We start from the raw sequence: 113,024 nt of genomic DNA on the forward strand, positions 1-113,024 counted from the left end.
GACCGGGCCCGCGGCGAGGCCGTCGTCGAGGAGATCGCCGGGGCGGGTGGCACCGCGACGTTCGTGCCGTCCGACCTCGCCGGGTCCCCCGACGACGTCCGCGCGTTCGCCGCGGCCGCCACCGCCGCCCTCGACGGGCGCGTGGACGTCCTCGTCAACAACGCCGCCGTCTGCCCCGCCGTCACCACGACCGACCTGACCGACACCCAGCTCGACGAGGCCCTCGCCGTCAACGTCCGCGCGCCGCACGTCCTCGTCGCCGCGCTCGTCCCGGCGATGGCCGGGCGCGGGGACGGCGCCGTCGTCACGATCGGGTCGTGGATGGCGTCGGTGGGCAGCCCGATCGTCGGCCTCTACGCCGCGACCAAGGCCGCCGAGCAGCAGCTCACCCGCAGCTGGGCGGCGGAGTTCGGGCCGTCGGGGGTGCGGGTGAACACCGTGTCCCCCGGCGTCACGCGCACCCCGATCAACGACGGCGACGGGGACCTCCTCGACCGGATCGCCGCCGGCACCCCGGCCGGGCGGACCGTCGCCCCGGAGGACGTCGCCCGCGCCGTGGCCTGGCTCGCCTCGTCCGACGCCGCGCTCGTGCACGGCGTCACGCTCCCCGTCGACGGCGGGATCAGCAGCACCCGCCCGTTCTGACGCCCGCCGGGGCTACTGCAGCGCGAGCGTGCGCACGGCCTGGCGCGCGGCCGCCCCTCCGGCGTCCAGCGCGATCCCCATCGCGGTGGGGACGTCGAGGTCGTCGAGCAGGGCCGTGCGCACGGCCGCGACGTCGGCGTCCGAGCCGCCGCCGGTGGCCGCGGCTCGGTAGAGGCGGTCCAGCCGCTCGGCGGCGACGTCGAGGTCCTCCGGCCGGTACTCCCAGTCGGCCGTCCACTCGCGCTCCAGGAGCAGCAGCCGCAGCGCGGCGCCGGGGTGGCGGGCGAGCAGGTCGCCGACCAGCACGAGGTTGCCGGTCGACTTCGCCATCTTCGCGCCCTCGACGTGCACGGTGCCGACGGGCATCCGCCGCCGCGCGTACGGGACCGCACCGGTGGCCGCGGTGGCCAGCGCGACCTGGTAGGCGTGGTGCGGGAAGGCCAGGTCGGCGCCGCCGATCAGCACGTCGACGGTGCCGCCGAGGGTGGCCAGGGCCATCGCCGCGCACTCCGCGTGCCAGCCCGGCCGCCCCGGCCCCCACGGGCTCGGCCACGACGGGCCGGCGTCGTCGGCGGGCCACCAGACCGGCACGTCGAACGGGTCGTCGCGGCGGGGGTCGTCGGGGTCGTCGCCGTTGGCGCGGGCCAGGGCGAGCGCGGTGTCGACGTCCAGGCCGGCCGCCGCGGGCACCCCGGCGCCGCGGAACCAGACCCCGCCCCCGCGCTCGTAGGCCGCACCCGCCCCGAGCAGGGCCGCCGCCAGCGCGACGACGTGCCGGACGTGGTGGCGCGCGTGCGGCTCGTGGTCGGGGCGCCGGACGTGCAGGGCGGCGAGGTCCTGCTCGACGGTGAACTCCTGCGAGAGCCCGAACTCGTCGTAGGGCTTCCCGCGTTCCGCCGCGGCCCGGGTGAGCTCGTCGTCGATGTCGGTGACGTTGCGCGCGACGACCGTGTCGGTCCCCGTCATCCGCATCACGCGGGCGACCGTGTCGGCCCACACGAACGTCGAGGCGTGGCCGAGGTGGGTGACGTCGTACGGGGTGATGCCGCAGACGTAGAGGCGGGCGGGGACGGTGAGCGGCACGGGGGCACCGCACAGCGTCAGGGTCGGGTCGGATGCGGTCACCTCCCCATCCTGGCAGTGCCCGCCCCCCGACCGTTCGGCGACGGATGCCGTCACCACGACGCACTGTCCGTAGTGGAGTCGTCACCTGATCGGTACCGTCCCCGGAATGCTCATCTGGGTGACGCTGACCGTCGGTATCGCCGTCATCGTGCTCGGGTCGCTGGCGATGACGCGGGTGGACGAGCGCTGGCGCGCCGCGCACCTGCAGTGCTGCCGCTGCCTGCGCACCTGGTACGGCCGGGAGAAGATGTGCGAGCGCTGCGGCGCGCGCGGCAACGAGTACGACTGGCTCGCCGTGAAGTACGCCGGGTTCCCCACCCACGACTGGCAGGGCTACCTCGACACCGGCCCCATCCCGGTCGTGCGCATCCCCGGCCAGCGCGCGGAGGAGGCGTTCGGCGCCCCCGCGAAGGAGCTCTCCGCGTAGGTCACGCGGCGAAGCCCGGCACCTGCTCCTCGACGATCCCGCGGGCGGCCACCGTGCAGTCGAGCTGCGCGAGGATCGCCATCCAGCCCGAGAGCACCCGCAGCACCAGCACGTGCTCCGGCGGCAGGTTCAGCGCGCGGCCGGTGCCCTGGAACGCCCGGTTGTTCGGGTTCGCGACCCGCGCGCCCTGCCGCGCCATCCACGCGCGCGTGAAGTGGAACTCCTCGTCCCGCAACGGGTCGGCGAGGGCACCGACCCAGCGCAGGACGTCGGCGTCGGGGGCGTCCGGGGCGAGGAAGCCCTCGGCCACGAGCAGGTCGGTGAGCGGGCCCTGCTCGCCGTCGGCGGTGAGCCGCAGCATGCGGACGAGCACGGGCGGGATGCCGTCGGGCAGCCGCGCCACCGCCCCGAAGTCGATCATCCCGAGCCGTCCGTCGTCGAGGACGAGGAAGTTGCCGGGGTGCGGGTCGGCGTGCAGCAGGCCGACCGTCGACGGCGAGGCGAACATCGTCTCGACGATCGTGTGCGCGTGACCGTCCCGTACGGCCTGCTCGGCGTCGTCGGCGGCGGGGACGCCGATCAGGCGGCCCAGCGGCACGCCGTCGAGCCACTCCGAGACGAGGACCTTCGGGGCGGAGGCGACGACCGCGGGGACGTGCAGACCCGCCGTCCCGGCGAAGGCGGCGGCGAACGCCCGCTGGTGGTCGGCCTCGGTGCGGTAGTCGACCTCCTCGAGCATGCGGTCCCGCAGCTCCCGGATGAGGGCGCGGGCGTCGAGCCCGGGCAGGAGGGAGCCGAACAGGCCGGCGAAGCGCTGGAGCTGGCGCAGGTCGGCGTCGAGGGCGACGTCGGCTCCGGGGTACTGCACCTTCACCGCGACCGGGCGCCCGTCGTGCCAGACCGCGCGGTGGACCTGTCCGAGGCTGGCCGAGGCGACCGGCTCGTCGTCGAAGTCGCCGAAGCGCTCCCGCCACGACGACCCCAGCTGCTCGGCGAGCATCCGGTGCGCCTCGCGGGCGGGCATCGGCGGGCCCGCGGTCTGCAGCTTCGCGAGCGCGTCGTGGTAGCCGTCGGCGAACTCGGGCGGCACCATCGCGTCGTAGACGCTCAGGGCCTGGCCCAGCTTCATCGCGCCGCCCTTGAGCCGGCCGAGCACGGCGAAGAGCTGCTCGGCGTTGCGGGCGGCGGTGGTGGAGGCGACCTCGTCGGCGTCGGCGCCGGTCAACGACCGGCCCCAGCCGGCGACGGCGCGCCCGGCGAACCCGAGCGGCAGCATCGCCAGGCGGGCCGAGCGGGCGACTCCGCTGCGGGGGATCCCGTCGGACATCGGATCAACCTACTCGTGCGCGGAAAAGGTGGCTGAAGCCACCTTTTCCGCGCACGAGCGTCTCAGCGCAGGCCGAGCTCGCGCGAGCAGGCGGGCCAGGCGCCCCAGCCCTGCCCGTCGAGCACGCGCTCGGCGACGGCGATCTGCTCGGCGCGGCTGGCGTCGTGCGCGTTGCCCTCACCGCCGTAGGCGCGCCAGGTGGACGGGGAGAACTGCAGGCCGCCGGAGTAGCCGTTCCCGGTGTTGATGTTCCAGTTCCCGCTGCTCTCGCACTCGGCGAGGGCGTCCCAGGTGGAGGCCGGTGCGGCGTTCGCGGTGCCGGCCATCAGCAGCGGGGCGGCCACGGCGGCGGTGCCGACGAGGGCCAGGCTGGCGGAGAAGGACAGGGAGGTGCGCGACATGCGTGTGGATCCAGGTTCCGAATCCCGCGTCACCCGGTGGTTCCGGCCCCCGTCCCGCCTCGTGTGATCGAGGGACCGACGACCGCGGGACGGGGTGCGTGGTGACGCGGCGGTGTCGGCTCGTCCGTGCAACGCCCGGCCACCATCGTGGGCCGGACGGTCGCCGACGGTAGGCGCCGCTCCCCCGCGCCGGTCAAGTTCGGACACCGGTGACGAATCACACCGCCGCCCCCACCTGCCGATCCGCGGCCCGTCACCCGGCCCCGCGTGATGGGGGCCACCGCTCAGCCCAGGCCCAGCATCCGCACCGCGTTGTCCTTCATGATCAGCGGGCGGACCTCGTCCTTGATCTCCAGCGTCGCGAAGTCGGCGATCCAGCGGTCCGGGGTGAGGACGGGGAAGTCGGAGCCGAACAGCACCTTGCGCCGCAGCATCGAGTTGGCCGCGCGCACGAGCTGGGGCGGGAAGTACTTCGGGGACCAGCCGGACAGGTCGATGTAGACGTTCGCCTTGTGCGTCGCCATCGAGATCGCGGCGTCCTGCCACGGCACGGACGGGTGCGCGAGCACGACCGTCAGCTCCGGGAAGTCGGCGGCGACGTCGTCGAGCAGCATCGGGTCCGAGAGCCGCAGCTTGATCCCGCGCCCGCCCGGCAGCCCGGCCCCGATCCCGGTCTGGCCGGTGTGGAACAGCGCGGGCACGCCGGCCTCGGTGATCGCCTCGTAGAGCGGGTAGAACGCCGGGTCGTTGGGCGTGAAGCCCTGCAGGCTCGGGTGGAACTTGAACCCGCGGACGCCGTGCGCGTCGACGAGCGACCGGATCCGGCGCACCGACGCCGCCCCGCCGTGCGGGTCGACCGAGCCGAACGGGATGAGCACGTCCGGGTGCGCGGCCGCGGCGTCGGCGATCTCCTCGCTGGACAGGGCCGGGTGACCGGTCGCCGTCGTCGCGTCGACGGTGAACACGACCGCGGCCATCCGCCGCTCGCGGTAGTGCGCGGCGATGGTCTCGACGGTCGGCGTGCGGTCCTGGTCGGCGCGGAAGTAGGCCGCCGAGGCGTCGAGCAGCTCCTGGTCCAGTGACAGGCAGCCGTGGCCGTCCTGCTCGACGTGGACGTGGACGTCGATGGCGTCGATGGCCGACAGGTCGATCACGGGGACTCCTCCTTCGCGGCGAGCACCGCGCGGACCACGGTGTCGCGGTAGCGCGCGAGGGCGGCCGGGTCGACGCCGGCCAGCTCCTCGTCGACGCCGTCGACGATCTTCTTCTCGAGCTCGGGGGTCATCACGGGGTGGCCCAGGTCGCGCCACCAGGCCTCGGTGGGCGGGCCGAGGTGCTCCAGGACGTGCGCGATCCCGCCCGGACCGCCGGAGAGGTGCTGGTTGGCGAACGGGCCGAGGACCGCCCAGCGCAGGCCGGGGCCCTGCGAGATCGCGGTGTCGATGTCGGCGACCGAGGCCACCCCGCGGTCGACGAGCGAGTACGCCTCGCGCCACAGCGCGGCCTGCAGCCGGTTGGCGATGTGCCCGGGCAGCTCCTGGCGCAGCCGGATCGGCTTCTTGCCGACGGAGGCGTAGAACGCCATCGCCGCGTCCATCGCCGCCTCCGACGTGCGCTCCCCCGGCACGACCTCCACGAGCGGCACGAGGTGCGGCGGGTGGAACGGGTGGCCGACGACGACGCGCTCCGGGTGCCGGGCCGCCGCGCGGGCGATCGCGGTCGGCAGCATCCCCGACGAGCTGCTGGCCAGCACGACGTCGGAGCGCGCGGCCCCGTCGAGGACGGCGAACAGCGCGTGCTTCACGTCCTCGCGCTCCGGGGCGTTCTCCTGGACGAAGTCGGCGGCCGCGGCGGCCCGTCCGGCGTCGGCGGTGAAGGTGAGCCGGGCGGGATCGGCGCCGATCTCCGCGACGCCCTCGCGCAGCCGCCGCTCCGCGCCGGGCGCGGGGTCGCTCGCCACCACGTCGAGGCCGTGCAGCAGGAAGTGCGCCGCCCAGCTGACGCCGATCGCGCCCGTCCCGATCACGGCGACAGTGCTCACGACGCGCCTCCGGAGCCCGTGCGCGGAAACGGCTGCTCCGGCGCGCTCTTCCGCGCACGGGCGGCGAAGCCGCCGAAGACGTCGAGCGCGGTGGGGTCGGCCAGCACGCCGCGCGCGGTGTCGTCGATGTCGGCGCCGAGCAGGATCCGCTTCACCGGCAGCTCCAGCTTCTTGCCGGTGCGGTTGCGGGGCACGACCGGCACGGCGGTGATGCGGTCCGGCACGTGCCGCGGGCTCAGCGCGGTGCGCAGCTCGCGGGCGATCCGGGCCTCGTCGAGCTCCGCGCCCTCGGCGAGCCGGACGAACAGCAGCAGCTCCCCGTTGCCGCCCGCCGGGTCCTCCAGGTGCACGACCAGGCTGTCGTCGATCCCGGGCAGCTCCTCGACCACCGCGTAGAACTCCGCGGTGCCCAGCCGGACGCCGCCGCGGTTGAGCGTGGCGTCCGAGCGGCCGGCGATCACGCAGCTGCCGGTCGCGGAGAACCGCACCCAGTCGCCGTGGCGCCACACGCCGGGGTAGACGTCGAAGTAGGCCTCGCGGTAGCGGGAGCCCGGCTGCGTCGGAGGACGGTCCCCCCAGAACCCGACCGGCATCGACGGCATCGGCTCGGTGATCACCAGCTCCCCCAGCTCCCCGACGACCGGCTTCCCGTCCTCGTCGAACGCGGCCGCGGCGACGCCGAGCGCTGGCCCGGCGATCTCCCCGGTCACGCACGCCTGCCAGGGGCTGCCCTGGACGATCCCGGTGCAGACGTCGGTGCCGCCGCTGCCCACGTTGAGCAGCACGCCGTCGAGGTGTTCGGCGACCCAGTGGTACCCCTCCGGCGGCAGCGGGCTGCCGGCCGCGCCGAGCTGGCGCAGCCGCGGCAGCGGGGGCGGCACGTACCCCTCGGCGCGGCAGGCCATGAGGAAGCCGGGCGAGGCGCCCATCAGCGTCGCGCCGGTCTCCTGCGCGATCCGCCACTGCCAGCCGACGTCGGGGTGGACCGGGTTGCCGTCGACCAGCACCACCGACGCCCCGCACAGCAGCCCGGAGACCAGTGCGTTCCACATCATCCAGGCGGTGGTGGAGAACCAGAGGATCCGGTCGCCGGGGCCGAGGTCCCAGCTGAGGGCGTGGTTCTTCAGGTGCTCGACGGTGATCCCGCCGTGCCCGTGCACGATCGCCTTCGGCCTGCCCGTGGTGCCGGAGGAGAACAGGACGTAGAGCGGGTGGTCGAACGGGACGGGGTCGTACGCGGGCTCGGCCGGCTCGGCCAGCAGTTCGTCCCACGTCGTGGCGTCCGGGAGGTCGCCCGCGCCGTAGGGCACCGCGACGACGTGCCTCACCGTCGGCAGGCCCGCGCGCAGGGCCGCGACCTCGGCGCGGCGGTCGACCGGCTTCGCGCCGTAGGTGTAGCCGGGCGCGGCGAGCAGGACGGTGGGCTCGATCTGGGCGAAGCGGTCGATCACGCTGCGCGCCCCGAACTCCGGCGCGCAGCTCGCCCACACCGCCCCGAGGCTCGCCGCGGCCAGGAACGCGACGAGCGTCTCGGGGATGTTGGGCAGGTAGGCGACGACCCGGTCGCCGCGGCCGACGCCGAGCCGCGCCAGCCCGGCGCGGGCCCTGGCGACCTGGTCGCGCAGCTCGTCCCAGGTCAGCTCGACGACGTCGCGGGTCTGCGAGTACGCGACCACGGCGACGCCGCCGGCCCCGCGCAGCGCATGGGCGGCGTAGTTCAGCTCGGCGCCCGGGAACCACTGCGCGCCCGGCATCTCCCGGCGCCCCAGCACGGCGGTCGGCGGGGTCGTGAAGTCCACGTCGAGGTGGTCGACGACCGCCGCCCAGAACCCGTCGAGGTCGGTGACCGACCAGCGGTGCAGGGCGGCGTAGTCGGTGATCCCCACCGACGCGGCGAAGGTCCCGATACGGCTCGTGCGCGGAAACGGCGGCTGGGGCGCGCCTTTCCGCTCACGGGTCACTTCGCCACCTTCGGTCCGCGCCCGGCCAGGAACTCCCGCATCCGGGTCTGCGCCTCGTCGCTGCTCGACGCCACCGCCGCCATCAGCGCCTCCATCAGGTAGCCCTGCTCCGGGTCGGCCTCGGCGATGCGGGGCAGGGCCTGCAGCACCGCGAAGTTCGTGACGGGCGAGTTGCCGGCGATCTTCTTCGCGAGCCCGAGCGCGTGGTCGAGCCCGTGTCCGTCGTCGACGCGGTACTGAGACAGCCCGAGCGCGTGGCCCTCGTCGGCGTCGAGGACGCGGCCCGTCAGCATCATGTCGGCCATCCGGGGCACCCCGATCAGCTTCGGCACCCGGACCGACGCGCCGCCGCCGACGAACAGCCCGCGGCTGCCCTCCGGCAGGGCGTAGAACGTGCTCGACTCGGCCACCCGGATGTGCGCGGCGCAGGCCAGCTCCAGCCCGCCGCCGACGACCGCGCCCTTCAGGACGGCGACGACCGGCACGCTGCCGTGCTCGATGCGGGCGAAGGCGCGGTGCCACATCCGGGAGTGCAGCAGTCCCTCGTAGGCGTCGCGCTCGGCGAGCTCGCCGAGGTCGAGGCCGGCGGAGAAGTGGTCACCGTCGGCGTCGAGGACGACCGCGCGGACCGCATCGGGCACCGCGGAGAAGTAGGCCTCCAGGCCCAGCACGGTGGCGTCGTCGAGGGCGTTGCGCTTGGCCGCGCGGTGCAGCCGGACGACGGCGACGGCGCCGTGGTCCTCGACCTGCACGGAGTCGGGGAGGTTCACGTGAGTCCTTCCGCGGTCGCCCGCAGCTCGGTGCGGCGGAGCTTGCCCGTCGCGTTGCGGGGCAGTTCCCCGGTGATCACGATGCGGCGCGGCACCTTGTACCGGGCCAGGTGCGCGGTGAGGTGCTCGCGCAGCGCGTCGGGGTCGAGGTCGACGCCCTCGGCCGGCTGCACGAACCCGACGCCGGTCTCGCCCCACCGCTCGTCCGGCACCCCGACGACGGCCGCGCCGACCACCCCGTCGACGGCGAGCAGCACCGCCTCGACCTCCGCCGGGTACACGTTCTCGCCGCCGGAGATGAACATGTCCTTGACGCGGTCGACGACGGTGGCCCAGCCGTCCGGCGCCACGGTCAGCACGTCGCCGGTGCGGAACCAGCCGTCGAGCGTGTCGTCCGGCTGCCCCCAGTACCCGGCGAACACGTTCGGCCCGCGGACGAGCAGCTCGGCGGGCCCGGCGTCGACGGGCCCGACCTCGCCGTCGCGGACCATCGCCACGTCGGTGAAGAAGTGCGGGACGCCCACGGACACCGGGTGCGCCGTGGACCCCTCGCGGGTGGCCATGAGCACGCCGGGGCTCGCCTCGGTCATGCCGTAGCCCTGCTGCAGCGTGACGCCGCGGCTCTGCCAGGCCGCCGCGACGCGGGCGGGCACCGGCGACCCGCCGTACTGGACGACGCGCAGCGACGTCAGGTCGGCCGCGCCGAACCCGGGGTGGTCGCAGAGCATCTGCAGCATCGTCGGCACCGCGGAGAAGCCGGTGATCCCGGCCTCGCCGATCCGCGCGAGGATCGCGGCGGGATCGACCTTCGCGACCGGTTCCACCGACCCGCCCTTGAACAGCGTCGGAAGCGTGATCTGCCCGATCCCGACGCAGTGGAACAGCGGCGCGATGCACAGCGCGCGGTCGGTGCTCGCGACGTCGACGTGGGCGAGCTGGTTGACCGTGTTCCAGGTCAGGTTGCCGTGGGTGAGCACCGCGCCCTTCGGGCGTCCGGTGGTGCCGGAGGTGTAGAGGACGAGCGCGGGGTCGTCGAGGCCGACGGGGTGCCGCGCGCCGTCCGCCCCCGCCAGCGCCTCCTCGTACGCCGGCCCGACCTCCAGCCGCGGCCCGGTGAACTCGGCGGCGAGCGCGGCGGCGTCCGGGCTGGACACCAGGAACGTCGCGCCGACGTCGCCGAGCATGTAGCGGATCTCGGGCCCGGCCAGGCGGTGGTTGAGCGGCACCGCGATCGCGCCGAGGCGCCAGACCGCGAAGAACGTCTCCAGCACCTCGACGGCGTTGACGCCGAGCTGCGCGACGCGGTCGCCCTTCCCGACCCCGGCGGCGGCCAGGACACCGGCGAGGCGCTCGACGCGGTCGGCCAGCTCGCCGTAGCTCCGCGCGCCGCCCGGGCCGATCAGCGCGGGCCGGGCGGCGTCGATCCGGGCGCGGCGCGCGGGCCAGCTGCCGAGTCCGTCGGGTGGGTGCACGGCTCCGAGATTAACAGGAAACCTGTTATTGTCGAGGGGTGCCGCCGTCCCTGCTGTACGTCGTGAAGCAGGTCGAGCTGGCCGTGCGGTCGCACCTCGACGAGCTGCTGCGCCCGCACGGCCTCACGACCTCGACCTACACCGCGCTCACCGTCCTGGAGCGCCGCGACGGCCTGACCACCGCCGACCTCGCCCGCACCTCGTTCGTCACGCCGCAGGCCATGGCCGACATCGTCGCGGCGCTGGAGGCGCGCGGGCACATCGTCCGCACGCCGGACCCGACCCACGGGCGGCGGCTGCGTACCAGCCTCACCGCCGAGGGCCGGGCCCTGCTCGCCGCCCTCGCCGAGGAGGTGGGGGCACTCGAGGAGCGAATGCTGGCCGGCCTCGACCCGGCCCAGCGCGCCGCGCTGCGCACCCAGCTCAACGCGTGCCGGGAGGCGCTGACCTAACGGGCGTCGCGCACCCTCAGGATCTCCGCCGCCACCTCCGCGGCCCGCGGGGCGAGCTCGCGGTGGCGGCGCAGGAACAGGTCGTGGGCGCCGACCGCGGGCCAGGACGCCGGGAGATGCCGGACGGGCAGGCGGGGGTCGTTGCGGATCGTGCGCAGCCAGTCGGCCTCCAGCGCGACCTGGGCGGCCAGCGGGTCGGCCGGGCCCCGCCCGGGCTCCGACCAGCGCCGCACGAACCGGGCGTAGTCGCCGGCGAGGGCGTCGAGGTCCCAGGCGTCGCGGACCAGCGCGTCGACGTCGGTGGGGGGCAGCGCGGTCGCCGTGAACGCCGAGAGGTGCGCGGCCGCCTCCAGCCCGTCGACCAGCGCGGTGACGTCCACCGGCCCCGCCGCCAGCCACAGCCCGCCGCGCAGCGACCCGAACCCGGCCCAGACCAGCCGGGCCCGCAGCGCGTGCCGCTGCTTCGCCCACGAGTCGGGCAGCGAGTACGACAGCAGCGTCCAGCTGCCGTCCCAGTCGTCGTTGACGGGGCCGGTGCGCCACATCCGGTCGCCGCCGTCGTCGAGCACGCGGCGGGCCAGCGGGGTGAGGCCGAGGTAGACCTCCCGGCCGCGCCGGGTGCGGTCGAGCAGGCCGCGGCGGGCCGCGCGGCTCAGCGTCGAGCGCGCGGCCTGCTCGGAGACCTCCGCGCGGCGCAGCAGCTCGAGCACCCCCGCCGTCGCGACCTCCACGTCCCGACCCAGGACGTACGCGCCGAGGAACGCCAGCAGCACGGTCTGCGGACGGGTGCCGTCGCGTTCCTCGTCCACGGGGGGAGCCTAGCCACGATCAACACTGGGCAGAACGTTGACGGTCGTCGACCAAGATGCCTACTCTCCTGCGTGACGCGGACCACCCGACGAGAGCAGTTCCCTGGAGGCAGTGCGATGACCGCACCCGGCCCGACCACCCCCCAGCTCCGGCGCGCCGCGCTGTCGAGCTACCTCGGCAGCGTGATCGAGTACTACGACTTCCTGCTCTACGCCACGGCCGCGGCCCTCGTGTTCGGGCCGGTGTTCTTCTCCGGGCTCGACCCGGTCGTCGGCACGATCGCGAGCCTCGGCACGCTCGCCACGGGCTACCTCGCCCGCCCCCTCGGCGGGATCCTGTTCGGCCACTTCGGCGACCGGCTCGGCCGCAAGAAGATGCTGATCACCACCATGACCCTGATGGGCATCGCGAGCGTGCTCATCGGCCTGCTGCCCACCCCGGCGCAGATCGGCGCGCTCGCCCCGGTGCTGCTGGTGGTGCTGCGCGTCGCGCAGGGGATCGCGGTCGGCGGCGAGTGGGGCGGGGCCGTGCTGCTCTCCGCCGAGCACGCCACCTCCCGGCGCGGACTGTGGGCCAGCTTCACCAACGCGGGCGCCCCGAGCGGCGGCGTCCTGTCGACGGTCGTCCTGGCGATCACCGCGGCGACGATGACCGAGGAGCAGTTCCTGTCCTGGGGCTGGCGCATCCCGTTCCTGCTCAGCGCCGTGCTGCTGGCGCTCGGGCTGTTCGTCCGCTCGCGCGTCGAGGAGACGCCGGTGTTCCGGGCCGAGATCGCGGAGACCCCGCCCGCGTTCCCGCTGGTCGACGTCCTGCGCAACCACCCCCGCGTCCTCGCCCTGTCGGTCGGGATCGGCTTCGCCGCGTTCGTCGTGCAGGCCACGATCACGACGTTCTCCCTGTCGTACGCGGTCGAGGCCGGCATCCCGCGCTCGACCGTGCTCAACGCGCTGACCGCGTCGTCGGTGGCCGCCGTGGTCGGGATCATCGGGTGGTCGGCGCTGTCGGACCGGCTCGGGCGGCGGCCGGTGATGATCGCCGGGGCCGTGGCCTGCGGAGCGTGGGCGTTCGCGCTGTTCCCGCTGATCAGCAGCGGGTCGACGGCGCTGCTCGTGGTGGCCGTCGTCGTCGGGCAGGGACTGCTGCACCCGGCCCTCTACGGGCCGCTGGCCGCGCTCTACACCGAGCTGTTCGCGACGCGGTCGCGGTACACGGGCGCGTCGCTGGGCTACCAGCTCGCCGGGACCGGGGCCGGGTTCGCGCCGCTGGCGTTCGCGGCGATCTACGGGGCGACGGGGAGTGCGCTCGTGATCTCGGTGATCATCGCGGTGCTGTGCCTCGTCACCGTGGCCTGTCTGGCGCTGGCCCCGGAGACGCACCGGCGGAGTCTGAGCGAGGCGGGGGCCCGGGTTCCTGCGGCGTGATCATCCGGTCAGCGTGTGCTACTGCACCTTTGTTGGGTCGATTCGTAGGTCTGCCCACGTCAGGGCGGTAGAATCGAACACATGTTCCCCTCCGTGCTCGATCCCGATCCTCCACAGGGAGTCGTGCCCGATCCAGTTCCCTCCGGGACGTTCGGGCTCGAACTCGATCTCACCACCACCGATGTTTCCCTGCTCTCCGACGCCGATCTGGTGGATGCCGTGGTCGGGTTCGAGGCGATGGCGTCCTGGGCTGCGGCCCGCCAGTTCGCCGTTCTGGCCGAGTTCTCCCGGCGGGGCGGGGACGGATCCATCCGGCCGGTGACCGCTGCAGTTCCGGCGCGGGAGTGGGCCGGGCCCGAGGTGGCCACGGCGCTCACGCTGTCGCCGGGGGCAGGGGAGGTGCGACTCGCCCAGGCGATCCGGCTCGACGGGGTGCTCCGGCCGACCCGCGACCTGCTGGAAGCCGGCCGGCTCGATGTGCCGAGGGTGCGGTTGATCCTGGACCGGCTCGCCGTGGTCTCCGACCATCACGCTGCCGTGGTGCAGGAGCGGGTGCTGCCTGCGGCGCCCGGCCAGACCTGGGCGCAGCTGTCCGCGGCGCTGCGCCGGGCGATCCTCGCCGTCGACCCGGACGGGGCCGCGGAACGTCATCAGGCGGCGCGGAAGGAACGCCGGGTGGATGTGTTCCCGGGTGAGGACGGGATGGCGACGGTGTGGGCGCGGATGTCTGCGCCGGACGCCGCGTCCTCTCTCGAGTGGCTGACCCGTCTGGCCCGCGGCATGGGCGCCGACGACCCGCGGACCCTGGATCAGTGCCGCGCCGACCTCGCCGCCGCCGCACTCACCGGGAGGCTGGTCATCCGCGACCCCTCGGCGGACCCGACGGTCGTGGCTCCGGTGACGCCGGGGAAGCCGTTGATCACCGTCGTGGTCCCGTACTCGACGTTGATCGGGGTGGATGAGGAGCCGTGTGAGATCGCCGGGTACGGCCCGATCCCCGCCCATCTGGCCCGCGACATCGCCGCCGACGCGGTGTGGCGGCGCCTGGTCACCGACCCGCTGACCGGGGCGGTCCTCGATCACGGCCGCACCACCTACCGCCCACCCGCCGCGTTGGCCGACCACGTCCGGGCCCGGGACGTGACCTGCCGGGCCCCGGGCTGCCGCCGGGCCGCGACCACCTGCGAACTCGACCACGTCATCGCCTGGGCGGACGGCGGGACCACGTCGGAGGACAACCTGGCCTGCCTGTGCACCGCGCACCACGACCTGAAGGAGCAGCCGGGCTGGCGGGTCACGCTGCACCCGGACCGGTCACTGGAGTGGACCACCCCGACCGGACACCGCTACCGGACCCGGCCCCACGACCACCGCTGATCACCCGAGCCCGTTCCCCGTCGGACGACCACCGGCCCTCCACCGTTCGCCCGACGTCCTGATGCCGCGAGGGCCCGCACCAGCGCGCCCCACGGCAGCCCTCCACGGCGCCACGGCCGGCGGAGCGGAGGGTGCAGCCCTGCCGTGCAACCGGATGGGCGTCCGTTCCGTCCTGGGGACATGAAGCGCGCACTGCTCCCCGCCGTCGGTCTCGTCCTCGCTCTCGCCGGCTGCGCCGCGCCCGGCCAGCTGGGGTCGGCGGCCCCGGCACCGACGCCCGGCATCTCGGCCCGGGGCGTCGGCACCGTCAGCGGCACCCCGGACACGCTCACCGTCGTGCTCGGCGTCGCCACCACCGCCCCGGCGGCGGCGGGGGCACTGGCCGACAACACCGCCCGCTCGACCGCCCTGATCGAGGTGCTGCGCGGCAGCGGGGTGGCGGAGGAGGACCTGCGCACGAGCGGGCTGTCGATCTTCCCGAGCTACTCCTCCGACGGCGGCACCGTCACCGGGTACGAGGTGAGCAACCAGGTCACGGCGACGCTGCGCGACCTCGACGGGGCAGGGGCCCTCATCGACGCGGCGGCGCAGGCGGCGGGTGACGCGGTGCGCGTGCAGCAGATCTCCTTCTCGATCGACGACGACTCGGAGCAGCGCGCGGCCGCCCGCGCGGACGCCGTGCGGCGGGCCGAGGCGCAGATCGAGCAGATGGCCGAGGCGGCGGGGGTGTCGCCGGGCGCGCTGCTGTCGATCACCGAGATCCCGGGCGAGACCGGCCCGCAGCCCTACGCCGCCGACGCGTTCGCGGCGCAGGAGTCCGCGGCGGTGCCGCTGCTGCCGGGGAGCCAGGACGTCAGCGTGGTCGTGGAGGTCGTGCGCGCGGTCGGCTGAGCGGCGGCCGGACGGACCGGACATCGGGCGCACGCGGGGGCACGGGAGAATCCGGCGGATGAGCTCCCCCCGGCACGGGCCCCGCCACCGCGGCAGCGGCACCACCCGCACCGGCCCGCACCCCGCGACCGGGCCCACGACGGGCGACCCCGACGCCGACACGGGCCCGATCGGGATCGACCCCCGCCCCACCGGGCGCCACCGCGATCCCGGGCCCGATCCCACCGACGTCCGGCAGCGGCCGGGGCGCGACGCACCGGCGACCGCACCCGACCCCACCGCCCGCGAGGGCGCCCGGCACGCCGACACCGGCACCGGACCGACCGGCGCCCCGCCCGACCACCCCGCCGACACCCCGGCCCTCACCGGCCACGGGCACGGCCACGGTCCGGCTCCGCACGCCGACCGGCGGGTGCGGATCGCGATCGCGGCCCTGCTGGTGCCCGCGGCCGTCGCGACGCTGGTCGGGCTGGTGCTGCTGTTCCCCTACGAGCGCGCCCGACCGCTCGACGGGGCCGCGGCGCTGCCGCGGGTGCCGGGCACCGTGTCGGCCACGGCGGAGAGCGACTGCTCCCCCGGCGAGGGCGACCGCGGCTGCGCGGCCCTGACCGTGCGGCTGACCGGCGGGGACGCGGCCGGCACCAGCATCGTGACGCTCGTGTCGGTGGTCCGCGGGGTCTCCCCGTTCACCACCGGCGACGACGTGCAGCTCTCCGTCGACGGCGACCCGGCCGATCCGGAGTCCTACCAGATCGTCGACTTCCAGCGGGAGGTCCCGCTGCTCGTGCTGGCGCTGCTGTTCGCGGCGGCGGTGGTGGCGCTGGGCCGCTTCCGGGGGCTCGCCGCCCTCGGGTCGCTGGTGCTGACGGGCGTGGTGCTGATCGGGTTCGTGCTGCCGGCGATCCTGGCCGGGCGCGACCCGCTGCTGGTCGCCGTCGTCGGGTGCACCGCGATCATGTTCTGCGCGCTGTACCTCACGCACGGGTTCACCTCCCGCACCTCGACGGCCGTGCTCGGCACGTTCGGCAGCCTCGTCCTGATCGGGGTGCTCGGCGTCGCCTTCGCGGCCGCGGCCCGGCTGACCGGCGCCGACGAGGACACCGCGAGCCTGGCCAACACCCTCGGCACCGCGGTCGACGGGCGGGGGCTGGTGCTGGCCGGGCTGATGATCGGCGCCCTCGGCGCCCTCGACGACGTCACGGTCACCCAGACCAGCGCGGTGTGGGAACTGCGCGCCGCCGACCCGCAGCTGCGCCCGGCCGCCCTGTTCTCCGCGGCGATGCGGATCGGGCGCGACCACGTGGCCTCGGCCGTCAACACGCTCGTCCTGGCCTACGCGGGCGCGGCGCTGCCGCTGCTGCTGCTGTTCAGCGTCGCCGAGCGCGGCCTGGCCGACACCCTGACCAGCCAGGTCATCGCCACCGAGGTGGTCAGGACGCTGGTGGGCAGCATCGGGCTGGTGGCGTCGGTGCCGCTGACGACCGCGCTCGCCGTGGCCGTCGTGACCCGCGGGCGGCTGGTGCGGACCGGGGACTGACCCCGGTGCGCCGGGCCGTCGATCCCGTGCACCGGTGGGCGAGAATCGGGTCGTGACCACCGCCGCCCGGACCGCCGTCGTCGACCTGTGCCGCGGGCTCGTCGCGCGCAGCCTGGTGGTCGGGACGGCCGGCAACGTGTCGGTGCGCGACGGCGACCGGATCGCGGTGTCCCCGTCGGCCGTCGACTACGCGGAGCTGACGCCGGACGCGGTCGGCGTGCACGCGCTCGACGGCACCCCGCTCGACGCGCCGCTGCGCCCCACCTCCGAGCTCGCCCTGCACGTCCTGCTGCACGCCCGCGACGGGGCGCGCGACGGCGAGGTCGTGCTGCACACCCACGCGCCCGCGTCGACGGCGCTCTCGACCGTCGTCGACGAGGTGCCGCCGACGCACTACTACGCCGCGTTCTTCGGCGGCGCGGTCCGCGTCGCCCCCTACGCGACGTTCGGGACCCCGGAGCTGGCCTCGCACGTCCTCGCCGCGATGCGCGACCGCAGCGCCGCGCTCATGGCCAACCACGGGGCGGTGCTCGTGGCGCCCGCGGTGGCCGGTGCGCTGGACCGGGCCGCGTACCTGGAGTACGTCTGCGACGTCGCGCTGCGCGCACTCGGCACCGGGCTGCCCCTGCGCGTCCTCGACGCCGCCGAGATCGACCGCGTCCGCTCCGCCCTCGACGGCCACGGGCAGGTACCGCCCCGGACGTGACGGCTATGCTGGACGCGATGGGGGTACAACCGTGAGCACACCGTCACCACCGCCCGATCAGGGTGGCCCCACCGTCCTGCGCATCCTGCTGGGCACCCAGTTGCGCCGGCTGCGCGAGGCCAACGGCATCACCCGCGAGCGGGCCGGCGACGCGATCCGCGCGTCCAGCGCGAAGATCAGCCGCCTGGAGCTGGGCCGCGTCGGCTGCAAGGAACGCGATGTGCTCGACCTGCTGACCCTCTACGGCGTCACCGACGAGGCCGAGCGCGCGGGCTACCGCGACCTCGCGACCCGCGCCAACGCCCGCGGCTGGTGGCAGCAGCACAACGACGTCCTGCCCAGCTGGTTCGAGATGTACCTGCGGCTGGAACAGGCCGCGCAGGTCATCCGCAGCTTCGAGCTGCAGTTCGTGCCGGGCCTGCTGCAGACCGAGGAGTACGCGCGCAGCGTCGTGCTGCTCGGGCACCGCGGCTCCCCGCCCGACGACGTCGACCAGCGCGTCCAGCTGCGGATGTCGCGGCAGAAGATGCTGCGCGAGCCGGGCGCGCCGCAGCTGTGGGTCGTCATCGACGAGGCCGCGGTGAGCCGCCCGTACGGCACGCCCGCGGTGATGCGCGGGCAGCTGGAGCACCTGCTCGAGGCCAGCCGGTGGCCGAACGTCACCGTGCAGCTGCTGCCGTTCCGCGCGGGCAGCCACGCCGCGGCCGGCGGCCCCTTCTCGATCCTGCGCTTCGCCGAGTCCGACCTGCCCGACATCGTCTACCTCGAGCAGCTCAACAGCGCGGTCTACCTCGACAAGCGCGCCGACGTCGAGGACTACTCGGGGGTCTGGGAGCGGCTGGTCGTGCAGGCGCTCACGCCGCGCGACACCCGCACGGCCCTGGCCGGGCTGATCGAGAAGTTCTAGGCCTTGCGGCCGATGCCCGCCGCGTAGAGCGTGTGGGTGGGGCTCTCGGTCGGCGTCTGGTCGTCGGGACGCCAGTCGTTGGCGTAGGTCAGGCCCGGCTCCACCAGCTCCAGGCCGTCGAAGAACCGTCGCTGCTCGGCCCAGGTGCGGAACCGGCCGGTGCCCAGGCCGCCCTCCAGGAACGCCTTCTCCAGTGCCTTCGCGCGCGGCTCGTCGTCGTCGAGGAAGTTGCTCGCCAGCAGGTAGCTGCCGGGGCTGAGCCGCGCGGTGATCGCCGCGGCCACCGCGTACGGGTCCTCGTCGTCGGAGAGGTGGTGGAAGATGCTGGCCGCGAGCACCGCGAACGGCGCCGAGGTGTCGATCAGCTCGGTGACGGCCGGGTCGGCGAAGATCGCGTCGATGTCGCGGATGTCGCCGGTGATCACCGTGGTGGTGTCGTCGTCGTCGAGCAGGGCGCGGCCGTGGGCCAGCACGATCGGGTCGATGTCGACGTAGACGACGTGCACCGACGGGTCGACCGCGTGCGCGATCTCGTGCACGTTGCCCGCCGTCGGCAGGCCCGAGCCGAGGTCGAGGATCTGCCGGATGCCGGCCTCGCGCACCAGCCAGGTGACGGCGCGGCGCAGGTGGTTGCGGTTGTCGAGGGCGAGCTGGCTGGTCTCGGGCACGGCCGCGAACAGCGCGCCGGACACCTGCCGGTCGATCTCGTAGTGGTCCTTGCCGCCGAGGACGTAGTCGTAGACGCGGGCGATCGACGGCCGGGTCAGGTCGACGTCCGGGATCCCCGGTGCGTCGTCGAGACCTCTGTTGTCGCTCATCCGGTCGTCCCCCAGTCCGTTCACCGATGTGGCGCGCACAGCCTATCGTCACCGCTTCGTCAGACACGGCGGGCCGGTGGCGCGCCGCGGCGGAGGAGGATGAGGGCGTGAGCACGACGACCGTCCACCCGACGCCCCTCGTCCCCCGCCGCACGGCTGCGTCGATCGGGGTGCTGGCCGTCGCCGCCGCACTGGCCGCCGGGCACCTCGTCGCCGGGCTCGTGTCGCCCGCGTCGTCGCCGTTCCTGGCCGTCGGGAACGGGGCGATCGCGCTGGCGCCGCAGTGGCTCGTCGAGTTCGCGAAGTCGACGTTCGGCGTCGCCGACAAGCCCGTGCTGCTCGGCGGGATGGCGCTCGTGCTCCTCGCCGCCGCGGTCGGCGTCGGCCTCGCATCCCGCGAGCGGCCGCAGCCCGGCACCCGCGCGCTGACCGGGCTCGGCCTGCTGGGGTTCGCCGCGGTCGCCCTGTCCCCCGCGTTCACCCCCGTCGACCTGCTCGCCCCCGCCGCGGCCGCGGGCGTCGGGATCGTCGTGCTGCGCCGCCTGCACGCCCTCGCCCTCCCCGGCGCCCCCCGGACCGGATCGGGGATGGACCGCCGCACGATGCTCACGGGCACCTCGGCGCTCGTCGGGTTCGGTGCGCTCGCCGCGGGCGGGCTGGGCCAGCTGCTCGGCGGCCGCCTCACCGGCTCCCGCGAGGAGGTCACGGCGCGGCTGCGCGGGCTGGCGCTCGCGGAGCGGGCCCCCGCCGTACCCGCGGGCGCGGCGTTCCCAGAGCTGGGCACGCCGACGTTCCTCACCGCCAACGCCGACTTCTACCGCATCGACACCGCGCTGCGGATCCCCACGCAGACCGCCGCCGACTGGTCGCTGCGCATCCACGGCATGGTCGACCGCGAGCTCGTCCTGACCTTCGACGACCTGCTCGCCCGCCCGCTGCTCGAGCGCACGGTCACGATGATCTGCGTGTCGAACGAGGTCGGTGACGACTACATCTCCACCACGAACTTCATCGGCGTCGACCTGCGGGAGATCCTGCTGGAGGCCGGCATCGCCCCCGGCGCCGACCAGGTGCTCTCCACCAGCAGCGACGGCCTGTGGACCGCCGGCACCCCCGTCGACGTGCTGCTGGAGCCCGACCGCGGCGCGCTGCTCGCCGTCGGGATGAACGGCGAGGCGCTGCCCCCCGAGCACGGGTTCCCGGTGCGGATGGTCGTGCCCGGCCTCTACGGGTACGTGTCGGCGACGAAGTGGGTCACCGACCTGGAGGTCACCACGTTCGACCGCGAGCAGGCGTACTGGCTGCAGCGCGGGTGGGGGCGGTTCGGCCCGGTGAAGACGCAGTCGCGCATCGACGTGCCGCGGGCCGCGGGCAGCACGCCGGCCGGGCGCGTCACCGTCGCCGGGATCGCGTGGTCGCAGCCGATCGGGATCAGCCGCGTCGAGGTGCGCCTCGACGACGGCCCGTGGACGACCGCCGAGCTGGCCACCGAGGTCGGCGGCGACACCTGGCGGATGTGGCGGGCCGAGGTCGACGCCGCCGCGGGGTCGCACGTCGTGACCGTCCGGGCCACCGACGCGAACGGGGTGACCCAGACCGAGGAGCGCGCCCCGGTGATCCCCGACGGCGCCACCGGCTACCACTCGGTGGTCTTCAGCGCGGTCTGACCGCCGGCTCCGCCCGCGGGCGGAAGACCAGCTGCACGCAGTCGTCCTCGTCGAACCGGCGGACCGACACCCGGTAGACGGGCTCGAGCACCTCGGGCCGCAGCACCTCGGCCGTCGGGCCGGTGGCCGCAACCGTGCCGCCGTCGAGCAGCACGAGCCGGTCGCAGTAGCGGGCCGCGAGGTTGAGGTCGTGCAGCACCACGACCGTGGTGATGCCGAGCGCGCGGACGAGGCCCAGCACCTCGTGCTGGTAGCGGATGTCGAGGTGGTTGGTCGGCTCGTCGAGCAGCAGGTGGCCGGCCTCCTGCGCCAGCGCCCTGGCGATCAGCACGCGCTGCTTCTCCCCGCCGGACAGCAGCGAGAACGACCGCTCCGCGTGCTCGCGCATCCCGACGCGGCGCAGCGCGGTGGCCGCGACCGCGTGGTCGTCGCCGGTGAACGACCGGAGCGACGAGCGGTGCGGGGACCGCCCGAGCAGCACCATCTCCGCGACCGAGATCGGCAGCTCCGGCGGGCTCTCCTGCGCGACGACCGCGATCCGGCGCGCCAGCTCCCGGCCCGGCAGGTCCACCACCGGCTCGCCGTCGAGCAGCACGGCCCCGGACCGCGGCCGCAGCGCGGTGTAGAGGATCCGCAGCAGCGTCGTCTTGCCGCTGCCGTTGGGTCCGATCAGCCCGAGCACCCCGCCCGCCGGCGCGGCGAGCCCCACGCCGTCGAGGACGGGGGTGCCGTCGTAGGCGAACGTCACGCCGGACGCGGTGATCATCGGGCCGGCACCCCCCTCGGATCGACGAACCGCCGCGCGCCCGGTACGAGCAGCGCGAGCGCTCCCGCGGCGAGCGTCAGCACCCCGCAGGCGACCAGCACCGGGGTCGTGCCCAGCCCCGTCAGCAGGACCGGCAGGACGACGAGCCCGAGCGGCGCGACGCCGTAGGACACCATGAAGTCGAACGCGAACACCCGGCCCAGCCGCTCCGGCGCGACCTCCCGCTGGATCGCGGAGAACCACAGGATGTTGAACGTCTCGATGCCCGCGCCGCCCAGCACGTACGCGGCGACGATCAGCACCGGCGCGTCCGGCACGGCCAGCGCCAGCGGCACCAGCCCGAAGGCCCCCAGCCCGGCGAACGCCACCACCCCGGCCGGCCGCGGGGTGCACCGGCCCAGCACCAGAGCGGCGAGCACCGCGCCCGCCGAGTAGCCGCCCAGGGCGACCGCCAGGAAGGCGTCCGTACCGAACAGGTCACGGCTGACCAGCGGCAGCGTGAGCTGCTGCACCGCGAACCCGAGCGACAGCCAGACCGACAGGGCGCCGAGCCCGGCCAGGAACCAGCGGTGCCGGCGCACCTCGCGCAGGACCTCGCCGTAGTCGGCGAACGGGCGTCGCCGGGCCGCGTCCGACGGGCGGGGCGCGCCGCGGGGCAGGGCGTGCGCGACCGCGGCCGACGCCAGCCACAGCACGCCGGTCGCCGCGAGGGTCGCCGCCCCGCCCACGACGGCGTAGAGCAGCGCCGCGAGCGCCGGGCCGCCGACGAGCAGCAGGCGGCTGCTCAGCGTCGACAGGGCGTTGGCGCGCTGGAGCTCGACGTCCGGGACGACCTCGCCGATCAGCGCCTGGTAGGCGCCGCGGAAGATCCCCTCCCCCACCCCGGCCAGCAGGACGCACGCGCACAGCAGGGGCACCGACACGGCGAACGCCCCGACCGACGCGACGATCGCGGTGCCGCGCACGGCGCTCGCGATCGTCAGCACGGTGCGGCGCGGGTAGCCGTCGGTGACGATCCCACCGAGCACCGCGCCCAGGACGAACCCGAGCGTGCGGGCCCCGAGCACCAGCCCGAGCACCGCGATCCCGCCCTGCGTGTCGAGCACGTAGAGCGTCAGCGCCACCGGCATCACGGCCGTGGCCGCCCCGGTCAGGGTGTAGCTGATCCAGGCGAGCCGGAAATCGCCGTGCCGCAGGACGCTCAGCACGCGGCGGCGCCCGTGCTCGGCCGGCGGCGGATCGCGGCGCGGGGCGGGACGGTCGGTGGGGAGGGCATGGACGGGTCCTCTCAGGCCGCGCGCAGGCGGCGGACGAGCACGAGCAGGAAGGGGGCGCCGACGACCGCGGTGACGATCCCCAGCGGCAGCTCGCGCGGGGCGAACGCCAGCCGGGCGACGACGTCGGCCCAGATCAGGAACGCCGCACCGATGAGCGCGGCGACGGGCAGGACGCGGCGGTGCGCGCCGCCGACGCAGAGCCGGGCGACGTGCGGCACGACGAGGCCGACGAAGCCGATCCCGCCGGACACCGCGACCGCCGCCCCCGTGCACAGCGCGACGGCGAGCAGCGCACCGAGCCGCAGACGGGCCGGGTCGGTGCCGAGCGCGCGGGCGGTGTCGTCGCCGACGGCGAGCGCGTCGAACCGGCGCGACCAGGCGAGCAGGAGCGCGAGCGTGACCGCGGTGGTCGGCGCGACGACCGCCACCGCCGCCCAGTCGGCCCGGGCGAGCGACCCGAGCAGCCAGAACAGCACCGCGCGGGCGCCCTCCGGGCTGTCCGAGGCGAAGATCATGAAGCTGGTGACGGCCTGCAGGACGTAGCCCACCGCGACCCCGGCGAGCAGCAGGCGCACCGAGGTGACCGCCCCGCCGAGGCCCGCGACGGCGAAGACCAGCCCGATCGCCCCGAGCGCGCCGAGGAAGGCGCTGCCGGTGAGCGCACCGCCGCCCAGGGCCGACCCGACGCCGAACAGGATCGTCGCCGCGGCCCCGGTGGACGCCCCGGCCGACACCCCGAGCAGGTACGGCTCGGCCAGCACGTTGCGGACCAGGGTCTGCAGCGCGACCCCGGCCATCGCCAGCGCCGCCCCGACCACCGCCCCGAGCAGCACCCGCGGGGCCCGGACCAGCCAGACGATGCTGTCCTGCGCGGGCCCCCACGCGGCGTCGCCGGGGAACCCGACCAGGTGGTGGCCGAGGACGGCGGCGACGGTGCCCGGCGGGATCGCCACCGGGCCGAGCCCGACGGCGAGCGGGACCGACAGCACCAGCAGGGTCCCGAGCCCTCCGGTCCACGCCGCGGTGCGCCGGCGCCGGGTGGCGCGGCCGAGGTCGTCGGCGGCGGGGAGGACGGCCGGGCTCACGGGAGCGCGGCCAGCTGAGCGGTGAGCCGTTCGAGCCCGTCGACGGCGAGGGTGCCGTGCCCGGAGTGGAAGAAGTCGAGCACCACGACGTCCCGGTTCGCGACCGCGGGGAGCCCGGCCAGCTCCGGGCGCGCGAGCACAGAGTCGCGCACCTCCTGCTCGGTGGTGTCGCCGGGCTCGAAGAGGGCCAGCACGACGTCGGGGGCCGTACCGATCAGGGCCTCGACGCTCGGCTCGAAGTAGCGTTCCGCCTCCGCCCCGAACACGTTGCCCAGCCCGACGATGTCGAGCTGCTCGTGGACCATCCCCAGGTTCCCGTAGGCCCCGAGCGGGCTGTCGGGACCGGAGACGAACAGCGCCGCCGCGGTGCGGCCGTCGGAGGTGCTGCGCGCCCGCACCGCCTCGACCCGCGCGCGCAGGTCGTCGGCCGCGGCGTCGGCGACGTCGGAGGTGCCCAGCGCCGCGCCGATCATCTCGACGTCGGTCGCGACGTCCTCCAGCGCGGACCCGGACCGCTGCGACTGCCCCGCGCCGAACCCGCCGCAGTACCCGGCGACGATCAGCGTCGGGATGCCGAGCTCCGCCAGCTCCTCCGGCGAGGTCCCCTCCAGCCCGAACGTCACGACGAGGTCGGGCGTCCGGCCCAGGACGAACTCGCGGGAGATGTCGGTGGCGGTGCCGATCGGCGCCAGGGGCCGGGCGGTCAGCTCGGCCTCCGCGGCACCGAGCGGCTCGCCGCGCAGCGGCGCGAAGGTGCTGATCCGGTCGGTGCCCCCGGCGGCCGCGACGAGCGTGCCCGCCTCCCCGCCGATGACCATGACCCGCTCGGGGGGAGCGTCGAGCACGACCTGCCGGCCGCAGTTCTCGACGGTGACCGCCGCGGCGGCCGGTCCGGACGCCGCGGGGGCGCCACAGGCGGAGAGCGCGAGGACGGCCAGGACGGCCGGTCCGAGTCGACGGGGCATCAGTGGTCCTTGTCGGTGTAGAGGTGCAGGGCCGTCGGGTCGGCGCTGAACTGGGAGAACGGGAACGGCTCGGCCGACACGGCGGTGACGCCGGTGCCGAGGAAGGCGCGCGCGACGGCGCTGCCGGTCTGGGCGTAGACGATCAGCGGGATCCCGCGGTCGCGGCAGCGCGCGAGGATCACGTCGAACGTGCCGTTGCCGAGCGTCATGCCGGTCGCGACGACGGCGTCGGCGACGTCGAGGACGTCGGCCATGTCCCTGGTGACCGGGTCGCCCCACTGGGTCGCGGCCAGGTTGAGGTCGCACGGCAGCGGTTCCGCCCCCCGCTCGCGGATGGCGGCCACGAGCGGGTTGACGACCCCGATCAGGGCGACGCGGGCGCCGGGTGCCACGTCGAGCAGGCTCGCCACGGCCGCGTCCCTGGCCCGCGCGCGGACCTCCGGCGGCCCGGCCGGGAGCGTCACGACGGCGGCGCCGGAGTCGCGGTGCGGCGCGACCGAGGCGAGGTAGGCGTCCAGCGCGGCGATCCGCAGCGCGGGCGGGCCGGTGCGCAGCAGGTCGGCGACCGGCGCCCCCGACGCGTCGGCGCAGATGCCGGGGTCCACCTCCCCGGCCTCGAACCCGCACGCCCCGAACGCCGTGCCGACCCGGACCAGCAGGTACTGGTTGCGGTAGGTCGTCGTGCCCCCGGCGAGGCGGGTGCCGTGGTGCACCCAGAAGACGCTGGTGGCGGTCACCTCCGCGGGCGGCGGCCCGTGCCCTCCGTCGAGGACCCGGTCGACGAGCCCCTGCACGCCCGTCACGAGGCGGCCCGGGCGAGCTGCTCCAGCGGCAGGGTCGACCACGGCAGCTCCAGCTCGTCGACGCCGCCGACGACGCGCGGCGCGAGGCCGTCGACCGCGGGGACGTCCTCGTGCCCGACGTACGCCGCGTCGACGTAGCGGTGCCCGGTGTCGGGGGCGAGGAACACGACCGTGCGCCCGGGGTGCAGCGCCCGCTCGTGGCGGGCCACCAGGTAGGCCGCGCCCGAGGACAGCCCGGCGAACACGCCGCTGCGGCGCAGCAGCCCGATCGCCCCCGCCCGCGCGTACGGGAACGCCATCCAGTGCATGCGGTCGTAGAGGTCGTGGCGGACGTTGCGGAACTCGATGGAGCTCCCGATCCCCGCGATGATCATGTCGGGATCGGCGGTGTGCTCCGCCCCGAACGTGACGCTGCCGAACGGCTGCAGCCCGACCAGCTCGACGTCGCGCCCGGCCCGGCGCAGGTAGGTGGCCAGCGCGCCGGTCGACGCCCCGGTCCCCACCCCGCCGACGATCGTCAGCGGGCCCGACGGCAGGTCGGCGTCGACCGTCTCGGCGACCCCGCGGTAGCCGAGGTAGTGCACGCCGTCGTGGTACTGGCGCATCCAGTGGTAGCGCGGGTTGCGCAGCAGCAGCTCCCCGACGCGGTGGACGCGCAGGTTCTGGTCGAGCTTGAGGTCGGCCGAGGGCCGGACCTGCTCCAGCGTGGCGCCGAGGATCTCCAGCTGCAGGCGCAGCGTCCGGTCGACGGTGGTGGAGCCGACGATGTGGCAGCGCATCCCGTAGCGGTGGCACGCCAGCGCGAGCGCGTGGGCGTAGAGCCCGCTGGAGCTGTCGACGAGCGTGTCGCCGCGGCGCACGAGCCCGGACTCGACGAGGTGGCGCACCGCGCCCAGCGCCGAGCGGACCTTCATGACCTCGAAGCGCAGGCACACGACGCCGGGCTCGACCTGGATCGGGTCCGGGTCGGCGATCGCGTCCGCGCAGTGGGGGTGGATCACGATCGGCGCAGGGCGAGCAGGAACGTCTGCACGTCGTCGCCCTCCCAGTCCTCGACGTGCACGACCTCGGCGTCGAACCCCGCGTCCAGGGCGATCGCGACGATGTCGCGCAGCGGCGCGGTGTTGGAGACGATCAGGTACACGACCCCGCCGGGGGCGAGCAGGTCGCGCTCGACGAGCTGGCCGAAGAAGCGCGCGGCGATGTCGCGACCCACGCACAGGTTGCGGACGATGTCGGGGTCGTCGGACAGGGGCAGCTCGATCGCGGGCGGGTTGAACGTCACGACGTCGACCTGCCGCCCGTCGGGGAAGCCCTCCCAGACGTCGGCGACGACGGGGAACAGCGGCGGACCGTCCGGCCCGACGATCCGCGCGTAGTGCCGGGCCGCGGTGCGGACGCTCTCCGGGTGGACGTCGAGGGCGTGCACGGCAGCCGCCCCGCGCACCCCGGCGACGACCGCCTCGACGCCGAGCCCGGCGCCCATCGCGGCGTACCGCAGGCCCGCGACGGGCAGCGTGCCGTCGAGCAGCCGGGCGTGCACCAGCCGGCTGGTCTCCCCGGGGTGGAACACCCCGGGCGGCAGGTCGAACTCCCAGCCGTTCCAGGTGTACGTGCGGTGCTCGTGGATCGCCCGGCTCGGGGGGTTGATCGCGCGGATCTCCTCGGGCGGGAGCGTCTGCGGGAGCCGGTCGTGCAGGGCCCAGCCGGTGGCGCGGGTCGAGGTCATGCACCCATCGTTAATGACAACGATTATCAGAACAAGCCTTTACGTGCGCATGGGTTCGTCGTCAGGTCCGGGCCACCCCGACGAGCACCCGCGCCGGCGCCGCCACGACGGGCCCCGGCCGGGCCGACGACCTGCGCCGACGCAGCCGGCGCACCCCCTCCACGACGAACCCGACGGCGCTGGCGAAGCAGAAGCCGACGACGAGCGCGGTCACGGTGTCGTGCGCGAACGCCGCCCCGCCGACGAACCCGAGCACCGCCGACCACGACGCCGAGAGCAGCGTCCCGGGCACGGTGTAGCCGACGAACCGCGCCGCCGGGTAGCCGGTGGCGCCCGCCGCGAGCGTCGCCACGGTCCGCCCGCCCGGCAGGAACCGGGCCGTGAGCAGCACCGTGCCGCCGCGGCGGTGCAGCAGCCGCGCGACCCGGTCGTAGTTCTCGGCGCGCCGCCCGTCGGTGGCGTAGCGCGACCGGACCGCGGGCCCGACCCCGCGCCCGATCAGGTACCCCAGCCCCTCCCCGAGGAACGAGCCGAGCGCGGCCGCCGCGATCACGGCGACCAGGCTCTGCTCCCCCGTCACCGCCGACACCCCGGCCGCGATGATCAGCGCCTCGCTCGGCACCACCGGCAGCAGCGCGTCGACCAGCGCCATCCCGACGATCACCGCGAGCAGCCACGGCGACGCGAGCGCGGCCTCGGTGACGGACCGGAGGATGTCGACCATGCGCCTCAGAATGCCGAGGTCGGCACCCTGATACATCGGTAGGAAGTCTGAGGTTCCTCGGGGATGACCCCGACTTCCGGCCGTCCGCTGAACCGTTCGCGACCGGGTGCCGTGTGGGAGGTGGACACACCGCTCCCCCACGGAGGTTCACCCCATGTTCCGCACGTCCGCCCTCGCCGCCGTCGCGGCCCTCGCCGCCGTCGCGCTGACGGCCTGCTCCACCGGGAGCGACGACGGGTACGGCAACGCGCCCGCGGCCGCACCCGAGACCCTGGCCGCCCCGGCGGGCACCGTCCTCGCCGCCAACAGCACCGCCCAGCTGGGCGCGGTCGTCGTCGACGGGCTGGGGTGGACGCTGTACCGCTTCGACGACGACACCGCCGACCCCCCGGCGTCGAACTGCGCGGGCGACTGCGCGACGACCTGGCCGCCCGTGCTCGCCGAGCCCGGCACGCCCCTGACGGTCGACGGCGTCGACCAGGCCGCGGTCGGCACGATCACCCGCGAGGACGGCGGCGTGCAGCTCACCATCGGCGGCTGGCCGGTCTACCGCTACGCCGCCGACTCCGCTCCCGGCGCCACTGACGGGAACGGGGTCGGGGAGAAGTGGTTCGCCGTGACCCCCGACGGCGGTCGCGCCGAGGCTCCCTAGCCGCCGACGAGCACCTCGTCGAGGACGCCCTCGCGGATGTCGTCGACGAGGTCGGAGAGCTGGCCGACGCTCATCTGGATGCGCTGGCCGAAGTCGTCGGTGATGACGATGCGCTTCTCCGGCGCGGCGGCGTCGTCGACGAACAGCTCCGGGCAGCCGCAGTTGCACTGTCCGCAGAAGGTGGCGATGTGGCGCACGGCGAAGTCACTCCCGGTGGTCGGACGGACACGGACCTCCGAGACTAGGCGGACGACCGACCGGACGGAACCGGCGCGCGACGCCGACCACCGCGCAGCGCGGCCACCAGCGGGCCCACCGGCGCCGGCCGGTCGGGGTCGCGCCGCGCCGCCGCGAGGGCGCGCAGCGTCGCGAGGTGGATCCCGACGGAGGCGTCCGCGGGCTGGGTCTGCACCACCAGCTCGGTGCTCCACTCCCGGGCCGGGTCGGTGCGCCACCGCCCCAGCAGCGCCTCCGGCCGCTCGCCGGGCCCCACGATCCGGACGGCCGCGACGCGCGGCTCCCCCGCGGCCCGCGCCCAGTAGCGGGCGAGGTGCGGGGCGGTGTCGGCCCGTCCGGTCAGGATCCCCATGCCCCGCGACCCGGCCGCGGCGACGCCGTCGGCGGTGCCGGTGGCCTGCCACAGCCGCGCGTCGAGGCCGGGGGCGGCGGGCACGATCTCCGCGAGGTGCGCGCGCAGGGCGTCGACGGCGGCGGTGCAGTCGGCGTGGCGCCGCGCGTGGTCGCGGCCGAACGCCTCCGACGCCGCCGCGTCCGCCCCGGCCCCGACGCCGAGCTCCAGCCGGCCGCCGCTGAGCACGTCGAGCACGGCGGCGTCCTCGGCCAGGCGCCGCGGGTCCTCCAGGGCGGCGGCGACCACGGCGGTGCCGAGCCGGATCGTCGAGGTCGCCTGGGCCACCGCGGCGAGCAGCACCAGCGGCGAGGGCAGCAGGCCGTCGAGGTGGCCGTCGTGGTGCTGGGCGACCCAGAAGGAGGAGAAGCCGAGCTCCTCGGCCGCGACGGCCAGCGTCACCGTGTCGCGGTACGCCTGCGCGGGCGCCGGACCGGCCACGTGCGTGAGGTACCCGAGCCGCATGACGGAACGCTACCGGCGACCACGCACAGCGAGCACACCGGCCGTGTGAACGCCGCGTGACGGTCCGGCCCACGATCTTGTCCGGCCCCCCGCCGGGGCGCGAGAGTGACGATCCCCTTGCGCGGACCGGGCTCCCGGTCCGACAGTGGGCCGCTGTCGAGAACGAGGGACGTGAGGCGCATGACCGACGGGATCGTCCGGGCCGCCATCCTGCAGGCCAAGTGGACCGGGGACACCGCGTCCATGATCGAGGTGCACGAGTCCTACGCGCGGGCCGCCGCCGAGCAGGGGGCGCAGGTGATGGGCTTCCAGGAGGTCTTCAACGCCCCCTACTTCTGCCAGGTGCAGGAGTCCGAGCACTACCGCTGGGCCGAGCGGGTGCCCGACGGGCCCACCGTCGTGCGGATGCAGGCGCTCGCGCGGGAGACCGGGATGGTGCTGGTCGTGCCGGTCTTCGAGGTCGAGGACTCCGGGCACTACTACAACACCGCCGCCGTGATCGACGCCGACGGCACCGTGCTCGGCAAGTACCGCAAGCACCACATCCCGCAGGTCAAGGGCTTCTGGGAGAAGTTCTACTTCCGTCCGGGCAACCTCGGCTGGCCGGTCTTTGAGACCGCCGTCGGGAGGATCGGCGTCTACATCTGCTACGACCGGCACTTCCCCGAGGGGTGGCGCGCGCTGGGCCTGGCCGGGGCGCAGATCGTGTTCAACCCCTCGGCCACGAGCCGCGGCCTCAGCTCGTACCTGTGGAAGCTGGAGCAGCCGGCCGCGGCCGTCGCCAACGAGTACTTCGTCGCCGCGATCAACCGCGTGGGCGTGGAGGAGTACGGCGACAACGACTTCTACGGCACGAGCTACTTCGTCGACCCCCGCGGCCAGTTCGTCGGGGACGTGGCGTCGGGGAACGACGAGGAGCTCGTCGTCCGCGACCTCGACCTCGGCCTGATCGACGAGGTGCGCCAGCAGTGGGCGTTCTACCGCGACCGCCGGCCCGACGCCTACGGCCCGCTGGTGCAGTCGTGAGCCTCTACGAGCGCACGCGCGCGGTCCTGCCCTCCTGGCTGGCGATCTACTACGAGGAGCCGATCGAGCTCGACCGCGGCGACGGCCGCCACGTCTGGGACGCCGACGGCAACCGCTACCTCGACTTCTTCGGCGGCATCCTCACCACGATGACGGCGCACGCCCTGCCCGAGGTGACCAAGGCCGTCGCCGACCAGGCCGGGAAGATCATCCACAGCTCCACGCTGTACCTGAACCGGCCGATGGTGGAGCTGGCCGAGCAGATCGCGACGGTCTCGGGGATTCCGGACGCCAAGGTGTTCCTGACCCCGAGCGGCACCGAGGCCAACGACGCCGCGCTGCTGCTGGCGTCGTCGCTGCGGCGCAGCAACCAGATCCTCGCGCTGCGCAACAGCTACCACGGCCGCTCGTTCTCGACGATCGCGATCACCGGCAACCGGTCGTGGAGCCCGACCTCGCTCTCGCCGTTCCAGACCTACTACGTGCACGGCGGCCAGCAGTACCGCTCCCCGTTCGCGGGCCTGTCCGACGGCGAGTACATCGCGGCGTGCGTCGCCGACCTGCGCGAGGTGCTCGACCAGTCCGGCGGTGACGTCGCGGCGTTCATCGCCGAGCCGATCCAGGGCGTCGGCGGGTTCACCTCGGGCCCCGACGGGCTGCTGGGCGCGTTCGCCTCCGTCCTGCGGGAAAAGGGGATCCTGTGGATCTCCGACGAGGTGCAGACCGGCTGGGGCCGCACCGGCGAGCACTTCTGGGGCTGGCAGGCCAGCGGCGCCGTCCCGGACCTGGTGACGTTCGCGAAGGGCATCGGCAACGGGCTGTCGATGGGCGGCGTGATCGCCCCGGCGTCGATCATGGACTCGTTGGGCGCCAACCACATCTCGACGTTCGGCGGCTCGCCGCTGACGTCAGCGGGCGCGCTCGCGAACCTGCGCTACCTGCTCGACAACGATCTGCAGGCCAACGCCGCCGCCCGCGGCCCGGCCCTGTTCGACGGCCTGCGCGCGCTCGGCTCGCCGGTCGTCGGCGACGTCCGGGGCAAGGGTCTGATGCTCGGCGTCGAGCTGGTGCGCCCCGGCACCGGGACGCCCGGCGACCCCGCCCCGGAGATAGCGACGGCGGTGCTGGAGGGCTGCAAGCGGCGCGGCCTGCTGGTCGGCAAGGGCGGGCTGCACGGCAACGTCCTGCGCATCGCCCCACCCCTGACCCTGACGGCCGACGAGGCGGCGGAGGGCCTGGCCGCCCTGCTGGCCGCGATCGAGGAGGCGACCCCGTGAGCCGCACGCTGATCACCGGCGGGACCGTCATCACGGCGTCGGACGAGATGGCCGTCGACGTGCTCGTCGAGGACGGGACGGTCGTCGCGCTGGGCGTCGGGCAGGACTGGACGGCCGACACCGTCCTCGACGCGACCGGGAAGTACGTCATCCCCGGCGGCGTCGACGCCCACACGCACATGGAGATGCCCTTCGGCGGCACCTACGCCGCCGACACGTTCGAGACCGGCACCCGGGCCGCGGCCTGGGGCGGCACGACCACGATCGTCGACTTCGCGATCCAGTCGGTCGGCGGCTCGCTGCGCGAGGGCCTCGACGCGTGGCACGCGAAGGCCGAGGGCCGCTGCGCGATCGACTACGCGTTCCACATGATCCTGGCCGACGTCAACGACTCGTCGCTCAAGGAGATGGAGGCGCTCGTCGGCGAGGGCGTCACCAGCTTCAAGCTGTTCATGGCCTATCCCGGCGTGTTCTACAGCGACGACGGCAAGATCCTGCGCGCGATGCAGAAGGGCGCCGAGACCGGCGCGCTGACGATGATGCACGCCGAGAACGGCATCGCGATCGACGTGCTCGTGGAGCAGGCGCTGGCCCGCGGTGAGACCGACCCGCGCGTGCACGGCGAGGTCCGGCGCGAGCTGCTGGAGACCGAGGCGACGCACCGCGCGATCAAGCTGGCGCAGGTCGCGGGCGCCCCGCTCTACGTCGTGCACCTCTCCGCGCGCTCGGCGCTCGCGGAGATCGCGAAGGCCCGCGACGAGGGCTACAACGCCTTCGCCGAGACCTGCCCGCAGTACCTGTTCCTGTCCACCGACGACCTGGCGCGGCCCGGCTTCGAGGGCGCCAAGTACGTCTGCTCCACGCCGCTGCGACCGAAGGACCACCAGGCCGACCTGTGGCGGGGGCTGCGCACCGACGACCTGTCCGTGGTCTCCACCGACCACTGCCCGTTCTGCTTCACCGGGCAGAAGGAGATGGGGATCGGCGACTTCTCCAAGATCCCCAACGGGCTGCCGGGCGTCGAGAACCGGATGGACCTGCTGCACCAGGGCGTCGTCGACGGGCACATCTCGCGGCGGCGCTGGATCGAGATCGCCTGCGCCACCCCGGCGCGGATGTTCGGCCTCTACCCGCGCAAGGGCACCATCGCGCCCGGGGCCGACGCCGACATCGTGATCTACGACCCGGCCGCCACGCAGGTGATCTCCGCGCAGACGCACCACATGGCCGTCGACTACTCGGCGTACGAAGGCAAGCAGATCACCGGGAGGGTCGAGACGGTGCTCTCCCGCGGCCGCGTCGTGATCGACGGCGGCGCCTACCACGGGAGGCCCGGCGACGGCGCCTACCTGCGCCGCGACACCTGCCAGTACCTGCGGTGACCGGGATGGACATCGGACTGGTCCTGCAGACCGACCCGCCCGCGCGCGCGGTCGTCGACCTGATGGTGCGCGCGGAGGGGCTGGGGTTCAGCCACGGCTGGACGTTCGACTCGCACGTGCTCTGGCAGGAGCCCTACGTCCTGTACCCGCAGATCCTGGCGCGGACCTCGCGGCTGGTCGTCGGGCCGATGGTGACGAACCCGGCCACCCGCGACTGGACGGTCCTCGCCTCGATGCACGCCACGCTCGACGAGCAGTTCGGGCACCGGACGGTCTGCGGCATCGGACGCGGCGACTCGGCGGTGCGCGTGCAGGGTCGCCCACCGACGACGCTGGCCCGGCTCGAGGAGTCGATGCACGTCATCCGGGAGCTGGCCGGGGGCCGGGCCGTCGACCTCGGGGGAACGCAGGTGCGGATCCCGTGGGTGGCCGAGGGGGTGCCGGAGCTGCCGGTGTGGATGGCCGGCTACGGCCCCAAGGCGCTCGACCTCGTCGGCCGCTGCGCCGACGGGTTCATCCTGCAGCTCGCCGACCCCTACCTCGTCGAGTGGACGGTGAAGACCGTGCGCGCGGCCGCGGAGGCGGCCGGCCGCGACCCGGCGTCGATCACGATCTGCGTGGCCGCGCCCGCCTACGTCTCCGACGACGTCGGGCACGCGCGGGACCAGTGCCGCTGGTTCGGCGGGATGGTCGGCAACCACGTCGCCGACCTGGTGACGCGCTACGGCGCCGGGTCGTCGGTGGTCCCGTCGGCGCTCACCGGCTACATCAAGGACCGCGACGGCTACGACTACTCCCACCACGGCCGCGCGGGCAACGCGTCGACCACCTTCGTGCCCGACGAGGTCGTCGACCGGTTCTGCCTGCTCGGCCCGGCGTCCGCGCACCGGGAGCGGCTCGCCGAGCTGCGCGGTCTCGGCGTCGACCAGTTCGCGGTCTACGCCATGCACGACGGCCGGGAGGCCACGATCGAGGCGTACGGGGAGTCGGTGATCCCGGCGCTGTGATCCGCACGGCGCTGTGACCGGGGCGGCGCCGTGATCGGTACGGTCGCGGCGTGGCCGACGTGATCGACGTCCTGTTCGGGTGCGTGCGGGTCGAGGTCGGCTCCGGGCACGTCGAGGTGTCGGGTCACGCGCTGCCGCCCGTCGTGCTCGTCCGCGCACCGGACGCCGCCGTGCGGGTGGGCGTCCCGATCGGGACGCGGGACGCCTCCGCGCTCGCGCTCACCGTCGACGGGGAGCCGGTGGAGCTGCGTCCCGCGCGCGGGGGTCTGACCCGACGCTCGTACCGGGTGGCGGTCCGCCGCGGCGCCGACGACCTCCTGTTCACCCCGAGCAGCCCCACCACCGCCCGTCTGGTCCGCGGGCGCCGCTACCGCGGCGACAACGAGCTGGGCACGTTCGAGCGCGCCGACGGATCGCTGCTGCCGGCGCGGTGGAGCGAGGACGTGTCCGCGCTCGGGGTCCGCGTGGCCGGACTCGGCCCGCTGCCGTGGGAGGCGACCGTCGGGTACGCGCTGGCGGCCGCTTTCGGGACCGGTGCGCAGTTCTTCCTCGGTCTGCTTCTGGAAGGCAGCGAACACGTGAGCGGACCGGGATGATGCTCGAACAGACGTTCGAGCTCTGGTAGAATGGGGACATGCCCGCCGACCGTTCCGAGACGTCGCTCATCGAGCGGATCGCGCGGCTCGAAGAACGGAAAGCGGCGATCGCGGTCGAGCAGTCGGAGGTCATTCTCGCGTTCGCGAAAGCACACGCGGAATCGCAGACCGCCGCCGGGGAGGTCGATCCCGAGAAGCTCGAACGCAGCATCGCCGCCCAGGTCGGACTCGCCTGCCGGGTCTCACCCACCGAGGGTCGCCGACGGGTGCGGATCGCTCGGGATCTGCACGCCGGGCACACCCGGGTACGTGAGCTGCACGCCGCAGGGCGGCTCAGCGAGTACAAGACCGCGACCATCGTGGCCGCCACCGCGCACCTCTCACCCGCCGAGCGGGCCGAGGTCGACGAGCAGCTCGCGCAGCAGCGGGTCGAGGCCCTCGGCGTCCGCCGGATCCACGACCTCGCCCGGACCCTCGCCGCACAGGTCGCACCGGAGAAGTTCACCGCCCGCTGCCGCGCCGCCCGCACCGGTCGACGGGTATCGGTCCGTCCCGCCGCGGACGGGATGGCCGACCTGACCGCCCACCTACCGGTCGAAGTTGCCGTGGCCTGCTACGCAGCACTCGCCGCCGCGGTGAACGAGGTCGCCGTCTCGCCCGAACCGGTCACCCGCGGGCGCGGTCAGATCATGGCCGACACCCTCGTCGAGCGACTCACCGGACAGGCCACCGCTCGCGACGTGAACATCGAGATCCAGGTCATGGTCCCCATCGAGACCCTGGTCGACGACGACAGCCCGCTCCCCGCGGAGATCCCCGGCCACGGACCCGTCCCGGCCGAACTCCTCACGACCAGCGACGGTCGCAAGACCTGGCGACGGCTCGTCACCCGCAACGGGATCGTGATCGGCGGGGATTCCCGCAGCCGACTGTTCACCGGACAGTTGGCGGCGTTGATCCGGGCGAGAGACGGCCACAGGTGCCGCGAGTCCTACTGCGACGCACCGATCCGCCACATCGACCACGTAGAACGGTGGGCCGATGGCGGCCGCACCGAGTTCGGCAACGGCCGCGGGCTGTGCGCATTCCACAACCACGTCCGCGAAACCACTGGATGGCGCGTGCGGAACACCGACGGAACCGTCACGACGACCACACCGACAGGTGCGGAGTACACCTCCGACATCAGTGCCGGAGAAAGCCGGCTCCCCCTTTCACCGGATCGACACGACGCAGCCTGACGATCGGCTGCGGTGCCTGCAACGAGGGTGGGCACGACCACCGATATCCGGGCCGGGTGGGCAGCCGTCCCCGACCGACGTGCCCGACCCCCGGCCCATTCCCTCCCGCCGAGCAGGGCGAGACGCCCGGTGGTCCCGGAACCGCAACCCCACCGACCGACACGACCCGCACCCGACCGGCTGGCGTCCTGGCCTGCAGTAGAACGGACCCCGGAGGAACCGGCGCCCGGCCCACACAGGCCAGAACCTGCCCACTCACCGAGCAGTGGCGGCAGACCGGCGTCAGGCGTGCACCACCGTGCCCACGTCCTCGCCCGCCAGCGCGCGGGTGAGGGCGCCGGGGGTGAGGCCGTTGACGATCCGGATCTCCCGCACGTGCTTGGCGTGGGCCATCAGCTGCAGCACCAGCGGGTCGATCGGCAGGGACTCGGGCTTGGTGTCGAGCAGCTCGGCGGCCCCGATCCGGCCCACCACCCCGGCACCGACGTCGATCCCGTCGACGTCCTTGACGTAGACCAGGTCCGCGGCGCCGTAGGCGTCGGCGAGCAGGAAGGTGCCGGCGTCGCCGCGGTGCACCGGGATCTTGCCGACGGCGGGCGGGAACTCGTGGCGGCCGTAGGGCGGGTAGCCGTTGGAGACGACCGCGCGGCTGGCCTGCAGGTGCGCGGCGAGCTGGTGCGCGACGGTCTCGTGGGCCACGTAGGAGACGCCGTCGGCGGCGAGCAGGGCCGCGACCATGTGCCCGTTCTGCTCCGCCTCGGTGGCGGCGAGGCCGGCGAGCGCGGCGGTGGGCAGACCGAGGTCGAGGCCCACGCCGAGCACGTGCCGGGCGCGGACGCCGGCCCCGGTCGTGACGAGCAGGCGGTGCTCGGGCAGGGCGGCGCGCAGCTCGTCGACGACGGACAGCACGGCGTCGGCGCCGCGGTCCATGATCGCGGTGCCGCCGATCGAGACGACCTGCAGCCACGGCAGCAGCCGGATGACCGGGCGGCCGACGGGCCTGACGAGCTCGCGGTCGAGCAGCGTCTGCCGCATCAGGGCGGACGGGACGTCCTTCGCGGCGGTGGTGTCGGGGTGGGTCATGTCGATGCTCCTCAGGCCGCGGTGATGATCGTGCCGACGTGCTCGCCCTGCAGGGCGCGCGTGATCAGACCGGGCTTCAGCCCGTTGATCACCTGGATCTGCCGGACGAACCGGGCGCGGCGCATGAGCTCCAGGACGGGCCGCTCGACGACGAGGTCGGGGAAGTCGCGCTCGATCAGCTCGTCGACGGTGATCCGCTCGATGAGCGTGGCCGACGCGTCGGTCTTCGGGTTCGCGGTGTACAGCCCGTCCTCGTCCTTGACGAAGATCATCTGCTTGCAGCCGTAGGCCTCGGCGACGAGGTAGCAGCCGGCGTCGGTGCGGTAGGGCGGGATGACGCCCTCGGCGGGCACGTGCTGCCACATCCCGTAGGGCGGCATGCCGGGGAAGATCGCGGCGCGGGCCTCGGCGAGGTGCAGCGGCAGGGCGCCGAGCGCACCCGCGTCGATCACCGGGACGCCGTGGCGGGCCATCAGGAACCCGAGCATCGTCGCGTTCTGGCCGGCCACCGCCGAACCCACGTCGGACAGCACGCCGGTGGGCAGGCCCAGCTCCGCGGCGAGGGAGTAGGCGTGCCGGGCCCGGGTGCCGCCCCCGGTGCCGATCAGCATCCGGTGCTCGGCCCTGGCCGCGACGAGCTCGTCGACCACCGGGTGCACCGCGGCCCGACCGCGGTCCATGAGGCTCTGGCCGCCGATCTTGAGCACGCTCACGTCCGGCAGGATCCGCTGGTCCGGGACCTCATCGGTCGCCGCCATCAGTTCCGGGTCGCTCAGCGTCCGGCTCGTCAACAGGGCCTCGAGGCCACCTGCCGTCACGTCGTCCTCCTCCCGTGCCCGGCCGGTGCCGGGCACACGGGGAGGACGGTAGCGAGCGACCGCGTCGTGCACGATCAGGTGGCGCCGCCGAAAACGCGGCGCGAAGATCGTCGACGGCACGCGCACACGGCGCGCGACGCCGTGGCCCACCGCCGGGGCGGTTCGCCCCGGCGCGGTGTGAGCCGTGTCACTCCCGGGTCAGCGGACCCGCTCGGCCTCCACGACCGGCATCTGCGCGGTCGGCGCGGGTGCGTCGACGACGGGGAGCGCCGAGGTGCGCGCCGGCTCCGGCTCGCGGTCCTCGGTCTTGCCGTCCTCCTTGAGGCCCTTCATCTCACCCTTGAAGACACGGGCGGACTGGCCGATCGAGCGGGCCATGTCGGGGAGCTTCTTGGCTCCGAAGACCAGCAAGAGGACGCCGAGCAGGACGATTAGTTCCCAACCACCGAGGTTCGGCACGGGGGGCTTCCTTCCGTCGTTCGTTCAGGGCTTGTACAGAGCACAACGGGCGGACAGGGCCGGGGTTCCGGTCCTGTCCGCCCGCATGTGGAGATGACGCCCGATCAGGCGTTGTCGTCGCTGGTGTTGATGCCGCCGTTGACCCCGTTCGGGAAGAACCCGCCCGAGGTGACCGACGCCGGGTTCAGGTACACGATGTTGAGGACCTGGCCGGCGGTGCGCGAGTAGGCGATGCCGTTCTCGTCGGTCGGCACGATGTTGCTGTTGCCGTCGGAGTCGACGATGCCCTGGTCGAGGTCGGCCGGGCCGTCGAGGCTGTCGCGCGCGTCCGAGATGGCGCCCGCGGCGTCCTCGAAGCCCTTGGCCAGCAGCACCGTGCGGACCAGGCCCGCGTGGTACGCCTCGACCGCGAGGATGCCGGCGGCCGCCTCGAGGAAGGTCTTGTTGGTGATGAGCGGCGAGGCGCCCTTGTAGGCCGTGACGCCCACGTCCTCGAAGACGTAGGCGCCGAGGAGGAAGTTGTCCTCGTTGGCGAAGACGTCGAAGGCCTCGCCCGGGCCGACCAGGCCGGCGGCCTGCGCCGCGGCGGAGAACGCGTCCTGCAGGTCGATCGCGGGACGCGCGACCTTCGCGTCGCCCAGGGCGGCGCGGAGGAAGTCGACGTGGTCGCGCTCGTCCTGCGCGATCTCGATCGCGTACTGCTTGGCCAGCTTCGACTCGAAGTCGACCTTGTAGCCGCCGGTGACCTCGCCGAGCTTGCCGGAGCCGTCGATCTGGTCGTCGTTGAGGCCCTCGCCGAACGCGCCGCGCAGGTAGAACTCGGCCTCGAGGTACTCGAGGTTGAGCGCGAAGTTGAGCACGGCCGCGTCGGTCGCGGCACCGTCGTCGCTGTCGTCCGACGCGAACGCCGCACCCGACAGGGCCAGGCCGCCACCGGCGACACCCGCCACTCCCAGGCCGGTCAGGCCCGCGGCGCGCAGGAAGCGGCGGCGGTCGACGGCGTTCTCCGCGCTCCGGTTGATGGCCTCGCGCACGAATGCCTTGCTGAATCCCTCGAACACTGCGGTCTCCTCGATGCGACGTTCCTACGACGGACCCGTGCTGGGGTACGGGTCCCGGCACAGCCGTGCCGCCATTCGGACCAACGAGGCCGTTCCTCGGAGCGGTACGGCCGAGCGCGTGAACGAAGTCCCTGCTACGTGAACGAAGTCCCTGCTACGTGAAACGAGGTCGCGGGCGGCTGTCGCCCGCGGACCGTCACCGGCCGAGCGCGCCGGAGACCACGTCGAGGTCGTGCCGGTAGGTGACCTTGATGTTGCGCGGGTCGCCCGCGACGACGCGCACGGCGAGGTCGGGGGCGAACCGCTCCACGCACGACGCCGTGTCGGTGCCGGCGAACCCCTCGCGCTCGGCCTCCTCGTAAGCGGCCAGCAGCGGGGCGGCGCGGAAGCCCTGGGGGGTCTGCACCGCGGTGAGGCGGGCCGGGGCGACGAGTCCACCGGCCCCGTCGGCCACCGCGAGGTCTGCCCGCAGCAGCCCCGGCACCGCTCCCCCGGACTCCCGGGCCACGCGCAGGACCTCGGCGACGAGCGCGGGCCCGGCCAGCGGCCGCGCGCCGTCGTGGACGAGCACGACGTCGACCGCGCCCGAGCCGATGCGCGCGGCCAGAGCGCGCAGCCCGGCGAGCTCGGAGCCCTGCCGGGTCGCTCCCCCGTCGACGACCTCCACCGCGGCGGCGTGCTCGACCTCCTCGTCGAGGACCCGGCGCGCCAGGTCGCGGTCACCGGCGCGGACGACCAGCACCACGGGGCCGACGCCCGGCGCACCGGCCAGCGCGTCGATCGACCAGGCCAGCACAGAGCGGCCCGCCACGGGCAGGTACACCTTGTTCCGGTCGGCCCCGACCCGGCTGCCGCTGCCCCCGGCCAGCACCATCGCCGCAGCACCCACCCGCACCGCGCCAGTATCGCGCCCCCTGGTTACCGTCGGGTCATGGACCGGTGGACCGCTTCCGACATCACGCCGCAGACCGGACGAACCGTCGTCGTCACCGGCGCCAACAGCGGCATCGGTCTCGCCGCCACCCGGGAGCTCGTCCGCGCCGGGGCCCGGGTCGTGATGGCGGTGCGCGACACCGCGAAGGGCGAGGCGGCCGCGGCCGGGCTGGCCGGGTCGCCCGGCACCGCGGAGGTCCGCAGGCTCGACCTCGCCGACCTGGCGTCGGTGCACGGGTTCGCCGCGACCGTCGACCACCCCGTCGACGTGCTGGTCAACAACGCCGGACTGATGGCCGTCCCGCACCGCCGGACCGCCGACGGCTTCGAGATGCAGATCGGCACCAACTTCCTCGGCCACTTCGCGCTCACCGGCCTGCTGCTGCCGCGGCTGACCGACCGCGTCGTGACGCTGTCGAGCGCCGCGCACCGGCTCGGGCAGCTCGACGTCGACGACCTCAACTGGGAGCGCCGCCGCTACCAGCGCTGGTTCGCCTACAGCCAGTCCAAGCTGGCCGACCTCATGTTCGCCTACGAGCTGCAGCGTCGGTTCGTGGCCGCGGGGTCCCTGCTGCGCTCCGTGGCCGCGCACCCCGGCTACGCCGCCACCAACCTGCAGTCGCGCACCGAGTCGGTGCAGGACCGGGTGATGGGCCTGCTCAACCGGGTGGTGGCGCAGGGCCCCGAGGCCGGCGCCCTCCCGACGCTCTACGCGGCGACCGAGCCCGACCTGCCCGGCGGCTCCTACATCGGCCCGGACGGCCCGGGCGAGGTCGCCGGCGCACCGCGGCCGGTGGGCAGCTCCGCGGCGTCGCACGACCGCGTCGTGGCCCGGGCCCTGTGGGAGCGGGCCGCCGCGCTGACCGGTGTGCGCCCGGATGTCGTTCCCGCACCGCGCTGACGACGGTGCGACGTCCGGCCGGCGGTCACGCACAGTACTGTCGGAGGTGGTCTCACCGTCGAGCCCGGATGTGACAGGACGAGGCATCACGGCCCCCCGAGCACCGGGGCAGGGCGAGCACAGGAAGGGCTGGGGGTGACCAGCAGTGGACGACCGGGCCCGACCGGGGCGTGACCGCGTGCCGCCCCGACCCGATCCCGACGCCCCGTGGCCGCGCCGGGCCGAGCGCGAGCGGATCGAGCAGCAGCGCATCGAGCAGCAGCGCCGGGAGCTCGAGCGCCGCGAGCGCGGCCGGGCCCGCGCCACCGGCGGTCGCCCGGTGCCCCCGCTCCCTCCGCGGCGACGCCCCGTGATCGAACCGCCGCCCGTCGAGGACCCGACCCGGCCCGTCGCGCCCCGTCAGCGCTCGTCCTACGAGCGCGGGGTCGCCGACGCCGCGCGGCGCGCCGCGTCCCGGCGCGACCCCGACGAGCCGGTCACCCGGATCACGCCGCGCCGGCCGGACCCGGCGGACGAGGACGACCTCCGCACGCGCCCCGTCCGCCGCACCCCGCCCCCCGACGCCCCGCGCCGTCCCGCCCGCCCCGCGGCGGGCGCCCCGGCGTCCGGGTCACCCGCGTCCGGATCGCCCGCGTCGGGCTTCCCGAAGGCCGGCCCGGCGGCCACGGTCGCCGCGGCCTCCCGGGCCGGGTCCCCGACGGCGGCGGCCGGGAAGGCGGGCTCCCCGACGGCGGGGGCCCCGCGGACGGGGACCCCGAAGGCGGCCGGCGCAGCGGCGACGGGCGCCGCACCGACCGGCACGCCGCCGCGCGGCGCGGCGGAGGCGGGTACGGCGACGAAGGCCACCGGCTCCGGCGGTCACCGGCCCACCCCGCCCCCGGTCCGGCGCACCGGGCGCCGACGGCCCCGCACGCTGGGCCGGGCGCTCCTCACGACCGCGGCCGCCGCCGTCGCCCCCGGCAGCGGGCACCTCATGCTGCACCGCCGCCGCACCGGCTGGCTGATCCTCGGCCCGTTCCTGCTCGCCGTCGTCACCCTCGTCGTCCTGCTGGCCACGCTGCGGCGCTCCGACCTGATCGCCCCGCTGCTGTCCTCGCGGGGCCTGGCCGTCGCCTCGATCGCCTGCGTCGTCGCGGCGCTCGCCTGGATCGCGGTGATCGTCCGGACCTGGTCGATCTCCCAGCCGCGCGGGCTCGACTCCGGCCGGCGCACGGTCGGCATCGCGGTCGTCACCGCGCTGTGCCTGGTCGTCGCCGCACCGCTGGGCTTCGCCGCCAACCTGGCCAACTCCTCGCGCTCGGTGCTCGGCGAGCTGTTCGCCGACGACGCCGGCAGCGCCGCCGCGCTCGGCCCCCGCGTCAACCTGCTGCTCGTCGGCAGCGACGCCGGGCCCGACCGCACCGGCACCCGCACCGACACGATGATGGTGGCGAGCATCGACACCGCCTCCGGGCGCACGACGCTGTTCAGCCTGCCCCGCAACATCGCCTACGCGCAGTTCCCGCCCGGGTCGCCGATGGCCGAGGAGTTCCCCGACGGCTTCCACGACAGCGCGGGCCCCTCGGGCAACTACTACCTCAACGCCGTCTACGCCTACGGCCACGAGTTCCCGGCGCTGGCCCCGGCCGGGCCGACCGACGACCCCGGGCTCAACCTGCTGCACCAGACCGTGTCGTACATGCTCGGGCTCGACCTGGACTACTACGTCGAGCTCGACATGGCGGGGTTCGCCGCGATCATCGACTCCCTGGGCGGGGTCCAGGTCGACGTCGGCCCGGACCGCATCCCGGTCGGCGGGATCAGCCCGACCGGCCGGGCGGTGCCGCCCGACCGCTACATCGAGCCCGGCGTCCAGCAGCTCAGCGGGGAGGACGCGCTCGCGTTCGCCCGCTCCCGCACCAACTCCACCGACTACGTGCGGATGGGCCGCCAGCGCTGCCTGATCCAGAACATCCTCGACCAGAACCAGCCCGCCGAGCTGCTCACCAACTTCCAGTCGATCGCGCGGGCGACGACCGACAGCGTCTCCACCGACATCCCGCAGCAGGCCCTGCCCGCGCTGCTGTCGGTGGCCGACGCCCCGATCCAGCTGGAGAGCGTGGCGTTCGACCCGAACCTGCCCGACCCGGACCAGTCCGACGGCCGCTTCAACACCGGCGACCCCAACTTCACGCTGATGCGCGAGATCGTCCAGGACGCCATCAACCGCGACCCGGCGGCGGACCCGCCCACCGTGGCCGCGGCCCCGTCGGACATCCCGGAGACGAACGAGGCCACCGAGGACGCCGAGGGCGGCGGGTCCGGCACCGACGGCACCTCCGACGCCCCGCTGACCTCGACGCCGGTGTCGGTCGCCCGGGCCTGCTGACGCCGCTCAGGTGCCGCCGTGGGGCCGCCAGGTGTACTCCACCTGCGGACGCCCGGTCGTGCCGTAGCGCAGGGCCCGCTCGGCCAGCCCGGTGTCGGCGAGGTGCTCGAGGTAGCGGCGGGCGGTGACCCGGGAGACCCCGACGAGGTCGGCGACCTCCACCGCGGTGCGCCCGGCGTCGGGGACCAGCGCGCCCGCGACCTGGTCGAGCGACTCGCGGCTGATCCCCTTGGGCAGGTCGGCGACCTCCGACGGGGCGCGCAGGGCGTCGAGCAGGCCGTCGACGTCGGACTGCGCGACCAGCGGGCCCGGGTCCCGCTCGCGGTAGGCCAGGTAGCCCTCCAGCTTCGCCCGCACCACCCCGGCCGGGAACGGCTTCATCAGGTACTGGGTGGCGCCGAACGCGACGGCCGCGCGGACCACCTCCAGGTCCCGCGAGCGGGTCACCATGATCACGTCGCAGGCGTGGCCCGCGGCGCGCATGCGGCGCAGGACGTCGAGCCCGCTCATGTCGGGCAGGTGCACGTCGAGCAGGACGAGGTCGACGGGCCGGATCGCGAGCGCCCGCAGCGCCGCGGTCCCCGTGGCGGCCCGCCCGACCACGGCGAACCCGCGGACCCGCTCCACGTAGGCGGCGTGCGCGTCCAGCGCGATCGGGTCGTCGTCGACGACGAGGGTCCGGATCACGATGTCGGGCGGGCTCACGGACGCGGCTCCGGCAGCCGCACCCGCAGCTCGGCCCCGCCGCCCGGGGCGTTCCCGGCCGACACGGTGCCGCCGTGGCGGTGCACCGCCCGCCGGACCAGCGCGAGGCCGAGCCCGCGGCCCATCCCGTCCGCCGGCTTGGTGCTCCAGCCGCTGGTGAACGCCGCCTCCGGGTCGGGCAGGCCCGGGCCGCTGTCGGTGACGCGCAGGACGAACCCGTCGTCGGCGCACCCGGCGTCGAGGCGCACCCAGCGCGGCTCGGGACCCTCCAGCGCGGCGTCGACGGCGTTGTCGAGGAGGTTGCCGACGATGGTGACGAGGTCGCGGGGGTCGGCGAGCCCGGCGGGCACCTGCGCGCCCTCCCCCAGCCCCAGCTCGACGCCGCGCTCCCCGGCCTCCGCCGCCTTCCCGACGACGAGCGCGGCGAGCTCGGGCACGGCGATGCCGGCGAGCACCGCGTCGGTGAGGTGGCGGGCCAGCTCCAGCTCGGCGGTGGCGTAGGTCAGCGCCTCCTCGGCGCGGCCCAGCTCGATCAGCGAGACGACGGTGTGCAGCTGGTTGGCCGCCTCGTGGGCCTGCGCGTTGAGCGACTGCGCGAAGCCGCGGATCGTCTCCAGCTCGGTGCTCAGCGCACGCAGCTCGGTGTGGTCGCGCAGCGTCACCACGGTGCCGAGGTCGTGGCCCGCCCAGCGGGCGGGGGCCTGGTTGACCACGACGATCCGCTCGGCCGTCAGGTGGATCTCGTCGGAGCGCCGCTCCCCCGCGGCGAGCGCCGACCCCAGCGCGTCGGGCAGGCCGAGCGCGTCGACGGGCCGGCCCGCGACCTCCGGCGGGAGCGCGAGCAGCCGCCGGGCCTCGTCGTTGACCAGCTGGACGCGACCGCCCCGGTCGAGCAGCAGCAGCCCCTCCCGGACCGAGTGCAGGACGGTGTCGTAGTACTCGTACATCCGCGACAGCTCGGCCGGGCCCATGTCGTGCGTGGTGCGCCGCAGCCAGCGGCTGACCAGCCAGGACCCCAGCGCGGCCGCGGTGAGCGCGGCGCCCGCGAACGCCAGCAGCACCGGCAGCCGCCCGGCCAGCTCGCGCGACACCGCCGTGACGGTGCGCCCGACCGACACCAGCGCGACCACCCGCCCGTCGGCGGGGTCGACGACCGGGACGACGGCGCGCACCGACGGCCCGAGGGTGCCGGTGTAGGTCTCGGTGAACGTCGTGACCCCCGCGGCGGCGGGGCCGATCGTGCCGCGGAAGGTGCGCCCGATCTCGGCGGGGTCGGTGTGCGAGTAGCGGATGCCGGTGGGCGTCATGACCACGACGAAGTCGGTCGCGGTGTCGGCCCGCACCCGCTCGGTCAGGGGTTGCAGCACCGCGGACGGGTCGGGGTCGTCCAGCGCGGCGAGGACGTCGGGCACCGCGGCGAGCGTGTGCGCGACACCCAGCATCTCCTCGGCCGTCTCGCGCTCGTTGTCGCCGGCGAACTGCAGGTAGGTGGCCACGCCGACGCCGCCGAGCACCAGGGCGACCAGCAGTGCCTGCAGCGCGAACAGCTGGGCCGCGAGGCTCCACCGGCTCACCCGGCGCAGAAGGGTCACGCTACGTACGCTCCGTCGAACGAAATGAACGAAAGGGTGAGGTGCACCACGACTCCCCTCATCCTGTGCCGGAAGGGTGCCGTTCCCGTCCAGGACGCGCAACGCACCGGTCCGTCGGATTCGAAGGGGAACCCGTTGTCCACCAGCACCGAGTCAACCAGCCCGGACGCCCAACCCGCCCCGAAGCGGGACCGCACCCACTTCCTCTACATCGCGGTCATCGTCGCCGTCATCCTCGGCGTCGCCGTGGGAATCGTCGCACCCGGCTTCGCCAAGTCGCTCAAGCCGATCGGGTCGAGCTTCGTCGACCTGATCAAGATGATGATCTCGCCGATCATCTTCTGCACGATCGTGCTCGGCATCGGGGCGGTGAAGCAGGCCGCCAAGGTCGGCAAGGTCGGCGCCATCGCGCTGGGCTACTTCCTGACGATGTCGACCGCGGCGCTGGGCATCGGGCTGATCGTCGGCAACATCGTGCAGCCCGGCTCCGGCCTGGTCCTGCCCGACGAGCCGTACGAGGTCGCCGAGAGCGAGGGCCTCGACCTCATCCCCGACACCCTGGTCTCGCCGCTGGTGGGCACGAGCGTGCTGCAGACGCTGTTCGTCGCGCTGCTGGTCGGCTTCGCGGTGCAGGCGCTCGGCACGAAGGGCGAGCCGATCCTGCGCGGCATCGGGCACTTCCAGAAGCTGGTCTTCAAGATCCTCACGATGATCCTGTGGCTGGCCCCGATCGGCGCGTTCGGCGCGATCGCCGCGGTCGTCGGCGAGACCGGCTGGTCCGCGGTGGGCGCGCTGCTGCAGATCATGCTCGGCTTCTACGTGACCTGCGCGCTGTTCGTGTTCGGCATCCTCGGCCTGGTGCTGCGCTTCGGCGCCGGGATCAACATCTTCACGCTGCTCAAGTACCTGGGCCGCGAGTTCCTGCTGATCGTCTCGACGTCGTCGTCGGAGTCGGCGCTGCCGCGCCTCATCGCGAAGATGGAGCACCTGGGCGTCTCGCGGCCGGTCGTCGGCATCACGGTGCCCACCGGCTACTCGTTCAACCTCGACGGCACCGCGATCTACCTGACGATGGCGTCGCTGTTCATCGCCACCGCGCAGGGCTCGCCGCTGGCCCTGGGCGAGCAGATCTCGCTCCTCGTGTTCATGATCATCGCCTCGAAGGGCGCCGCGGGCGTCACCGGTGCCGGGCTCGCCACGCTGGCCGCCGGCCTGCAGTCGCACCGCCCCGACCTGGTCGACGGCGTCGGCCTCATCGTCGGCATCGACCGGTTCATGTCCGAGGCCCGCGCCGTCACCAACTTCGCCGGCAACGCCGTCGCGACGGTGCTCATCGGGCACTGGGTCGGCGAGTTCGACCGGGCCCAGGCCGACCGCGTCTTCGCCGGTCAGGACCCGTTCGACGAGTCGACGATGGTCGACGACGACCACGGTGCGCCGTCGGCGGGCGGGCCGTCGCTGACCAAGGAGCCCGCGGGCTCGCAGACCTGACACCCCGCCCCACCAGGGGGTCGCCCGCGGGGCGGTGTGCGGTTCTGTCAGGCTGGTCCGTGAAGATGACCTGCGTCGACACCCGTCCGGGGTGGACGCACGGAGAGGAGACACCCGAGATGGCACTGCCCACGCTCACCCCCGAGCAGCGCGCCGACGCCCTCAAGAAGGCTGCCGCCGCCCGCACCGCCCGCAAGGAGCTGCGCGACGCGATCGCCCGTGGCGACGAGACGATCCCCGCGGTGCTCGACCGCGCCAAGTCCGACACGATCGTCGGCAAGACCAAGGTCGCCGACCTGCTCAAGAGCCTTCCCGGCTACGGCCCGGCCAAGGTCTCGGCCCTGCTGGAGCAGACCGGCATCGACGTCTCCCGCCGCGCCGCCGGCCTCGGCGACCGCCAGCGCCAGGCGCTGCTCGACGCCCTGAAGTAAGCCGCTCCACCCCGCTGCCCGGCCCCGCACACCCCGCGGGGCCGGGCAGCGTGCTGTGACAGGCTGGTGGCGTGGAACGCTTCGTCGACGTCGCCCCCGGCGTGCGCCTGTGGGCCGAGGACCTTCCCGCCACGGGCGCGGATCCCGAACCCGAACCCGTCCTGCTGGTGATGGGCGCCAACGCCTCCGGCCTGGTCTGGCCCGACGCGCTGGTCGACCGGCTCGCCGAGCGCCACCGCGTGATCCGCTACGACCACCGCGACACCGGCCGCTCGACGTGGGCGTTCGACGAGCACCCCTACGCGCTCACCGACCTGGCCGCCGACGCCGTCGCCGTCCTGGACGCGTTCGACGTGCCGCGCGCGCACCTCGTCGGGATGTCGATGGGGGGCGTGCTGGTCCAGCTGGTGCTCCTCGACGCCCCCGAGCGCGTCGCCACGGCCACGGTGTTCTGCACCGCCGCGCTCGGCGGCTACGGCTCGCCCGACCTGCCCGCGCCGTCGGCGGAGCTGCTCGCGCTGTGGGAGCACATGGCCGACCCCCGCGACGTCGAGGCCGAGCTGGACTGGCGCGTCGCGCACTGGCGGGCGCTCGGCGGCACCGGAACCCCCTTCGACGCCGAGGAGTTCCGCGCGCTGGAGCGGCGGGCGATCGCCCACGCCGGACGCCACGACAACCCCGCCGCGCACGCCCGCGCCGCGCAGACCGGGCTCGACCGCGGCGCCGAGCTCGCCGCCGTCGAGGTGCCGACGCTGGTCGTCGAGGCGCCGGAGGACCCGATCAACCCGCCGCCGCACTCCGGGCACCTGGCCCGAGCGCTGGGCCGCGGTCGGCTCGTGCGGATCCCGGGGATGGGGCACGCGATCACCCGCACCGTGGTGGCGCCGCTGGCGGCGGCGATCCTCACCCAGACGACGCTGGCCCGGACGACCGGGGCGTTCGCCGCTCACGACCCCCAGCGGTAGCGGCGCTCCGGGCGCCCGGTGCCGCCGTAGCGCTGGCGCACCACCGCCGCCCCGGTCTCGACGAAGTGCTCGAGGTAGCGCCGCGCGCTGACCCGCGACAGCTCGGTGCGCTCGGCGCACTCGGTCGCCGACAGGTCGCCGTCGGCGTCGCGGAGCACCTTCTCCACGAGCCGGGCGGTGGTCGAGGTCAGCCCCTTGGGCAGCCGCGTCGCGACCCCGGGGCGTGCGCCGAACACGGTGTCGATGTCGTCCTGGCCCGCCCGGTCCAGCCCGGCCAGCCGCCCCCGCACCCGCCCGATCCGCTCGACGTGCTGGGCGAGGACCGCCGCGTCGAACGGTTTGACCAGGTAGTGCGCCGCCCCGCCGTGCAGCGCCCCGGTGACGGTCACGGAGTCGTCGGCCGCGGTGATCATCAGGACGAACGGGTCGTCGGCGGAGCCGGTGCGCAGCAGGCGCAGGACCTCCAGCCCGGAGACGTCGGGGAGGTAGACGTCGAGCAGCACGAGGTCCGGTCGCAGCGTCGTGGCCATCCGCAGCGCGTCGGCGCCGGTGTGCGCGACGCCCACCACGGTGCACCCGGGGATCCGCGCGACGTAGCCGCTGTGCACGCGGGCCACCATGAAGTCGTCGTCGACGACGAGCACGCGCATCAGTCCACCCCCGGCAGCGTCGCGGTGAACACCGCACCGTCCTCGTTGTGCACCGCGATCGTGCCACCCCGGCGCAGGCACACCTGCCGGGCGAGCGCGAGCCCCAGCCCGCGGCCACCGGGCTCCTCGGCCGCCTTCGTCGTGAAGCCGTGCCGGAACACCTCGTCGGCGAGCTCCGTCGCGACGCCGGGACCGGAGTCGCGGACGGTGACGCGCACGCCGTCCCCGTCGCCGTCGAGCCCGGCCTCGACCCACCCGCCCGCACCCGCGGCGTCGATCGCGTTGTCCACGAGGTTGCCCAGCACCGTCACGACGTCGGCGGAGAACGCGGCGTCGCGACGGGCGGCGGCCAGCCGGGTGCCGGCCGCCAGCCGCAGCGCGACGCCCCGCTCGGTGGCCAGGCTCGCCTTCGCCACCAGCAGGGCCGCCGCGGCCGGGTCGCCGACCCGCTCGGTGACCTCGCGGCGCCACTGGTCGGACTCCGCCACCACGCCCGCGACGAACCGGCGTACCTCCTCGTGCTCGCCCAGCTCGGTGAGCCCGGCGATCGTGTGCAGCCGGTTCGCGAACTCGTGGGTCTGCGCGCGCAGCGTGTCGGTGACGTGCCGGGAGGCGTCGAGGCGGTCCTGCAGGGTGGCGAGCTCGGTGCGGTCCCGCAGCGTCACGACGGCCCCCACCTCCGTCCCGTCGACGACGACCGGCATCCGGTTGAGCACGAGCACCCGCGCCCCCCGCAGCACCACCTGGTCCTCCCCCGCGCTCGCGCCGGTGAGGACGTCGCGCAGGCGGTCGTCGAGGGCGTCCAGGTGCACGTCGTCGGGCAGGTCGAGCAGCTCGCGCGCGGCGCCGTTGAGCAGCGTCACGCGGTGCGCGGCGTCCATGCCGACCACCCCCTCCTTGACGCCGAGCAGCATCGCCTCGCGCCGCTGCACCAGCTCGACGATCTCCGCGGGCTCCAGCCCGAGCGTCTGCCGGCGCACCCGGCGGGCCAGCAGCAGCGACCCCACCACCCCGACGACGAGCGCGACGCCGAGCAGCACCGCGGTCCGCCCCGGCGCGGCGGCGAGCCCGGTGAGCAGCGGCGGGGCCGCGACGCGGGCCTCCACGATCCCGACGACCGTCCCGTCGTCGGCGATGACCGGGACCTGCGCGACGACCGTGCGGCCGTCCGGGTAGCCCACCCAGGACCGGCCGGCCGCCGCGGTGCTGGCGCCCAGGTCGAACGGCCGGCCGACGTCGGCGGGGTCGGCCGCGGTGCGGACCACCGGGCCGGCGTCGGCGACGGCGATCTCGTCGGCCCCCGACAGGTTCCGCGCGGTCGTGGCGATGCCCGGCAGCGGGCCGTACTCGCCCGCCTGCAGGCTCTGCCGCAGCGCCGCGGTGGCTGCGACGTCCTCCGCGACCGACAGCATCCGCCGCCCCTGGGTCTCCCGGAACGCCGCGTCGGACTGGGTCACCGCGAGCGCGGCGACGGCGGCGAGGAGCAGGGCGACGATCCCGAGCTGCCAGCCCAGGAACTGCCGCGCCAGCGTGCGGCGCGGGGCGGCTCGTCCGGGCATGTCCGCAGCCTGGCACGCGTGTGACCGAAACGACCACAACGACCGTTGCGTCGCGAAGCGAGACACCGGGCGTGCGGCCCCGCACGATGACTCACGCCACACCACCTCGACGGAGAGGACACCCGGACGATGCGCTCCCGGACCGTGCTCGGAGTACTCGCGGCGATCGCCGTGGTGCTCCTGGTGCCACCCCTGATCGGCACGGCCGCGGGCGGCGGTGACGGCACCCAGCTGCGCGGGCTGCGGGTGCTCGTCCCGAACGCCCCCGGCGGCGGCTACGACATCACCGCCCGCACCGCAGCCCGCGCGATGGAGGACTCCGGCACGTCCGGCGCGGTGGAGGTGTTCAACCTCCCCGGTGCGGGCGGCACCGTCGGCCTCGGGCGCACCGTCAACGAGAGCGGCAACGACCGGCTCGTGATGTCGATGGGCCTCGGCGTCGTCGGCGCGGTGTTCACCAACTCCTCGCCCGCCACCCTCGCCGACGTCACGCCGATCGCGCGGCTGACGCAGGAGAGCGAGATCGTCGTCGTCGGCAAGGACTCGCCCTACACCTCGATCGACCAGCTCGTCGCGGACTGGACCGCGAACCCGGGCGCGGTGCCCGTCGGCGGCGGGTCCTCCCCCGGCGGCCCCGACCACCTCGCCCCGATGCTCATGGCGCAGGCCGTCGGGCTGGAGCCGAGCGCGGTCAACTACGTCTCCTACGACGGCGGCGGCGAGCTGCTCGCCGCGGTGCTGGGCGACAAGGTGGCGTTCGGGGTGTCCGGGCTCGGCGAGTTCGCCGAGCAGGTCGCCGCCGGTGAGCTGCGCGTCCTCGCCGTCACCTCGGCGGAGCGCGCGCCGGGTCTCGACGCGCCGACGCTGACCGAGTCCGGCGTCGACGTCGAGTTCACGAACTGGCGCGGGATCGTCGCCCCTCCCGGGCTCGACGACGCCGCGCGCACCGAGCTGATCGACGCCTTCACCGCCCTGCACGGCACGCCGGAGTGGGACGAGGCGCTGGCGACCAACGGCTGGGACGACGCGTTCCTGGTCGGCGACGACTTCGGCGCGTTCCTCGCGGCCGAGAACGACCGCGTGGCCGGCGTGCTGCGGGAGCTGGGGCTGGTGTCATGACCGTGCTGACGAAGGACTGGCTCCGCGAGCGCTCCGAGCTGGGCGTCTCCGTGCTGCTCGGACTGGTCGGGCTGGTGGTCGTCGTCGACAGCGTGCTCGGCTCCGAGGCCTCCACGAGCTCCGACCCGCTCGGGCCGCACGCCGTTCCGCTGCTGGTCGGCGCGCTGCTGGTGGTCCTGGCGGTGCTGCTGGCCCGCGACGTGCTCTCCGGCGGCCACGGCGAGGCGGAGGGCGGCGAGGACGTCGACCTGACGGTGCCCGCCGACAAGCGCACCGTCCTGCTGCTGGCCGGCGTGCTCGTCGCGACCGCGGCGCTCATCCCGCTGCTGGGCTGGCCGCTGGCCGGCACGGGCCTGTTCTGGGGCGCGACCTACGCGCTCGGCTCACGCTCGGTCCCCCGCGATCCGCTGATCGCGGCGGGGGTCTCGCTCGTCACCTGGATCGTGTTCGACGCCCTGCTCGGCGTCGACCTGCCCGGCGGGCCGCTGATGGGGGTGTTCGGCTGATGCTCGATTCCTTCGACTCCCTGATGGGCGGCTTCTCCGCCGCGCTGACGCCGGGCAACCTGCTCTTCGCCGCGATCGGCGTGCTCCTGGGCACCGCGATCGGCGTGCTCCCGGGCATCGGCCCGGCCATGGCGGTGGCGCTGCTGCTGCCCGTCACCTACGCCTTCGACCCGACCGGCGCGTTCATCCTGTTCGCCGGCATCTACTTCGGGGCCATGTTCGGCGGCTCCACGACCTCGATCCTGCTCAACACCCCCGGCGAGTCCGCGTCGGTGATCGCGGCGATCGAGGGCAACCCGATGGCGAGACAGGGCCGCGGGGCGCAGGCGCTCGCCGCGGCCGCGATCGGGCACTTCATCGGCGGGATCGTCGGGGCGATCGGCATCGTGCTGCTGGCCCCGCTCGTCGCCTCGGTGGCGGTCGACATCGGCGCCCCCGACTACTTCGCGATCATGGTGCTGGCGTTCGTCGCCGTCACCGCGGTGCTGGGCACCTCCCGGGTCCGCGGGTTCGCCGCTCTGGCGATCGGTCTGACGATCGGGCTGGTCGGGCTCGACCCGATCTCCGGGCAGCCGCGCCTGACCTTCGGCGTGCCGCAGCTCGCCGACGGCATCGACGTCATCATCGTCGCGGTCGGGCTGTTCGCCGTCGGCGAGGCGCTGTGGGTGGCCGCGCACCTGCGACGCAAGAAGGACGAGGTCATCCCGGTCGGCCGTCCGTGGCTGTCCCGCGAGGACCTGCGGCACACCTGGAAGCCGTGGCTGCGCGGCCCGTTCATCGGGTTCACGTTCGGCTCCATCCCGGCGGGCGGCGCGGAGATGTCCACGTTCATGTCGTACGTGACCGAGCGCAAGCTCTCCCGGCGGCCCGAGCTGTTCGGGAAGGGCGCGATCGAGGGCGTCGCGGGTCCGGAGGCGGCGGCGTCCGCGTCCTCGGCCGGGACCCTGTCCACGATGCTCACGCTCGGCCTGCCGACCACCGCGATCGCGGCCGTCATGCTCGCGGCGTTCCAGCAGTTCGGCATCCAGCCGGGCCCGCTGCTGTTCGTCAACGAGCCCGACCTGGTCTGGACGCTCATCGCGAGCCTGTTCATCGGCCTGGTCCTGCTGCTGGTGCTCAACCTGCCGCTCGCGCCGGTCTGGGCGAAGCTGCTGCAGATCCCGCGGCCCTACCTCTACGCGGGCATCCTGTTCTTCGCCTGCGTCGGGGCGTACGCGGTGAGCGGCCAGCCCGTCGACCTCATCGTGCTGCTGGTGATCGGCGGCATCGGGTTCCTCATGCGCCGCTACGGCCTGCCGGTGCTGCCCGCGATCATCGGCGTGATCCTCGGCCCGGACGCGGAGCTGCAGCTGCGCCGGGCCCTGCAGATCGCCGACGGCGACTGGTCGACGCTGGTGTCGACGCCGCTGTCGATCATCGTGTACGCGGTGATCGCGGCGCTGCTCCTGCTGCCCGCGATCCGCAGGGTCCTCGCGAGCCGGCGCACCCCGCCCGCGGTGCAGGAGGCGGAGCAGGAGAAGGAGCCGACGGACCACTGACCCCCACCGGCGAGTTTGCCGAAACCCCCCGGCGAGTTCGCCGGGCACGCTCGGCGAGTTTGCCGGGCACGCTCGGCGAGTCCGCCGATCCCGTACGTGCGGGATCGGCCGACTCGGCGTACGTCGTCGGCCAACTCGCCGGGCGGGGACGGCAAACTCGCGGGGTGGGGGTGGCCAACTCGCCGGGTCAGGGGGTGGTGAGGGGGGCGCGGCCCTCGCCCGGGACCCCGGCGAAGGCCTGGGCGATCGTCAGCCACTCCGTCGCGACCGGGCCCGACACCTCCAGCGCCGTGTCGTCGCGGTGGCGGCGCTGGGTGACCAGCAGGCAGAAGTCCAGCGCCGGGCCGGTGACCCGGTCGGCGGCGTCCTCGGGTCCCCAGGTCCAGAGCTCCCCGACCGGCGCCACGAGCTCGACGCGCACCGGCACCTCCGGGACGGGGCGCTCGCGCAGCAGGTAGCTGAACGGCAGGGCGCGGACCCCGATGTGGGCGACGTGACGCAGCCGGTCGGTCGGCTCGCGCACGACCCCGACGGTGTCGGCGACGTCCTGGCCGTGCGCCCACGTCTCCATGATCCGTGCGGTCAGCGAGGACGCCGCGCTCATCGGCGGCCCGTACCAGGGCACCCGGAGGCCGGGGTCGAGGTCGCCGAACACGGCGATCAGCCGGGCCCGCGCCTCGTCGAACCAGGCCAGCAGCGCGGCCGGTGCGAGGTGCCGGTACCCGGCCGCGATCGCGTCCGGGTCGACGCCGGAGGCGGCCCGCTCCGCGAGGTCGGCGTGGAACGCGTCGGGATCGGTGGCCGACCGCACCGCGGCGGCGTCGAAGTGGGCGAGGTGGCTGACCTGGTCGCGGACGGCCCAGCCCGCCGCGGGCGTCGGCGCCTCCCAGCCGGCGTCGTCGAGGTCGTCGAGCAGCACCCGCAGGACGGCGCTCTCGGCGGCGAGGTCGTCGGCGAGGCGGTGCATGTCGGGGGCCATGACCCGAACTCTAGGAGGGCGCGGGTCGTTCGTCGCAGCAGCCGTACCGGCCACCGCGCACCACGACGGACGAGCGGACGCCGAGCGGGCCGCCGACGCCCTCCGTGAGCACTCCGGTGTGACGCACCACCCACCCGGGACACGCGCTCCCACCACGGGGTCCGCCCGGAACGCAGCGGCGTCGAACGACCCCCGACGCCCGTCGAACGGGTGGTGTAGAGGAGGCGAACCCTCGGCGGGGTGTGCACAGGGCGTATGGCATGGTTGCGCCGCGTCACTGTGGGAGGAGAGCCGTGCAGGTCGTCTCGATCATCAATCACAAGGGCGGCGTGGGCAAGACGACGCTCACCGCCAACCTCGGTGCCGGACTCGCCGCGCGAGGCAGGAAGGTCCTCTTGCTGGACCTGGACTCGCAGGCCAGCCTGACGGTCTCGTTCTTCACGCCACCGGAGTGGGCCGAGCAGCTGCTGCCCGCCCGCACCATCAAGCACTGGTTCGACGGCCTGGACGACGGCACCGAGCTGCGCAGCCCGGCCGAGCTGGTCTCGACGCCGCGCCGGGTGCGGGAGAAGCTGGGCCGCTCGCCCGGCCGGCTCGACCTCATCGCCGCGCACCGCGACCTCTCCGACGTCGACACGACGCTGGCCGCCCAGCTGATGTCGGCCCCGGAGCGCTTCCTGGACCTGCACAGCAGGCTGCGGGAGGGGCTCGAGCACCCGGCGTTCGCCGAGTACGACGTCGCGCTCATCGACTGCGCGCCGAACTTCGGGCTCATCGCCCGCAACGCCGTGGCCGCGAGCGACCTGCTGCTCATCCCCACCAAGCCGGACTACCTGTCGACCAACGGCATCGACTCGCTCGGGCTGAAGATCCGCGAGTTCGTCGACGAGTACAACGCGCGCGCCGTCGACCCGATCACCCGCCCGCCGGCGTCGGTCGTGTTCACGATGGTGCAGCTGCACGACGACCGGCCGATCGAGGCGCAGCGCGCGGTGATGAGCCGGATCGAGGCCGGGGGCGTCGCGCCGCTGACCACGACGATCCGCGACAGCAAGGCCGTCTACGGCCCGGCGCCGGAGTACGGCGTCCCGGTCATCCTCGGCGGCACCGGCCGCGCGCTGACCCGCGAGCTGCGCGAGCTCGTCTCCGAGGTCGCGGCCCAGATCGACGGCACCGAGGGGATGGCCGCGTGAGCGACCTCGCGAGCCTGGCGATCGCCCGGGCGCTCAACGACCTGTCCCCCGACCAGCTGCGCGACCTCGCCGAGGGCCGCGGCCGGCTGGTGTACGCACCGTGCGCGGCGCCGACCCGCCCGCGCCGCCCCGCACCCGTCGTCGACGTGCGGGGCGACGTCGAGGCGATCCGCGGGATGCACTCGCGCACCGAGATCACCGAGCACCTCGCCGACCGGCGCTTCACGGTGCCGGTGCTGCGCGAGCTGGCCCGCGCGCTCGGCCCGACCGTGCCCACCACCGGGCGCAACCGGGCCGAGCTGGTGCACGGCATCGTCGAGGGCACGGTCGGGTTCCGCGCCCGTTCCGCCGCCCTGTCCGGCGGGGCCTGGAGCTAGGGCAGCTTCTCCCCGGCCTCCACCGCCACCGGCAGCACGTTGCCGGCGGGCGGCAGCGGGCAGGTGGCGAAGTCGGTGAACGCGCAGGGCAGGTTGACCAGCCGGTTCAGGTCGATGCGCACGCGCCCGTCGACGGGGTCGGGCACCTGCACCGAGCGCCCGCCCGGGTAGGTCGAGACGCCGTTGGTGGCGTCGCGGAAGTGCAGCGTGAGCCCACCCTCCTTGCCCGGCATCGCGACGAGGGAGCGCTCCTCCCCGTCGAGCACGAACCGGACGACGCCGACGGCGGTCAGGTGGTGCTGCAACCCGTCCACCACCGCGTCGACGGTGATCGGCTCGGGCTCCTCGTAGGCCTCGAACGTGCCGTCGAGGACCCAGCGCCCGTCGACGTCGAAGGCCGGGACGCCGGTGAACCCGGTGCGCGTCGGGGCCTGCGGGTCGCGCACCCGCAGCGCGTGCTCGTCGGTGCGCCGCGCGATCTCCACGACGCGGTCGCCGACCTCGACCAGCGAGCCGGGCAGGCCGTTCACCGGGTGCAGGGTCACGGTGCCGTCGACGGGGCGCAGGCCCTGCACGCCGCGGACGGCCAGCCCGTCCGCGGACGTCGCGGTGATCACGACGCCGTCCGGGGTGGCGCTCCACAGCCCGGGGAGGCCGTCGATCGTCGCGGGGTCGGGGGTGAGCCAGTGCAGCGCGGTGAGGCTGAGCCAGCCGTGCGGTGTGCGGAGCTGCTCCTCGCGGTCGGCGTGCCAGGCGTCCCACGCGGTCTGCAGGTCGAGGGTTGCGGTCATGGTCGGTGCAACGCCGTCACGGGCCCGTTCATGCCGGGCCCGCGGCAGGGATGTGGCCGACACCGCTCGGGGTTGACACCATCGCGTCCACCACGCAGGGTGAATTCATGTTCGCGCGCGAGCTCTGTTGTCGACGGGCCGTCGACAACCTCCGCGTCGCCTCGTCCGTCTGTATCTGACGGCACGTCTCTGCAGCTCAGCGCCTCGCGCCGAGCACCTCCAGATGTTTGTCCGATCATTTCCCACCCGTATCCCAGAAATGGCTCCCACATGTCCGAGGAATCGCTCCACACGCCCCTGAAATTCGCCTACTGGGTGCCGAACGTCAGCGGCGGCCTGGTCACCAGCACCATCGAGCAGCGCACCGACTGGGGCTACGACTACAACCGGAAGCTCGCGCAGACCGCCGAGAACAGCGGCTTCGAGTACGCGCTGTCGCAGGTCCGCTACATGGCCAGCTACGGAGCCGACCACCAGCACGAGTCGACGAGCTTCTCCCTCGCGCTGCTGCTCGCCACCGAGCGGCTCAAGGTTATCGCCGCGGTGCACCCCGGGCTGTGGCAGCCGGGTGTGCTGTCGAAGTGGGTCGCCACCGCCGACCACCTCTCGAAGGGACGCATCGCCGTCAACGTGGTGAGCGGCTGGCTCAAGGCCGAGTTCACCGCGCTGGGCGAGCCCTGGCTCGAGCACGACGAGCGGTACCGCCGCTCCGCGGAGTTCATGCAGGTGCTGCGCGAGATCTGGACCAGCGACAGTGCCGAGTTCCGCGGCGACTTCTACCGCATCCACGACTTCGACCTCAAGCCCAAGCCCGTCGACGTCCCCGGCCGTCCGCACCCGGAGATCTTCCAGGGCGGCAACTCCTCGGCGGCCCGGCGCAACGGCGGCCGCGTCGCCGACTGGTACTTCTCCAACGGCAAGGACTACGACGGCTTCACCGAGCAGGTCACCGAGGTGCTCGGGCACGCCACCGACGCCGGCCGCGCCGTCCCGCCGAAGTTCGCACTGAACGGCTTCATGATCGCCCGCGACACCGAGAAGGAGGCCCGCGAGACGCTGCGCGAGATCATCGCGAAGGCCAACAAGCCGGCCGTCGAGGGCTTCCGCGACGCCGTGCAGCAGGCCGGGGCGTCCACCGGGAACAAGCAGGGCATGTGGGCGGACTCGTCGTTCGAGGACCTCGTCCAGTACAACGACGGCTTCCGCACCCAGCTCATCGGCACGCCGGAGCAGATCGCCGACCGCGCGATCGAGTACAAGCGCCGCGGCGCGAACCTGCTCCTGCTCGGCTACCTGCACTTCCAGGAGGAGGTCGAGCACTTCGGGACCCACGTCCTCCCGATCATCCGGGAGAAGGAGGCCGAGCTCGCCGAGCGCGGCACGCCCGCACTGGTCTGACCCCCGTGTACCCCAAGCTCCTCACGCGCCGGTGGCACGTCGACCTGCTCCGGTCGACGTCCACCGCGTGTCGGTGACCCCGCTCCGGTCCGTCGTTCCGACACCAGTGAGAGGTGCACACCATGACCACGCTCGAGAACCGCCCCACCGCGACGCCCGACTGGGCGTCGCGACCCGCCCCCGACTCGCCCGACGCCTGGCTCGCCCGCGCCCGTGAGGTGCGCGAGATCCTCGCCGCCGACGCGGCCGCCCGCGACCGGGCCGCCGAGACCCCGTACACCGAGGTCGCCCTGCTCAAGGCCGCCGGCCTTGTCACCCTCCTCGGCCCGGTCGCGGAGGGCGGTGGCGGGCAGGAGTGGCCGCTCGCCTACCGGGTCGTCCGGGAGGTCGCGGCAGGCGACGGTTCGATCGGCCAGCTGCTCGGCTACCACTACCTGTGGTTCTGGGCCGCCCGGCTCGTCGGCACGCCGGAGCAGATCGCCGCCGTCGAGGCCGACGCCACCCGCAACAGGTGGTTCTTCGGCGGCGCGGTCAACCCGCGCGACTCCGACGTGCAGATCCGCGACGAGGGCCACCAGATCGTCTACAACGGCCGCAAGACGTTCTCCACCGGCAGCAAGGTCTCCGACGTGACCGTGCTGGAGGGCGTTCTCGAGGGGACGGACACGCACGTCTTCGCCATCGTGCCCAGCGACCAGCCCGGTATCACGTTCCACGACGACTGGGACAACATCGGCCAGCGGCTGACCGAGAGCGGCAGCGTCACGATCACCGACGTCGCCGTGCCGTGGGAGGCGGCGGCCGGTTTCGTCGACAAGGCGTTCCGGCCGCGGGTCTACAACACGCTCAACGTGCCGACGATCCAGCTCGTGTTCGTCAGCTTCTACCTGGGCATCACGCGCGGTGCGCTGGAGACGGCGCTGGAGTACACGCGCACGCAGACCCGCCCGTGGCTGCACGGCGGCCAGGAGCGGGCCGTCGACGAGCCGTACCAGCTCGACCTCTACGGCGACTACGCGTCGAAGCTCTGGGCGGTGGAGGCACTGGCCGACCAGGTGGCGCAGGAGGGCCTCGCGATCCACCACGACGCGTGGGAGGTCACCGAGCGGCAGCGCGGTGAGCACGAGGTCCGGGTCGCGGCGGTCAAGGCCCGGGCCACCGACGTGGCGCTGGAGATCACCAGCGGCATCTTCGAGGGCCTGGGGGCCCGCGCCACCGCCTCGGCGCTGGGCTTCGACCGGTTCTGGCGCAACGTGCGCACCCACACCCTGCACGACCCGGTGGCCTACAAGCGCCGCGAGGTGGGGGCGTTCCTGCTGCGCGACGAACTGCCCGAGCCGACCTGGTACTCCTGAGCCCCGTGCGCGGAAACGGTCGCCGGGGCGACCGTTTCCGCGCACGAGCTAGCCGACGCGCATGTGCTCGTGGTGCGGCAGCCCGGGGTGGTCGGCGGGGATGACGCGGGGCAGGAAGCGGCCGGTGCGGGCGGCGTAGTCGGTGTAGGTCTCGCCGTGCAGGCGGGCCAGCATCGGCTCCCGCACCGCCCGCACCTGCACCTGCACCGCGACGACCAGCAGCACCGCGGCCAGCACGCCCATCAGCGTCGGCACCATCACGAGCGTGCCGCCGAGCGCGAGCACGATGCCGGTCAGGCCGGGGTTGCGCACCCGCTTGTGCAGGCCCGCCGTGACGAGCGACCCGCGCCGGGCCACCGCCTGGGCCTGGGCCGCCAGCACCAGCGACACCCCGAGCAGCGAGAGGCCCGCGCCGATCACCGCGAGGCCCGGGTCGTCGAACAGGGCGATCGGGTCGATCACGTCGATCCCCACCAGCAGCGGCGCGGCCAGCCCGAGCACGACGGCCACGGCGTAGAGCCCGCGGGCCCACCACCAGGCCACCCCGCGCTGGCGGTGCACGCCCGGGGTGCGGGCCAGCCGCCTGCCGAGCCCGCCGATGAGGACCGCGGCCAGGCCGAGGCCCAGCGCGATCCAGCCGGCGGCGTGGTGGTCCAGGGCACTGGCGACAGCGGCCCAGACCGGCATGCCGGTGAGCTCGGCGATCGCCTCGCTGCCCAGACCCAGCCCGAACAGGAGGAACAGCACCGCGGCACCGATCGCGATCGTGCGCTCCGGCAGGCGCCTGCCGAGCTGCCGCCCGACCACGATGGCCAGCGCGTCGGCCGCGACCATGCCCACCGTGGAGCCCGCCCAGACCCCGGCCCAGCCGTACTGGGTGGCCAGGGTGATCGTGGCGAGCATCGTCTTGTCGCCCAGCTCGGCCAGGAAGAACGCGACGGTGACGGCGAGCAGCGCCGATCCGCCGACGCGGGCGGCCTTGGACTGCTCGGACTCGCTCAGCGAGTCGCCGCGCAGCGTCCAGGCCCCGAAGCCGAGGAACATCACGGCCGCGACCAGCGAGATCCAGCCCGTGGGCAGGGCCGAGCCGAGCCCGTGGCCGACGGCGACGGAGAGCAGGTGCACGACCGAGGTCGCGACCGTGATCCCGAGGATCACCGTCCACGCCCGGTACCTCGTGGCGAACGCCAGGGCCATGAGCTGGGACTTGTCACCCAGCTCGGCCACGAATACGACGCCTGTGCTGACGGCGAACGCCAGCAGGAAACCCTCCACGCGAGCACATCCTCGATCTCGGGCCGGATCGAGGTGGGGGCCACTTCGATCCGGATGCAGTAACCGGATCGAAGGTCTCGCTCGCCTGGTGGTGCAGGCCGTGCGGCCGGGAGCCCGCTGGAGGCGGAGCGCCAGTATGTCGACCGCGACGTTGGGAGCTACTCCCCTTCGCGTCTTCCAGCCTACGCTCCAGGGGTCCCCGCCGTCCCGGTGGACGCCCAGTGGAGGAGATCACACATGTCCGATGCCGTCATCGTCGACGCGGTCCGCACCCCGATCGGCAGGCGGAAGGGCTCGCTCGCCGACGTCCACCCGGTCGACCTGTCCGCGGTGGTGCTGCGCGCGCTCGCAGAGCGCACCGGCCTCGATCCCGAGGTCGTCGACGACGTCGTGTGGGGCTGCGTCAACCAGGTCGGCGACCAGGCCGCGCAGATCGGGCGCTACGGCGTGCTGGCCGCGGGCTGGCCGGAGTCGGTGCCGGGCGTCACGGTCAACCGGGCGTGCGGGTCGAGCCAGTCGTCGTTCGACTTCGCGGCCGGGATGGTCCTGGCCGGGCAGTACGACGTGGTCGTGGCCGGCGGTGTCGAGTCGATGACGCGGGTGCCGCTCGGGTCGGGCCGCGACCTCGGCCGCCCGTACGGACCGCTGGTCCGCGAGCGCTACGCCGCCGACCTGACGAGCGGCGAGTTCCCCGGCGAGGACTTCAACCAGGGCATCGGGGCCGAGCGCATCGCCGCCGCCTGGGGCTTCTCCCGGCGGCAGCTCGACGAGTACTCGGCCCGGTCGCACGAGCTCGCCGCCGCCGCGATCGACTCCGGGGCGTTCGACGCCCAGCTCGCGCCCGTCCCCGACGCGCCCGGCCTGACCGCCGACGAGGGCCTGCGCCGCGGCACGACGGCCGACACCCTGGCGAAGCTCAAGCCGGTGTTCCGCGAGGACGGCGTGATCCACGCGGGCAACAGCTCGCAGATCTCCGACGGCGCGTCGGCGGTGCTGATCATGTCTGCGGAGCGCGCCGCCGAGCTGGGGCTCACGCCGATCGCCCGCTACCACGGCGGCGCGGTCGCCGGGGCCGATCCGCTGAAGATGCTGACCGGGCCGATCCCGGCCACCGCGAAGGTCCTCAAGCGCACCGGGCTGTCGATCTCCGACATCGGCGCGTTCGAGGTCAACGAGGCCTTCGCGCCGGTCCCGATGGCGTGGCAGGCGGAGTTCGGCGCCGACCCCGACCGCCTCAACCCGCTCGGCGGCGCGATCGCGGTCGGGCACCCGCTCGGGGCGTCCGGCACGGTGCTGATGACGCGGCTGGTGCACCACATGCGCGACAGGGACATCCGCTACGGCCTGCAGACGATGTGCGAGGGCGGCGGCACGGCCAACGCCACGATCGTCGAGCTGCTGCGCTGAGCGTCGACGGGCCGGACCCGACGGAACCGGCAGGGAATTCCCAGCGACGTCTCAGGCCCCTCCCAGACTCGGGGTGCACGGTGGCGTCATGACCGAGATCAGGGAGCAGGGACCGGACGCGAGCGCGCCCCAGGGCCCCCGCAGCGACCAGAACCCCGTCCCCGCCTACGCGGGAGCCCCCGCACCCGGGGCCCACGGGTCCGCGCAGCCGCAGTCGCCGTACGCCCAGCAGGGCTGGAACCCCTCGCCGTCCTACGGCGGTCACGGCGGCGGCCCGATCGGCCCGACGGGCCCCGGCGGCCCGCCCACCGCGGTCGAGGAGCGGCCGCGGCGGCCGCGGACGATGACCGGGATCGTCACGGCCGCCCTGATCGCGGGCCTGGTCGGCGGCGGGGCCGGCTTCGGCGGGGCGTACGCCCTGCTCGGCGACTCCCCGTCGTCCTCGACGACCCTGACCTCCTCCGCCGCGTCCCCGGCGGCGAACGCCGAGCCGGGGACCGTGGCCGGGGCGGCGTCGGTCGCGTCGCCGAGCACCGTCGACATCCGTGTCACGCTGGCCCAGGGCACGGCCGAGGGCAGCGGCGTCGTCCTCACCGCCGAGGGCGACGTGCTGACGAACAACCACGTCGTCGCGGGCAGCACCGGCGACATCACCGTGACCCTCGCCGACGGCTCCACGCACCGGGCCACGATCGTCGGCACCTCGCCGAGCTACGACCTCGCCGTGCTCCGGCTGCAGGACGTCTCCGGGCTCACCCCGGCGACGCTGGGCAACAGCGCGGACCTGCAGGTCGGGCAGCAGGTCGTCGCGATCGGGTCGCCGCAGGGCCTCACCGGCACCGTCACCACCGGCATCGTCAGCGCGTTCGACCGCACCGTCGCCGTGCAGGGCGAGGACGGCTCGGCCGTCGTCTACAACGGCCTGCAGACCGACGCCCCGATCAACCAGGGCAACTCCGGCGGGCCGCTGGTCGACCTCCAGGGCCGCGTCGTCGGCATCAACTCCGCGATCGCGACCGGCAGCAGCCAGAGCACCGGCAGCATCGGCCTCGGCTTCGCGATCCCGGTCGACCAGGCCAAGCGCGTCGCGCAGGAGATCCTCGACTCCGGCACCGCCACCAAGCCGGTGCTCGGCGTGCAGGGCGACGCGGCGACGAGCGGTGGCGGCGGCGCGCAGATCGCGGCCGTCGAGCCGGGGTCGGCCGCGGCGCAGGCCGGGCTCACGGCCGGGGACGTCGTGACGAAGGTGCAGGACGCCCGCGTCGAGGACTTCGCCGACCTGGTCGCCCGCATCGGCGCCCGGACCCCCGGCGAGCAGGTGACGCTGACGGTGACCAACGGCGGGACCGAGCGGACCGTCGACGTCACCCTGGGCAGCACCCCGGACCAGGCCGCGTCGACCAGCAGCGGCGGCCAGTCCCGCGCCGTCCCCCAGAGCCCCTTCGGTCAGAGCCCCTTCGGCCAGAGCCCCTTCGGCGGGAACTGAGGCCTCAGCCGGTGAGCCAGGCCCGGACCTCGGCGTCGTCGGCGCCGAGGCCGGGCGGCGGGCGGTGGTACGCGGGCGGGGTGGCCGAGTAGGTCACCGGGTTGCGGACGCTCGGGACACCGCCCGGGCGCACCACCGGGTCGAGGCCGAGGCGGTCGGCCAGCGCGAGCCCTTCACCGACGGTCTGGATCGGCCCGCACGGGACCCCGACCGCGGACAGGGCGTCGAACCACTCCTGCGCGGACCGGGTGGCGAGGCGCGCCAGCAGCAGCGGGCGCAGCTCGTCGCGGTGGGCGTTGCGGTCGCCCATCGAGCCGAAGCGCGGGTCCTCGAGCAGTTCCGGGGCCCCGATCGCCTCGGCCAGCTTGCGGAACTGCCCGTCGTTGGCCGCGATGACGATCAGCTCGCCGTCGCCGGTGGGCAGCGGCTCGTAGGGGAACAGGCTCAGGTGCGCGTTGCCCAGCCGCCGCGGCGTGGCCCCGGCGGCGAGCACCGCCGAGGTGTGGTTGACCAGCCCGGACAGGGCCGCGGAGAGCAGGTTGGTCTGCACCAGCTGTCCCTCGCCGGTGGCGTCGCGGTGGCGCAGCGCGGCGAGGATCGCGACGGCCGCGTGCAGCCCGGTCATGACGTCGAGCGCCGCGACCCCGGCCCGCAGCGGCGGCCCGTCGGCCTCGCCGGTGACGCTCATCAGCCCGGACACCGCCTGGGCGAGCAGGTCGTAGCCGGGCAGCCCGGAGTCCGGGCCGAACCCGCTGATCGAGGCGTAGACGACGCCGGGGTTCGCGGCGGAGACGGTCGGGTGGTCCAGCCCGAAGCGCGCCAGCCCGCCGGGCTTGAAGTTCTCGACGAGCACGTCGGCGCGGCCCGCGAGGCGCTGGGCGAGCGCGAGGTCGTCCGCGTCGCGCAGGTCCAGGACGATCGAGCGCTTGTTGCGGTTGATCGACAGGTAGTAGGTGGCCGTGCCGTCGTCGGCGACGGGCGGGGTCCAGGTGCGGGTGTCGTCGCCCAGCGGCGGGCCCTCCACCTTGATCACCGTCGCGCCGAGGTCGGCGAGCAGCATCGTGGCGTAGGGCCCGGCGAGGATGCGGGAGAAGTCGGCGACGACCACCCCCGCCAGCGGTCCGGTGGGGGCGTCGTCGGCGATCACGGGCCCATTGGATCAGCCGCGGCGCGCGCCCGGTCGGCCCGCTCGGTGAACAGCGCGCGCTCGGGCCCGTTGCGGGTCAGCGCGGCCGCCTCGGCGAAGCCCGCCGCCGCCGCGGCGTGCTCCCCGGCCATCGCCAGCAGCTCGCCCCGGACCGCCGGGAGCTGCGGGTAGCGGGCCAGCGCCTCGACGTCGACCGCGTCGAGCAGCGCGAGCCCGGCCGCGGGTCCTGCGGCGTGCCCGTGCGCCATCGCCCGGTTCAGCGCGACGACCGGGGACGGCCAGGCCGTGGCGAGGACGTCGTAGAGGCCGGCGATCTGCACCCAGTCGGTGTCGGCGGCGGTGGGGGCCGTCGCGTGGCAGGCCGCGATCGCCGCCTGCAGCGTGTACGGGCCGACCGTGCCGCCGCCCGCGTCCCGGGCCCGGACGAGCGCGGCGAGACCGCGCCGCACCAGCAGCCGGTCCCAGCGCCGCCGGTCCTGGTGCTGCAGCAGGACCGGGCGTCCGGTCGCGTCGTGGCGGGCCGCGGCGCGGGACTGGGTGAGCTCCAGCAGCGCCGCCAGCCCGTGCGCCTCGGGGTGGTCCGGCACCGACACCGCCGTCAGCCGGGCCAGCCGCAGGGCCTCGGCGCTGAGCTCGGGACGCATCCAGTCGTCGCCCGCGGTGGCGCTGTAGCCCTCGTTGAACACCAGGTAGATCACCTCGAGGACGCTCGCGAGCCGCTCGGTGACCTCCGCGGGCCCGGGCATCTCGAAGCGGATCCCCTTGTCCCGCAACGCCTTCTTCGCCCGGGAGATCCGCTGCCCGGCCACCGGCTCCGGGACGAGGAACGCCCGGGCGATCTCGTCGGTGCGCAGGCCGGTCAGGCAGCGCAGCGTGAGCGCCACCCGGTACTCACGGTTGAGGGCGGGGTGGCAGGCGGTGAACAGCAGCCGCAGGAGGTCGTCGCCGACCGGGTCGTCCAGCGCGTCGTCGACGGCGTCGCGCTCGTCGAGCGAGGCCGGGGCGGCGCGGCCGACCGTCTCCACGGCCCGGCGGTGCACCGCGGCGCGGCGGAAGCCGTCGACGGCGCGGTTCCTCGCGGTGGTCATCAGCCAGCCGCCCGGGTTGGGCGGGACGCCGGTGACCGGCCACTGCTCCAGCGCCGCGACGAGCGCGTCCTGCGCGAACTCCTCGGCGGTGCCGACGTCGCCGGTGAGACGGGCGAGCCCGGCCACGAGCCGGCCGGACTCGATCCGCCACACCGCCTCGACGGCGGCCGTCCCGGCACCCACGTGTCAGAAGTCCTCGGGGCCCATCACCTTGAGCACCCGCGCCTCGCCCTCCCACCCGGGCCACAGGTCGCGGTGCAGGGCCATGAACCGGCTGGTCCACTCCACGGCCTCCTCCTTCGTGCGGGTGTCGTAGACGGCGTAGCTGATCATCTCCTTGGACTCCGCGAACGGGCCGTCGGTGACCTGCAGGCCGGCCCCGGCACCGACGGTGACCTTCGCGCCGACGAGGCTGGGGGCGAGACCGGCGGTGTCGATCAGGGCGCCGGCGCGGGTGGCCTCCTCCCCCAGCGCCATGATCCCGGCCATGAGCTCGGCGGGCGGCGGGGTGGCGGGCTGGACGGCTTCGAGGACGACGAGGTGGCGCATCGGGGTTCCCTCCGGGGGTCGGGTCAGCGGCCGTCGGTGTTCGGCATGACGCGGTAGCGGTGCACGAACACCGCACTGAGCAGCACGAACACGCAGACCACGGCGATCGCGAACACCGGCACGCCCGCGGCCCCGAGCAGGCCCGACGCCATCGCGACGAACCCGACGAGGAACGCCGGGCCGACGACGCGGCACGCGAGGGCGAGCCGCCGGAAGCCCTCGCCGGCGAGCCGGCGGGCCAGCACGAGCACCGCGGCGGCGAGGGACCCGAACCCGACCGCCCCGGCGAGCAGGTGCACCGTCGCGGGCCCGCTGATCCCGGTGGCCTGCGGCAGGTCGGCCGGGAAGCCGCCCGCCGGGTCGACGCGGAACGCACCCGCGACGAGCAGGCTCACCCCGAACGCCGCGAGCAGGCGCGGGGACCAGGTGGCCGCGGGACCGGAGCCCAGCGCGCGGCGCAGACCGACGGCCGCGGCGACCACCATCAGGCCGACGACGACGAAGTTCGTGACCTGGATCCAGCCGGGGCCGCCGAGCGCGAGCTGGCTCCAGGCGTGGCGGGAGAGGTCGAAGCCCTCGCGCAGCAGCCCCTGCGTCACCGAGGCGACCACGAAGACGGGGCCGGCGATGACGCCGTAGCCGAGCAGCGACTTGGTGACGCGGTCGGCGGTGAGCCGCTCGGGCGGGGAGGTGGTGCCGGCGCGGGTGGGGATGGTGGCGTTCACGGTGGTCTCCGTCCGTCGGGTGTACCGACTCCACGAACGGCACCCGTCCTCTTTGCAGTCTCCGCGTCAGCGCTTCGCGCGGACCGGGTCGAGGCGGCGCAGCAGCAGCGCCGTGAGCGCCACCAGGACCACCATGATCGCCACGAGGGCGCCCGCCGCGATCAGCCACTGCTGCGCCGTGTGCTCCCACAGCGGATCGGGGTCGGCGAGCAGCGCGTTCATGTCGACCGTGGACGAGCCCATCGCGAACGCCCACCGCGAGGGCACCAGCCAGGCCAGCTGCTCCAGCACCGGGCGGTCGTGCACCGGGAAGATCCCGCCGCTGACGACCAGCTCCAGCATCAGCACGAGCACCAGCAGCGGCATGCCGCGGTCGGCGTTGTCGATCCACGCGGAGATCGCCAGCCCGAGCGCCATCGTCACGACCGTGACCCCGACGACCGCGAGCAGCACCTCCGCGATCGGCGAGCCGAGCAGCACGGCCTCGTCGGGGAGGTCCCGCCCGATCAGCGCCAGCAGCGTGAACACGACGGCCTGCAGCCCGGTGATGACGCCGAGCACCAGCAGCTTCGACGTCAGGTACGCCCCGAGGGAGAGCCCGATGGCCCGCTCCCGGATGAACACCGGTCTCTCCTTGACCAGCTCCCGGATGGCCGCGGCCAGCCCGACCAGGGCCCCGCCGACGACGAGCACGAGCAGCAGCTGCAGCGGTTGCAGGTCGCGGGCGGCGAACGCGGCGGTGACCGAGAGCCCCGACTCGCCCGGGACCAGGCGCGCGATCAGCGCCAGGAACAGCGGCAGCACGGCCAGCGAGATCGCGTACTGCTTGTCGGAGGCGATGACCGACAGGTAGCGCCGGCACAGCACCGCCAGCTGCGTGCCGAACCGCTGCTGAGGCGGCGCGACCGACGGCGCCGGGCGCGACTCGACCCGCGGGGTGAACCCGGTGGCGCCCGCGACGTAGCGGCGGTGCTGCACCGACTGCCGGAACCGCATCCCGAGCTGCTCGCCGGGCACGCGGCCGAGCAGCAGGAACATCTCCGCGAAGTCGGGCTGGCCGAAGTACTCCAGCGCCTCCCGCGGGGGGCCGAAGTAGGCGACGTGCCCGCCGGGGGCGAGCACGAGGAGGCGGTCGCACTGGTCGAGGTTGGCGACGCTGTGGGTGACGACGACGACCGTGCGCCCGTCGTCGGCGAGCCCGCGCAGCGTCTGCATCACCGACTTGTCCAGACCCGGGTCGAGCCCGGACGTCGGCTCGTCGAGGAACAGCAGCGTGGGTTTGGTGAGCAGCTCCAGCGCCACCGACGTGCGCTTGCGCTGCCCGCCCGACAGCGTGTCGATCCGCTGCTTCGCCTGGTTCGTCAGCCCCAGCTCGTGCAGCACCTCGGTGATCCGCCGCTCGCGGTCGGCCCGGGGCACGTCGGCGGGGAAGCGCAGCCGGGCGGCGTAGCGCAGCGCGCGGATGACCGTGAGCTGCGGGTGCAGCACGTCGTCCTGGGGGACGAGGCCGATGCGGTGGCGCAGCTCGTCGTACTCGGCGTAGAGGTCGCGACCCGCGTAGCGGACCTCCCCGACGTCGGCGGGGCGGCTGCCGGTGAGCGCCCGCAGCAGCGTCGACTTGCCCGCGCCGCTCGGCCCGACCACGGCGAGCAGGCTCTTGCCGGCCAGCCCGAAACCGACGTTGCTCAGCAGCGTCTTGCCCTTGTCGGTGACCACGGAGATGTCGCGCACCTCGAACGCGACGTCGCCGGTGTCGACGGCCGCGACGAGCTCGTCGCCCTGCAGCTGCAGCAGCGCGTGCCCGATCCCGATGACGTCGCCCGGCCCGACGGGCGCCCGCTGCACCCGCATCCCGTTGACGAACGTGCCGTTGCCCGTGCCGAGGTCGGTGATCAGCCAGCCGGGGCCGACGCGGCGCAGCTCGGCGTGGTGGCGGGAGACGAGCAGGTCGTCGAGCACGACGTCGTTGTCGGGCAGGCGGCCGACGGTGATGCGGGCCGCCGGGGCCCCGGCCACGCTGTAGCTCATGGTGGCCCCGCCGCCCTGGCGGGCGAGGACGCCCCCGACCGGCGCACCGGCGGGGACGCCGACCGGGACCGGGCCGGGCAGACGGGTCGGCTCCGGGGCCGGCCGCACGGGCGCCCCCTGCGGCCGGAACTCCAGCGCCGTGACCGTCGGCGGGGACCCGAGGTGCACCACGGTGGGCCCGGTGAGCGCCAGCGTCGTGACCCGGCGGCCCCCGGCGTAGGTGCCGAAGCGGGAGTGGTCGGTGAGCGTCCAGCGCCCGTCGGTCAGCTCCACGACGAGGTGCGTGCGCGAGACGTGCTCCCCGGGCAGGTCGAGATCGGCGGTGGGCCCCCGCCCGATGACGAACGGCCGACCGGGCGGGACCTGCACGCGACGACCCTCGGCCACCAGCTCCAGCGACTGCATCGGTCCCCCTGCCCTGTCGTGGGCCGCAGATTAACGCCTGCCCCCGGCAGGTGGGCGCGTCAGTTCGGCCACGAACACGTCTCCCCCCGACGCCGCCCGGAGGCTACCGTCCGGTACATGGCTCTGGCGATCACCGACGACCACCGGACGCTGGCCGAGGTGGCCCGCTCCGCCCTGTCCGGGCAGCGGGCGGCGGCCCGCGCCCTGCTCGACTCCCCCGACGAGGCGCTGCCCGCGCTCTGGAAGGAGCTGGCCGCGCTCGGCTGGCTGGGGCTCGCCGTCCCCGAGGAGCACGGCGGCGAGGGCGCCGGGCTGCCGGAGCTGGCCGTCGTGCTCGAGGAGCTGGGCCGGGTCGTCGCGCCCGGGCCGTTCCTGCCGACGGTGCTCGCGTCGGCGGTGCTGGCCGAGGCCGGCCCGCCGGAGCTGCGCGCGTCGCTGCTGCCGGGGCTGGCCGACGGGTCGCGGATCGGCGCGGTCGGGCTCGGCGGGTCGGTCACCCACGACGGCTCCACCGCCTCCGGCGACGCCGGGCTGGTGCTGGGCGGCGGGCTCGCGGAGGTGTTCCTGCTGGTCGCGGGCGACGACGTGGTGGTCGTCGACACCGTCACCCGGACCGTCCCCGACGCGCTGCTCGACCGCACCCGGCGCAGCGCGCTGGTCGTCCTCGACGCCGCCCCCCTGCTGGGCGTGCTGCCCGGCGGGGCCGCGGTCGCCCGGCGGCTCACCCGGGTCCTCGCCGCCGCCGAGGCCGCGGGGATCGCCACCGCGTGCCTGGAGACCTCGGTCGCCTACGTCAAGGAGCGCAAGCAGTTCGGGCGCACCGTCGGCACCTTCCAGGCGGTCAAGCACAAGGCGGCCGACCTGCTGGTCGACGCCGAGATCGCCGTCGCCGCCGCCTGGGACGCCTCGCGCGCCCCTGCGGGCACCCCCGACGCCGAGCTGGCCGCCGCCGTGGCCGCCGCCCGCTCGGTCCCCGGCGCGGTCCGCGCCGCGGAGACGATGATCCAGCTGCACGGCGGGATCGGCTTCACCTGGGAGCACGACGCCCACCTCTACCTGCGCCGGGCGATCACCCTCGCCGCCGTCGTCGCGCAGACCGGGGACGCCGAGCGCGACGTCGCGCGGCTGGTCCGCGAGCGGGTCACCCGGGCCCCGGACCTGGACCTCCCGCCCGAGGCGGAGGCCCACCGCGCCGCCGCGCGCGAGTTCGTCGCCTCGCTGGAGGGCAAGGACGCCGCCGCCCGCCGCGCCGCGATGGTGGAGTCCGGCTACCTGGTGCCGCACTGGCCGCCGCCGTGGGGCCGCGACGCGTCGGCCACCGAGCAGCTGGTGATCGAGCAGGAGTTCCGCGGCGTCGACGTGCCCGGCCTGGGCATCACCGCGTGGAACATCCAGACGATCATGCAGCACGGCACGCCCGAGCAGCACGAGCGCTGGATCCGCGACGCCCTGCTCGGCGTCACCGAGTGGTGCCAGCTGTTCTCCGAGCCCGGGGCGGGATCGGACGCGGCCGCGATCTCCACGCGGGGCGTGCGCGTCGACGGCGGCTGGCGGGTCACCGGGCAGAAGGTGTGGACGACCCGGGCCCACGAGTCCGACTGGGGCTTCGCGACGGTCCGCACCGACTCCTCCGGGACGAAGCACGCGGGCATCACGATGATGGCGATCGACCTGCGCTCCGAGGGCGTCGACGTCCGGCCGCTGCGCGAGCTGACCGGTGACGCCCTGTTCAACGAGGTCTTCCTCGACGACGTGTTCGTGCCCGACGCCGACGTGGTCGGCGAGGTCGGTCAGGGCTGGCGGGTCGCGCGGGCGACGCTGGGCAACGAGCGCGTCTCGATCGGCGGGGGCGGGGCCGGGACGCTGCCGTTCCGGGCGAAGGACCTGCTGCCGCTGGCGGACGCGGCGCCGGACCCGCACGTCGCGGAGAAGGAGGTCGGGGCGCTGATCGTCGAGGACCTCGCGAAGCGCCTGCTCCTGCTGCGCCAGGCGGCGCGGGCCGTCGGCGGGACGGAGCCGGGGCCGGAGGGCAACCTCAACAAGCTGTTCTCCTCCGAGCACTCCCAGCGCGTCACGAGCCTGGGGGTCCGGCTCGCCGGCACCGCGGCGGTGGCGGGCGGCAACGAGCTGGTGATGCGCTGCTACCTGTGGGCCCGCTGCATCACGATCGCGGGCGGCACGTCGGAGATCGCGCGCAACCAGGTCGCGGAGCGGCTGCTCGGCCTGCCCCGCGACCCGCTGGTCAGCTGACCCGTGCGCGGAGAAGGGGGTCCCGGCCCCCTTCTCCGCGCACGAGGGGTCAGCGCAGGGCGTGCTCCTGGTGGGCCCGCTCGATGAGCTCGCGCAGCCCGGCGTCCTCACGGACCTCGTTGCCGTGCTTGTCGTCGGGCAGGTCCCTGATCCGCTGCTCGTCGGCGGTGAGCATCGCGTAGTTGCGCGCGCGGGTCTCGTCGTCCAGCTCGTGGTCGATGGCCTCCTTCGCGTGCTTGCGCGCGGCCGAGGCCACGCTCTTCGCCTTGCCCGACGGGCTGAACAGCGACGCGACGACGGTCACGGCCAGCACGCCGATGATCACGGCCAGGGAGAGCCCGGTGCTGATCTCGTAGACCGGGACCGGCTGACCGCCGTTGACGAAGAACAGGTTGTTCTCGTGCAGGGCGTGCAGGATCAGCTTGACGCCGATGAAGCCGAGGATGATCGCCAGGCCGTAGGACAGGTAGACGAGCCGGTCGAGCAGGCCGTCGATGAGGAAGAACAGCTGGCGCAGGCCCATCAGCGAGAACGCGGTGGCCGTGAACACGATGTAGGTGTTCGTGGTCAGGCCGAAGATCGCGGGGATGGAGTCGAGCGCGAACAGCAGGTCGGTGGCGCCGATGGCGACCATCACCAGGAGCATCGGCGTCAGCATGCGCTTGCCGTTCTCGTAGGTGAACATCTTGTCGCCGTCGTAGTGCTCGCTGGTGTGGAAGAACCGCTTGGCCAGCCGCACCATGAAGTTGTCGGTCTGCTCCTCCTCCTCGTCCTCGCGCAGCAGGTTCACCGCGGTGACGATGAGGACCGCGCCGAACAGGTAGAAGATCCAGGCGAACGAGTTGATCAGCGCCGCGCCCAAGAAGATGAAGCCGGTGCGCGCGATCAGCGCGAAGACGATGCCGAAGAGCAGCACCTTCTGCTGGTCGGCCCGCGGCACCGCGAAGCTGGCCATGATGATGAGGAAGACGAACAGGTTGTCGACCGACAGGGCCTTCTCGGTGACGTAGCCCGCGAAGTACTCGGTGCCCATCGTGGCGCCGCCGAACCACCAGACCCCGATGCCGAACACGACGGCCGCACCGACGTAGATGGCGGACCAGATCGCGGCCTCGCGCAGGGTGGGGATGTGCGCCTTGCGCACGTGGAAGACGAAGTCGAACAGCAGCAGGCCGACGATGCCGACGATCGTCAACCCCCACACGAGGGCCGGTACGTCCATGAGGGTTCCGTTCGCGAGAGAGGCAGAGATAGGAAAGGGCAGTGTGTCGTTTCTCTGTAGTCTGACGCAATGACCCCCTCCGGAGTTCCCCGTCGGGCAGGATTCCTCCCATGACGTCGCCCACACGGGCCCCCGGACGACCACCGGACCCGGAACGCGAGGAGGCGATCCTCGACGCCGCGCTCGAGGTGCTGGCCGAGGTCGGCTACGACCGGCTGACGGTCTCCGCCGTGCACCGGCGCGCCCACGCCAGCGCCAAGACGGTCTACCGGCGCTGGTCGGGCAAGGAGGAGCTGATGACGGCGGCCCTGCAGCACGCCGTCACCCGCGCCGGGGCCACCGCCGACGACGTGCCCGACACCGGCACGCTGCGCGGCGACCTCGTCGCCAACCTCCACCGGCCCGACGCCGCCCCCACCCGCAACCTCGCCCACGGCCTGCTCGCCGTCGCGGCCACCAACGGCGAGCTCGGGGCGCTCGCGCTGGAGCTGCTGCGGTCGCAGGAGGCCCGGCTGATGAAGATCATCCTGGCCCGGGCCCGCGAGCGCGGCGAGACCGGCGACGGCCTCGACCCGATGCTCGTCGCCGACGTCACCCGCGGCATGACGCTGCAGCACCTGCTGCTCACCGACGAGCCGGCCGACGTGGAGTTCGTCGAGACGCTGGTCGACCGCGTGCTGCTCCCCGTCATCCGGGCGGATGCTGCTCCGAACGTGTGACGCGCGGCGGTCCCGGTTAGGGTCCCCGGCTATGACGAACCTCGCAGCCAACCTGGTGCAGACGGCGGCCGACCACGGCGACCGCCCGGCAGTGCGCCTGGACGACGCCGTCCTGACCTACTCCGACCTGCACGCGGAGGCCGCCAAGGTCGCGGGCCTGCTGAAGGCGCGCGGGATCGACCCGGGCGACCGCGTGGGCCTGGTCTTCCCCAACGTCCCCGCCTACCCGATCGCGTTCTACGGCGCGCTGCTCGCCGGGGCCACGGTCGTGCCGATGAACCCGCTGCTCAAGGCGCGGGAGGTCGAGTACTACCTCACCGACTCCGGCATGTCGCTGGTGTTCGGCTGGGACGGCGGCGGTGACGCGGTCGCCGAGGCCGCGAAGTCCGTCGGCATCGACTCGGTGATCGTCGGCGCGATGGGGCCCTCGGCCGAGCAGATCGGCGACGCCGAGCCCGCCCCCGACGCCGTCGAGCGCGCCGACGACGACACCGCGGTGATCCTCTACACCTCGGGCACCACCGGCCAGCCCAAGGGCGCCGAGCTGACCCACCACAACCTCGACACGAACTGCCGCACCACCGTCGAGGCGCTCATCCAGATCACCCCGGACGACGTGATCATGGGCTGCCTGCCGCTGTTCCACGTCTTCGGCCTGACCTGCGGGCTCAACGCGTCGGTCGCCACCGGGTCCTGCCTGACGCTGATCCCCCGCTTCGACGCCGGCAAGGCGCTGTCGGTCATCGGGCGCGACAAGGTCACGGTGTTCGAGGGCGTGCCGACGATGTACGCGGGCATGCTGCACCACGACGACGCCGACGGGGCCGACGTCTCGTCGCTGCGCACCTGCATCTCCGGCGGCTCCGCGATGCCGGTGGAGATCATGAAGTCGTTCGAGGACAAGTTCGGCTGCACCATCCTGGAGGGCTACGGCCTGTCCGAGACCTCGCCGGTGGCCTCGTTCAACCAGCCCGGCAAGGAGCGCAAGCCCGGCACCATCGGCTTCGAGGTGCCCGGCTGCGAGATGAAGGTCGTCGACGACGACGGCAACGAGGTCGCCGAGGGCGAGCCCGGCGAGATCGCGATCCGCGGCGAGAACGTCATGAAGGGCTACTGGGGCCGTCCCGAGGCCACGGCCGAGTCGATCCCGGACGGCTGGTTCCGCACCGGCGACGTCGCCACGAAGGACGCCGACGGCTACTACACGATCGTCGACCGCAAGAAGGACCTGATCATCCGCGGCGGCTACAACGTCTACCCGCGCGAGATCGAGGAGGCCCTCTACGAGCACCCGGCCGTCGCCGAGGCCGCGGTCATCGGGATCAAGCACCCCGACCTCGGCGAGGAGGTCGGCGCGGCCGTCTCGTTCAAGTCCGGGGAGTCGGCCGAGCCCGACGAGCTGAAGGCGTTCGTGAAGGAGCGCGTGGCGGCCTACAAGTACCCGCGGCACGTGTGGGTCGTCGACGAGCTGCCCAAGGGCCCGACGGGCAAGATCCTGCGTCGCGAGGTCGAGGCGCCGGAGGGCACGGGCAGCTGACGCCCGGCCGTCACCCGGCGTCGAGGACGGGGATCAGCTGCTCCTCCTCGTAGGCGAGGTGGCGCTCGAGGTCGGCCGTGAGCCGGTCGACCTCGTCGGCCACCCCGTCCCCGCCCGCCGCGAGCACCTCCTGCAGCCGCGCCACGAGCACCGCGATCCGCGCGTGCTCGTGGCGCAGCCGTCCGAGGACCGGGGCGAGGTCGGGGCGGGTCCGGTCGAGGAACGGGAACATCGCCGCGTCCTCCCCGCCGTGGTGGTTGCGCAGCCCGGCGCACAGCGTCAGGCAGGTGACGCGCAGCTGCGCACCCAGCACGGACCCCGATGTCGTGAGCTCGGCACGGATCAGCGCGAGCTCGCGGCGGAACACGTCGTGGACCAGCCGCAGGGCCGCGCCGGGCGAGTCGGCGGCGATGACCGGCGGGCCGGCCTGCACGTCGGCCAGCGCGACGACGGGCAGGACCCGCGTCGTCGCGTCCTGGTGGGCGGCCCACCCGGGGTCGGCCCCGGCGGCGCGCGCGAACGCGGCGTCGCGCTCGGCCCCGTGATCCCGCCGCACCGGATCAACGGTTCTGCGGGACGTCCGCGGGCGGTTCCGACCGTTCGGGAACGGGGTGCCCGAGGTGGGCGAGCCAGCCGCGCAGGACCCGGTGCAGCTCCCCCGCCCCGACGATCTCCCGGTCCGGCGCCGGCAGGTCGGCCGGGTGCAGCAGGAACCCGCGCGACTGCGCCCCGCCGAGCCCGCCGTGGCTGCCGACGTGCGGCTCGAACGGCGGGGCGTCCTCCGTCGCGGGGTCGTACCAACTGTTGATCATGATGTCGGCGCAGTTGCCGAACCCGTCGACGCGGCGGACGAGGTCGGCGGCGTGCGGGCCGTACCCGGTGAGCGGGTCCTCGCCGAGGACGACGCCGGTGTCCAGGCGGTGCAGGCCGTCGCGCCCGAGCACCACCGCGCCGTACTCGGCGCTGCGGACCAGCACGAACCCGATCCCGGGGTGGTCGACGAGGCCGGGCAGCAGGTCGGGGTACTCGCGCTCGATCGTCTCCAGCTCGACGCGCCCCACGTGCTCGGTGAACGACACCATCGCCATGTGCCCCGACGCCACCGCGACGACCCCCGGCGCGACCCGCGGCACCCGCCCGACGTCCTCGGGGACGTGCGGCGCGTGCTCCTCCGCCCGCACCCGCTCCACCCGCTCGCGCAGCCGGTTGGCGACGAACCCGCGCCCGGAGGCCTCGGCCAGCACGGTGCCCGCCTGCCAGCCCTTCTCCGAGCGCCCCGACGCCGCGCGCGTGGTGTCCGGGGCCCCGCACAGGCGTCCGACCAGCTCCTCCACGGACTCGTCGAACCGGTCGGCGAACGCCCAGCCCTGGGTCTGGCCGTGGTCGGACAGGCACACCACGTGGTAGCGGCGCGGCGCGAGCTGGGTCGCGCGGTGGATGCGGCCGATGTGCTGGTCGATGTCGCGCAGCACGGCGAGGGAGTCCCAGCGCTCGACGCCCGAGTAGTGCGAGACCTCGTCGTAGCCGAGGAAGTCGGCGTAGACGGCGGCGCGGCCGTCGAACATGTCCTCGATGACCGCGGAGACCACGACGTCGCGGGCGATGATGTTCGTGCCCGCCCGGACGAACGGGAACCACAGGCCGCGGTGCACGCGCGGGAACACGTTGCGCTGCCGCTGCGTGATCGACGCCCGCAGCTCCCGGACGATCTCCGCCACCGCCCCGCCGAGCGTGCGCAGCGCGTTGACGGGGCTCGCGAAGTAGGCGAAGTAGCCGTACCCGGAGGCGACGTGCTGGCGCCCGCGCCGGCCGCGGCCGCTGAGCACCGGCACCGCGCTCATGGTCAGCGAGACGTACGGCGCGTCGCCGGTGAACAGGTTGCCGTGCCCCGCCCCGTCGACGGCGAGCAGGCCCCGCCCGTCGGAGGCGCGGCGCTCGATCTCCGCGGCGTCCTCGGGGTTGGAGCACGCCATCACGTGGTCGCGGTCCTTCTCGTACCAGCGGAAGCCGAGGATGTCGGAGCTGTCGCCGTGCAGGATCCCGCACACGCTCGCGCCGGTCTGCGAGCTCCAGTCGGTGTTCCAGTGCGTCAGGCGGTGGCTGCCCTCGGCGAGCCAGCGGGAGAACACCGGCATCTCGCCGCTGCGCAGGGCGCGGCGCAGCGTGTCGTGCCCCAGGCCGTCGACCTGCAGGAACACGACACCGGGCGGCCGGTCGTCGGTGTCGTCGGTGGCGCCGGACCGGCGGGCGGTGCGGCGGAAGAAGATCTCGTCCTCGTCGAGCCCGAACAGCCAGGACACCAGCGCCCCGACGACCGACATGACGACCGCGACGCCCACCGCCGTCGACAGGTTGACGATCGTGACGCCCGGGATCGCGAACGACACCAGCAGCAGGGCGGCACCCAGGACCAGGTAGGAGGCGACGCCGAGGGTGAACACCGCGACCGGCAGCGCGACGCGCAGGATCAGCGGCCACACCACCGCGCTGAGCAGGCCGAGCGCGAGCGCGAGGACCGTCGGCTGCCACCAGCTCGTCATCTCGAAGCCGACGAGCAGCTCGTCGAGGAGGTTCAGCGCGCCGGTCGTCAGCAGCCAGATCGCGAGCACGCGGACGACCACGCGGCCGCCGCGCACGATCCGGCCGGCCCCCTGCGGTGGTGTCATGTGCGAGCCTTCCTGCTGCGGGACACGAGTGCGCTGATCCCCGCCACCGCGAAGACCAGCCCGGTGGCGACGAGCGTGGCCACGACCGGTGAGTCGAAGAGCCCGCCGCTGACGACGCCGAGTACCGCGTACGCGACGGCCCACAGCACGCACGCGGCGAGCGCCGCGGGCACGAGCCGCCGCCACGGGTAGTCGAGCGCGCCCGCCGCGAGCAGCACCGGGATCCGGCCGGCCGGGAGCAGCCGCCCCACGACGACGAGCAGGGCGCCGCGCGTCGCGAACTGCCCGCGCACCTCGTCGAGCCGGTCCCGGGACTGGCCGCGGGCCACCCAGCGCTGCGCCGCCGCGCTGCCGGCCTTCGCGACGCCGAACGTCACCAGGTCGCCGATCAGCGCCCCGGCGACGGAGAGCAGCAGGACCAGGACGAGCGACAGGCGCCCGGTGCTGGTCGCGATCGCGGCGGCCGCGCCGACCACGGCCCCCGTCGGCACGACGGGCACGATCGAGCCGAGCAGGACGCCGCCGAACACGACAGGGTAGCCGATCGACGTGGGGTCGGAGAGGTCGATGCCGAGGACGCTCACGGGTGCACCGGCAGCGCGACCCGGTCGCCCGGCTCGGTCAGGGCGACGTGGGTGCCGGACCCGGACGCGGCGACGGCGGCGGCGAACGTGCGCGGCGGTTCCACCAGCAGCCGGCGCATGGCCGCACCGCGGGCGCCGGGGGCGCGCGTCAGCCCGGGGAGGGCGAGCGTGCCCCAGTGCACCGGCACGACGATCCGCGGACGCAGCAGTGCGACGGCCTCCGCGGCGCGGGCGGGGTCGAGGTGGCCGGGGCCCAGGCTCGGCCCCCAGCCCCAGACCGGCAGCAGCGCGACGTCGGGGCGCGGGAGGTCGGCCATGCCGTCGAACAGGTCGGTGTCGCCGGAGACGTAGACGCTGACGTCACCGGTGCGCAGCAGGTGGCCCATCGCGCGGGCCTGCGGGCCGCGCGTCGAGCGCGGGCCCCAGCGGTGCCCGCTGTGCGCCGCCTCGACCCCGGTGACGTGCAGGGCGCCGTCGGTCAGCTCCTCGCCGATCCCCAGCTCCTCGACGCCGCGGATCCCCTTGCGGCGCAACCACTCCCCCGCCCCGCGCGGCACCACGACCCGCGCGCCGGTGAGCCGGCGAAGCGACGGCAGGTGCAGGTGGTCGGCGTGCAGGTGGGAGAGCAGGACGAGGTCGACGCCCGCGTGGTCGACCGGGTCGACCGGCGGCGCCGTCCGGCGCAGCGGCCCGACCCGTCCGGTGAGCACGGGGTCGGTCAGCACGACCCGCCCGGCCAGCTCCAGCCGGACGGTGGAGTGGCCGAGGAAGCGCATCGCGAGCCCCTGCACGTGATCAGTATTCCTGCCCGCCCGCGCCCCGGCCGTGAACCCCGCCCGCACGCCCCTCCCCGCCCCCGGCGAGTGTGCCGATCCCGCCCGGCGAGTTTGCCGCCCACCCCCGGCGAGTTCGCCACCCACCCCCGGCGAGTTCGCCACCCACCCCCGGCGAGTTCGCCACCCACCCCCGGCGAGTTCGCCACCCACCCCCGGCGAGTTCGCCACCCACCCCCCGGCGAGTTCGCCACCCACCCCCGGCGAGTTCGCCACCCACCCCCGGCGAGTTCGCCACCCACCCCCGGCGAGTTCGCCACCCACCCCCGGCGAGTTCGCCACCCACCCCCGGCGAGTTCGCCACCCACCCCCGGCGAGTTCGCCACCCACCCCCGGCGAGTTCGCCACCCACCCCCGGCGAGTTCGCCACCCACCCCCGGCGAGTTCGCCGCTGACGTCCGGCGCCCCGGGACCGCTCCTCCCCACAGCGTGCACGGGACGGCGAACTCGCCGCGCGTCATCGGCCAACTCGCCGGGTGGGGACGGCAAACTCGCGGGGTGGGGACCGCAAACTCGCGGGGGGGTGGTAGAAGTGGGTCAGGTGAAGTGGACCGGTTGGCCCGTCGACTCCAGCACCGCCATCCACAGGTCCCCGTGCGGGTCGACCTGGTTGCGCCTGCTCACCGCCGCCGCCATCGGCACGTGCACGAACCGCCGCCGGTACCGCCCGACCACCATCTCGGTGCGCCCGCTCATCGCCGCGTGCACGGCGGCCTGCGAGAGCCGCACGCAGTAGACCGAGTCGTAGGGGTTCGCGGGGACGCTGCGGATCGCGTAGCTGGGGTCGATGTAGCGGATGGAGGTCTCGATGCCGGCGTCGGAGAAGTGGTCCCCGATGCGCCGGCGCAGGTACGGGCCGATGTCGCCGAGCTTCGCGTTCCCCGACGCGTCGGCGTCGGCCTCGTGGCCGAGCAGCTCCTGGCCCGCCCCCTCCGCCACCACGACGACGGCGTGCCCGCGCTCGAGGACCCGGCGGCGCAGGTGGGCCAGCAGCCCGCCGTCGCCGTCGAGGCCGAACGGCACCTCCGGGATGAGCACGACGTCGGCGCCGCTGCGGGCGAGCGCGGCGTAGCAGGCGATGAAGCCGGAGTGCCGCCCCATGAGCTTGACCAGCCCGATGCCGTTGGCCGTGGACGTCGCCTCGACGCGCGCGGCCCGGATGGCGTCGCTGGCGTGGGAGAACGCGGTCTGGAAGCCGAAGCTCTGGTCGATGTAGGGGATGTCGTTGTCGATCGTCTTCGGGATGCCGACGACCGCGATCATCAGTCCGCGCTCGGCGACGGTGGCCGCGATCCGCATCGCGCCGCGCATCGACCCGTCGCCGCCGACGACGAACAGGACGTTGACGTGCAGCCGCTCCAGGCAGTCGACGATCTCGTCGGGGTCCTGGTGCCCGCGCGAGGTGCCCAGCACGGTGCCGCCGTCGGTGGCGATGTCGCGCACCGACTCCGGCGTCAGGTCGACGACGTCGTGGCCGTAGGACGGGACGAAGCCCTGGTAGCCGTTGCGGATGCCGATGACGCGCCGGACCCGGTAGTGGTAGGTCAGGGTGCGGACCAGCCCGGCGATCACGTCGTTGAGCCCCGGGCACAGCCCCCCGCACGTGACGACGGCCGCGCGGGTCTTGGCGGGGTCGAAGAAGATCCGGCGACGCGGGCCGCAGGGCTCCATGCCGGGCAGCTCGCCCGCGGGGACGTCGCGGGCGGTGATGCCGGCCAGGGTGTCGTCGAGCAGGACCCGGTCGTCCTCGTCGACGTAGTGCTCGCTGGTGCGGCTGTTGTCGAGCAGCTCGGCCAGCGGGGACGCGATGCGGGCGGGCCCGAGGGTGGCGATCGTCAGGTCGGGCGGGGCGGGGGCGGTGCGCGGGAGGTTCACCACGCGGGCGGGCTCGCTCACGGTGCTCCTCGTCGGAGAGGCGGGGTCCCGGCGCCGCGACGAGCCGTGACTTGACCGGTTCAGTGTGCCGTGCACCACCCCGTCAGCTCAACCCCATCACCCGCCGGACGGCGATCTCGATGACGACCCGCTCCGGGTTCTCCCGCGGCACGCGGTAGCGCTCGGCGTAGCGGCGCTCGGCCTCGCCGACGGACTCCCGGTCCGTGCGCACCACGGCCGTCCCCTCCAGCGTCGACCAGCGCCCGCCGTCGACCTGCGAGACGACCGCGGTCCCGCGCTCGGCCGCGTTGCGCGCCTTGGTCGACCCGCCCCGGCAGATCACCCGCGCGATCCCGGCCTCGACGTCGACCGTGACCCCCACCGGCACGACGTGCGGGCTGCCGTCCGCACGCAGCGTGACCAGGGTGCAGAGGTGCCGCTCGGTCCAGAACTCGCGGAACCCGGCGGAGACGTCGGTGAGTGTGCGCACGTCGGGACGCTATCAACTTGCCATTGACAACGTTCTCTGTTCACCTGGTCGGGTGGCGTCCCCGGTCTCCCGTCCTGCCGTCGTGATCGGCGTGCTCGCCTCGTGCGGCCTCGCCGTGTCGCTCATGCAGACCCTCGTCGTGCCCCTCCTCCCGCAGTTCCCGCGGCTGCTGAACGCCTCGACGTCGACGGTCACCTGGCTGGTGACGGCCACCCTCGTCGCGGGCGCGGTGTGCGCGCCGGTGCTCGGGCGGCTCGGCGACATGTACGGCAAGCGCCGGATGCTGCTCGTCGCGCTCGGCCTGGTGACGGTCGGCTCGGCGCTGGGGGCCGCCGCACCGGGCGTCGAGCTGCTGCTCGTGGCGCGGGTGCTGCAGGGCGCCTCGCTGGGCGTCGTGCCGCTCGGGATCAGCGTCATGCGCGACCTCCTGCCCCCCGAGCGCGTGGGCAGCGGCATCGCCCTGATGAGCTCGTCGCTGGGGATCGGCGGGGCCATCGGGCTGCCGATCACCGGGGCGGTCGCGCAGCAGGCGAGCTGGCGCTGGCTGTTCGCCGGGGCCGCGGTGCTCGGCGCGCTGCAGTTCCTGCTGGTCCGGCGGATCGTCGCGGAGTCGCCGACGCGGTCGGGCGGACGCTTCGACGTCCCCGGCGCGATCGGCCTGTCCGCCGCTCTCGTCTGCCTGCTGCTGGCCATCTCCAAGGGCAGCGACTGGGGCTGGACGAGCCCGGTCGTGATCGTGCTGCTGGTGGCGGCCGTCGTGCTGTTCGCCGGGTGGGGCCGCCTGGAGCTGCGGACCGACTCGCCGCTAGTCGACCTGCGGACCTCCGCGCGCCCGGCCGTCCTGTGGACCAACGTCGGCTCGATCCTCATCGGCTTCTCGATGTTCGCCCAGTTCCTCATGACGACGCAGGTGCTGCAGGCGCCGCTGGAGTCCGGGTACGGCTTCGGGCTCTCGCTCGTGGCCGCCGGCATCGTGCTGCTGCCGATCGGCGGGGCGATGGCGCTGTTCTCTCCGGTGTCGGCACGGCTCTCGGCCCGGTTCGGCGCGCGGCTGACGCTCGTGAGCGGCACGGTCGTGCTCGCGGTCGGCAACCTGTCGATGGCCGTGCTGCCCGGGTCGATCGTGCTGGTGATGGTGGCGGCCACGGTCACCGCGATCGGCGCCGCGCTCGCCTACTCCGCGCTGCCGCTGCTGATCATGGACGCCGTGCCGCCGACGGAGACGGCCGCGGCCAACAGCCTCAACACCCTGATGCGGATGCTCGGGACGTCGTCGTGCAGCGCGGTCGTCGCGGCCGTCGCGAGCGGGCTGACGATCACCGTCGGCGGGGCGACGCTGCCCGCCGCCACGGCGTACACGGTGGTGTTCCTCGCCGCCGCCGGAGCGGCCGCGGTCGCCGCGGTGATCTCGGCCCTCACCCCGCGCGCCCGGCCGGTCGAGCGGGCGGCGACGCCGGTCCCGGCCGCCGCCTGACCCCTCAGGCCGACGCCGGCCGGAAGATCATGCAGCTGCTGGTCGCGTGCGCGCACAGCCGGCCCTCGCCGTCGTAGAGCCGGGACTCGGCGAGCGCGGTGCGCCCGCCCAGGTGCACGACCAGTCCCTCGCAGCGGACCGGACCGGAGGTCGCGCCCAGCCCGCGCAGGAACTTCACGCTGAGGTCCAGGCTCGTGTAGCCGACGCCGGCCGGCAGCGCGGAGTGGACGGCGCAGCCCGCCGCGGAGTCGAGCAGCGTGGCGAACACGCCGCCGTGCACCGAGCCGATCGGGTTGAAGTGGTACTCCTGCGGCTCCAGGCCGAACACCACCCGCCCGGACTCCACCTCCAGCAGCGTGAACCCCAGCGTCGTGGCGATCGGCGCGGGCGGCACCTCGCCGGAGGCCAGCGCGCGCAGGAAGGTCAGGCCGTCGACGCCCTGCGCGGCGGCCGCGGTCAGCCGCGGGTCCTGCCAGGTGTGGGAGCGCTCGCGGACGTCGGGGACGGTCTCGGTCATGCGGTGTCCTCCTGGGAGACGGGGGCCGGGACGGGGACGGGACGGGCGCGGACCGCGCCGACGACGAGGCCGCACGCGACGGTGGCGACGCCGCCCGCGGCCATCAGCAGCCAGCCGGTGCGGAACGCGTCGAACGACGAACCCGCCGCGGCGAGTCCGGACAGCAGCAGCGCGATGCCCAGCACCGCACCGATCTGACGGGCGCAGGTGCCGACGGCGCTGCCGGTGGCGAACCGCGTGGGCGGCAGCTCGGACACCGCGGCCGTGCCCAGCCCCGCGTAGACCGCACCCACCCCGGTCCCGGTGAGCAGCGTCGCGGGCAGGAACGCGGTGAGCCAGGCCGGGTCGGGGCCGATGCCCGTCGCGAACAGGACGCACCCGGCGGTGAACAGCAGCCCGCCCGCGACCACCGCGACCCCCGCCCCGAACCGGTCGGCGACGCGCCCCGCCACCGGCGACGCGGCCGCGGCCATGAGCGGCCCCGGCGTGACGGCCAGCCCGGCGGCCAGCACGTCGTAGCGCCACACCGCCGTCAGGAACAGGATGTTGGCGAGCAGCAGCGCGTAGAAGGCGCCGGAGAACGCGAGGTAGCCGGCGACGGACCCGGCGAAGCTGCGCAGCCGGAACAGCGCGGGCTCCACCAGCGGGCGCGCCACCCGCGCGCTGCGCAGGCCGAACGCCACCAGCAGCGCGACGCCCGCCGCCACCGGCCACACCGCGTCGGACCAGCCGCCGTCCTCCCCGCGGACGATCCCCAGCGACACCGCGGCCACGCCCAGCCCGAGCAGCAGCGCGGAGGGCAGATCGGGCAGCCGGGCGTCCGGGTCGCGGGACTCGACCAGCACGAACCGGCCGACGACGAGCGTCACCAGCACCACCGGCAGGTTGACGAGGAACACGGCGCGCCAGCCGAACGCGTCGACCAGCACGCCGCCCAGCGCCGGACCGGTGGCCGCGGCGATCCCGCCGGTGGCGCCCCACAGCCCGACGGCCGCACCGCGCCGCTCGGGCGGGAACGCCGGCAGCAGCAGCGCGAGCGACGCCGGGGCGAGCAGGGCGGCGGCGACGGCCTGCACGGCGCGGGCCGCGACGAGCACCCCCGCGGTGGGGGCGAGCGCGCAGGCCAGCGACGCGAGCCCGAACAGCACCAGCCCGATCCCGAAGACCCGCCTGCGGCCGCGGGCGTCGGCGAGGCGGCCCGCGGGGATGAGCAGCGCCGCGAACACGACGTTGTAGGCGGTGAAGATCCACGACAGGTCGGCGAGCGACACGTCCGGGTAGGTCGCGCGCACGTCCGGGAACGCGATGTTGACGATCGTGACGTCGAGGAAGACGAGGAACGCCGCCAGGGACGTCACCGCGAGCACCAGGCCCGACCGCTGAGTTGTCATGGTGGATGCAGCCTATGCACCCTGCGTTCTCGCCCGCAACCCATCCGCGGGTTAGGCTGGTCCGCATGGACTTCCGGGAGCTCGACAGCACCCGCTGCTCCGTGGCCCGCACCGCGGCGCTGGTGGGCGACGCGTGGACCGTCCTGGTCCTGCGCGACCTGTTCAACGGCATCCGCCGGTTCGACGACCTCGCGGCCCACCTCGGCATCGCCCGCAACGTGCTCACCCGGCGCCTGACGCACCTCACCGACGCCGGCCTCGTCGACCGCGTGCCCTACCGCGAACCGGGCCGCCGCGAGCGCCACGAGTACCGGCTGACGCCCGCGGGCCGCGACCTGCGCCCGGTCGTCCTCGCGATGCTGGAGTACGGCGACCGCCACCTCGCCGGCCCGGACGGGCCGCCGATGCGCGTCGAGCACGCCGGGTGCGGCGAGCCGGTGCACGTGGAGGTCCGCTGCGCCGAGGGCCACCTCGTCGAGCGGGAGACCCGCCTGCGGACGGTCCCGCTGGCCCCAGCACTGCGCGCGGGGTGAGAGCCCTGCGCGCGGGTTGAGCCCGCACCGGCCCGGGTACGCCCGGCGCATGGGTGACCACGAGCGCAGCACGACCGTCGACGCCGAACCGGGCGTCCTGTTCGATTACCTCTCCGACGTGGAGAACCTGCCGCACTACTTCGCGGCGATGCGCTCGGCCGAACCGGCCGGCGGCGACACGGTGCACACCGTCGCCGACGTCGAGGGCCGCGCGGTCGAGGGCGACGCCTGGTTCACCGCCGAGCCGGAGTCGCGCACGATCCGCTGGGGCGCACCGGGACCGCACGACTACAGCGGCGAGCTCGCCGTCGTCGCGGCCGGGGCCGGCTCGCAGGTGACGGTGCGGCTGCACACCTCGCACACCGACGGCCCCGCCGTCGACGGCGGCCTGGACGAGACGCTGGCGACGATCAAGCGCAACGTCGAGCAGGGGGCGGACCCGGCCGCTCCGTAGCGGCGCCGCTCAGGACCGGACGTCGCGGCGGATCGGGTGGTCGGGCGGGATCTGCACCAGCACGATCCGGGTGCCGTCCGGGTCGGCGATCCACATCTCGCGCAGCCCCCACGGCTCGTCGCGCGGTTCGCGGACGACGTGGGCGGCGAGGTCGCGGTGGGCGGCGTCGACGTCGCGGACCTGCAGCCACAGCGCGACCCCGTCACGGGTCCCGCCGTCCGACCCGCCCGAGACCTCGACGAACCCGTTGCCCGCGAAGAACACCGTGCCCCCGGGGAACTCGCGGGCGATCGCGAGGCCGAGCACGTCGCGGTAGAACGCGACCGTCCGCCCCGGGTCGGCCGGCCGCAGGATGACGCGGGACGAGAGGATCTCCACGGCCGTCAGGCCGGGTGCGCGGCGAGGTGGGCGAGGAGCAGCTCCGAGAACTGCTCCGGCGCCTCCTCCGGGATCCAGTGGCTCACGCCGTGCAGCTCGGCGTAGGAGTACGGCCCCGTCACGTACCGGTGGGCGAGCTCGGTGCTCTGCCGGGTCAGTGCGGTGTCGCCGTCGCTCCAGACGAACAGCGTCGGCACCGTGACAGCGGGGTCGGCGTCGCGGGGGTCGGCCGCGAGGATGGCGCGGTACCAGTTCAGCGCGGCGGTCAGCGCGGCCGGGTCGGCGAGGCGGGCGGCGTCGCGGCGGGCGCGCTCGCGGGTCTGGCCGGTGCCGCGCAGGGCGGCGGACAGCCGCGGGGAGTAGCCGCGGGCGTCGGCGCGCAGCAGCCGCTCGGGCAGCCACGGGATCTGGAACGCCGCCATGTACCAGGACGCGAGCGCCTGCCGGGTCGTCACCAGTGAGCGCGCGAAGGCGGCGGTGGGCGGCACCGACACGGCCGTCAGCGACCGGACCGCGTCCGGGTACCGCGCCGCGAGCCGCCACGCGACGGCCGCGCCCCAGTCGTGCCCGACGACGTGCGCGGGCCCCCCGGCGTGGTCGGCGAGCACCGCGAGCGCGTCGGACGTCAGCTCCGGGAGCCGGTACGCGGCCCGGCCGGTGGGGCGCGCGCCCGGTGAGTACCCGCGCTGGTCGGGCGCGATCGTGCGGTACCCGGCGTCGTGCAGGGCGGGGAGCACGGCGTCCCAGGAGTCGGCGCCCTGCGGGAAGCCGTGCAGCAGGAGCACCGGCGGTCCCTCGGCCGGGCCGGACACGTGGACGTCGAGAACACCCGCGGCGATGGTCGTCACGCGGTCATCATCACCGATCCACCACTGTTCCCCCGCCCGCAGGTTGTGCCGCCCCCGCCGGTTCGGCTTGGGTGGGGCCGTCGGCCGGTCGATCCCGGCGGCACCGGACGAGGGGAGCACGATGAACCAGGCGTTCCAGCGCATCGCGATCGTCAACCGGGGCGAGCCCGCCATGCGGTTGATCCATGCCGTGCGGGAGTGGAACGCCGAGCCCGACCGGGTGCCGCTGCGGACCATCGCCTTCTACACGATCGTCGACCGGGCGGCGATGTTCGTCCGCGAGGCCGACGAGTCCGTGCTGATCGGCTCCGACGACCCGGACCAGGCGTTCACCGGCACCAACCCCTACCTCGACTTCGCCGAGCTGGAGCGGGCGCTGAAGGCGAGCCGCGCGGAGGCCGTGTGGCCGGGCTGGGGCTTCGTGTCCGAGCGCGCCGAGTTCGCGCAGCTGTGCGCCGACCTGGGGATCGTGTTCATCGGCCCGTCCGCGCAGGTGATGGAGCGCCTCGGCGACAAGATCGCCGCGAAGAGGCTGGCCGCCGACGTCGGTGTGCCGCTGGCGGCGTGGAGCGGCGGTCCCGTCGCCGACGTCGCGAGCGCCCGCGAGCACGCGGAGAAGATCGGCTACCCGCTGATGGTCAAGGCCACCGCGGGCGGCGGCGGGCGCGGCATCCGCAAGGTCACCCGGCCCGAGGACCTCGCGGAGGCCTTCGAGCGCGCCGGGTCCGAGGCCGCGAAGACCGCGGGCGACGCGACGGTGTTCCTGGAGCGCGCGATCTCCGGCGGGCGCCACGTCGAGGTGCAGGTCGTCGCCGACGCCACCGGTGACGTGTGGACGCTCGGCGTCCGCGACTGCTCGGTGCAGCGCCGCAACCAGAAGGTCCTCGAGGAGTCCTCCTCCACCGCGCTCGACGCCGAGCAGGAGCAGCTGCTGCGCGACTCCGCCGCGGCGCTGGCGAAGGCCGCGGGCTACGTCAACGCGGGCACCGTCGAGTTCCTCTACGAGCCCAAGGAGCGCCTGCTGTCGTTCCTGGAGGTCAACACGCGGCTGCAGGTGGAGCACCCGGTCACCGAGGCGACGACGGGCGTCGACATCGTCAAGCTGCAGCTGCACGTCGCGATGGGCGGGAAGCTCGCCGACATCGCCGCCGAGGTGCCGCCCGCGCGCGGGCACGCCATCGAGGCCCGGCTCACCGCCGAGGACCCGGAGAACGGATTCGCCCCCGCCCCCGGCCGCATCGAGCACCTCGCGCTGCCCAGCGGCCCGGGGATCCGCGTCGACACCGGGGTGGCCGCGGGTGACGTCATCCCGCCGCAGTACGACTCGATGATCGCGAAGGTGATCGCCTGGGGCCGCGACCGCGACGAGGCCCGGTCCCGGCTGGGGCGCGCGCTGCACCAGACCGCCGCGGTGATCGACGGCGGCACCACGAACAAGGCCTTCCTGATCGACCTGCTGACCCGCCCGGAGATCGTCTCCGGCGAGGCCGACACCACCTGGCTCGACGGGCTGATGGCCGCGGGCTACACCCCGCCCCAGCGCCTCGACGTCGCCCTGCTCGCCACCGCCGTGGAGGCGCAGGAGGCCCACGTCGCGCGCCAGCGGGAGCGGCTGTTCGCCTCCGCCGAGCGCGGCCGCCCCGAGGTCGGGCACGACACCTGGTACCAGGTCGACGTCCGCGCGGGAGGCGAGTCCTACCGGCTGCAGGTCGCCCAGCCGCGCGGCACCCGCTACCGCGTCCTGCTCGACGGCACCGCGCTCGACGTCGACACCGAGCGCACCGGCCGCTTCGAGCGCAGGCTCACCGTCGGCGGGCAGACCTACGCCGTCCTGACCGCCCCGCAGGACCCCGACGTCCTCGTCGAGGTCGACGGCGCGGTGCACCGGATCTCCGGCGGGGAGGTCGGGCTCGTCCGCGCGCCGGCCCCGGCGATGGTCGTCTCGATCCCGGTGTCGCCGGGCGACGAGGTGGAGGCGGGTGACGTCGTCGCCGTCGTCGAGTCGATGAAGCTGGAGACGGCGCTGCGCGCGCCGGTCGCCGGACGCGTCGCGGAGATCCTCGTCGACGCGAACACGCAGGTCGAGGGCGGCACGAAGCTCGTCCGCCTGCAGCCCGACGCCGACGCCGACGCGGGCCCCGGCGGCGCGCGCGTCGACTTCTCGGCGCTGACCGGCATCGACCCGCAGTCCCGCGACGCCGCGGCCGACGCCGCCGACGCACTGACCTCGCTGCGCTACCTGGTGCTCGGCTTCGACATCGACGAGCGCGACGCCCGCCCGTTGCTGGCCCGGCTCACCGCCGCGCGCGAGGCGTTGGCCCCCGACGACGCGAGCGTGCTGGCCGGCGAGACCGCCGTGCTGCGGATCTTCGCCGACCTGTGCGCGCTCTCGCGCAACCGCCGCGGCGCCGTCGACGGCGAGCCCACCGGGGAGCAGGAGCGCAACCCGCAGGAGTACCTGCACGCCTACCTCCGCTCCCGCGACGCCGAGGCCGAGGGGCTGCCGGAGTCGTTCCAGGTCCGGCTGCGCCAGGCGCTCGCGCACTACGGCGTGCCCGACCTGGAGCCGTCCGAGGTGCTGTCCGGCGCGCTCTACCGCATGTTCCTCGCGCACCGCCGCGCCGCCGCGCACGTGCCGGTCGTGCTGGCCCTGCTGCAGTGGCGCCTCACGCACCCCGACGCGCTGCCGGAGTCGGCCCGCGAGGACTACCTGCGCATGCTCGACCAGCTCGTCACCGCCACCCAGCTGCGGCACCCCGTGGTCGGCAGCCTGGCCCGGCGCGTCCGCTACACCTGCTTCGACGCCCCGCTCATCGCGGCCGAGCGGGCCCGCGGCCAGCAGCAGGTGCGCGAGCAGCTCGATGCGCTCCCCGGCCCGGACGACCCGGCGCGCGCGGAGGGCATCGAGCGGATCGTCGCCGCGGCCGAGCCGATCCTCGACGTGTTCGGCGAGCGCCACCACGCGGCGATGCTGGAGGTGATGACGCGGCGCTACTACCGGATCCGGCCGCTGCGCGACGTCCGGCTCTCCGACCGCGGCGGGCGCCCGCTGCTCACGGCGACCTACACCCACCAGGGCCAGGACGTCACGGTCCTCGCCACCACCGTCTACACCTCCGCCGACGCCCCCGCGGGCACCGACCCCATCGCCGTGCAGGGCGACCTGCGGCGGCTGCTGCTGCAGGTCCCGGCGGACACCAAGGTGGCGCTGGACCTCTACGTGATCGCCGGTGAGGCCCCCGACGCCGACCCCGAGCGGTCCGCGGAGAAGATCCTCGCGCTGCTCGGGCGGCTGCCCGAGCCGCTGGCGCAGGTAGCGGTCGCGGTCCGCCGCCCGCAGGGCGACGAGCGCTCGGCCTGGTTCACCTTCCGGCCGGGACCGGACCGCCGCCCCGTCGAGGACCGGACGCTGCGCGGGCTGCACCCGATGGTCGCCGAGCGGCTGGGCCTGTGGCGCCTCGAGGACTTCGAGCTCACCCGCCTGCCCTCCCCCGTCGACGTCCACCTGTTCCGGGCCGTCGGCAGGCAGGTGCCCGACGACGCGCGGCTCGTCGCGCTCTCCGACGTCCGCGACCTGTCCGTGCTCCGCGGCGACGACGGGAGCATCCGGGCGATCCCGCAGCTCGAGCACGTGCTCGACGCCTGCCTGGACTCGCTGCGCGCCGCCCGCGCCGCCGACCGGGCCGACGCGAAGCTGGAGTGGAACCGCGTCCTGCTCTACGTCTGGCCCGTCGTCGACCTGCCGCTCGCCGACCTCGACTCGCTGGTCCGCCTGCTCGCGCCGCGCAGCGACGCGCTCGGGCTGGAGCAGGTGCTGGTGCAGTTCCGGCTCGCCGACCCGGCGGGCGGGGAGCCGACCGAGCACCTGCTGCGGCTGTCGCGGCCGCCGGGCGCGGGGCTCACGGTGCGCGTCACCGAGCCGCCGACGCAGCCGATGCGGGAGCTGGACGCGTACGCGCAGAAGGTGATCCGGGCGCGCCGCCGCGGCGCGGTGTACCCCTACGAGCTGGTGCCGATGCTGCTGCGCAACCCCGACGCCGGGGGCGCGCCGGGGGTCTTCACCGAGTACGACCTCGACGACGACGCGAACCCGGTCGTCGTGGCGCGGGCCCCCGGCGGGAACTCGGCGAACCTCGTGCTCGGGACGGTCACCACGCCGACCGCCCGCTACCCCGAGGGCATGACCCGCGTCGTCCTGATCGGCGACCCGACCAAGGCCCTCGGCGCGCTCGCCGAGCCGGAGTGCCGCCGCGTGATGGCCGCGCTCGAGCTGGCCCGGCGCCTGGACGCGCCGATCGAGTGGTTCGCGGTGTCGGCCGGCGCGAAGATCGCGATGGACTCCGGCACCGAGAACATGGACTGGATCAGCCGCGTCCTGCGCGGGATCATCGAGTTCACCCAGGACGGCGGCGAGCTGAACGTCGTGGTCACCGGCATCAACGTCGGCGCCCAGCCGTACTGGAACGCCGAGGCCACGATGCTCATGCACACCAAGGGCATCCTCGTCATGACGCCGGAGAGCGCGATGGTGCTCACCGGCAAGCAGAGCCTCGACTACTCCGGCGGCGTCTCGGCCGAGGACAACTTCGGCATCGGCGGCTACGACCGGATCATGGGCCCGAACGGGCAGGCGCAGTACTGGGCGCCCGACCTCTCCGGCGCCGTCGACGTCCTGCTCGCGCACTACGCGCACACCTACCGCGCCCCCGGTGAGCGGTTCCCGCGGCCCGCGGCGAGCTCCGACCCGGTCGACCGCGACGTCTCCGCCTCCCCGCACAGCGGCCCGGGGTGCGACTTCGCGACCGTCGGGGAGATCTTCTCCTCGGTCACCAACCCCGAGCGCAAGAAGCCGTTCGACATCCGCTCGGTGATGGCCGCGGTCGCCGACGCCGACCATCCCACGCTGGAGCGCTGGGCCGACATGATCGACGCCGAGGGCGTCGTCGTGCTCGACGCGCACCTGGGCGGGCAGCCGGTGGCGATGCTGGGCATCGAGTCCCGGCCGCTGTCGCGGCGCGGGCGGATCCCGGTCGACGGGCCGTCGTCGTTCACGGCGGGCACCCTGTTCCCCAAGTCGTCGAAGAAGACGGCGCGGGCGATCAACGCGGCCAGCGGCAACCGGCCGCTGGTGGTGCTGGCGAACCTGTCGGGCTTCGACGGGTCGCCGGAGTCGCTGCGCGAGGTGCAGCTGGAGAACGGCGCGGAGATCGGGCGCGCGGTCGTCAACTTCGACGGGCCGATCGTGTTCTGCGTCGTGTCGCGCTACCACGGCGGCGCGTTCGTCGTGTTCTCCAAGACGTTGCACGACAACATGGAGGTCGCGGCCGTCGAGGGCTCCTACGCGTCGGTGATCGGCGGGGCGCCCGCCGCGGCGGTGGTGTTCGCGGGCGAGGTCAACAAGCGCACCGCGGCCGACCCGCGGGTGGCCGACCTGGTGGCGCGGGAGGCGGAGGCCCAGCAGGCGGGCGACGACGCGGAGGCCGCGCGCCTGACCTCCGAGCTCGCCTCGGTGCGGCCCAGCGTGCGGTCGGAGAAGCTCGGGCAGGTGGCCGACGAGTTCGACACGGCCCACAGCGTCCAGCGCGCCCAGCGCGTCGGGTCGGTGGACCTGATCGTCCCCGGGCCGGAGCTGCGGCCGTACCTGATCGCGGCGGTCCGCCGCGGGATGGAGCGGGCCCAGGGGTGAGACCCCGCGTCGACTTTGCTCTGCTCACGGATACGCACCACCCCGGTGCGTGGAGGTGAGCAGAGCAAAGGCGGGGCGCACCGGCACCCTCGGCCGGCGGGCGGGCGGCGTCAGCCGCAGGCGCTCTTCGCCCGCAGGACCCGGGTCACGGCGGCGGTGTTCTCCGCGGCGTCGAGGGTGCCGTCGGCCAGGGCGGGCTCCAGGGCGTCCAGGATCGGGGCGGGGTCGCCGCCCGCCGACCACAGCGCCACGTCGGAGCCCGCGTCCAGCGCGGCGAGCACGGCCTCGGGCAGGTCGTACTCCCCAGTGATCGCCTTCATCGCCCCCAGGTCGTCGGTGTAGACGACGCCGCCGAAGCCGTAGTCCCCGCGCAGCAGCGCGTAGACCGCCGGGGTGAGCGAGCTGGGCAGGCCGTCGGTGAGGCCGGGGACGTCGAGGTGCCCGACCATCACCGCCGCGGGCAGCGCGCCGGTCGTCAGCGGCGCGCCGGGGCCGACGAGGTCGGCGTAGGGGCGCAGGTCGGCGGCGCGCAGGTCCGCGAGCGGCGGGGTGGTGACGCGGCCGGCGTGCGAGTCGCCGTCGGCGCGGCCGTGCCCCGGGAAGTGCTTGACGACCGGCGCGATCCCGGCCTCCTGCAGCCCCTGCGCGAACGCCAGCGCGTAGCGGGTGACGTCGTCGGGGTCGGTGCCGAACGAGCGGTCGCCGATGACCTCGCCCGCGCTCTGCCCCCCGAGGTCGACGACCGGGGCGATGTCCATCGTGACGCCGCGGGCCGCGAGCAGCCGCCCGCGCTCCTCCGCCAGCGCGCGCACCTCGTCCGGGGTCAGCGCGCTCATCTCGCGGGCGCTGGGCAGGTCGCCGTCGAGCTCGTCGATGCGCTGGACCCGGCCGCCCTCGTCGTCGACGGCCACGGTGACCGGGATCCGGGCCCCGGCCTGCAGCGCGCGCAGCGCCTGGTCCTGCAGCAGCGCGGTCGCGTTGCCGGGCAGGAAGACCCCGCCGACCTGGCTGCCGCGCACGGTCTCCGCCGCCGCCTCCGGGTCGTCGACGTCCACCCCGACCATCAGCCGCTGCGCGAGCTGGGCGCGCGGGGACATCCCGCCGAGGACGGCCGCGCAGTCCGGGAGCCGGTCGTCGGCGGGGGCGGGCAGCGCGGCCGGGGCCGCCAGCACCTGGACGGGGACGGGCGCGACCGGGGTCAGGAACGCCGCCGTGCTCGCCAGCACGCCCGCGGCGAGGCCGACGAGCCACGGTCCGGCCGGGCGTCGCCGGACGGGCCGGGCGCGGGCGCGCAGGCGGACGGACGCGTGCTGGGCGGGTGCGGGCGTTCGGGTCATCGCCGTTCATCATCCACCCCGCGTCCGGGTGAGCGGACCGACCGTCCGTGGCGCGTCCGGGTGTCGACGGCAAGATCCAACGAACGGCGCTTGTGCGACGCCGGTCACATCACGTCTAGTGGGACACGTGAAGCCGTTCGTGATCAACAGCCACGGCAAGCTCGTCTTCCCTGCAACCGTCCTCGGAGAGCTCGACTTCTCGGTGCTCGACACCCTCGACCAGTTCACGGCCGTGATCGGCCGCGACTTCGAGGCCAAGGCCCCCACCGGCACCGACCTGCTGGAACGGGTCGAAGCAGGCGCCTACGACAGCCGCTTCCCGCTCCTGCGCGACCTCGCCCAGAACCTGTTCTGGGTCAACCGCTACTCGATGACGATGTTCGACAAGAGACCGACGCGCTTCCGCGACCTCCCCCGGGGCCGCGACGACGTCTTCCTGCCCGTCCTCACCCCGTGGGAGGACGGCGAGCGCAAGGTCGCCGCCGTCGAGAACGCCTACCGGTCCCTGCCCGCCACCTACGACGCCGAGGCCGAGGAACGTGCCTTCGCTCTGCTGTTCGACGTGTTCCGGCACAAGCGCCACCACGCCACCGAGCTGCCGGCCATCAAGCCGACGGTGGCCGAGCTGCTCGCCCGCCCCGAGGCCCTGACCTGGGTGCTGCCCGCGCACGACCCCGACTTCCCGACGTTCTCGCTCACCGACGTACTCGACGCCGACGAGTCGGTGCCCGAGCTGGAGGCGCTCTCGCGCTGGGCGATGGTGCTGCACAACCAGTACCCGTGGGAGCGGGCCGAGACCACCCTGCGCCGCGTCGACGAGATCGGTGACGACGACGTCGTCATCGCCCTGCACCCGCGCAACCGCGACGTCACGGCGTTCATCGACCGCGTCCGCTCCGGGGCGGTCCCGACGGCCGCGCCGCCGGCCGCGCTGCCCCCGGTCGCCCCGGTCACCCCCTACCCGCCGACGCGGGTGCGCGAGGCCTTCGCGGTCAAGCCGGTGCTGGAGGCCCTGTCGGTGGTGCGCGGCGAGCTCGTGTGCAGCAACGACGACGTCATCCGCAACGCCAGCTTCTCGTGGTCGCCGATGAGCGCGGCGGAGATCAGCAAGAAGACCGGGATCGACGAGCGGCGCTACTCCGAGCGCCCGCTGGAGCAGCTGGCCCTGGACGCTGCCCTCGCCGCGCTCGAGCACTCGGGCCGCTCCCCCGCCGAGATCGGGGCGGTCCTGGTCGCCACCTGCACCAGCGAGCGGCTCATCCCGTCGGTGGCGTGCTGGCTGTCGGGGCAGCTCGGCATCCTGCAGACCCACGCGTCGGCCGACATCGTCGCGGCGTGCGCGGGCCTGCCCTACGGGCTCTCGGAGGCCGTGCGGCTGCTGCAGGAGGTGCAGCGGCCGGTGCTGCTGGTCTGCGTCGAGAAGTTCTCCGACAAGATCGGCGCGGTCCGCACCTCGCGCATGATCTTCGGCGACGGCGCGGCGGCGATCGTGGTGGCCCCGGGCGAGACCAGCGACATCGAGCTGCTGCAGACCTACGCCAGCGGGCCGGTCAGCGAGGTCAACTCGATCATCTGGCCGAACCCGGAGTTCGACAACGACATCACCGTGTACGGACCCGAGGTGAAGTCGCTGGTGCAGCGCTACCTCGACCAGATGCTCGGCGAGCTGGCCGCCGAGCCCGACCCCGACCGGCCCGACCGGCCGATGATCGACTCGATCGACCTGATCGTGCCGCACCAGGCCAACAAGACCATGATCCTCGGTCTCGCCGACAAGGCCGGCCTGCGCCACGACCAGCTCTACTTCGACATCGAGACGATGGGCAACGTCTCCGCGGCGTCGATCCCGATCGCCATCGCCGACGCCGTGCGCGACGGGGCCATCACCGAGCCCGTCCGGGTGTTCGCGCCCGGGTTCGGGGCGGGCGCCGTCGGCGGCTACGCCGTGCTGCGCGTCGACCCGTCGATCGTCGCCCCGGAGCGGGCCACCACCCCGGCGACCACGGCGGACACCCCGCGCACGACCGACCGACCCACCACCACAGACGACGTCCGCGAGGCGTTCGGGGAATGAGGGGAACCACATGACCGACAGGCGAGTGGCCATCGTGACGGGCGGAGCCCGGGGCATCGGGGCCGCGATCACGACCGCACTGGCGAAGTCCGGCGTGCACGTCGCGGCCGGGTACTCCTCCAACAGCAAGGCGGCGGAGGAGCTCGCGGAGAAGCTCGCCGCCGACGGCGGGTCGGTGTCGATCCACCAGGGCAACGTCGGCGTGGTGGAGGACTGCCAGCGCGTCGTCGCCGAGGTGCTGGAGTCCCAGGGCCGGATCGACTACCTGATCAACAACGCCGGCGTCACCGTCGACAAGACGATGCGCAAGATGTCGGTGGAGGACTGGCACGCGGTGCTGCGCGTCAACCTCTCCGGCGCGTTCTACATGACCAAGCCGGTGCTCGACCACATGCTCGAGCGGAAGTTCGGCCGGATCGTCAACATCTCGTCGGTGATCGGGCAGATGGGCAACATCGGCCAGGTCAACTACGCCGCGTCCAAGGCGGGCCTGTTCGGCCTCACGCAGAGCCTCGCGCGCGAGACCGCCAACAAGGGGATCACGGTCAACAGCGTGGCCCCCGGCTACATCGAGACGGAGATGGTCGCCGCGATCCCGCAGGAGGCCTACGACAAGATCGTCGCCCGGGTGCCGGTCGGGCGGCTGGGCCAGGCCTCGGAGATCGCGCGCGCGGTGCAGTTCCTCGTCGACGACGACGCGGGCTACATCACCGGCAGCGTCATCTCGGTCAACGGCGGGATGGACATGTAGGCCCGCTCAGGTGAGGGACGGCACCCGTTCGGACCCGGCCACCGGGCCGGGCGGGGTGCCGTCGCCGAACGGGCGGCCGCCGAGGTCGGCGCGGCCGTGCGGGGTCAGGAACCCGCTGACGTCGGGCCCCAGCGGCACGACGCCGCTCGGGTTGATCGTGTGGTGCACGCCGTAGTAGTGCTGCTTGATCTGCTCGAAGTCGGTGGTGTCGCCGAAGCCCGGGGTCTGGAACAGGTCCCTGGTGTAGGCCCACAGCACCGGCATCTCGGTGAGCTTCTGGCGGTTGCACTTGAAGTGGCCGTGGTAGGCCGCGTCGAAGCGCACGAGCGTGACCCACAGCCGCACGTCGGCCTCGGTGATCGAGTCGCCCACCAGGTAGCGGCGGTCGGCCAGGCGCTCGGACAGGGAGTCGAGCCGGTCGAACAGCTCGCCGTAGGCCTCCGCGTAGGCGTCCTGGGTGCTCGCGAACCCGCACCGGTACACGCCGTTGTTCACCGAGTCGTAGAACGAGGCGATGACCTCGTCGATCTCGGCGCGGTGCTCCTCCGGGTAGAGGTCGGGGGCCCCGTCGCGGTGGTGCGCGGTCCACTGGGTCGAGAAGTCCAGCGTGAGGTCCTGGAAGCCGTTGGTGGCCACCTTCCCGCTCGCGACGTCCACCAGTGCGGGCACCGTGATCCCGGCGTCGAAGTCGGGATCGGCGGCGCGGTAGGCCTCACCGAGGTACTCGATGCCGAGCACCGGGTCGCGGTCGCCGGGATCGAGGTGGAACCGCCAGCTGCGCTCGTCGTGCAGCGGGCCGGCGATGCCGAGCGAGATCGCGGACTCCAGGCCGAGGAGCCGCCGGACGATCACCGACCGGTGCGCCCACGGGCACGCCCTGGCCGCGACGAGCCGGTAGCGGCCGGCCTCCACCGGCCACCGCGACGAGCCGTCGGCGAGGATCCGCTCGTCCATGCCGACGGGCTCGCGTTCGAAGGATCCGGCTGTGCTCGACATGATCACAGCGTAGGACCGCGGGCGCCCACGCGCTCGGGACGAGGCGCGGGCGGCCCGGGTCGGGTGCCGGGACGGGTCAGCGGCCGCCGGTCGTCGGGTCGATGGTCCGGCGGACCTCGCTCACCGAGTTGGCCGGGAACCCGCCCTGGTCGGCGTGCGCGCGGATCTTGTCGGCGTCCGGGGCCACGTAGACGCAGTAGATCTTGTCGTCGGTGACGTAGCTGTGGTCCCACTGGACGTCGGGCATGCCGTCGAGCACCTGGTTGCTCGTGCGGCTGATCTCGTTGATCTGGTCGTCGGTCAGGCTGCCCGCTCCGGGCAGTTCGCGTTCGATCACGTACTTGGGCATGCCCCCGACGCTAGCCACGGGCCGGGCCGCCGCGACCCCTCCGAACGGACGGGCGTCGGTCAGTCGTCGTCGCCGCCGTCGTCCCCGTCGCCGTCCCCGCCGTCGTCGTCGCCGTCCTGCTGGTTCGACACGCCGGGGTTGTCGTCGTCGCCGGTCGCGGTCGGCCCGCAGGCGCCGGCGGAGGTGAGCACGAGCGCGGCGCCCGCGACGACCGCCGCGATGGTCCGCTTCATGGTGGTGTGTCCCATGTGCGGAGCCTGCCACGACCGGCCGGTCAGTACCCGCTCTGGCTCGTGCCCCAGCTGCTGGGGTCGCACGCCCCCGCGGAGCTGAGCAGCAGCGCCGTGCCGGCCAGGAAGGCGGCCCCGACGCGGACGACCGTGCGCCGGTGCCCGTGCCAGTACGCGCGCACCCGCCCGACCGGCCCCGGGCCGTCGGCCGGGTCGGCGTCGAAGACCCAGAACCGCAGGATCAGGAACCGGGCCGCGCCACCGACGACGCTCGCCGCGGCGACGGTGACCGACTCCAGCAGCGGCGTCGGGGAGTCGACGACCGCGTGCAGGGCGAGCAGCACCGCGGAGCTGTAGACGGCGTAGAAGACGACCATCCCGACGGTCTGCACGTGCACGCGCCAGGTGTGGCCCTGCGCGCCGGAGAAGGTGAAGCGCCGGTTGACCTCGGTGCTCACCAGCGTGCTGAGGACCAGCGCGACGAGGTTGGCCGCGAGCAGGTCCCACCAGGTGCGCAGGAACAGGAACAGCAGCGCGTTGACGAGCGTGCCGACGCCGCCAGCGACGACGTAGCGCGACAGTTGCACGGCGAACGGGTGCCGCTCGCGCAGGGAGGGGCGCGCCACCGGCTCGCGGTCCAGCACCGCCGTCATCGCACACCCCCTCACGTCGCTGTCCAGCTGATCACATCCACCGAGGTGGACGCTGTCGCTCACCTGTGTGAACGCTGTGATCGTCCGGAGATTTCCCGGTGTCGCCGGGATCTACGCGTGAGGGCCCTCACCGGTTCGCTACAGCACGAGGAACACCGTCTCGCGCTCCCCGCCGAGGCGGATGTCGAAGCGCAGCTCCCCCGGCCCCGCGGCCGCGGCGACGAGCGTGGCCGCGCGCTCCGCGGGCAGTCCGGCGAGCAGCGGGTCGGCGGCGTTGGCCGCGGCCTCGTCGGGGAAGTAGATGCGGGTGACGACGCGGTCGAGCAGGCCGCGGGCGAACACCGACACGTCGACGTGCGGGGCCTGGCCGTCGCCGAGCGCCCCCGGCTTGACGGTGACGATCTCGTAGCTCCCGTCCGGGCGGGTGGCGGCGCGGCCGAACCCGAACGTCGGGTCGTCGAAGCGGCCGTCGGCGTCGGCCTGCCAGGTCTCGACCAGGCCGTCGGGCACCGGCTCGCCCGCGCCGTCGTGGACGGTGCCGGTGATCCGGATCGCGCCCGGCGATCCCTCGGGCACCACCAGGTACCCGGTCGGCCAGGTCAGGCCGATGGACAGGAAGGGTCCGACGGTCTGGGACGGGGTCTCGGTCACGCGTGACCCTCCTCGTCGTGCGGTGCCTCGAACGGGGTCTGGTCGCCGCCGCGCAGCACGATGTCGAAGCGGTAGGCGAGCGCCCAGTCGGGGCGGGTGGCGTCGAGGTCGAACGTCGAGACCATGCGCAGCCGGGCCTTCTCGTCGGGCACCGAGTTGAAGATCGGGTCCTGGGCGAACAGCGGGTCGTCGGGGAAGTACATCTGCGTCACCAGGCGCTGGGTGAACGCGCGCCCGAACAGCGACAGGTGGATGTGCGCGGGCCGCCAGGCGTTGTGGTGGTTGCCCCACGGGTAGGCGCCGGGCTTGATCGTCGTGAAGCGGTAGGACCCGTCGGAACCGGTGATCACCCGGCCGCCGCCGGTGAAGTTCGGGTCGAGCGGGGCGGGCCAGTCGTCGCGGGCGTGGGCGTAGCGGCCCGCGGCGTTGGCCTGCCAGATCTCGACCAGGCTGTCCGGCACCGCGCGGCCGTCGGAGTCGAGCACCCGCCCGAACACGACGATCCGCTGGCCGATCGGCTCGCCGGCGTGCTGGGTGGTGAGGTCGGCGTCCGACGGGCCGACGGGGCCGGTCAGCGCCGGTCCGGTCACCTCGGTGAGCCGCTGCGGCAGCACGACGGGCGCCTGCGACGGGGCGCGCAGCCCGGTGCTGCGGTAGCCGGGCGACAGCAGCGGCGGGTGCGTGCCGTCGGCGGCGGGTCGGTAGGTCATCAGACGCTCCCGTGGGGCAGGCCGACGTAGTTCTCGGCGAGGGTGGTGGCCGCCGCTCGGGAGCCGACGGTCTGGCGCAGCTGGGACAGCTGCAGCCTGCGGTCGAACGCGTCCGCGTCCGGGTTCGTGTGCAGCATGGAGGTCATCCACCAGGAGAAGTGCTCGGCGCGCCAGACGCGGCGCAGGCAGACGTCGGAGTAGGCGTCGACGCCCGACTCGTCGCCGCCGGTGAACAGCAGGTCCAGCGCGTCGGCGAGGACGCGGACGTCGGCGATCGCGAGGTTCATGCCCTTCGCACCCGTCGGCGGGACGATGTGCGCGGCGTCGCCTGCGAGGAACAGCTTCCCGTGCCGCATCGGCTCGGTGACGAAGCTGCGCATGCCGGTGACGCTCTTCTCCAGCAGCGGGCCCTCGTTGATCTCGGTGCCGAGCCGCTCGTGCAGCTCGTCCCAGACCCGGGCCTCGGACCAGTCGTCGGCGTTCGTGTCCGGCGGCACCTGCAGGTACAGCCGCGTGACCTCCGGGCTGCGCATGGAGTACAGCGCGAACCCGTTCGCGTGGTTGGCGTAGACCAGCTCGTGGTGCGTCGGCGCGGCCTTCGCGAGGATCCCGAGCCAGGCGAACGGGTACTGCCGGTCGTAGGGGGTGTGCGGGACCGCGGCCCGGCTGACGCCGTGGAACCCGTCGGCGCCGACGACCACGTCGCAGCGCAGCTCGCCGCCGTCGAAGGAGATGACGGGGTCGTCGGTGACGCCGTCGAGGCGGACGCCGGACACGTCGAACCGGACGTCGCCGCCGTCGGCCAGGCGCCGGGCGATGAGGTCCTTGACGACCTCCTGCTGCCCGTAGACGACGATCCCCCGGCCGGTGAGGTCGGCGAGGTCGATGCGGTGCTGCTCGCCGTCGAAGCGCAGGGAGATGCCCTCGTGCGGCATCCCCTCGCGGTCCATCCGCTCGCCGACGCCGACCTCGCGCAGCAGCTCGACGGTCGGGTGCTCCAGCACGCCCGCCCGCACCCGCTTCTCGACGTACTCGCGGCTGCGCGCCTCCAGCACGACCGACTCGACGCCCCGGCGCGCCAGCAGGTGCGACAGGAGCAGCCCCGCCGGTCCGGCGCCCACGATGCCCACCTGTGTCCGCATGCCGTCACCGTGACGCAGAACGCCTCCCCCGCTCGACGGGCCTTCCACTGAGCGGAAGACTGGCCCGGTGACCGTGACGGCGCGCGTGCTCGGGGTGCTGGCCGCGTTCGACGCCGCCCACACCGTCCTCACGCTCACCGGGATCGCCCGCCGGGCCGGGCTCCCGCTGAGCACCGCGCACCGGCTCGTCGGCGAGCTGACGCAGTGGGGCGCGCTGGAGCGCGGGGAGGACGGGCGGTACCGGATCGGGCTGCGGCTGTGGGAGGTCGGGGCGCTCGCCCCGCGGTCGGTCGGGCTGCGGGAGGCGGCGGTGCCGTTCCTGGCCGACCTGCACGAGGTGACCGGCGAGAACGTCCAGCTCGCCGTGCTCGACGGCACCGAGGTCGTCTACGTCGACCGGATCTCCGGGCGCGGGGCCGTCAACGTGATCACGCGGGTCGGCGGGCGGCTGCCGCTGCACGCGACCGGCGTCGGCCTCGTCCTGCTCGCGCACGCCCCGCCCGAGCTGCAGGAACAGGTGCTGGCCGCGCCCCTGCGGCGCTACACCGACCGCACGATCTGCTCGCCGTCGCAGCTGCGCCGGGTGCTCGCCGACGTCCGGCGCACCGGGGTGGCGGTGAGCGACCGGCAGATCGAGCTGGTGGCGCTGTCGGTCGCGGCACCGGTGCGCGGGCCGCGCGACGAGGTGGTCGCGGCCCTGTCGGTGGTGGTGCCCGCGGACACCTCCGACGCGCGGGCCTACGTCCCGGTGGTCCGCGCCGCGGCCCGCGGCGTCTCGCGCACCCTGGCGACGCCCCCCACCTGACCAAGCGGGCCCGCCACCCCCACCCGGCGAGTCTGCCGACGCCGTCCGGCGAGTCTGCCGACGCCGTCCGGGGTCTTGTCCGGACGCGGTCCACGAACGGACATCACACCGCGCGCCGCCGGCAAACTCGCGCTGGGTGTTGCGGGCGGGTGTGTGAGGGGACAACGATCACACCGATGGACGTCGTGGAGTTCCGCCCCACCCCCGAGCAGTACGCGTGGACCTTCGGCGGGGTCGCGCCGAGCCACCGCATCCGACCCGGCACCGTGCTGAGGCTCTGGACGGAGGACGCCTTCTCCGGACGGCTGCAGCGCGCGACGGACGTGCCCTCGCAGGTGCTGGACATGACCCAGGTCAACCCGCAGACCGGGCCGTTCTTCGTCGAGGGGGCGGAGCCGGGCGACACCCTCGCGATCCACATCGTCGACCTGACGCCCGCGCGGGACTGGGCGGCGTCCACGACGATCCCGTTCTTCGGCGCGCTGACCCACCCGTACACGCTGCACGACCCGCTGCCCGAGCGGACGTGGATCTACCAGCTCGACCGGGCCGCCGGGACCGTGCGGTTCGAGTCGTCGGCGCTGACGGTGGACCTGCCGCTGGAGCCGATGCTCGGCACCGTCGGGGTGGCGCCGCCGGGGCGCGAGGTGCGGTCGAGCCTGGTGCCGGACACCTTCGGCGGCAACATGGACACCCCCGAGATGAAGCCCGGCACCACCTGCTACCTGGGCGTCAACGTCGAGGGCGCGCTGTTCTCTGTCGGCGACGGGCACTACCGGCAGGGCGAGGGCGAGAGCTGCGGGACGGCCGTCGAGGGTGCGATGGACGTGACGCTCATCGTCGAGCTGATCAAGGGCGGCGCGCCCGCCTGGCCCCGCCTCGAGCACGACGACCACTACGCCGTCGTCGGGTCCGCGCGGCCGCTGGAGGACGCGTGGCGGGCCAGCCAGGTCGGCATGGTCGCCTGGCTCGGCGAGCTCTACGGGCTCGACCCCCTCGACGCCTACCAGCTGCTCACCCAGATCGCGCTCTCCCCGCTCGCCAACGTGTGCGACACGAACTACAGCGCCCTGACCAAGATCGAGAAGCGCCTGCTCCCCGACGCCGCCGCACACGGCGGCATGCACGCGCACCTGCGCTCCCTCGCGAAAGGACTGATCTGATGGATCTCCAGCTGGCCGGCAAGGTCGCGCTCGTCACGGGCGGGACGAAGGGCATCGGGCGGGCGGTGGTCGAGGCGCTGCTCGCGGAGGGGGCGCAGGTCGCCTTCTGCGCGCGCAACGCCGCCGAGGTCGAGACGGCCGGCGCCGAGCTGGGGGCCACCGGCACCGCACTCGACGTGGCCGACGGCGACGCGCTCGCCGCCTGGGTCGCGGCCACCGCCGAGCGGTTCGGGCGCATCGACGTCGCCGTCGCGAACGTCAGCGCGCTCGCCATCGGGGCGGGTGAGGACAACTGGAAGGCCTCGTTCGAGGTCGACCTCATGCACACGGTGCGGCTGTCCGAGGCCGTGCTGCCGCACCTCACCGAGACGAAGGGGTCGATCGTCGCGATCTCCTCGGTCTCCGGGCGCGAGATCGACTTCGCCAAGGACGCCTACGGCACCATGAAGGCCGCGGTGGTCCACTACGTCGCCGGGCTGGCCCTCGAGCACGCCGCCGCCGGCGTCCGCGCCAACTGCGTCTCCCCCGGCAACACCTACTTCCCGGGCGGCGTGTGGGAGGGCATCGAGGGCGGCAACCCCGAGCTGTTCGCCACCGCGATGGGCCTCAACCCGACGGGGCGCATGGCCACCGCCGAGGAGATCGCCTACGCCGTCACGATGCTCGCGAGCCCGCGCGCGTCGTTCATCACCGGCACCAACCTCGTCGTCGACGGTGCCCTCACCCGCGGGGTCCAGTTCTAGCCATGCGCGAGTTCCACGTCGACATCCCGCAGGCCGACCTCGACGACCTGCGCGACCGCATCGCCCGCACCCGCTGGCCCGAGGCGTCGACGGTGGACGGGTGGACGCAGGGCGTGCCGCTGGACTACGCCCGCGAGCTCGTCGAGCACTGGAGCGGCGTCTACGACTGGCGGCGCTGCGAGGCCGAGCTCAACGCGCTGCCGCAGTTCCGCACACCGCTCGACGGCGGGGGCGACGACTCCGTCCAGATCCACTTCCTGCACGTCCGCAGCAGGCACGAGAACGCGATGCCGCTGCTGCTCACCCACGGCTGGCCCGGTTCGGTCGTCGAGTTCCTCGACGTCGTCGACGACCTGACCGACCCGCCGGACCCGCGCGACGCGTTCCACCTCGTCATCCCCTCGTTGCCCGGGTACGGGTTCAGCGACAAGCCGGCGACGTCGGGGTGGGGCGTCGAGCGCATCGCCACGGCGTGGGCGCAGCTCATGGACCGCCTCGGCTACGACCGCTACGCGGCGCAGGGCGGCGACTGGGGGTCGATGATCACCTCGGCGCTGGGCACCGGGATGCCCGAGGCCGTCATCGGCATCCACATCACGCTCCCGCTGGCCCAGCGCCCGCCCGAGGGGGAGGTGCCGCCGCTGACGAAGGCCGAGGAGGCCGCGCTCACCGACCGGCGCTACTTCGAGACCCACCGCGCCGGCTACTCCGCCATCCAGGCGACGCGGCCGCAGACCCTGGGCTACGGCCTGCTCGACTCACCGGTCGCCCAGTGCATGTGGATCGTGGAGAAGTTCTGGGACTGGACCGACTCCGCCGGCCCGCCGGAGAACGTGATCCCGCGCGACCGGATGCTCGACGACGTGATGCTCTACTGGCTGACCGGCACCGCGGCGTCCTCGGCGCGGCTGTACTGGGAGAGCTACAAGCGCCGCAGGCTCGACCCGGTCGAGGTGCCCACCGGCATCACCCTGTTCCCCAAGGAGCTGTGGCGGCTGCCGCGCTCGTGGCTGGCCCGGCGCTACACCGACATCCGGCACTTCCACCAGCCCGAGGTCGGCGGGCACTTCCCGTCGATGGAGCAGCCGGAGATCTTCGTCGACGAGCTGAGGGCGTTCTTCGGGACGCTGCGGTAGCCCGCTACCGGAACGTCAGCACCGACGCGGTGAAGCCGTGCAGGTGGTTGCGGCCGCCGACCGGACCGATCTCCCCGGCGGCGAAGAACCCGGCGACCCCCGCCTCGCCCAGCACGCGGCGCAGCAGCGCCGGGTCGTGGTCGGCGGAGTCGAACATGGTCGTGCCGCGGCCGTTGCAGGAGAACAGCAGCGCGCCGGCGGCCGGCTCGGCCCCGAGGAGCTCCACGAGGTCCTCCCCCGCCCCGGTCGCGTCGCGCACCTGGAACCGCACCGTCTGCCCCACCTCGACGAGCTCGCCGACGGCGACCGCCCCCGCCGACTCGTCGACGCCGGTGACGCCGCGGATCAGGAAGTCGCCGCGGCCGTGGTCGTCGGCGTACTCGTTGATCGCGATGCCCACGTGCAGCCCCCGCCCGGCCAGCTCCTGCTCGGCGGGCGGCAGCGCGGACACGATCTCGGCGAGGCGCCGGTAGGCGGGTGAGCCGGCCAGTTCGAGCAGGACGTTGCGCTCGGCGCGCGTCACGACCATCGCGGGCCCGATCGGACGGCAGCCCTGGCTGACGACGGTGCGCACGCCCGCGTCGCCGCCGAGGACCACGCCGACGCCGCCGCGGTCGTGGACCTCGCCGTCGAGGAACAGCCGGTTGGCCCCCGGCCCGCCCGGCGCCCCGGTGAGCCCGCCGACGATCGGGAACCCGGGCAGTGCCGCGTTGCCGTGCTGCAGGAACCCGCTGACCGGGAACGAGTACGGGTCGACGACGACCGCGGCCACCTTGTCGTCGGAGCGCGGGGTGGGCAGCCCGGCGATCCGCACGCCGCCCTCGGCCTGCTCCGCGGTGAGCCGGACGGGGCGGACCGTGGCGCCGGGCAGCACGGCCGCCCAGACCGCGACGGCCGGCCCGTGCTCGACGCCGCGACCGTCGCCGATGACCCCGCCGGAGGTGCCCCCGACGCTGGTCCGGGCCCCGGCGAGGGTCATCGCCCGGCGCCCGGCGGCCTCGACCGCGTCGCCGCCGAGCCGCCCGGGCGCGACGAAGACCCAGACGAGGTCGGGGACCGCGCCGTCGAGCGGGGCCAGTGCCTGCGCGACGGCGACCTCCGCCGCACCCTCCAGGTCCGGGCCCACCGCGAGGCCGTCCCCGAACCGCCGTCCCGCGCGCGTCATGCACCCATCGTCACAGACGCGGGGCCGGTCCACCCGTTCCGAGCGGTGGACGGCCGTCGCACGCCGCGTGCGGCGTCACCACCGCACGGCCGACCGGACCCCTTAACGCTAGTCACTGGCAGAAAAGAATTGATGGCTGAAACGTCAGAAGGGCGGTTTCCCGCGCAGTCGGCCGGGCCGCGGCCACATTCGCGCGAACGCGATCCCGACCACGTTCGCGGGACCCAGGGAACGCGAATCCGTGGAGCCGTCGGGGTTGTCCCCGAGCACCCACCAGCCGTCACCCTCCGGCCGCTCCGCGCGCTTCACGGAGAGCTGCTGCGGCCGTGCTGACCAGCGGACGAGCACCACATCACCCGGGGAAGGCGCCGCGCCGAACCGGACCAGCAGGACGTCGCCGTCGCGGACCGTCGGGGACATCGACGGCCCCCGCACCGCCACCCGTCGCCACCGCACCACGCATATCTCCTCGCCGTTGCGGGAACGTCCCGGGAGTAGGGTGACAGAACGAGATCGATCATCGAACCAGGAAGGACCCCATGCGGATGCTGTCCCGTATTCTCCGCCCGCGGCTGGAGGCCACCGCGCACTGCGACCTCCCGTGTGGCGTGTACGACCCGGCCCAGGCGCGCATCGAGGCCGAGTCCGTGAAGGCCATCCAGGAGAAGTACCAGGGCAACGACGACCCCGCCTTCCGTGCGCGGGCCATCGACATCAAGGAGCAGCGCTCCGACCTGGTCAAGCACCACCTCTGGGTGCTGTGGACCGACTACTTCAAGCCGCCGCACTTCGAGAAGTACCCGGAGCTGCACGAGCTGTTCAACAAGGCCACCAAGGCCGCGGGTGCCTCGGGCACCAAGGCGTCGAACGACCCGGCCTCCGGCCAGGAGCTCCTCGACCTGATCGCCCAGATCGACAAGATCTTCTGGGAGACCAAGCAGGCTGCCTGATCCAGGGCGCGGCGGACGGCGCCGACCGGAGGGGACACCCTCCGGTCGGCGCCGTTCGTCGTCCCCGGGTGTCGTGCGCTCAGCCCGACACGGGCACGCACTCGGCGAGCAGGTCGACGACGTCGCGCCAGGCCCGCTCGGCGTGCCGCGCGTGGTAGCCGACGCCGGGCAGGACCGTCTGGCCGTACGTGCCGTCGGGCCGCAGCGATCCGTCCGGGTCGGTGGGCGGGTGGTGGAAGGCGTGCTCGGCCCCGCCGTAGACCGTGATGCGCCAGTCGACCCCCGCGCCCTGCATCTCGGCCGCGAACGCGTCGCGCTGCGCGGCCGGCTGGATCGGGTCCTGCGACCCCACCCCGGCCCACACCGGGCAGCCGATGCGCGCCGCCTCGCCGGGCCGGCCCGTGATCAGCCCGTTGACCGTCCCGATCGCGCGCAGCCCGACGCCGGCGCGCCCGAGCTCCAGCGCGATCGCGCCCCCCGTGCCGTAGCCGACGGCGGCGATCCGGTCGGGATCGGTCCGGGGCTCGGCGCACAGCACGTCGAGGGCGGCGCGGCCGACGCCCCGCATCCGGTCGGGATCGGCGAGCAGCGGCCGGCACCGCGCCAGCATCTCCTCGGGATCGGCGAACCACCGGCCGCCGTGGATGTCGAAGGCCAGCGCGACGTAGCCGAGCTCGGCGAGCGCGTCCGCCCGGTAGCGCTGGAAGTCGTTGAGTCCCGGGCCCTCCGGCCCGATCAGGACCGCGGGCCTGCGGTCGGCCCCGGAGGGCAGGGCGAGGTGCCCGATCATCGTGAGCCCGTCGGCGGGATACTCGACCGTGCGCGTCGTGACCGTCATGCGGTCGGACGCTAGGGGCCGTCGAGGGTCGCGGAGCCGGTGTTCACCACCGGCGGAACGCGGGACCGGGTGGGAGGAGACGCGGATGGGTGCGGCCGACGTGCGGCTGGACGACGAGCGCACGCAGCTCGACGCGTTCGTCGAGGAGTACCGGGCCGCGGTCGAGGCGACCCTGGACGGGCTCACCGAGGAGCAGGCCCGCCGCCGCCTCGTCCCGTCGTCGACGACGCTGCTCGGCCTGCTCGCGCACCTCACGTGGATGCAGCGGGTGTGGTTCGAGGAGTGCGTCGGCGGCACCTCCCGCCGCGCGCTCGGTCTGGTGTCGAGCCCGGAGGAGTCCTTCCGGCTCACCGACGACGACACGGTCGCCTCGGTGCTGGCCGCCCACCGGGCGGCCTGCGCGACGGCCCGGGCGGCGGTGGCCGACCTGGCGCTGGACGACGTCGTGACCGGGCACCGGTCCGGGCCGCGCACGCTGCGCTGGGTGTACCTGCAGGTCCTGCGCGAGCTGGCCCACCACTGCGGGCACGCCGACATCCTGCGCGAGCAGGTGCTCGCTCACTGAGACCCGGCCCGCACCCGCTCGGCCAGTGCGCGCGGGGCGAGCAGGCAGAAGCTGTCGGTCAGCAGCTCGACCAGCTCCTCGTGGTCGACGTCTGGGGCCAGCACCACGCCCACGACGGCCGACCCCCACGGCGCGGCGAAGAACGGCGGGCCGACGTGGTGCAGCGCCGCGAGCTCGGGGCCGGAGGAGGAGAACGTCAGGACAACCGCGGGCCCGTCGGTGCCCGCCGCGCGGGCGTAGGCGGGCGGGCGGCCGGCGTCGATCGGGAGCAGGTGGGCGAAGGTCCTCTTCCGGATCCGCCACCGGACGCCGTGCCACGCCCGCTCCTCGTACGCCTCGGGCAGGCGCGCGCAGATCGCCCGCACCGGCCCGAGGTACTCCTGCACCTCAGCCCCGTACGGCCCGCAGCAGCAGGTGCATCGCGGTGTCGGTGGAGCGTTCGCGCACGTCGGAGCGGCTGCCGGGCAGGCGGGGGTCGCGGGCGAGCACCAGGCCGTCGGCGGTGGTGACGCAGAAGCAGACGTAGCCGACGGGCTTGGCGTCGGTGCCGCCGTCCGGCCCCGCGACGCCGGTGATCCCGACGCCGACGTCGGCGCCGAACCGCTCGCGCGCGCCGTCGGCCAGGGCGCGGGCGACCTCCGGCGACACCGCGCCGCGCGCCTCGATGAGGTCGGCGGGCACGCCGAGCAGCGCGGTCTTCGCCGCGTTCGAGTACGCCACGACGCCGCCGTCGACGTAGGCGCTGGACCCGGCCCGGTCGATCAGCCGCGACGCCAGCATCCCGCCGGTGCAGGACTCCCCCGTCGCCACGGTCCAGCCCTTGTCGCGCAGCCCGGCGGCGACCAGCGCGTCGGTGCTCGTGCCGTCGGCGCTGACGAGGTGCCGCTCGTGCGCGGCGATCAGGGCGTCGGCCAGCGCGTCGGTGGACACCCCCGGCTCGGGCCGCAGGTCGACCTCCAGCTCGGAGCGGCGCAGGCAGGTGGTGACCTCGATGCCGGTCGTGTCGAGGTCGCGCAGGGTGGCCGCGATCTCCGACTCGGGCAGCCCGAAGTAGCGCAGCGACCGCGACCGCGCCGCCGGCACCCCGGCCAGCAGCTCGGCGACGGGGGCCGCGGCGAGCGCGGCGGGCCACATCCCCTGCAGCTCCCGCGGCGGCCCCGGCAGCACGACGACGACCGGCCCGTCCGGCACCGTGACGACCAGCCCCGGCGCGGTGCCGACGGGGGCGAGCGCGGTCGCCCCGCGCGGCACCATGGCCTGCTTGCGGTTGGCCTCCTCCAGCGCGGGCCCGTCGAACCCGGTGCGCCGGGCCCACGCCGCGAGGATCCCGGCGATGTGCGCGCGCATCGGCTCGTCGAGCTCCAGGGGGACGCCGGCGAAGGAGGCGACGACCTCGGCCGTCAGGTCGTCGGCGGTGGGGCCGAGCCCGCCGCTGGTGACGACCAGCGCCGCACCCCGGACGAACTCCAGCGCGTCGGCGAGGTCGGCCGGACGGTCGCCGACGACCAGCACGTGCGACACCTCGAACCCCAGCTCGCCGAGGTGCTCGGCGACCCACGGGCCGTTCCTGTCCGAGATCGCCCCGGTGAGCAGCTCGCTCCCGGTGACGACGACCGCGGCCCGCGGCCGACCCACTGATCCACTCATGCGAGGGACGCTACCGCCGCCACCGCCGACGCGTCGCCCACCGCGACCGCCTCGGCCACCCGGACGGGGTCGGTCGAGAGCGCGGCGATGCCGGCGGCCCGCGACGGGCCGAGCGCCAGCAGGTGCCCGGGGCCGCGGTCGGGATGGGCGGCGTCGGTGACCAGGCGCAGGTCGTAGCGGCGGCTGCCCTGGGCCAGGGTGCCGAGCCCGGGGACGGCGCGGTCGAGCGCGCGGGCCCACAGCGACAGCTCGGACGCGTCGTGGATCTCCGTCTCGGGCCGGCAGACCAGCACGAGCACGTGCGTCGCGCCGCCGCGCAGCGCCCGGGCCGCCGCGAGGGGTTCGCCGACCGAGCCGTCGACCCAGCGCCGCCCGGCGTGCTCCACCGGCGGCCCGGCGAGCAGCGGGATCGCGGCCGAGGCGCGCAGGCCGCGGCGCCAGTCGTCGACGGTGGTCAGCCCGGTCAGGACGTGCGGGGTCAGGTCGGCCGCGTCGGTGGCGACGACGTGCAGCGGCACCGGGCTGTCGCGCAGCGCCTCCCACGGCAGCGGCTTCGTGCCGCCGAGCACGATGTGGATCAGGTGGTCGAGCGACACCGCGGGCCGGGCCGTGGCCAGCCGGCGCAGGTCGATGAACGCCGGGGAGGCGAGGTCCTCGGGGAACGCGGCGGCCCCGGCGTCGGCGCGGCCGGTGAGGAACGACGCCGCCGACACCGCGCCCGACGACGCCCCGTACACCTCGTCGAACGCCGCGCGCAGGCCCGCGCGGTCCAGCGCGTGCAGCATCCCGGCGACGTAGGCGCCGCGCATCCCACCCCCGCCGACGACGAGCGCGACGCGGTGCGGGTCGGACCGGGCACCGGGCCGGGTGCCGCGGCGGTCGAGCAGCACGCGGAGCACGTC

The 113,024-nt window shown here is 74.4% G+C and carries 107 protein-coding genes and 1 pseudogene (2 of these 108 running past the window's edge); 46 read left to right on the forward strand and 62 right to left on the reverse strand.

Translation table 11 applies throughout. From position 1 onward, the window contains the following. Positions 1-645, forward strand: the 3' portion of a protein-coding gene (locus H6H00_RS01655) for an SDR family NAD(P)-dependent oxidoreductase (protein WP_185719619.1). The gene continues 117 nt to the left of window position 1, outside the view; only the last 645 of its 762 coding nucleotides appear in the window; its start codon lies beyond the left edge, outside the window; its stop codon occupies positions 643-645. A 12-nt stretch (positions 646-657) separates the two neighbouring features. On the opposite strand, the gene H6H00_RS01660 is transcribed toward H6H00_RS01655, so the two are convergent. After that, positions 658-1,770, reverse strand: coding sequence for a cysteine--tRNA ligase (locus tag H6H00_RS01660; protein WP_255425528.1), 1,113 nt, complete (start codon positions 1,768-1,770; stop codon positions 658-660). Positions 1,771-1,876: 106 nt separating this feature from the next. Here H6H00_RS01660 and H6H00_RS01665 point away from each other — a divergent pair, with 106 nt between their 5' ends. Further along, positions 1,877-2,197 carry a hypothetical protein gene (locus H6H00_RS01665; RefSeq protein ID WP_185719621.1) on the forward strand — a complete coding sequence of 107 codons (321 nt, stop codon included), beginning with the start codon at positions 1,877-1,879 and terminating at the stop codon, positions 2,195-2,197. Between the two features lies 1 nt (position 2,198). On the opposite strand, the gene H6H00_RS01670 is transcribed toward H6H00_RS01665, so the two are convergent. The 7 genes and pseudogenes from H6H00_RS01670 to H6H00_RS01700 form a co-directional block, all read right to left on the reverse strand. Beyond that, positions 2,199-3,524 (reverse strand): ABC1 kinase family protein, encoded by a 1,326-nt coding sequence (locus H6H00_RS01670; protein WP_185719622.1) that lies wholly within the window; start codon positions 3,522-3,524, stop codon positions 2,199-2,201. A 71-nt stretch (positions 3,525-3,595) separates the two neighbouring features. Further along, positions 3,596-3,925: pseudogene (locus H6H00_RS01675) on the reverse strand (transglycosylase family protein); the annotation flags it as partial. Between the two features lie 284 nt (positions 3,926-4,209). Further along, entirely contained in the window at positions 4,210-5,076 is an 867-nt protein-coding gene (gene couO / locus H6H00_RS01680) for a 4-hydroxyphenyl-beta-ketoacyl-CoA hydrolase (RefSeq protein ID WP_185722090.1), read from the reverse strand. Next, complete coding sequence (locus tag H6H00_RS01685) at positions 5,076-5,966, reverse strand: 3-hydroxyacyl-CoA dehydrogenase NAD-binding domain-containing protein (RefSeq protein ID WP_185719624.1); 891 nt, start codon at positions 5,964-5,966, stop codon at positions 5,076-5,078. Before H6H00_RS01685 ends, couO begins: the two co-directional genes overlap by 1 nt. Further along, on the reverse strand, positions 5,963-7,927 hold the full coding sequence (locus H6H00_RS01690; protein ID WP_185719625.1) for an acetoacetate--CoA ligase: 1,965 nt from the start codon (positions 7,925-7,927) through the stop codon (positions 5,963-5,965). The genes H6H00_RS01685 and H6H00_RS01690 overlap by 4 nt, the downstream gene beginning before the upstream one ends. Further along, on the reverse strand, positions 7,924-8,697 hold the full coding sequence (locus H6H00_RS01695) for a crotonase/enoyl-CoA hydratase family protein (RefSeq protein ID WP_185719626.1): 774 nt from the start codon (positions 8,695-8,697) through the stop codon (positions 7,924-7,926). The genes H6H00_RS01690 and H6H00_RS01695 overlap by 4 nt, the downstream gene beginning before the upstream one ends. Then, complete coding sequence (locus tag H6H00_RS01700) at positions 8,694-10,169, reverse strand: AMP-binding protein (RefSeq protein WP_185719627.1); 1,476 nt, start codon at positions 10,167-10,169, stop codon at positions 8,694-8,696. The genes H6H00_RS01695 and H6H00_RS01700 overlap by 4 nt, the downstream gene beginning before the upstream one ends. Before the next feature lie 38 nt (positions 10,170-10,207). Between H6H00_RS01700 and H6H00_RS01705 the strand changes: the two genes are divergently transcribed. After that, entirely contained in the window at positions 10,208-10,621 is a 414-nt protein-coding gene (locus H6H00_RS01705; protein WP_185719628.1) for a MarR family winged helix-turn-helix transcriptional regulator, read from the forward strand. Here the strand turns inward: H6H00_RS01705 and H6H00_RS01710 are convergent. Continuing rightward, positions 10,618-11,430: a PaaX family transcriptional regulator gene (locus tag H6H00_RS01710; protein WP_185719629.1), complete on the reverse strand. Its 813-nt coding sequence runs from the start codon at positions 11,428-11,430 to the stop codon at positions 10,618-10,620. The two genes, H6H00_RS01705 and H6H00_RS01710, sit on opposite strands and share 4 nt — an antisense overlap. A gap of 117 nt (positions 11,431-11,547) precedes the next feature. Here H6H00_RS01710 and H6H00_RS01715 point away from each other — a divergent pair, with 117 nt between their 5' ends. The 6 genes from H6H00_RS01715 to H6H00_RS01740 all read left to right on the forward strand — a co-directional run bounded on the left by H6H00_RS01715 (position 11,548) and on the right by H6H00_RS01740 (position 18,270). Beyond that, positions 11,548-12,852, forward strand: a complete 1,305-nt coding sequence (locus H6H00_RS01715; protein WP_185719630.1) for an MFS transporter — start codon at positions 11,548-11,550, stop codon at positions 12,850-12,852. 81 nt (positions 12,853-12,933) lie between these two features. Then, entirely contained in the window at positions 12,934-14,229 is a 1,296-nt protein-coding gene (locus H6H00_RS01720) for an HNH endonuclease signature motif containing protein (protein ID WP_185719631.1), read from the forward strand. 180 nt (positions 14,230-14,409) lie between these two features. Beyond that, entirely contained in the window at positions 14,410-15,120 is a 711-nt protein-coding gene (locus tag H6H00_RS01725) for an SIMPL domain-containing protein (protein ID WP_185719632.1), read from the forward strand. Between the two features lie 58 nt (positions 15,121-15,178). Continuing rightward, a complete protein-coding gene (locus H6H00_RS01730; RefSeq protein WP_185719633.1) occupies positions 15,179-16,657 on the forward strand; it encodes a YibE/F family protein in 1,479 nt (492 codons plus the stop codon). Positions 16,658-16,709: 52 nt separating this feature from the next. Beyond that, positions 16,710-17,363, forward strand: coding sequence for a class II aldolase/adducin family protein (locus tag H6H00_RS01735; RefSeq protein WP_185719634.1), 654 nt, complete (start codon positions 16,710-16,712; stop codon positions 17,361-17,363). A 31-nt stretch (positions 17,364-17,394) separates the two neighbouring features. Beyond that, positions 17,395-18,270 (forward strand): Sco1979 family transcriptional regulator, encoded by an 876-nt coding sequence (locus H6H00_RS01740; protein WP_185719635.1) that lies wholly within the window; start codon positions 17,395-17,397, stop codon positions 18,268-18,270. Here the strand turns inward: H6H00_RS01740 and H6H00_RS01745 are convergent. Then, complete coding sequence (locus tag H6H00_RS01745; RefSeq protein ID WP_185719636.1) at positions 18,267-19,088, reverse strand: SAM-dependent methyltransferase; 822 nt, start codon at positions 19,086-19,088, stop codon at positions 18,267-18,269. The two genes, H6H00_RS01740 and H6H00_RS01745, sit on opposite strands and share 4 nt — an antisense overlap. Positions 19,089-19,195: 107 nt before the next feature. Between H6H00_RS01745 and H6H00_RS01750 the strand changes: the two genes are divergently transcribed. Then, a complete protein-coding gene (locus H6H00_RS01750; protein ID WP_255425529.1) occupies positions 19,196-20,755 on the forward strand; it encodes a molybdopterin-dependent oxidoreductase in 1,560 nt (519 codons plus the stop codon). Here the strand turns inward: H6H00_RS01750 and H6H00_RS01755 are convergent. The 8 genes from H6H00_RS01755 to H6H00_RS01790 form a co-directional block, all read right to left on the reverse strand. After that, positions 20,742-21,521 carry an ABC transporter ATP-binding protein gene (locus H6H00_RS01755; protein ID WP_185719638.1) on the reverse strand — a complete coding sequence of 260 codons (780 nt, stop codon included), beginning with the start codon at positions 21,519-21,521 and terminating at the stop codon, positions 20,742-20,744. The genes H6H00_RS01750 and H6H00_RS01755 overlap by 14 nt on opposite strands. Next, positions 21,518-22,729: an MFS transporter gene (locus H6H00_RS01760; protein WP_185719639.1), complete on the reverse strand. Its 1,212-nt coding sequence runs from the start codon at positions 22,727-22,729 to the stop codon at positions 21,518-21,520. The genes H6H00_RS01755 and H6H00_RS01760 overlap by 4 nt, the downstream gene beginning before the upstream one ends. Before the next feature lie 80 nt (positions 22,730-22,809). Then, positions 22,810-23,883: a FecCD family ABC transporter permease gene (locus H6H00_RS01765; protein WP_185719640.1), complete on the reverse strand. Its 1,074-nt coding sequence runs from the start codon at positions 23,881-23,883 to the stop codon at positions 22,810-22,812. Next, a complete protein-coding gene (locus H6H00_RS01770) occupies positions 23,880-24,848 on the reverse strand; it encodes an ABC transporter substrate-binding protein (RefSeq protein ID WP_185719641.1) in 969 nt (322 codons plus the stop codon). Before H6H00_RS01770 ends, H6H00_RS01765 begins: the two co-directional genes overlap by 4 nt. Next, on the reverse strand, positions 24,848-25,642 hold the full coding sequence (locus H6H00_RS01775) for a Rossmann-like domain-containing protein (protein ID WP_255425530.1): 795 nt from the start codon (positions 25,640-25,642) through the stop codon (positions 24,848-24,850). The genes H6H00_RS01770 and H6H00_RS01775 overlap by 1 nt, the downstream gene beginning before the upstream one ends. A gap of 5 nt (positions 25,643-25,647) precedes the next feature. Continuing rightward, the gene (locus H6H00_RS01780; RefSeq protein WP_379539908.1) at positions 25,648-26,652 is read right to left on the reverse strand and encodes a pyridoxal-phosphate dependent enzyme; all 1,005 of its coding nucleotides are present in this window, start codon (positions 26,650-26,652) and stop codon (positions 25,648-25,650) included. Then, positions 26,649-27,380, reverse strand: a complete 732-nt coding sequence (locus H6H00_RS01785; RefSeq protein ID WP_185719643.1) for a class I SAM-dependent methyltransferase — start codon at positions 27,378-27,380, stop codon at positions 26,649-26,651. Before H6H00_RS01785 ends, H6H00_RS01780 begins: the two co-directional genes overlap by 4 nt. Before the next feature lie 61 nt (positions 27,381-27,441). Next, on the reverse strand, positions 27,442-28,104 hold the full coding sequence (locus tag H6H00_RS01790) for a DedA family protein (RefSeq protein ID WP_185719644.1): 663 nt from the start codon (positions 28,102-28,104) through the stop codon (positions 27,442-27,444). A 154-nt stretch (positions 28,105-28,258) separates the two neighbouring features. Here H6H00_RS01790 and H6H00_RS01795 point away from each other — a divergent pair, with 154 nt between their 5' ends. Next, positions 28,259-28,756, forward strand: coding sequence for a hypothetical protein (locus tag H6H00_RS01795; RefSeq protein WP_185719645.1), 498 nt, complete (start codon positions 28,259-28,261; stop codon positions 28,754-28,756). On the opposite strand, the gene H6H00_RS01800 is transcribed toward H6H00_RS01795, so the two are convergent. Continuing rightward, on the reverse strand, positions 28,753-28,953 hold the full coding sequence (locus H6H00_RS01800) for a hypothetical protein (RefSeq protein ID WP_185719646.1): 201 nt from the start codon (positions 28,951-28,953) through the stop codon (positions 28,753-28,755). The genes H6H00_RS01795 and H6H00_RS01800 overlap by 4 nt on opposite strands. 44 nt (positions 28,954-28,997) lie before the next feature. Continuing rightward, positions 28,998-29,849 (reverse strand): LLM class flavin-dependent oxidoreductase, encoded by an 852-nt coding sequence (locus tag H6H00_RS01805; protein WP_185719647.1) that lies wholly within the window; start codon positions 29,847-29,849, stop codon positions 28,998-29,000. 180 nt (positions 29,850-30,029) lie between these two features. Between H6H00_RS01805 and H6H00_RS01810 the strand changes: the two genes are divergently transcribed. From H6H00_RS01810 to H6H00_RS01835, 6 genes are read left to right on the forward strand one after another with little or no spacing between them, the layout of a single operon-like run. Beyond that, on the forward strand, positions 30,030-30,875 hold the full coding sequence (locus H6H00_RS01810; RefSeq protein ID WP_185719648.1) for a nitrilase-related carbon-nitrogen hydrolase: 846 nt from the start codon (positions 30,030-30,032) through the stop codon (positions 30,873-30,875). Further along, complete coding sequence (locus H6H00_RS01815) at positions 30,872-32,152, forward strand: aspartate aminotransferase family protein (RefSeq protein WP_185719649.1); 1,281 nt, start codon at positions 30,872-30,874, stop codon at positions 32,150-32,152. The genes H6H00_RS01810 and H6H00_RS01815 overlap by 4 nt, the downstream gene beginning before the upstream one ends. Then, positions 32,149-33,534: a dihydropyrimidinase gene (gene hydA / locus H6H00_RS01820; RefSeq protein ID WP_185719650.1), complete on the forward strand. Its 1,386-nt coding sequence runs from the start codon at positions 32,149-32,151 to the stop codon at positions 33,532-33,534. Before H6H00_RS01815 ends, hydA begins: the two co-directional genes overlap by 4 nt. 5 nt (positions 33,535-33,539) lie before the next feature. Next, positions 33,540-34,541, forward strand: a complete 1,002-nt coding sequence (locus H6H00_RS01825; protein WP_185719651.1) for a TIGR03842 family LLM class F420-dependent oxidoreductase — start codon at positions 33,540-33,542, stop codon at positions 34,539-34,541. Positions 34,542-34,591: 50 nt separating this feature from the next. Beyond that, complete coding sequence (locus H6H00_RS01830; protein WP_185719652.1) at positions 34,592-35,137, forward strand: hypothetical protein; 546 nt, start codon at positions 34,592-34,594, stop codon at positions 35,135-35,137. A 38-nt stretch (positions 35,138-35,175) separates the two neighbouring features. Then, positions 35,176-36,378 carry an HNH endonuclease gene (locus tag H6H00_RS01835; protein WP_185719653.1) on the forward strand — a complete coding sequence of 401 codons (1,203 nt, stop codon included), beginning with the start codon at positions 35,176-35,178 and terminating at the stop codon, positions 36,376-36,378. Between the two features lie 282 nt (positions 36,379-36,660). Here the strand turns inward: H6H00_RS01835 and H6H00_RS01840 are convergent, their stop codons facing one another. The 5 genes from H6H00_RS01840 to H6H00_RS01860 form a co-directional block, all read right to left on the reverse strand. Further along, positions 36,661-37,461: an amino acid kinase family protein gene (locus H6H00_RS01840; RefSeq protein ID WP_185719654.1), complete on the reverse strand. Its 801-nt coding sequence runs from the start codon at positions 37,459-37,461 to the stop codon at positions 36,661-36,663. Between the two features lie 11 nt (positions 37,462-37,472). Next, the gene (locus H6H00_RS01845) at positions 37,473-38,279 is read right to left on the reverse strand and encodes an amino acid kinase family protein (protein WP_255425531.1); all 807 of its coding nucleotides are present in this window, start codon (positions 38,277-38,279) and stop codon (positions 37,473-37,475) included. Between the two features lie 198 nt (positions 38,280-38,477). Continuing rightward, entirely contained in the window at positions 38,478-38,738 is a 261-nt protein-coding gene (gene tatA, locus H6H00_RS01850) for a Sec-independent protein translocase subunit TatA (RefSeq protein WP_185719655.1), read from the reverse strand. A 104-nt stretch (positions 38,739-38,842) separates the two neighbouring features. Continuing rightward, positions 38,843-39,799 carry a ferritin-like domain-containing protein gene (locus H6H00_RS01855; RefSeq protein WP_185719656.1) on the reverse strand — a complete coding sequence of 319 codons (957 nt, stop codon included), beginning with the start codon at positions 39,797-39,799 and terminating at the stop codon, positions 38,843-38,845. Positions 39,800-39,995: 196 nt separating this feature from the next. Continuing rightward, a complete protein-coding gene (locus tag H6H00_RS01860) occupies positions 39,996-40,673 on the reverse strand; it encodes an IspD/TarI family cytidylyltransferase (RefSeq protein WP_185722093.1) in 678 nt (225 codons plus the stop codon). A gap of 57 nt (positions 40,674-40,730) precedes the next feature. Here H6H00_RS01860 and H6H00_RS01865 point away from each other — a divergent pair, with 57 nt between their 5' ends. Both H6H00_RS01865 and H6H00_RS01870 read left to right on the forward strand, forming a co-directional pair. After that, a complete protein-coding gene (locus H6H00_RS01865) occupies positions 40,731-41,633 on the forward strand; it encodes an oxidoreductase (RefSeq protein WP_185719657.1) in 903 nt (300 codons plus the stop codon). 178 nt (positions 41,634-41,811) lie between these two features. Then, positions 41,812-44,001 carry an LCP family protein gene (locus tag H6H00_RS01870; protein WP_185719658.1) on the forward strand — a complete coding sequence of 730 codons (2,190 nt, stop codon included), beginning with the start codon at positions 41,812-41,814 and terminating at the stop codon, positions 43,999-44,001. A 6-nt stretch (positions 44,002-44,007) separates the two neighbouring features. On the opposite strand, the gene H6H00_RS01875 is transcribed toward H6H00_RS01870, so the two are convergent. Next, complete coding sequence (locus tag H6H00_RS01875) at positions 44,008-44,706, reverse strand: response regulator (RefSeq protein ID WP_255425532.1); 699 nt, start codon at positions 44,704-44,706, stop codon at positions 44,008-44,010. Further along, on the reverse strand, positions 44,703-46,298 hold the full coding sequence (locus tag H6H00_RS01880; RefSeq protein WP_185719659.1) for a sensor histidine kinase: 1,596 nt from the start codon (positions 46,296-46,298) through the stop codon (positions 44,703-44,705). Before H6H00_RS01880 ends, H6H00_RS01875 begins: the two co-directional genes overlap by 4 nt. 135 nt (positions 46,299-46,433) lie before the next feature. Between H6H00_RS01880 and H6H00_RS01885 the strand changes: the two genes are divergently transcribed. The 3 genes from H6H00_RS01885 to H6H00_RS01895 all read left to right on the forward strand — a co-directional run bounded on the left by H6H00_RS01885 (position 46,434) and on the right by H6H00_RS01895 (position 49,185). After that, positions 46,434-47,789, forward strand: coding sequence for a cation:dicarboxylate symporter family transporter (locus tag H6H00_RS01885; protein WP_255425533.1), 1,356 nt, complete (start codon positions 46,434-46,436; stop codon positions 47,787-47,789). 119 nt (positions 47,790-47,908) lie between these two features. Next, a complete protein-coding gene (gene mihF / locus H6H00_RS01890; RefSeq protein ID WP_185719661.1) occupies positions 47,909-48,220 on the forward strand; it encodes an integration host factor, actinobacterial type in 312 nt (103 codons plus the stop codon). A gap of 71 nt (positions 48,221-48,291) precedes the next feature. Beyond that, positions 48,292-49,185 carry an alpha/beta fold hydrolase gene (locus H6H00_RS01895; RefSeq protein ID WP_185719662.1) on the forward strand — a complete coding sequence of 298 codons (894 nt, stop codon included), beginning with the start codon at positions 48,292-48,294 and terminating at the stop codon, positions 49,183-49,185. Here the strand turns inward: H6H00_RS01895 and H6H00_RS01900 are convergent. Then, the gene (locus tag H6H00_RS01900; protein WP_221775897.1) at positions 49,167-49,838 is read right to left on the reverse strand and encodes a response regulator; all 672 of its coding nucleotides are present in this window, start codon (positions 49,836-49,838) and stop codon (positions 49,167-49,169) included. The two genes, H6H00_RS01895 and H6H00_RS01900, sit on opposite strands and share 19 nt — an antisense overlap. Further along, positions 49,835-51,394 carry a sensor histidine kinase gene (locus tag H6H00_RS01905; RefSeq protein ID WP_185719664.1) on the reverse strand — a complete coding sequence of 520 codons (1,560 nt, stop codon included), beginning with the start codon at positions 51,392-51,394 and terminating at the stop codon, positions 49,835-49,837. Before H6H00_RS01905 ends, H6H00_RS01900 begins: the two co-directional genes overlap by 4 nt. Before the next feature lie 129 nt (positions 51,395-51,523). On the opposite strand from H6H00_RS01905, the gene H6H00_RS01910 reads away from it, so the two are divergent. Genes H6H00_RS01910 through H6H00_RS01920 form a run of 3 tightly spaced genes read left to right on the forward strand, consistent with a single transcriptional unit; the run spans position 51,524 to position 54,557 of the window. Beyond that, the gene (locus tag H6H00_RS01910; protein ID WP_185719665.1) at positions 51,524-52,513 is read left to right on the forward strand and encodes a Bug family tripartite tricarboxylate transporter substrate binding protein; all 990 of its coding nucleotides are present in this window, start codon (positions 51,524-51,526) and stop codon (positions 52,511-52,513) included. Next, complete coding sequence (locus H6H00_RS01915; protein WP_185719666.1) at positions 52,510-53,019, forward strand: tripartite tricarboxylate transporter TctB family protein; 510 nt, start codon at positions 52,510-52,512, stop codon at positions 53,017-53,019. The genes H6H00_RS01910 and H6H00_RS01915 overlap by 4 nt, the downstream gene beginning before the upstream one ends. Then, the gene (locus H6H00_RS01920) at positions 53,019-54,557 is read left to right on the forward strand and encodes a tripartite tricarboxylate transporter permease (RefSeq protein WP_185719667.1); all 1,539 of its coding nucleotides are present in this window, start codon (positions 53,019-53,021) and stop codon (positions 54,555-54,557) included. Before H6H00_RS01915 ends, H6H00_RS01920 begins: the two co-directional genes overlap by 1 nt. A 187-nt stretch (positions 54,558-54,744) precedes the next feature. On the opposite strand, the gene H6H00_RS01925 is transcribed toward H6H00_RS01920, so the two are convergent. Next, entirely contained in the window at positions 54,745-55,536 is a 792-nt protein-coding gene (locus H6H00_RS01925) for a TIGR03084 family metal-binding protein (protein ID WP_185719668.1), read from the reverse strand. A gap of 293 nt (positions 55,537-55,829) precedes the next feature. Here H6H00_RS01925 and H6H00_RS01930 point away from each other — a divergent pair, with 293 nt between their 5' ends. Beyond that, on the forward strand, positions 55,830-56,729 hold the full coding sequence (locus tag H6H00_RS01930; RefSeq protein WP_185719669.1) for a ParA family protein: 900 nt from the start codon (positions 55,830-55,832) through the stop codon (positions 56,727-56,729). Continuing rightward, a complete protein-coding gene (locus H6H00_RS01935) occupies positions 56,726-57,106 on the forward strand; it encodes a hypothetical protein (RefSeq protein WP_185719670.1) in 381 nt (126 codons plus the stop codon). Before H6H00_RS01930 ends, H6H00_RS01935 begins: the two co-directional genes overlap by 4 nt. Here the strand turns inward: H6H00_RS01935 and H6H00_RS01940 are convergent. Further along, the gene (locus tag H6H00_RS01940; RefSeq protein ID WP_185719671.1) at positions 57,103-57,897 is read right to left on the reverse strand and encodes a DUF1684 domain-containing protein; all 795 of its coding nucleotides are present in this window, start codon (positions 57,895-57,897) and stop codon (positions 57,103-57,105) included. The two genes, H6H00_RS01935 and H6H00_RS01940, sit on opposite strands and share 4 nt — an antisense overlap. A gap of 270 nt (positions 57,898-58,167) precedes the next feature. On the opposite strand from H6H00_RS01940, the gene sfnG reads away from it, so the two are divergent. Together sfnG and H6H00_RS01950 are read left to right on the forward strand one after the other, a co-directional pair. Continuing rightward, positions 58,168-59,295 carry a dimethylsulfone monooxygenase SfnG gene (gene sfnG, locus H6H00_RS01945; RefSeq protein WP_185719672.1) on the forward strand — a complete coding sequence of 376 codons (1,128 nt, stop codon included), beginning with the start codon at positions 58,168-58,170 and terminating at the stop codon, positions 59,293-59,295. 122 nt (positions 59,296-59,417) lie between these two features. Beyond that, complete coding sequence (locus tag H6H00_RS01950; protein ID WP_185719673.1) at positions 59,418-60,650, forward strand: acyl-CoA dehydrogenase family protein; 1,233 nt, start codon at positions 59,418-59,420, stop codon at positions 60,648-60,650. A 48-nt stretch (positions 60,651-60,698) separates the two neighbouring features. Here H6H00_RS01950 and H6H00_RS01955 read toward each other — a convergent pair whose 3' ends face one another. Continuing rightward, entirely contained in the window at positions 60,699-61,925 is a 1,227-nt protein-coding gene (locus tag H6H00_RS01955) for a TMEM165/GDT1 family protein (protein WP_185719674.1), read from the reverse strand. Between the two features lie 237 nt (positions 61,926-62,162). Here H6H00_RS01955 and H6H00_RS01960 point away from each other — a divergent pair, with 237 nt between their 5' ends. Then, the gene (locus H6H00_RS01960; RefSeq protein WP_185719675.1) at positions 62,163-63,332 is read left to right on the forward strand and encodes a thiolase family protein; all 1,170 of its coding nucleotides are present in this window, start codon (positions 62,163-62,165) and stop codon (positions 63,330-63,332) included. Positions 63,333-63,420: 88 nt separating this feature from the next. Continuing rightward, positions 63,421-64,818 (forward strand): S1C family serine protease, encoded by a 1,398-nt coding sequence (locus tag H6H00_RS01965; RefSeq protein ID WP_185719676.1) that lies wholly within the window; start codon positions 63,421-63,423, stop codon positions 64,816-64,818. A 4-nt stretch (positions 64,819-64,822) separates the two neighbouring features. On the opposite strand, the gene H6H00_RS01970 is transcribed toward H6H00_RS01965, so the two are convergent. The 5 genes from H6H00_RS01970 to H6H00_RS01990 form a co-directional block, all read right to left on the reverse strand. Beyond that, a complete protein-coding gene (locus H6H00_RS01970; protein ID WP_185722095.1) occupies positions 64,823-65,962 on the reverse strand; it encodes a CaiB/BaiF CoA transferase family protein in 1,140 nt (379 codons plus the stop codon). Next, entirely contained in the window at positions 65,962-67,236 is a 1,275-nt protein-coding gene (locus tag H6H00_RS01975; RefSeq protein WP_185719677.1) for an RNA polymerase sigma factor, read from the reverse strand. The genes H6H00_RS01970 and H6H00_RS01975 overlap by 1 nt, the downstream gene beginning before the upstream one ends. A gap of 3 nt (positions 67,237-67,239) precedes the next feature. Beyond that, entirely contained in the window at positions 67,240-67,602 is a 363-nt protein-coding gene (locus H6H00_RS01980; protein ID WP_185719678.1) for a YciI family protein, read from the reverse strand. A 23-nt stretch (positions 67,603-67,625) separates the two neighbouring features. Beyond that, complete coding sequence (locus H6H00_RS01985; protein ID WP_221775765.1) at positions 67,626-68,327, reverse strand: DUF998 domain-containing protein; 702 nt, start codon at positions 68,325-68,327, stop codon at positions 67,626-67,628. 66 nt (positions 68,328-68,393) lie between these two features. Then, the gene (locus H6H00_RS01990) at positions 68,394-70,760 is read right to left on the reverse strand and encodes an FHA domain-containing protein (protein ID WP_185719679.1); all 2,367 of its coding nucleotides are present in this window, start codon (positions 70,758-70,760) and stop codon (positions 68,394-68,396) included. A 117-nt stretch (positions 70,761-70,877) separates the two neighbouring features. Here H6H00_RS01990 and H6H00_RS01995 point away from each other — a divergent pair, with 117 nt between their 5' ends. After that, positions 70,878-73,010, forward strand: coding sequence for an acyl-CoA dehydrogenase family protein (locus H6H00_RS01995; RefSeq protein WP_185719680.1), 2,133 nt, complete (start codon positions 70,878-70,880; stop codon positions 73,008-73,010). A gap of 49 nt (positions 73,011-73,059) precedes the next feature. On the opposite strand, the gene H6H00_RS02000 is transcribed toward H6H00_RS01995, so the two are convergent. Next, complete coding sequence (locus H6H00_RS02000) at positions 73,060-74,232, reverse strand: TerC family protein (RefSeq protein ID WP_185719681.1); 1,173 nt, start codon at positions 74,230-74,232, stop codon at positions 73,060-73,062. Between the two features lie 110 nt (positions 74,233-74,342). Here H6H00_RS02000 and H6H00_RS02005 point away from each other — a divergent pair, with 110 nt between their 5' ends. Further along, positions 74,343-74,951, forward strand: coding sequence for a TetR/AcrR family transcriptional regulator (locus H6H00_RS02005; protein WP_185719682.1), 609 nt, complete (start codon positions 74,343-74,345; stop codon positions 74,949-74,951). A gap of 31 nt (positions 74,952-74,982) precedes the next feature. Further along, positions 74,983-76,488, forward strand: coding sequence for a long-chain-fatty-acid--CoA ligase (locus H6H00_RS02010; RefSeq protein WP_185719683.1), 1,506 nt, complete (start codon positions 74,983-74,985; stop codon positions 76,486-76,488). Between the two features lie 10 nt (positions 76,489-76,498). Here H6H00_RS02010 and H6H00_RS02015 read toward each other — a convergent pair whose 3' ends face one another. The 6 genes from H6H00_RS02015 to H6H00_RS02040 form a co-directional block, all read right to left on the reverse strand. Beyond that, positions 76,499-77,044, reverse strand: a complete 546-nt coding sequence (locus H6H00_RS02015) for a hemerythrin domain-containing protein (protein WP_185719684.1) — start codon at positions 77,042-77,044, stop codon at positions 76,499-76,501. Between the two features lie 4 nt (positions 77,045-77,048). Further along, positions 77,049-79,154 carry a phage holin family protein gene (locus H6H00_RS02020; protein ID WP_185719685.1) on the reverse strand — a complete coding sequence of 702 codons (2,106 nt, stop codon included), beginning with the start codon at positions 79,152-79,154 and terminating at the stop codon, positions 77,049-77,051. Beyond that, positions 79,151-79,723, reverse strand: a complete 573-nt coding sequence (locus tag H6H00_RS02025; protein ID WP_185722097.1) for a DedA family protein — start codon at positions 79,721-79,723, stop codon at positions 79,151-79,153. Before H6H00_RS02025 ends, H6H00_RS02020 begins: the two co-directional genes overlap by 4 nt. 11 nt (positions 79,724-79,734) lie before the next feature. Further along, positions 79,735-80,529 (reverse strand): MBL fold metallo-hydrolase, encoded by a 795-nt coding sequence (locus H6H00_RS02030; RefSeq protein ID WP_221775898.1) that lies wholly within the window; start codon positions 80,527-80,529, stop codon positions 79,735-79,737. A gap of 579 nt (positions 80,530-81,108) precedes the next feature. Further along, positions 81,109-82,467, reverse strand: a complete 1,359-nt coding sequence (locus H6H00_RS02035; protein ID WP_255425534.1) for an ATP-dependent 6-phosphofructokinase — start codon at positions 82,465-82,467, stop codon at positions 81,109-81,111. 82 nt (positions 82,468-82,549) lie between these two features. Next, the gene (locus H6H00_RS02040; protein WP_185719686.1) at positions 82,550-82,936 is read right to left on the reverse strand and encodes a pyridoxamine 5'-phosphate oxidase family protein; all 387 of its coding nucleotides are present in this window, start codon (positions 82,934-82,936) and stop codon (positions 82,550-82,552) included. A 52-nt stretch (positions 82,937-82,988) separates the two neighbouring features. Here H6H00_RS02040 and H6H00_RS02045 point away from each other — a divergent pair, with 52 nt between their 5' ends. Continuing rightward, entirely contained in the window at positions 82,989-84,410 is a 1,422-nt protein-coding gene (locus tag H6H00_RS02045; protein ID WP_221775766.1) for an MFS transporter, read from the forward strand. Between the two features lie 4 nt (positions 84,411-84,414). On the opposite strand, the gene H6H00_RS02050 is transcribed toward H6H00_RS02045, so the two are convergent. After that, the gene (locus H6H00_RS02050; protein ID WP_185719687.1) at positions 84,415-84,927 is read right to left on the reverse strand and encodes a PaaI family thioesterase; all 513 of its coding nucleotides are present in this window, start codon (positions 84,925-84,927) and stop codon (positions 84,415-84,417) included. Continuing rightward, positions 84,924-86,318, reverse strand: a complete 1,395-nt coding sequence (locus H6H00_RS02055; RefSeq protein WP_185719688.1) for a DHA2 family efflux MFS transporter permease subunit — start codon at positions 86,316-86,318, stop codon at positions 84,924-84,926. The genes H6H00_RS02050 and H6H00_RS02055 overlap by 4 nt, the downstream gene beginning before the upstream one ends. Before the next feature lie 65 nt (positions 86,319-86,383). On the opposite strand from H6H00_RS02055, the gene H6H00_RS02060 reads away from it, so the two are divergent. Beyond that, a complete protein-coding gene (locus H6H00_RS02060; protein ID WP_185719689.1) occupies positions 86,384-86,851 on the forward strand; it encodes a winged helix-turn-helix transcriptional regulator in 468 nt (155 codons plus the stop codon). Between the two features lie 49 nt (positions 86,852-86,900). After that, positions 86,901-87,305 carry an SRPBCC family protein gene (locus tag H6H00_RS02065; RefSeq protein WP_185719690.1) on the forward strand — a complete coding sequence of 135 codons (405 nt, stop codon included), beginning with the start codon at positions 86,901-86,903 and terminating at the stop codon, positions 87,303-87,305. Between the two features lie 9 nt (positions 87,306-87,314). Here H6H00_RS02065 and H6H00_RS02070 read toward each other — a convergent pair whose 3' ends face one another. Both H6H00_RS02070 and H6H00_RS02075 read right to left on the reverse strand, forming a co-directional pair. Next, positions 87,315-87,683: a VOC family protein gene (locus tag H6H00_RS02070; RefSeq protein ID WP_185719691.1), complete on the reverse strand. Its 369-nt coding sequence runs from the start codon at positions 87,681-87,683 to the stop codon at positions 87,315-87,317. Between the two features lie 5 nt (positions 87,684-87,688). Beyond that, positions 87,689-88,531: an alpha/beta fold hydrolase gene (locus H6H00_RS02075; protein WP_255425535.1), complete on the reverse strand. Its 843-nt coding sequence runs from the start codon at positions 88,529-88,531 to the stop codon at positions 87,689-87,691. Positions 88,532-88,652: 121 nt separating this feature from the next. Here H6H00_RS02075 and H6H00_RS02080 point away from each other — a divergent pair, with 121 nt between their 5' ends. Continuing rightward, the gene (locus H6H00_RS02080) at positions 88,653-94,217 is read left to right on the forward strand and encodes an ATP-binding protein (protein WP_185719692.1); all 5,565 of its coding nucleotides are present in this window, start codon (positions 88,653-88,655) and stop codon (positions 94,215-94,217) included. A gap of 110 nt (positions 94,218-94,327) precedes the next feature. Here H6H00_RS02080 and H6H00_RS02085 read toward each other — a convergent pair whose 3' ends face one another. Next, a complete protein-coding gene (locus H6H00_RS02085; protein ID WP_185719693.1) occupies positions 94,328-95,554 on the reverse strand; it encodes a glycoside hydrolase family 3 N-terminal domain-containing protein in 1,227 nt (408 codons plus the stop codon). Positions 95,555-95,681: 127 nt separating this feature from the next. On the opposite strand from H6H00_RS02085, the gene H6H00_RS02090 reads away from it, so the two are divergent. Together H6H00_RS02090 and H6H00_RS02095 are read left to right on the forward strand one after the other, a co-directional pair. After that, the gene (locus tag H6H00_RS02090; RefSeq protein ID WP_185719694.1) at positions 95,682-97,628 is read left to right on the forward strand and encodes a 3-oxoacyl-[acyl-carrier-protein] synthase III C-terminal domain-containing protein; all 1,947 of its coding nucleotides are present in this window, start codon (positions 95,682-95,684) and stop codon (positions 97,626-97,628) included. A 10-nt stretch (positions 97,629-97,638) separates the two neighbouring features. After that, on the forward strand, positions 97,639-98,379 hold the full coding sequence (locus H6H00_RS02095) for a beta-ketoacyl-ACP reductase (RefSeq protein ID WP_185719695.1): 741 nt from the start codon (positions 97,639-97,641) through the stop codon (positions 98,377-98,379). 6 nt (positions 98,380-98,385) lie between these two features. On the opposite strand, the gene H6H00_RS02100 is transcribed toward H6H00_RS02095, so the two are convergent. The 7 genes from H6H00_RS02100 to H6H00_RS02130 form a co-directional block, all read right to left on the reverse strand. Beyond that, on the reverse strand, positions 98,386-99,375 hold the full coding sequence (locus H6H00_RS02100; protein WP_185719696.1) for a glutathione S-transferase family protein: 990 nt from the start codon (positions 99,373-99,375) through the stop codon (positions 98,386-98,388). Positions 99,376-99,451: 76 nt separating this feature from the next. Continuing rightward, positions 99,452-99,724, reverse strand: coding sequence for a DUF4242 domain-containing protein (locus H6H00_RS02105; RefSeq protein ID WP_185719697.1), 273 nt, complete (start codon positions 99,722-99,724; stop codon positions 99,452-99,454). A gap of 59 nt (positions 99,725-99,783) precedes the next feature. After that, the gene (locus H6H00_RS02110; RefSeq protein ID WP_185719698.1) at positions 99,784-99,972 is read right to left on the reverse strand and encodes a hypothetical protein; all 189 of its coding nucleotides are present in this window, start codon (positions 99,970-99,972) and stop codon (positions 99,784-99,786) included. Positions 99,973-99,998: 26 nt separating this feature from the next. After that, positions 99,999-100,607 carry a GtrA family protein gene (locus H6H00_RS02115; RefSeq protein ID WP_185719699.1) on the reverse strand — a complete coding sequence of 203 codons (609 nt, stop codon included), beginning with the start codon at positions 100,605-100,607 and terminating at the stop codon, positions 99,999-100,001. A 138-nt stretch (positions 100,608-100,745) separates the two neighbouring features. Further along, positions 100,746-101,258 carry a protocatechuate 3,4-dioxygenase subunit alpha gene (gene pcaG / locus H6H00_RS02120; RefSeq protein ID WP_185719700.1) on the reverse strand — a complete coding sequence of 171 codons (513 nt, stop codon included), beginning with the start codon at positions 101,256-101,258 and terminating at the stop codon, positions 100,746-100,748. Then, positions 101,255-101,968: a protocatechuate 3,4-dioxygenase subunit beta gene (gene pcaH, locus H6H00_RS02125; RefSeq protein WP_185719701.1), complete on the reverse strand. Its 714-nt coding sequence runs from the start codon at positions 101,966-101,968 to the stop codon at positions 101,255-101,257. The genes pcaG and pcaH overlap by 4 nt, the downstream gene beginning before the upstream one ends. Further along, positions 101,968-103,110, reverse strand: a complete 1,143-nt coding sequence (locus H6H00_RS02130; RefSeq protein WP_185719702.1) for a 4-hydroxybenzoate 3-monooxygenase — start codon at positions 103,108-103,110, stop codon at positions 101,968-101,970. Before H6H00_RS02130 ends, pcaH begins: the two co-directional genes overlap by 1 nt. A gap of 67 nt (positions 103,111-103,177) precedes the next feature. On the opposite strand from H6H00_RS02130, the gene H6H00_RS02135 reads away from it, so the two are divergent. The 4 genes from H6H00_RS02135 to H6H00_RS02150 all read left to right on the forward strand — a co-directional run bounded on the left by H6H00_RS02135 (position 103,178) and on the right by H6H00_RS02150 (position 106,957). Next, complete coding sequence (locus H6H00_RS02135) at positions 103,178-103,915, forward strand: IclR family transcriptional regulator (protein WP_185719703.1); 738 nt, start codon at positions 103,178-103,180, stop codon at positions 103,913-103,915. Between the two features lie 176 nt (positions 103,916-104,091). Further along, positions 104,092-105,078, forward strand: a complete 987-nt coding sequence (locus H6H00_RS02140) for an acetamidase/formamidase family protein (RefSeq protein ID WP_185719704.1) — start codon at positions 104,092-104,094, stop codon at positions 105,076-105,078. Next, positions 105,078-105,821 (forward strand): SDR family NAD(P)-dependent oxidoreductase, encoded by a 744-nt coding sequence (locus H6H00_RS02145; RefSeq protein WP_185719705.1) that lies wholly within the window; start codon positions 105,078-105,080, stop codon positions 105,819-105,821. Before H6H00_RS02140 ends, H6H00_RS02145 begins: the two co-directional genes overlap by 1 nt. A 2-nt stretch (positions 105,822-105,823) precedes the next feature. After that, positions 105,824-106,957 carry an epoxide hydrolase family protein gene (locus H6H00_RS02150; protein ID WP_185719706.1) on the forward strand — a complete coding sequence of 378 codons (1,134 nt, stop codon included), beginning with the start codon at positions 105,824-105,826 and terminating at the stop codon, positions 106,955-106,957. Positions 106,958-106,961: 4 nt separating this feature from the next. Here H6H00_RS02150 and H6H00_RS02155 read toward each other — a convergent pair whose 3' ends face one another. After that, positions 106,962-108,122 (reverse strand): FIST signal transduction protein, encoded by a 1,161-nt coding sequence (locus tag H6H00_RS02155; protein WP_185719707.1) that lies wholly within the window; start codon positions 108,120-108,122, stop codon positions 106,962-106,964. 144 nt (positions 108,123-108,266) lie between these two features. Beyond that, a complete protein-coding gene (locus tag H6H00_RS02160) occupies positions 108,267-108,581 on the reverse strand; it encodes a S26 family signal peptidase (protein WP_255425536.1) in 315 nt (104 codons plus the stop codon). 80 nt (positions 108,582-108,661) lie between these two features. Here H6H00_RS02160 and sodN point away from each other — a divergent pair, with 80 nt between their 5' ends. Beyond that, on the forward strand, positions 108,662-109,072 hold the full coding sequence (gene sodN / locus H6H00_RS02165) for a superoxide dismutase, Ni (protein ID WP_185719708.1): 411 nt from the start codon (positions 108,662-108,664) through the stop codon (positions 109,070-109,072). 79 nt (positions 109,073-109,151) lie between these two features. On the opposite strand, the gene H6H00_RS02170 is transcribed toward sodN, so the two are convergent. Further along, on the reverse strand, positions 109,152-109,910 hold the full coding sequence (locus tag H6H00_RS02170) for a dienelactone hydrolase family protein (RefSeq protein WP_185719709.1): 759 nt from the start codon (positions 109,908-109,910) through the stop codon (positions 109,152-109,154). An 85-nt stretch (positions 109,911-109,995) separates the two neighbouring features. Between H6H00_RS02170 and H6H00_RS02175 the strand changes: the two genes are divergently transcribed. Continuing rightward, positions 109,996-110,475 carry a DinB family protein gene (locus H6H00_RS02175; protein ID WP_185719710.1) on the forward strand — a complete coding sequence of 160 codons (480 nt, stop codon included), beginning with the start codon at positions 109,996-109,998 and terminating at the stop codon, positions 110,473-110,475. Here H6H00_RS02175 and H6H00_RS02180 read toward each other — a convergent pair. The 3 genes in view from H6H00_RS02180 to H6H00_RS02190 are tightly spaced (at most 1 nt apart) and all read right to left on the reverse strand, a layout consistent with a single transcriptional unit that may run on beyond the window. Beyond that, positions 110,469-110,861, reverse strand: coding sequence for an MmcQ/YjbR family DNA-binding protein (locus tag H6H00_RS02180; RefSeq protein ID WP_185719711.1), 393 nt, complete (start codon positions 110,859-110,861; stop codon positions 110,469-110,471). The genes H6H00_RS02175 and H6H00_RS02180 overlap by 7 nt on opposite strands. Position 110,862: 1 nt before the next feature. Next, entirely contained in the window at positions 110,863-112,122 is a 1,260-nt protein-coding gene (locus H6H00_RS02185) for a competence/damage-inducible protein A (RefSeq protein WP_185719712.1), read from the reverse strand. Continuing rightward, on the reverse strand, positions 112,119-113,024 hold the 3' portion of the coding sequence (locus H6H00_RS02190; RefSeq protein WP_255425537.1) for a patatin-like phospholipase family protein. 30 nt of this gene lie beyond the right edge of the window; the window shows 906 of its 936 coding nt (coding positions 31-936); its start codon lies beyond the right edge, outside the window; its stop codon occupies positions 112,119-112,121. The genes H6H00_RS02185 and H6H00_RS02190 overlap by 4 nt, the downstream gene beginning before the upstream one ends.

Source organism: Pseudonocardia petroleophila, from assembly GCF_014235185.1.
GTDB classification, from domain to species: domain Bacteria; phylum Actinomycetota; class Actinomycetes; order Mycobacteriales; family Pseudonocardiaceae; genus Pseudonocardia; species Pseudonocardia petroleophila.

Coding starts and splice junctions, on each gene's coding strand:
- H6H00_RS01665 (WP_185719621.1), top strand. CDS start 1,877: ATGCTCATCTGGGTGACGCTGACCGTCGGTATCGCCGTCATCGTGCTC.
- H6H00_RS01670 (WP_185719622.1), bottom strand. CDS start 3,524: ATGTCCGACGGGATCCCCCGCAGCGGAGTCGCCCGCTCGGCCCGCCTG.
- H6H00_RS01715 (WP_185719630.1), top strand. CDS start 11,548: ATGACCGCACCCGGCCCGACCACCCCCCAGCTCCGGCGCGCCGCGCTG.
- H6H00_RS01720 (WP_185719631.1), top strand. CDS start 12,934: ATGTTCCCCTCCGTGCTCGATCCCGATCCTCCACAGGGAGTCGTGCCC.
- H6H00_RS01725 (WP_185719632.1), top strand. CDS start 14,410: ATGAAGCGCGCACTGCTCCCCGCCGTCGGTCTCGTCCTCGCTCTCGCC.
- H6H00_RS01730 (WP_185719633.1), top strand. CDS start 15,179: ATGAGCTCCCCCCGGCACGGGCCCCGCCACCGCGGCAGCGGCACCACC.
- H6H00_RS01745 (WP_185719636.1), bottom strand. CDS start 19,088: ATGAGCGACAACAGAGGTCTCGACGACGCACCGGGGATCCCGGACGTC.
- H6H00_RS01755 (WP_185719638.1), bottom strand. CDS start 21,521: ATGATCACCGCGTCCGGCGTGACGTTCGCCTACGACGGCACCCCCGTC.
- H6H00_RS01770 (WP_185719641.1), bottom strand. CDS start 24,848: ATGCCCCGTCGACTCGGACCGGCCGTCCTGGCCGTCCTCGCGCTCTCC.
- H6H00_RS01785 (WP_185719643.1), bottom strand. CDS start 27,380: ATGACCTCGACCCGCGCCACCGGCTGGGCCCTGCACGACCGGCTCCCG.
- H6H00_RS01790 (WP_185719644.1), bottom strand. CDS start 28,104: ATGGTCGACATCCTCCGGTCCGTCACCGAGGCCGCGCTCGCGTCGCCG.
- H6H00_RS01795 (WP_185719645.1), top strand. CDS start 28,259: ATGTTCCGCACGTCCGCCCTCGCCGCCGTCGCGGCCCTCGCCGCCGTC.
- H6H00_RS01805 (WP_185719647.1), bottom strand. CDS start 29,849: ATGCGGCTCGGGTACCTCACGCACGTGGCCGGTCCGGCGCCCGCGCAG.
- H6H00_RS01810 (WP_185719648.1), top strand. CDS start 30,030: ATGACCGACGGGATCGTCCGGGCCGCCATCCTGCAGGCCAAGTGGACC.
- H6H00_RS01825 (WP_185719651.1), top strand. CDS start 33,540: ATGGACATCGGACTGGTCCTGCAGACCGACCCGCCCGCGCGCGCGGTC.
- H6H00_RS01835 (WP_185719653.1), top strand. CDS start 35,176: ATGCCCGCCGACCGTTCCGAGACGTCGCTCATCGAGCGGATCGCGCGG.
- H6H00_RS01840 (WP_185719654.1), bottom strand. CDS start 37,461: ATGACCCACCCCGACACCACCGCCGCGAAGGACGTCCCGTCCGCCCTG.
- H6H00_RS01860 (WP_185722093.1), bottom strand. CDS start 40,673: ATGGTGCTGGCCGGGGGCAGCGGCAGCCGGGTCGGGGCCGACCGGAAC.
- H6H00_RS01865 (WP_185719657.1), top strand. CDS start 40,731: ATGGACCGGTGGACCGCTTCCGACATCACGCCGCAGACCGGACGAACC.
- mihF (WP_185719661.1), top strand. CDS start 47,909: ATGGCACTGCCCACGCTCACCCCCGAGCAGCGCGCCGACGCCCTCAAG.
- H6H00_RS01905 (WP_185719664.1), bottom strand. CDS start 51,394: ATGCCCGGACGAGCCGCCCCGCGCCGCACGCTGGCGCGGCAGTTCCTG.
- H6H00_RS01910 (WP_185719665.1), top strand. CDS start 51,524: ATGCGCTCCCGGACCGTGCTCGGAGTACTCGCGGCGATCGCCGTGGTG.
- H6H00_RS01915 (WP_185719666.1), top strand. CDS start 52,510: ATGACCGTGCTGACGAAGGACTGGCTCCGCGAGCGCTCCGAGCTGGGC.
- H6H00_RS01920 (WP_185719667.1), top strand. CDS start 53,019: ATGCTCGATTCCTTCGACTCCCTGATGGGCGGCTTCTCCGCCGCGCTG.
- H6H00_RS01925 (WP_185719668.1), bottom strand. CDS start 55,536: ATGGCCCCCGACATGCACCGCCTCGCCGACGACCTCGCCGCCGAGAGC.
- H6H00_RS01940 (WP_185719671.1), bottom strand. CDS start 57,897: ATGACCGCAACCCTCGACCTGCAGACCGCGTGGGACGCCTGGCACGCC.
- sfnG (WP_185719672.1), top strand. CDS start 58,168: ATGTCCGAGGAATCGCTCCACACGCCCCTGAAATTCGCCTACTGGGTG.
- H6H00_RS01950 (WP_185719673.1), top strand. CDS start 59,418: ATGACCACGCTCGAGAACCGCCCCACCGCGACGCCCGACTGGGCGTCG.
- H6H00_RS01960 (WP_185719675.1), top strand. CDS start 62,163: ATGTCCGATGCCGTCATCGTCGACGCGGTCCGCACCCCGATCGGCAGG.
- H6H00_RS01965 (WP_185719676.1), top strand. CDS start 63,421: ATGACCGAGATCAGGGAGCAGGGACCGGACGCGAGCGCGCCCCAGGGC.
- H6H00_RS01980 (WP_185719678.1), bottom strand. CDS start 67,602: ATGCGCCACCTCGTCGTCCTCGAAGCCGTCCAGCCCGCCACCCCGCCG.
- H6H00_RS01990 (WP_185719679.1), bottom strand. CDS start 70,760: ATGCAGTCGCTGGAGCTGGTGGCCGAGGGTCGTCGCGTGCAGGTCCCG.
- H6H00_RS01995 (WP_185719680.1), top strand. CDS start 70,878: ATGGCTCTGGCGATCACCGACGACCACCGGACGCTGGCCGAGGTGGCC.
- H6H00_RS02000 (WP_185719681.1), bottom strand. CDS start 74,232: ATGGACGTACCGGCCCTCGTGTGGGGGTTGACGATCGTCGGCATCGTC.
- H6H00_RS02005 (WP_185719682.1), top strand. CDS start 74,343: ATGACGTCGCCCACACGGGCCCCCGGACGACCACCGGACCCGGAACGC.
- H6H00_RS02010 (WP_185719683.1), top strand. CDS start 74,983: ATGACGAACCTCGCAGCCAACCTGGTGCAGACGGCGGCCGACCACGGC.
- H6H00_RS02020 (WP_185719685.1), bottom strand. CDS start 79,154: ATGACACCACCGCAGGGGGCCGGCCGGATCGTGCGCGGCGGCCGCGTG.
- H6H00_RS02050 (WP_185719687.1), bottom strand. CDS start 84,927: ATGACCGAGACCGTCCCCGACGTCCGCGAGCGCTCCCACACCTGGCAG.
- H6H00_RS02055 (WP_185719688.1), bottom strand. CDS start 86,318: ATGACAACTCAGCGGTCGGGCCTGGTGCTCGCGGTGACGTCCCTGGCG.
- H6H00_RS02060 (WP_185719689.1), top strand. CDS start 86,384: ATGGACTTCCGGGAGCTCGACAGCACCCGCTGCTCCGTGGCCCGCACC.
- H6H00_RS02065 (WP_185719690.1), top strand. CDS start 86,901: ATGGGTGACCACGAGCGCAGCACGACCGTCGACGCCGAACCGGGCGTC.
- H6H00_RS02080 (WP_185719692.1), top strand. CDS start 88,653: ATGAACCAGGCGTTCCAGCGCATCGCGATCGTCAACCGGGGCGAGCCC.
- H6H00_RS02085 (WP_185719693.1), bottom strand. CDS start 95,554: ATGACCCGAACGCCCGCACCCGCCCAGCACGCGTCCGTCCGCCTGCGC.
- H6H00_RS02095 (WP_185719695.1), top strand. CDS start 97,639: ATGACCGACAGGCGAGTGGCCATCGTGACGGGCGGAGCCCGGGGCATC.
- H6H00_RS02100 (WP_185719696.1), bottom strand. CDS start 99,375: ATGTCGAGCACAGCCGGATCCTTCGAACGCGAGCCCGTCGGCATGGAC.
- H6H00_RS02105 (WP_185719697.1), bottom strand. CDS start 99,724: ATGCCCAAGTACGTGATCGAACGCGAACTGCCCGGAGCGGGCAGCCTG.
- H6H00_RS02110 (WP_185719698.1), bottom strand. CDS start 99,972: ATGGGACACACCACCATGAAGCGGACCATCGCGGCGGTCGTCGCGGGC.
- H6H00_RS02115 (WP_185719699.1), bottom strand. CDS start 100,607: ATGACGGCGGTGCTGGACCGCGAGCCGGTGGCGCGCCCCTCCCTGCGC.
- pcaH (WP_185719701.1), bottom strand. CDS start 101,968: ATGACCTACCGACCCGCCGCCGACGGCACGCACCCGCCGCTGCTGTCG.
- H6H00_RS02130 (WP_185719702.1), bottom strand. CDS start 103,110: ATGCGGACACAGGTGGGCATCGTGGGCGCCGGACCGGCGGGGCTGCTC.
- H6H00_RS02140 (WP_185719704.1), top strand. CDS start 104,092: ATGGACGTCGTGGAGTTCCGCCCCACCCCCGAGCAGTACGCGTGGACC.
- H6H00_RS02145 (WP_185719705.1), top strand. CDS start 105,078: ATGGATCTCCAGCTGGCCGGCAAGGTCGCGCTCGTCACGGGCGGGACG.
- H6H00_RS02150 (WP_185719706.1), top strand. CDS start 105,824: ATGCGCGAGTTCCACGTCGACATCCCGCAGGCCGACCTCGACGACCTG.
- H6H00_RS02155 (WP_185719707.1), bottom strand. CDS start 108,122: ATGACGCGCGCGGGACGGCGGTTCGGGGACGGCCTCGCGGTGGGCCCG.
- sodN (WP_185719708.1), top strand. CDS start 108,662: ATGCGGATGCTGTCCCGTATTCTCCGCCCGCGGCTGGAGGCCACCGCG.
- H6H00_RS02170 (WP_185719709.1), bottom strand. CDS start 109,910: ATGACGGTCACGACGCGCACGGTCGAGTATCCCGCCGACGGGCTCACG.
- H6H00_RS02175 (WP_185719710.1), top strand. CDS start 109,996: ATGGGTGCGGCCGACGTGCGGCTGGACGACGAGCGCACGCAGCTCGAC.
- H6H00_RS02185 (WP_185719712.1), bottom strand. CDS start 112,122: ATGAGTGGATCAGTGGGTCGGCCGCGGGCCGCGGTCGTCGTCACCGGG.